This is a genomic window from Enterobacter sp. Li2LvB3 (assembly GCF_056156645.1).
Genome location: NZ_JBSICG010000009.1, coordinates 1 through 115343 on the forward strand (window position 1 = coordinate 1; position 115343 = coordinate 115343).

General features: G+C 53.3%; 99 protein-coding genes, 2 tRNA genes and 1 pseudogene (1 of these 102 running past the window's edge). 57 read left to right on the forward strand and 45 right to left on the reverse strand.

Features of this window, described 5'->3' with window-relative positions; all coding sequences use genetic code 11:
- The 3 genes from ACS603_RS09125 to ACS603_RS09135 form a co-directional block, all read left to right on the forward strand.
- A partial coding sequence (locus ACS603_RS09125) for a dimethyl sulfoxide reductase anchor subunit family protein (RefSeq protein WP_474944133.1) occupies positions 1–834 on the forward strand: 834 nt, incomplete at its 5' end.
- A gap of 275 nt (positions 835–1109) precedes the next feature.
- Complete coding sequence (locus tag ACS603_RS09130) at positions 1110–2258, forward strand: MFS transporter (protein ID WP_182060228.1); 1149 nt, start codon at positions 1110–1112, stop codon at positions 2256–2258.
- A gap of 123 nt (positions 2259–2381) precedes the next feature.
- Complete coding sequence (locus tag ACS603_RS09135) at positions 2382–2879, forward strand: anti-virulence regulator CigR family protein (protein WP_182060229.1); 498 nt, start codon at positions 2382–2384, stop codon at positions 2877–2879.
- A gap of 33 nt (positions 2880–2912) precedes the next feature.
- On the opposite strand, the gene pflA is transcribed toward ACS603_RS09135, so the two are convergent.
- From pflA to ycaO, 4 genes are all read right to left on the reverse strand, one after another.
- Entirely contained in the window at positions 2913–3653 is a 741-nt protein-coding gene (gene pflA / locus ACS603_RS09140) for a pyruvate formate lyase 1-activating protein (protein ID WP_182060230.1), read from the reverse strand.
- Between the two features lie 204 nt (positions 3654–3857).
- Positions 3858–6140, reverse strand: a complete 2283-nt coding sequence (gene pflB, locus ACS603_RS09145; RefSeq protein WP_182060231.1) for a formate C-acetyltransferase — start codon at positions 6138–6140, stop codon at positions 3858–3860.
- Positions 6141–6191: 51 nt separating this feature from the next.
- Entirely contained in the window at positions 6192–7049 is an 858-nt protein-coding gene (gene focA / locus ACS603_RS09150; RefSeq protein ID WP_182060232.1) for a formate transporter FocA, read from the reverse strand.
- A 406-nt stretch (positions 7050–7455) separates the two neighbouring features.
- Positions 7456–9216 (reverse strand): 30S ribosomal protein S12 methylthiotransferase accessory factor YcaO, encoded by a 1761-nt coding sequence (gene ycaO, locus ACS603_RS09155; protein WP_182060233.1) that lies wholly within the window; start codon positions 9214–9216, stop codon positions 7456–7458.
- Positions 9217–9343: 127 nt separating this feature from the next.
- On the opposite strand from ycaO, the gene ACS603_RS09160 reads away from it, so the two are divergent.
- The 13 genes from ACS603_RS09160 (at position 9344) to ACS603_RS09220 (ending at position 24269) form a co-directional block, all read left to right on the forward strand.
- Complete coding sequence (locus ACS603_RS09160; RefSeq protein ID WP_182060234.1) at positions 9344–10036, forward strand: DUF421 domain-containing protein; 693 nt, start codon at positions 9344–9346, stop codon at positions 10034–10036.
- A 161-nt stretch (positions 10037–10197) separates the two neighbouring features.
- The gene (gene serC, locus ACS603_RS09165) at positions 10198–11286 is read left to right on the forward strand and encodes a 3-phosphoserine/phosphohydroxythreonine transaminase (RefSeq protein ID WP_182060235.1); all 1089 of its coding nucleotides are present in this window, start codon (positions 10198–10200) and stop codon (positions 11284–11286) included.
- 70 nt (positions 11287–11356) lie between these two features.
- Entirely contained in the window at positions 11357–12640 is a 1284-nt protein-coding gene (aroA, locus tag ACS603_RS09170) for a 3-phosphoshikimate 1-carboxyvinyltransferase (protein ID WP_182060236.1), read from the forward strand.
- Between the two features lie 185 nt (positions 12641–12825).
- Positions 12826–13509, forward strand: a complete 684-nt coding sequence (gene cmk, locus ACS603_RS09175; protein WP_182060237.1) for a (d)CMP kinase — start codon at positions 12826–12828, stop codon at positions 13507–13509.
- Between the two features lie 109 nt (positions 13510–13618).
- A complete protein-coding gene (gene rpsA, locus ACS603_RS09180; protein ID WP_010429251.1) occupies positions 13619–15292 on the forward strand; it encodes a 30S ribosomal protein S1 in 1674 nt (557 codons plus the stop codon).
- A gap of 170 nt (positions 15293–15462) precedes the next feature.
- Positions 15463–15750, forward strand: a complete 288-nt coding sequence (gene ihfB, locus ACS603_RS09185; RefSeq protein ID WP_014069584.1) for an integration host factor subunit beta — start codon at positions 15463–15465, stop codon at positions 15748–15750.
- A 212-nt stretch (positions 15751–15962) separates the two neighbouring features.
- A complete protein-coding gene (locus ACS603_RS09190; RefSeq protein WP_474944134.1) occupies positions 15963–18227 on the forward strand; it encodes a ComEC family protein in 2265 nt (754 codons plus the stop codon).
- A 36-nt stretch (positions 18228–18263) separates the two neighbouring features.
- On the forward strand, positions 18264–20012 hold the full coding sequence (gene msbA, locus ACS603_RS09195; RefSeq protein WP_182060239.1) for a lipid A ABC transporter ATP-binding protein/permease MsbA: 1749 nt from the start codon (positions 18264–18266) through the stop codon (positions 20010–20012).
- Positions 20009–20986, forward strand: a complete 978-nt coding sequence (gene lpxK, locus ACS603_RS09200) for a tetraacyldisaccharide 4'-kinase (RefSeq protein WP_474944135.1) — start codon at positions 20009–20011, stop codon at positions 20984–20986. Before msbA ends, lpxK begins: the two co-directional genes overlap by 4 nt.
- 44 nt (positions 20987–21030) lie before the next feature.
- A complete protein-coding gene (locus ACS603_RS09205; RefSeq protein ID WP_182060241.1) occupies positions 21031–22260 on the forward strand; it encodes a winged helix-turn-helix domain-containing protein in 1230 nt (409 codons plus the stop codon).
- A gap of 45 nt (positions 22261–22305) precedes the next feature.
- Entirely contained in the window at positions 22306–22488 is a 183-nt protein-coding gene (gene ycaR / locus ACS603_RS09210; protein WP_006174474.1) for a protein YcaR, read from the forward strand.
- The gene (kdsB, locus tag ACS603_RS09215) at positions 22485–23231 is read left to right on the forward strand and encodes a 3-deoxy-manno-octulosonate cytidylyltransferase (RefSeq protein WP_182060242.1); all 747 of its coding nucleotides are present in this window, start codon (positions 22485–22487) and stop codon (positions 23229–23231) included. The genes ycaR and kdsB overlap by 4 nt, the downstream gene beginning before the upstream one ends.
- 144 nt (positions 23232–23375) lie before the next feature.
- Entirely contained in the window at positions 23376–24269 is an 894-nt protein-coding gene (locus tag ACS603_RS09220) for a YcbJ family phosphotransferase (protein WP_182060243.1), read from the forward strand.
- Here the strand turns inward: ACS603_RS09220 and elyC are convergent.
- Positions 24246–25025: an envelope biogenesis factor ElyC gene (gene elyC / locus ACS603_RS09225; protein ID WP_474944136.1), complete on the reverse strand. Its 780-nt coding sequence runs from the start codon at positions 25023–25025 to the stop codon at positions 24246–24248. The two genes, ACS603_RS09220 and elyC, sit on opposite strands and share 24 nt — an antisense overlap.
- A gap of 124 nt (positions 25026–25149) precedes the next feature.
- Between elyC and cmoM the strand changes: the two genes are divergently transcribed.
- The 7 genes from cmoM to ACS603_RS09260 all read left to right on the forward strand — a co-directional run bounded on the left by cmoM (position 25150) and on the right by ACS603_RS09260 (position 35787).
- Positions 25150–25935: a tRNA uridine 5-oxyacetic acid(34) methyltransferase CmoM gene (gene cmoM, locus ACS603_RS09230; RefSeq protein ID WP_014069593.1), complete on the forward strand. Its 786-nt coding sequence runs from the start codon at positions 25150–25152 to the stop codon at positions 25933–25935.
- Positions 25932–27254: a chromosome partition protein MukF gene (gene mukF / locus ACS603_RS09235; RefSeq protein ID WP_182060245.1), complete on the forward strand. Its 1323-nt coding sequence runs from the start codon at positions 25932–25934 to the stop codon at positions 27252–27254. The genes cmoM and mukF overlap by 4 nt, the downstream gene beginning before the upstream one ends.
- On the forward strand, positions 27235–27939 hold the full coding sequence (gene mukE / locus ACS603_RS09240) for a chromosome partition protein MukE (RefSeq protein WP_014069595.1): 705 nt from the start codon (positions 27235–27237) through the stop codon (positions 27937–27939). The genes mukF and mukE overlap by 20 nt, the downstream gene beginning before the upstream one ends.
- Positions 27939–32387 (forward strand): chromosome partition protein MukB, encoded by a 4449-nt coding sequence (gene mukB / locus ACS603_RS09245; protein WP_474944137.1) that lies wholly within the window; start codon positions 27939–27941, stop codon positions 32385–32387. Before mukE ends, mukB begins: the two co-directional genes overlap by 1 nt.
- A gap of 180 nt (positions 32388–32567) precedes the next feature.
- Positions 32568–34391 carry a L,D-transpeptidase gene (ldtD, locus tag ACS603_RS09250; RefSeq protein ID WP_315688242.1) on the forward strand — a complete coding sequence of 608 codons (1824 nt, stop codon included), beginning with the start codon at positions 32568–32570 and terminating at the stop codon, positions 34389–34391.
- A gap of 176 nt (positions 34392–34567) precedes the next feature.
- Positions 34568–35119 carry a peptidoglycan L,D-endopeptidase MepK gene (mepK, locus tag ACS603_RS09255; RefSeq protein WP_182060248.1) on the forward strand — a complete coding sequence of 184 codons (552 nt, stop codon included), beginning with the start codon at positions 34568–34570 and terminating at the stop codon, positions 35117–35119.
- Positions 35120–35139: 20 nt separating this feature from the next.
- Positions 35140–35787, forward strand: a complete 648-nt coding sequence (locus tag ACS603_RS09260) for an MBL fold metallo-hydrolase (RefSeq protein ID WP_182060249.1) — start codon at positions 35140–35142, stop codon at positions 35785–35787.
- A gap of 79 nt (positions 35788–35866) precedes the next feature.
- Here the strand turns inward: ACS603_RS09260 and ACS603_RS09265 are convergent, their stop codons facing one another.
- The 4 genes from ACS603_RS09265 to pncB form a co-directional block, all read right to left on the reverse strand.
- On the reverse strand, positions 35867–37057 hold the full coding sequence (locus tag ACS603_RS09265) for an amino acid aminotransferase (protein ID WP_182060250.1): 1191 nt from the start codon (positions 37055–37057) through the stop codon (positions 35867–35869).
- Between the two features lie 184 nt (positions 37058–37241).
- On the reverse strand, positions 37242–38330 hold the full coding sequence (locus ACS603_RS09270) for a porin (protein WP_310649358.1): 1089 nt from the start codon (positions 38328–38330) through the stop codon (positions 37242–37244).
- Between the two features lie 607 nt (positions 38331–38937).
- Positions 38938–40338, reverse strand: a complete 1401-nt coding sequence (asnS, locus tag ACS603_RS09275; protein ID WP_182060251.1) for an asparagine--tRNA ligase — start codon at positions 40336–40338, stop codon at positions 38938–38940.
- A 166-nt stretch (positions 40339–40504) separates the two neighbouring features.
- Positions 40505–41707 (reverse strand): nicotinate phosphoribosyltransferase, encoded by a 1203-nt coding sequence (gene pncB, locus ACS603_RS09280; protein WP_315688243.1) that lies wholly within the window; start codon positions 41705–41707, stop codon positions 40505–40507.
- A gap of 264 nt (positions 41708–41971) precedes the next feature.
- On the opposite strand from pncB, the gene pepN reads away from it, so the two are divergent.
- Entirely contained in the window at positions 41972–44584 is a 2613-nt protein-coding gene (gene pepN, locus ACS603_RS09285; RefSeq protein ID WP_395678039.1) for an aminopeptidase N, read from the forward strand.
- Between the two features lie 51 nt (positions 44585–44635).
- On the opposite strand, the gene ssuB is transcribed toward pepN, so the two are convergent.
- Genes ssuB through ssuE form a run of 5 tightly spaced genes read right to left on the reverse strand, consistent with a single transcriptional unit; the run spans position 44636 to position 48876 of the window.
- Positions 44636–45406 carry an aliphatic sulfonates ABC transporter ATP-binding protein gene (gene ssuB, locus ACS603_RS09290; RefSeq protein ID WP_182060325.1) on the reverse strand — a complete coding sequence of 257 codons (771 nt, stop codon included), beginning with the start codon at positions 45404–45406 and terminating at the stop codon, positions 44636–44638.
- Positions 45403–46194, reverse strand: coding sequence for an aliphatic sulfonate ABC transporter permease SsuC (gene ssuC / locus ACS603_RS09295; RefSeq protein WP_315688246.1), 792 nt, complete (start codon positions 46192–46194; stop codon positions 45403–45405). Before ssuC ends, ssuB begins: the two co-directional genes overlap by 4 nt.
- Positions 46195–46203: 9 nt before the next feature.
- A complete protein-coding gene (ssuD, locus tag ACS603_RS09300; protein WP_474944138.1) occupies positions 46204–47349 on the reverse strand; it encodes an FMNH2-dependent alkanesulfonate monooxygenase in 1146 nt (381 codons plus the stop codon).
- A complete protein-coding gene (locus ACS603_RS09305) occupies positions 47346–48308 on the reverse strand; it encodes a sulfonate ABC transporter substrate-binding protein (RefSeq protein ID WP_220458413.1) in 963 nt (320 codons plus the stop codon). Before ACS603_RS09305 ends, ssuD begins: the two co-directional genes overlap by 4 nt.
- Positions 48301–48876 carry an NADPH-dependent FMN reductase gene (gene ssuE, locus ACS603_RS09310; RefSeq protein ID WP_182060328.1) on the reverse strand — a complete coding sequence of 192 codons (576 nt, stop codon included), beginning with the start codon at positions 48874–48876 and terminating at the stop codon, positions 48301–48303. Before ssuE ends, ACS603_RS09305 begins: the two co-directional genes overlap by 8 nt.
- A 248-nt stretch (positions 48877–49124) precedes the next feature.
- Here ssuE and pyrD point away from each other — a divergent pair, with 248 nt between their 5' ends.
- Together pyrD and zapC are read left to right on the forward strand one after the other, a co-directional pair.
- Positions 49125–50135 carry a quinone-dependent dihydroorotate dehydrogenase gene (gene pyrD, locus ACS603_RS09315; RefSeq protein WP_182060329.1) on the forward strand — a complete coding sequence of 337 codons (1011 nt, stop codon included), beginning with the start codon at positions 49125–49127 and terminating at the stop codon, positions 50133–50135.
- A gap of 166 nt (positions 50136–50301) precedes the next feature.
- A complete protein-coding gene (gene zapC, locus ACS603_RS09320; RefSeq protein WP_259836318.1) occupies positions 50302–50844 on the forward strand; it encodes a cell division protein ZapC in 543 nt (180 codons plus the stop codon).
- Here zapC and ACS603_RS09325 read toward each other — a convergent pair.
- Complete coding sequence (locus ACS603_RS09325; RefSeq protein WP_182060331.1) at positions 50841–51950, reverse strand: YcbX family protein; 1110 nt, start codon at positions 51948–51950, stop codon at positions 50841–50843. The genes zapC and ACS603_RS09325 overlap by 4 nt on opposite strands.
- Before the next feature lie 98 nt (positions 51951–52048).
- On the opposite strand from ACS603_RS09325, the gene rlmKL reads away from it, so the two are divergent.
- The 6 genes from rlmKL (at position 52049) to rmf (ending at position 59973) form a co-directional block, all read left to right on the forward strand.
- The gene (rlmKL, locus tag ACS603_RS09330) at positions 52049–54157 is read left to right on the forward strand and encodes a bifunctional 23S rRNA (guanine(2069)-N(7))-methyltransferase RlmK/23S rRNA (guanine(2445)-N(2))-methyltransferase RlmL (RefSeq protein ID WP_182063545.1); all 2109 of its coding nucleotides are present in this window, start codon (positions 52049–52051) and stop codon (positions 54155–54157) included.
- An 11-nt stretch (positions 54158–54168) separates the two neighbouring features.
- On the forward strand, positions 54169–56076 hold the full coding sequence (locus tag ACS603_RS09335; RefSeq protein ID WP_182060332.1) for an ABC transporter ATP-binding protein: 1908 nt from the start codon (positions 54169–54171) through the stop codon (positions 56074–56076).
- A 13-nt stretch (positions 56077–56089) separates the two neighbouring features.
- The gene (gene pqiA, locus ACS603_RS09340; protein WP_182060333.1) at positions 56090–57343 is read left to right on the forward strand and encodes a membrane integrity-associated transporter subunit PqiA; all 1254 of its coding nucleotides are present in this window, start codon (positions 56090–56092) and stop codon (positions 57341–57343) included.
- 4 nt (positions 57344–57347) lie between these two features.
- Positions 57348–58988, forward strand: coding sequence for an intermembrane transport protein PqiB (gene pqiB, locus ACS603_RS09345; RefSeq protein ID WP_474944139.1), 1641 nt, complete (start codon positions 57348–57350; stop codon positions 58986–58988).
- Positions 58985–59551, forward strand: a complete 567-nt coding sequence (gene pqiC, locus ACS603_RS09350; protein WP_315688249.1) for a membrane integrity-associated transporter subunit PqiC — start codon at positions 58985–58987, stop codon at positions 59549–59551. Before pqiB ends, pqiC begins: the two co-directional genes overlap by 4 nt.
- 254 nt (positions 59552–59805) lie before the next feature.
- Positions 59806–59973 (forward strand): ribosome modulation factor, encoded by a 168-nt coding sequence (gene rmf / locus ACS603_RS09355; RefSeq protein ID WP_014069623.1) that lies wholly within the window; start codon positions 59806–59808, stop codon positions 59971–59973.
- Between the two features lie 72 nt (positions 59974–60045).
- Here rmf and fabA read toward each other — a convergent pair whose 3' ends face one another.
- Positions 60046–60564, reverse strand: coding sequence for a bifunctional 3-hydroxydecanoyl-ACP dehydratase/trans-2-decenoyl-ACP isomerase (gene fabA / locus ACS603_RS09360; protein ID WP_013097260.1), 519 nt, complete (start codon positions 60562–60564; stop codon positions 60046–60048).
- Positions 60565–60632: 68 nt separating this feature from the next.
- Positions 60633–62393 (reverse strand): AAA family ATPase, encoded by a 1761-nt coding sequence (locus ACS603_RS09365; RefSeq protein ID WP_315688250.1) that lies wholly within the window; start codon positions 62391–62393, stop codon positions 60633–60635.
- Positions 62394–62579: 186 nt separating this feature from the next.
- Here ACS603_RS09365 and matP point away from each other — a divergent pair, with 186 nt between their 5' ends.
- Positions 62580–63032 carry a macrodomain Ter protein MatP gene (gene matP / locus ACS603_RS09370; RefSeq protein ID WP_182060337.1) on the forward strand — a complete coding sequence of 151 codons (453 nt, stop codon included), beginning with the start codon at positions 62580–62582 and terminating at the stop codon, positions 63030–63032.
- A 65-nt stretch (positions 63033–63097) separates the two neighbouring features.
- Here the strand turns inward: matP and ompA are convergent, their stop codons facing one another.
- Complete coding sequence (gene ompA / locus ACS603_RS09375; protein WP_474944140.1) at positions 63098–64153, reverse strand: porin OmpA; 1056 nt, start codon at positions 64151–64153, stop codon at positions 63098–63100.
- A 356-nt stretch (positions 64154–64509) separates the two neighbouring features.
- The gene (gene sulA / locus ACS603_RS09380; RefSeq protein WP_182060339.1) at positions 64510–65019 is read right to left on the reverse strand and encodes an SOS-induced cell division inhibitor SulA; all 510 of its coding nucleotides are present in this window, start codon (positions 65017–65019) and stop codon (positions 64510–64512) included.
- Between the two features lie 217 nt (positions 65020–65236).
- On the opposite strand from sulA, the gene ACS603_RS09385 reads away from it, so the two are divergent.
- Entirely contained in the window at positions 65237–65863 is a 627-nt protein-coding gene (locus tag ACS603_RS09385) for a TfoX/Sxy family DNA transformation protein (RefSeq protein WP_182060340.1), read from the forward strand.
- On the opposite strand, the gene yccS is transcribed toward ACS603_RS09385, so the two are convergent.
- On the reverse strand, positions 65820–67982 hold the full coding sequence (gene yccS / locus ACS603_RS09390; protein WP_474944141.1) for a YccS family putative transporter: 2163 nt from the start codon (positions 67980–67982) through the stop codon (positions 65820–65822). The genes ACS603_RS09385 and yccS overlap by 44 nt on opposite strands.
- A gap of 19 nt (positions 67983–68001) precedes the next feature.
- Complete coding sequence (locus ACS603_RS09395; protein WP_182060342.1) at positions 68002–68448, reverse strand: YccF domain-containing protein; 447 nt, start codon at positions 68446–68448, stop codon at positions 68002–68004.
- A gap of 123 nt (positions 68449–68571) precedes the next feature.
- On the opposite strand from ACS603_RS09395, the gene helD reads away from it, so the two are divergent.
- Complete coding sequence (helD, locus tag ACS603_RS09400) at positions 68572–70626, forward strand: DNA helicase IV (RefSeq protein WP_315688252.1); 2055 nt, start codon at positions 68572–68574, stop codon at positions 70624–70626.
- Between the two features lie 55 nt (positions 70627–70681).
- On the opposite strand, the gene mgsA is transcribed toward helD, so the two are convergent.
- Positions 70682–71140 carry a methylglyoxal synthase gene (mgsA, locus tag ACS603_RS09405; RefSeq protein WP_182060344.1) on the reverse strand — a complete coding sequence of 153 codons (459 nt, stop codon included), beginning with the start codon at positions 71138–71140 and terminating at the stop codon, positions 70682–70684.
- 81 nt (positions 71141–71221) lie between these two features.
- A complete protein-coding gene (gene csgI, locus ACS603_RS09410) occupies positions 71222–71884 on the reverse strand; it encodes a curli synthesis inhibitor (RefSeq protein ID WP_182060345.1) in 663 nt (220 codons plus the stop codon).
- 171 nt (positions 71885–72055) lie between these two features.
- Here csgI and ACS603_RS09415 point away from each other — a divergent pair, with 171 nt between their 5' ends.
- Positions 72056–72469, forward strand: a complete 414-nt coding sequence (locus ACS603_RS09415; protein WP_014069634.1) for a CoA-binding protein — start codon at positions 72056–72058, stop codon at positions 72467–72469.
- 35 nt (positions 72470–72504) lie between these two features.
- Here the strand turns inward: ACS603_RS09415 and hspQ are convergent, their stop codons facing one another.
- Both hspQ and rlmI read right to left on the reverse strand, forming a co-directional pair.
- The gene (hspQ, locus tag ACS603_RS09420; protein ID WP_182060346.1) at positions 72505–72822 is read right to left on the reverse strand and encodes a heat shock protein HspQ; all 318 of its coding nucleotides are present in this window, start codon (positions 72820–72822) and stop codon (positions 72505–72507) included.
- Positions 72823–72882: 60 nt separating this feature from the next.
- On the reverse strand, positions 72883–74073 hold the full coding sequence (rlmI, locus tag ACS603_RS09425; protein WP_182060347.1) for a 23S rRNA (cytosine(1962)-C(5))-methyltransferase RlmI: 1191 nt from the start codon (positions 74071–74073) through the stop codon (positions 72883–72885).
- A gap of 93 nt (positions 74074–74166) precedes the next feature.
- On the opposite strand from rlmI, the gene yccX reads away from it, so the two are divergent.
- On the forward strand, positions 74167–74448 hold the full coding sequence (gene yccX / locus ACS603_RS09430; protein ID WP_446492615.1) for an acylphosphatase: 282 nt from the start codon (positions 74167–74169) through the stop codon (positions 74446–74448).
- Here the strand turns inward: yccX and tusE are convergent.
- Both tusE and yccA read right to left on the reverse strand, forming a co-directional pair.
- Positions 74445–74774, reverse strand: a complete 330-nt coding sequence (gene tusE / locus ACS603_RS09435) for a sulfurtransferase TusE (RefSeq protein WP_182063546.1) — start codon at positions 74772–74774, stop codon at positions 74445–74447. The genes yccX and tusE overlap by 4 nt on opposite strands.
- A gap of 88 nt (positions 74775–74862) precedes the next feature.
- Complete coding sequence (gene yccA / locus ACS603_RS09440) at positions 74863–75522, reverse strand: FtsH protease modulator YccA (RefSeq protein WP_182060349.1); 660 nt, start codon at positions 75520–75522, stop codon at positions 74863–74865.
- A gap of 269 nt (positions 75523–75791) precedes the next feature.
- Here yccA and ACS603_RS09445 point away from each other — a divergent pair, with 269 nt between their 5' ends.
- Entirely contained in the window at positions 75792–77420 is a 1629-nt protein-coding gene (locus ACS603_RS09445) for an ABC transporter substrate-binding protein (protein WP_182060350.1), read from the forward strand.
- Positions 77421–77563: 143 nt separating this feature from the next.
- A tRNA-Ser gene (locus ACS603_RS09450) sits at positions 77564–77651 on the forward strand.
- A gap of 81 nt (positions 77652–77732) precedes the next feature.
- Here the strand turns inward: ACS603_RS09450 and ACS603_RS09455 are convergent.
- From ACS603_RS09455 to ACS603_RS09475, 5 genes are read right to left on the reverse strand one after another with little or no spacing between them, the layout of a single operon-like run.
- Positions 77733–78755, reverse strand: coding sequence for a LacI family DNA-binding transcriptional regulator (locus ACS603_RS09455; protein WP_474944142.1), 1023 nt, complete (start codon positions 78753–78755; stop codon positions 77733–77735).
- The gene (locus tag ACS603_RS09460; RefSeq protein WP_474944143.1) at positions 78745–80169 is read right to left on the reverse strand and encodes an inositol monophosphatase family protein; all 1425 of its coding nucleotides are present in this window, start codon (positions 80167–80169) and stop codon (positions 78745–78747) included. The genes ACS603_RS09455 and ACS603_RS09460 overlap by 11 nt, the downstream gene beginning before the upstream one ends.
- Positions 80170–80212: 43 nt before the next feature.
- A complete protein-coding gene (locus ACS603_RS09465) occupies positions 80213–81316 on the reverse strand; it encodes an ABC transporter substrate-binding protein (RefSeq protein ID WP_474944144.1) in 1104 nt (367 codons plus the stop codon).
- 26 nt (positions 81317–81342) lie between these two features.
- A complete protein-coding gene (locus tag ACS603_RS09470; RefSeq protein ID WP_474944145.1) occupies positions 81343–82422 on the reverse strand; it encodes an ABC transporter ATP-binding protein in 1080 nt (359 codons plus the stop codon).
- Between the two features lies 1 nt (position 82423).
- Complete coding sequence (locus ACS603_RS09475) at positions 82424–84247, reverse strand: ABC transporter permease (protein WP_182060355.1); 1824 nt, start codon at positions 84245–84247, stop codon at positions 82424–82426.
- A 177-nt stretch (positions 84248–84424) separates the two neighbouring features.
- On the opposite strand from ACS603_RS09475, the gene ACS603_RS09480 reads away from it, so the two are divergent.
- From ACS603_RS09480 to mgtU, 5 genes are all read left to right on the forward strand, one after another.
- Positions 84425–84512, forward strand: a tRNA-Ser gene (locus ACS603_RS09480).
- Positions 84513–85180: 668 nt separating this feature from the next.
- Positions 85181–85876 (forward strand): MgtC family protein, encoded by a 696-nt coding sequence (locus ACS603_RS09485; protein WP_182060356.1) that lies wholly within the window; start codon positions 85181–85183, stop codon positions 85874–85876.
- A 155-nt stretch (positions 85877–86031) separates the two neighbouring features.
- On the forward strand, positions 86032–88764 hold the full coding sequence (gene mgtA, locus ACS603_RS09490) for a magnesium-translocating P-type ATPase (protein WP_474944146.1): 2733 nt from the start codon (positions 86032–86034) through the stop codon (positions 88762–88764).
- Positions 88765–88782: 18 nt separating this feature from the next.
- On the forward strand, positions 88783–88875 hold the full coding sequence (gene mgtR, locus ACS603_RS09495) for a protein MgtR (RefSeq protein ID WP_004101989.1): 93 nt from the start codon (positions 88783–88785) through the stop codon (positions 88873–88875).
- Positions 88876–88886: 11 nt separating this feature from the next.
- Complete coding sequence (mgtU, locus tag ACS603_RS09500) at positions 88887–88973, forward strand: magnesium transporter protection protein MgtU (RefSeq protein ID WP_251009858.1); 87 nt, start codon at positions 88887–88889, stop codon at positions 88971–88973.
- Between the two features lie 818 nt (positions 88974–89791).
- On the opposite strand, the gene ACS603_RS09505 is transcribed toward mgtU, so the two are convergent.
- From ACS603_RS09505 to ACS603_RS09520, 4 genes are all read right to left on the reverse strand, one after another.
- Complete coding sequence (locus tag ACS603_RS09505; protein ID WP_315688259.1) at positions 89792–90826, reverse strand: fimbrial protein; 1035 nt, start codon at positions 90824–90826, stop codon at positions 89792–89794.
- A gap of 11 nt (positions 90827–90837) precedes the next feature.
- Positions 90838–93660, reverse strand: a complete 2823-nt coding sequence (locus tag ACS603_RS09510; protein WP_474944147.1) for a fimbria/pilus outer membrane usher protein — start codon at positions 93658–93660, stop codon at positions 90838–90840.
- Positions 93661–93763: 103 nt separating this feature from the next.
- Entirely contained in the window at positions 93764–94513 is a 750-nt protein-coding gene (locus ACS603_RS09515; protein WP_315688261.1) for a fimbrial biogenesis chaperone, read from the reverse strand.
- Between the two features lie 97 nt (positions 94514–94610).
- Complete coding sequence (locus ACS603_RS09520; RefSeq protein WP_315688262.1) at positions 94611–95207, reverse strand: fimbrial protein; 597 nt, start codon at positions 95205–95207, stop codon at positions 94611–94613.
- Positions 95208–95756: 549 nt separating this feature from the next.
- Between ACS603_RS09520 and ACS603_RS09525 the strand changes: the two are divergent.
- A pseudogene (locus tag ACS603_RS09525) lies at positions 95757–95920 on the forward strand (IS3 family transposase); the annotation flags it as partial.
- Between the two features lie 693 nt (positions 95921–96613).
- Here ACS603_RS09525 and ACS603_RS09530 read toward each other — a convergent pair.
- The 3 genes from ACS603_RS09530 to hpxO are packed head-to-tail and all read right to left on the reverse strand — an operon-like array spanning position 96614 to position 99798.
- On the reverse strand, positions 96614–97579 hold the full coding sequence (locus tag ACS603_RS09530) for a PDR/VanB family oxidoreductase (RefSeq protein WP_474944148.1): 966 nt from the start codon (positions 97577–97579) through the stop codon (positions 96614–96616).
- 12 nt (positions 97580–97591) lie between these two features.
- Positions 97592–98626 (reverse strand): molybdenum cofactor-independent xanthine hydroxylase subunit HpxD, encoded by a 1035-nt coding sequence (gene hpxD / locus ACS603_RS09535; RefSeq protein ID WP_182060360.1) that lies wholly within the window; start codon positions 98624–98626, stop codon positions 97592–97594.
- A 17-nt stretch (positions 98627–98643) separates the two neighbouring features.
- A complete protein-coding gene (gene hpxO, locus ACS603_RS09540) occupies positions 98644–99798 on the reverse strand; it encodes an FAD-dependent urate hydroxylase HpxO (protein WP_182060361.1) in 1155 nt (384 codons plus the stop codon).
- Between the two features lie 252 nt (positions 99799–100050).
- On the opposite strand from hpxO, the gene uraD reads away from it, so the two are divergent.
- Both uraD and uraH read left to right on the forward strand, forming a co-directional pair.
- Positions 100051–100551, forward strand: a complete 501-nt coding sequence (gene uraD / locus ACS603_RS09545) for a 2-oxo-4-hydroxy-4-carboxy-5-ureidoimidazoline decarboxylase (RefSeq protein ID WP_474944149.1) — start codon at positions 100051–100053, stop codon at positions 100549–100551.
- A complete protein-coding gene (gene uraH, locus ACS603_RS09550) occupies positions 100548–100871 on the forward strand; it encodes a hydroxyisourate hydrolase (RefSeq protein ID WP_182060363.1) in 324 nt (107 codons plus the stop codon). The genes uraD and uraH overlap by 4 nt, the downstream gene beginning before the upstream one ends.
- Here the strand turns inward: uraH and guaD are convergent.
- Positions 100851–102167, reverse strand: coding sequence for a guanine deaminase (guaD, locus tag ACS603_RS09555; RefSeq protein WP_315688686.1), 1317 nt, complete (start codon positions 102165–102167; stop codon positions 100851–100853). The two genes, uraH and guaD, sit on opposite strands and share 21 nt — an antisense overlap.
- Before the next feature lie 102 nt (positions 102168–102269).
- Complete coding sequence (locus ACS603_RS09560; RefSeq protein WP_182060365.1) at positions 102270–103766, reverse strand: NCS1 family nucleobase:cation symporter-1; 1497 nt, start codon at positions 103764–103766, stop codon at positions 102270–102272.
- 144 nt (positions 103767–103910) lie between these two features.
- On the opposite strand from ACS603_RS09560, the gene ACS603_RS09565 reads away from it, so the two are divergent.
- Genes ACS603_RS09565 through puuE form a run of 3 tightly spaced genes read left to right on the forward strand, consistent with a single transcriptional unit; the run spans position 103911 to position 106319 of the window.
- A complete protein-coding gene (locus ACS603_RS09565) occupies positions 103911–104627 on the forward strand; it encodes a GntR family transcriptional regulator (RefSeq protein WP_182060366.1) in 717 nt (238 codons plus the stop codon).
- A complete protein-coding gene (gene hpxA / locus ACS603_RS09570; protein WP_474944150.1) occupies positions 104627–105370 on the forward strand; it encodes an allantoin racemase in 744 nt (247 codons plus the stop codon). Before ACS603_RS09565 ends, hpxA begins: the two co-directional genes overlap by 1 nt.
- Positions 105371–105386: 16 nt before the next feature.
- Entirely contained in the window at positions 105387–106319 is a 933-nt protein-coding gene (puuE, locus tag ACS603_RS09575) for an allantoinase PuuE (RefSeq protein WP_446492627.1), read from the forward strand.
- A 57-nt stretch (positions 106320–106376) separates the two neighbouring features.
- Here the strand turns inward: puuE and hpxZ are convergent, their stop codons facing one another.
- From hpxZ to ACS603_RS09595, 4 genes are read right to left on the reverse strand one after another with little or no spacing between them, the layout of a single operon-like run.
- Positions 106377–106763: an oxalurate catabolism protein HpxZ gene (hpxZ, locus tag ACS603_RS09580; RefSeq protein ID WP_474944151.1), complete on the reverse strand. Its 387-nt coding sequence runs from the start codon at positions 106761–106763 to the stop codon at positions 106377–106379.
- Positions 106760–108157: an AtzE family amidohydrolase gene (locus ACS603_RS09585; protein ID WP_315688271.1), complete on the reverse strand. Its 1398-nt coding sequence runs from the start codon at positions 108155–108157 to the stop codon at positions 106760–106762. The genes hpxZ and ACS603_RS09585 overlap by 4 nt, the downstream gene beginning before the upstream one ends.
- On the reverse strand, positions 108154–108342 hold the full coding sequence (gene hpxX / locus ACS603_RS09590; protein WP_182060371.1) for an oxalurate catabolism protein HpxX: 189 nt from the start codon (positions 108340–108342) through the stop codon (positions 108154–108156). Before hpxX ends, ACS603_RS09585 begins: the two co-directional genes overlap by 4 nt.
- A 10-nt stretch (positions 108343–108352) precedes the next feature.
- Positions 108353–109936 (reverse strand): gamma-glutamyltransferase family protein, encoded by a 1584-nt coding sequence (locus ACS603_RS09595; protein ID WP_315688272.1) that lies wholly within the window; start codon positions 109934–109936, stop codon positions 108353–108355.
- A gap of 142 nt (positions 109937–110078) precedes the next feature.
- Between ACS603_RS09595 and hpxU the strand changes: the two genes are divergently transcribed.
- The 7 genes from hpxU to hpxK all read left to right on the forward strand — a co-directional run.
- On the forward strand, positions 110079–110918 hold the full coding sequence (gene hpxU / locus ACS603_RS09600; protein ID WP_182060373.1) for a MurR/RpiR family transcriptional regulator HpxU: 840 nt from the start codon (positions 110079–110081) through the stop codon (positions 110916–110918).
- Between the two features lie 202 nt (positions 110919–111120).
- Positions 111121–111903: a transporter substrate-binding domain-containing protein gene (locus ACS603_RS09605; protein ID WP_182060374.1), complete on the forward strand. Its 783-nt coding sequence runs from the start codon at positions 111121–111123 to the stop codon at positions 111901–111903.
- 3 nt (positions 111904–111906) lie between these two features.
- Complete coding sequence (locus tag ACS603_RS09610; protein ID WP_182060375.1) at positions 111907–112572, forward strand: amino acid ABC transporter permease; 666 nt, start codon at positions 111907–111909, stop codon at positions 112570–112572.
- A complete protein-coding gene (locus tag ACS603_RS09615; protein WP_182063547.1) occupies positions 112572–113228 on the forward strand; it encodes an amino acid ABC transporter permease in 657 nt (218 codons plus the stop codon). Before ACS603_RS09610 ends, ACS603_RS09615 begins: the two co-directional genes overlap by 1 nt.
- Positions 113209–113946, forward strand: coding sequence for an amino acid ABC transporter ATP-binding protein (locus ACS603_RS09620; RefSeq protein WP_182060376.1), 738 nt, complete (start codon positions 113209–113211; stop codon positions 113944–113946). Before ACS603_RS09615 ends, ACS603_RS09620 begins: the two co-directional genes overlap by 20 nt.
- 15 nt (positions 113947–113961) lie before the next feature.
- Positions 113962–115203 carry a pyridoxal-phosphate-dependent aminotransferase family protein gene (locus ACS603_RS09625; protein ID WP_315688276.1) on the forward strand — a complete coding sequence of 414 codons (1242 nt, stop codon included), beginning with the start codon at positions 113962–113964 and terminating at the stop codon, positions 115201–115203.
- Positions 115200–115343, forward strand: the beginning of a protein-coding gene (hpxK, locus tag ACS603_RS09630) for an allantoate amidohydrolase (protein ID WP_474944152.1). The gene runs 1098 nt beyond the window's last position; the window shows 144 of its 1242 coding nt (coding positions 1–144); its start codon is at positions 115200–115202; its stop codon lies beyond the right edge, outside the window. Before ACS603_RS09625 ends, hpxK begins: the two co-directional genes overlap by 4 nt.

Sequence of the window (115343 nt, forward strand, 5' to 3'; positions counted from 1 at the left end):
ATGATCTTCACGGTCTTTGGGCAGTGCGTTGCGGGTGGTTTTATCGTGCTCGCCCTGGCGTTGTTAAAAGGCAATCTGAATACTGAACAGCAACAGCGTTTAGTACTGAGCATGTTTGGTCTGTGGGTGCTAATGGGGATTGGCTTTATCGCCTCAACCTTGCACCTGGGTTCACCGATGCGGGCGTTTAATTCCCTGAACCGCGTGGGTGCATCATCACTCAGTAACGAAATTGCCAGTGGCGCCATTTTCTTTGCTGTGGGCGGGCTGGGCTGGTTGCTGGCGGCACTGAAAAAGCTACCTTCAGGATTACGTAGCCTGTGGCTAATCATCACGATGGTTCTGGGTGTGGTGTTCGTGTGGATGATGGTGCGGGTTTATAACACCATCGACACCGTTCCAACCTGGTATAGCGTCTGGACGCCAATGAGCTTCTTCCTGACGATGTTCATCGGTGGGCCGCTGTTGGGTTTCCTGCTGCTGCGTGTGGCGGGTGTAGACGGCTGGGCGATGCGTTTACTGCCGGCGGTTTCACTCCTGGCACTGGTGGTGAGTGCCATCGTAGCCCTGATGCAAGGGGCAGAGCTTGCAACGATCCACAGCTCTATTCAACAAGCATCTGCATTGGTGCCTGATTACGGCTCGCTGATGGCCTGGCGCGTGGTGTTGCTGGCGGTGGCGCTGGTGTGCTGGATTGTGCCTCAGCTTAAGGGTTATCAGCCTGCGGTACCGTTGTTGTCTCTGGCCTTTGTTCTGGTGCTGGCAGGTGAGCTGATCGGCCGTGGTGTGTTCTATGGCCTGCATATGACGGTTGGTATGGCCATAGCAAGTTAACGCTGTTTTTTTGTTATATAAAGCCGGGACAGAGTGCCCGGCTTTTTTGTTTTCAATCATGAAATTTTTCGACTGTCGTTTGGTTTTAATTCCGGATATTGGTAAATAAAAACAATTAGATAGTTTGTATCGATAGCAGGCATTGCATTAGCAGGATTAGTTTTTTAAATCGACAGTGCACATATTGTGCGAGCGCCCTGAATCGGTGGATTGACTTTGTTTTTGCCAGTGGCATGATGCGCACGAAATCTGAACTTCCTCACGGTTTTTAATCCATGTCCACCTATACCCGCCCAGTGCTCCTGCTGCTCTGTGGCCTGCTTTTGCTGACGCTGGCGATTGCGGTGTTAAACACCCTCGTCCCGCTTTGGCTCGCCCATGAAAACTTACCAACCTGGCAGGTGGGCATGGTTAGCTCGTCCTTTTTTACAGGTAACCTTCTGGGAACGCTGGTAACAGGGAGCCTGATTAAGCGCGTTGGTTTTAACCGTAGCTATTATCTGGCATCGCTGATTTTTGCCGCCGGGTGCGCCGGGTTAGGCCTGATGGTGGGATTCTGGAGCTGGATGGTCTGGCGTTTTATCGCGGGTGTGGGCTGCGCAATGATCTGGGTGGTGGTTGAAAGTGCCCTGATGTGTAGCGGCACGTCGCGCAACCGTGGTCGCCTGCTGGCGGCATATATGATGGTTTACTACGTTGGAACCGTGCTTGGGCAACTGATGGTCAGTAAACTGCCAACCGACCTGATGAGCGTCCTGCCGTGGGTGACTGGCATGATCCTGGCCGCTGTTCTGCCGTTGCTCTTTACCCGCATTGTTAACCAGCAGAGCGAACACCAGGAAGTGACCCATGTCTGGCCGATGCTGAGGCTGCGTCAGGCGCGTCTGGGAGTTAATGGCTGTATCATTTCCGGGATAGTGCTGGGTTCGCTTTATGGCCTGATGCCACTGTATTTGAACCATCAGGGCGTCAGCGATTCCGGGATCGGTTTCTGGATGGCGGTTATGGTCAGTGCGGGGATCGTCGGGCAATGGCCGATTGGTCGTCTTGCCGATCGCTTTGGCCGCCTGCTGGTGCTGCGCGTTCAGGTCTTTGTGGTGATCATGGGTTGCCTCGCGATGCTCAGCAGCGCTGCAATGGCGCCAGCGCTGTTTATTCTGGGGGCGGCGGGCTTCACTCTCTATCCGGTAGCCATGGCCTGGGCTTGCGAGAAAGTTGAACATCATCAGCTGGTGGCAATGAACCAGGCGCTGCTCCTGAGTTATACCATCGGCAGTTTACTGGGGCCGACGTTGACGGCCATGCTGATGCAGAATTATTCTGACAACCTGCTGTTTATCATGATTGCCAGCGTGTCGTTTATTTATCTCCTGATGTTGCTGCGCAAAGCGGGCGAACATCCGACTCCCGTGGCCCATGCCTGAATAAATAAAAGCCTGTCGATGACAGGCTTTTTTGACCCTATCAGAACTAAGAGTTTTACTTATTGTTTGTTTATTGCGCCAGGCGATAATTCAACTGAGTTCTATCACTAAAAGGCAGCAATCATGTCTATACGTCGTTTTTCCACGACTGCTCTGGCAGTCGTGTTGTCCTTAACCTTCGCAACCGCGCCAGCCCTGGCAAATCCAGGTAATGGTCATGGCAATGGTAATGGTGGTGGGCAAGGCAACAGCGGCAACCATGGGAACGGGAATTCCGGTAATCATGGCAATAAACAAAATAATAGTAATCAGAGTCCCGGCAAATCAAATAAAAGCGTCGGTGATGATGTTGATGCGCGCGTGAGCTTCGATCACGCCCGTCATCTGGCATTGAATTACGGTTTAACCGGTTATGATTCATTGCCGCCGGGCATTGCGAAAAATCTCGCACGCGGAAAACCACTGCCTCCGGGTATTGCGAAAAAAACAGTACCGGCGTCTATGCTGGGCCAGCTTCCTTCCTATCCTGGGTATGAATGGCGGGTAGTGGGTGATGACCTGGTCTTAATTGCACTGAGTACGGCCATTGTGACCACGATCATTAACGGCGTGTTCAGATAGCATAAAAAAAGCCCGGTTAAACCGGGCTATTTTTTAATACATAACTTTGTGTCCGTACTGCTCAAGAATGCCTTTCACGCGTTCCATGGTTTCTTTCTTCGGTGGTTTAACGCCATCGAGCTTATATTCTTCACCCATCGCCACCCATTTATGTTTACCCAGTTCGTGATAGGGCAGCAGCTCAATTTTTTCTACGTTGCCCATGTCGCGAGTAAATTCGCCCAGTCGATGTGCAGAGTCATCATCATCTGACCAGCCAGGTACAACCACATAGCGGATCCAGGTGTTGATACCCTTACCTGAGATGTATTTGGCGAACTCCAGGGTACGATGGTTGGAAACACCAACCAGATTCTGGTGGATCTCATCGTTCATCTGTTTGAGATCGAGCATCACCAGATCGGTCACTTCAAGCAGTTCATCGATGACCGGATCGTAACGACGTACAAAACCGTTAGTATCAAGGCAGGTGTGAATACCTTCTTTACGGCAGGCGCGGAACCAGTCGCGCACAAACTCGGCCTGAAGAATGGCTTCACCACCAGAAGCGGTAACACCACCACCCGATGCGTTCATAAAGTGGCGATAGGTCACAACCTCTTTCATTAAATCATCAACAGTGATTTCTTTGCCGCCGTGTGTATCCCATGTATCACGGTTATGACAGTAAAGGCAGCGCATCAGGCAGCCCTGGAAGAAGGTAATAAAGCGGATCCCTGGGCCATCGACAGTGCCACAGGATTCAAAGGAGTGAATGCGACCAATAGTTGACATTGCGGTGATATCTCCAGCATCGACCCGTCCGGGGCCTGAGTATGCACAGCTCAAAACCGGCTGTGTTTAAATCTGTTTTGGCTGATATCCATAAAGTATAGATAGCGGACAAAAGAGACTGGGGTGGAGAAGGTGTTAAAAAGGCCCCACTTGCGTGGAGCCTTTATTGTACGCTTTTTAACGCGTGATTTCAGTCAATTCCAGTTAGATGGACTGAGTGAAAGTACGGGTGATAACGTCCTGCTGCTGTTCTTTAGTCAGGGAGTTAAAACGTACTGCGTAGCCAGATACACGGATGGTCAGCTGAGGATATTTCTCAGGATTTTCCATCGCATCGAGCAGCATTTCACGGTTCATCACGTTCACGTTCAGGTGCTGACCACCTTCGATGGACGCTTCGTGGTGGAAGTAACCATCCATCAGACCCGCGAGGTTAGTTTTACGTACTTCGTCGTCTTTACCCAGTGCGTTTGGAACGATAGAGAAGGTATAAGAGATACCATCTTTAGCATAAGCAAACGGCAGTTTAGCAACGGAGGTCAGAGAGGCAACAGCACCTTTCTGGTCACGACCGTGCATTGGGTTAGCACCTGGGCCGAATGGCGCGCCAGCACGACGACCGTCTGGGGTGTTACCGGTTTTCTTACCATACACAACGTTAGAGGTGATGGTCAGAACAGACTGAGTCGGGATAGCGTTACGGTAAGTAGTCAGTTTCTGAATTTTCTTCATGAAACGTTCTACCAGGTCAACCGCCATGTCATCAACGCGAGAATCGTTGTTACCAAACTGCGGGTATTCGCCTTCGATTTCGAAGTCAACAGCCAGGCCGTCTTCGTCACGAATTGGTTTAACTTTCGCATATTTGATTGCAGACAGGGAGTCAGCAGCAACGGACAGGCCAGCGATACCACATGCCATGGTGCGAACAACGTCACGGTCGTGCAGCGCCATCAGAGAGGCTTCATAGCTGTACTTGTCATGCATGTAGTGGATAACGTTCAGTGCAGTGACGTACTGTTTAGCCAGCCAGTCCATGAAGTGATCCATACGGTCCATCACTTCGTCGAACTTCAGAACGTCGCCTTTGATTGGTTCAGATTTAGGACCAACCTGCATTTTCAGTTTTTCATCAACGCCGCCGTTGATTGCGTACAGCATGGTTTTCGCCAGGTTTGCACGCGCACCGAAGAACTGCATTTGTTTGCCAACGATCATTGGGCTCACGCAACAAGCGATAGCGTAGTCATCGTTGTTGAAGTCCGGACGCATCAGGTCATCGTTCTCGTATTGCAGAGAAGAGGTGTCGATGGACACTTTAGCGGCGAATTTCTTGAAGTTCAGAGGCAGTTTTTCAGACCACAGAACAGTGATGTTCGGCTCCGGAGAAGGACCCATGGTGTACAGGGTGTTCAGGAAGCGGAAGCTGTTTTTGGTAACCAGAGTACGGCCATCAACGCCCATACCACCGATTGACTCAGTTGCCCAGATTGGGTCACCAGAGAACAGTTCATCATATTCAGGAGTACGCAGGAAACGAACCATACGCAGTTTCATGACCAGGTGGTCAATCATTTCCTGAGCGTCTTGTTCAGTGATTTTGCCTGCTTTGATATCACGTTCGATGTACGCATCCAGGAAGGTGGATACGCGACCGAAGGACATTGCTGCGCCGTTCTGAGATTTAACAGCAGCCAGGTAGCCGAAGTAAGTCCACTGGATAGCTTCCTGAGCGTTGGTCGCAGGAGCAGAGATATCGCAGCCGTATTTAGCCGCCATCTCTTTGATCTGGCCCAGTGCACGATGCTGTTCTGCGATTTCTTCACGCAGACGGATAGTGGCTTCCAGATTTACGCCGTTTTCCAGATCAGACTGGAGAGAAACGAACTGCGCGTATTTGTCTTTCAGCAGGAAATCGATACCGTACAGTGCAATACGACGGTAGTCACCGATGATACGGCCACGGCCATACGCATCTGGCAGACCAGTCAGAACGCCAGATTTACGGCAGTTCAGAATGTCTTTGGTGTAAACATCGAATACGCCCTGGTTGTGGGTTTTGCGGTATTCGCTGAAGATTTTTTTCAGCATTGGGTCCAGCTCGCGGTTGTACGCTTTGCAAGAACCTTCAACCATTTTGATGCCACCGAACGGGATGATTGCACGTTTCAGTGGTGCTTCAGTTTGCAGACCAACAATTTTCTCAAGGGCTTTGTTGATGTAGCCAGCATCGTGAGAAGTGATGGTGGATGCAACGGAGGTGTCAAAATCAACTGGCGCGTGAGTGCGGTTTTCCAGTTTAACGCCTTCCATTACGCTGTCCCACAGCTTGGTGGTCGCGTCAGTTGCGCCAGCCAGGAAGGATTCGTCACCTTCATACGGGGTATAGTTTTTCTGAATGAAGTCACGGACGTTTACTTCATTCTGCCAGTCACCTTTCGCAAAACCTTCCCAGGCTGTGGCTAACTTTTCATTAAGCTCGGACATGTAACACCTACCTTCTTAAGTGGATTTTTTATTTACTGCCTGAGATAACCATCAATGATGGTCGTCGCCACGCAGGTAAATGACCCAGTATGTCAACCCAACTAACAGACCCCCACCGATAATGTTCCCGATAGTGACAGGGATCAGGTTATCAGTAATGAAGTTCATAATAGTCAGGTGAGAGAAACTTTCCGGGGTTGAACCAACCGCGGTCCAGAACTCCGGGCTCGCAAAGTTGCGGATTACAATTCCCATAGGGATCATAAACATGTTTGCGATACTGTGCTCAAAGCCGCTGGCAACAAACATCGCAACCGGCAGAACCATAATCATGGCTTTGTCCATCAGGCTACGACCAGAGTAGCTCATCCAGACAGCCAGGCAGACCATCAGGTTTGCGAGAATGCCAAGAGCGACAGCTTCGATAAATGTGTGGTGCATTTTGTGGTCTGCGGTTTGCAGGACGTTAAGCCCCCAGCCGCCGTTGGCGGTCATGTATTCGCCAGATAACCACATCAACAAAACAAAGAGCAGACACCCAATCAGGTTACCAACATAGACGTTTAACCAGTTACGCGCCAGTTGGCCCCAGGTTATTCTTCCGCTCGCTTTTGCGACGACAATCAGCACCGTTGAGGTGAAGAGGTCAGCGCCGCAGATGACGCAAAGAATCAGTCCCAGTGAGAAGCAAATACCGCCAATCAGTTTAGCCATGCCAAAAGGCATTGTGGCAGTACCGGTTGTGGCAGTGATGTAAAAGACAAAAGCAATGGAGATGAACACACCCGCGGTGATCGCCAGATAGAAGGTCTTCATCGGGTGTTTCGTTGCTTTATAGACACCCGCTTCTTCGGCAACTTTGGCCATCGCAGCTGGGAGTAAAAGATCAAAAGGGTTGTCAGCTTTCACACTAACTCTCTCTTTATTAAGTCGGCGACGAGATACTAACAAAGCATTATAGAAGAGAAATTGATATAGATCATATCTCGCCTGGCTTATAGGCCCGCAATGTGTATGGTTTTACAGCGAAAGCGGAGTAAGTATTTGATTATCCGTATAAAAATAAATTTTAAAAGTTATGAAAAGAGTTGAATTTTTTCGTGCGCGCTCCCGTAAAACAGTTAATTAAAATGGAGTATTTACCATAAAAAGTAACAGTCAAGCTTAGGTAAGTATTATTATATTTACCCATATTTAACTTTATTATTACAATCAAAAATCATTGCGAAAGAAATAAAAAAACGGGGCAATGAAATTGCCCCGTAATATAGCCCAGACGATTGAATCCGCCTACAGTTGGTAATGTTATATGCGCTTATTTTGACCAGTAAGCGGCTTTAGCCTTCTGTAACTTCTCATACGCGTTCAGCAGCGACTGATGTGCCGGGAAGGCTTTCAGATCGTTATCTACAGCGTGCAGGCCGTAGAACGGTTCTTCACCGCTCAGGGCCGCGCTGGCAGCTTCTACAGCGTCTGCGCCATACATACGCACGAAGGCATTCAGATATTGCAGCGGCTGACGTTCGTCTTCCTGCGAGAGCAGCAGCAGGGTTTGCAGGCAACGGTAGTAGTTTGCGCGTTCTGCGGAGAAGACAGACTGGTTGAACTCCATCGTCCATTCCGTCCATGCCAGCGCCTGATCCAGATCACCACCTGCTAAGGCCAGCATCGCTTTCAGCTCGCCAATACGCAGGGTATACCAGCCATTGTCTTTACCGGTTGCCAGACCGAGCAACTCACGCACACGGGTAAAGTCATCGTGACCTTCGTCGTCCAGTTGCGCGATCAGGTTCAGATAGTCTTCTTTTTCCCACTCGCTACCTGGCAGAGACAGTAGTGTTTCACGAAGATGCGCACCCATACTGTTATTTGCCAGCCACAGATCTTCTGCCGGATAAATATCAGACATGCCAGGCACCAGAATACGGCAAGCGTATACGCTCAGGTGTTCGTAGTCGGCAATATAGACTTCTTTATCTTCAGCTTTGAAGATAGCCATCAGGGTGGCGAACTCTTCTTCAGTGGTGCCTGCAAAGCTCCAGTCTACAAACGGGTAGTCCGCATCCTGCTTAAACATATCCCAGGAGATCAAACCGCTTGAATCGATGAAGTGGGTTTCGAGGTTCGCGTGTTCAGCCACTTCTTCGTCGTCGAAGGTTGGCGGGGTAAACACGTCGAGGTCTTTCAGGCTACGGCCCTGAAGCAGTTCGGTGACCGTACGTTCCAGCGCGACACCAAAGTCAGGATGCGCACCAAAGGAAGCAAAGCAGGTACCGTTCGCCGGGTTGAACAGCACCACGCAGATAACCGGGTATTTACCCCCCAGAGAACCATCATAGGCAAAGATTGGGAACCCTTCAGCTTCCAGCTTCGCGATAGACTCCACAACGCCCGGGTAACGCGCCAGAACCTCGGCCGGAATTTCAGGCAGGCTGATGGATTCTGCGATAATGCGGTTTTTAATGTGGCGTTCGAACACTTCAGACAGGCCCTGCACACGCGCTTCGTTGCGGGTGTTCCCGGCAGACATACCGTTCGACACATACAAGTTACCGACGATGTTCATCGGGATGTATACGGTCTGCTCGTCAGACTGACGGGTAAACGGCAGGGCACAGATACCGCGATCCTCATTACCGGACTGTAAATCGATAAGCATACTGGCGGTCAGTTCGTTATCGGCATCGTAGAACGCGCGCAGTCGGGCATCCAGAATACCTTCCGGCAGTTCGTCATCTTCGGTCAGCGGGAACCATTTTTCATTCGGGTAGTGAACGAATGGGCCATTAGCGATGGTGTCACCCAGCCAGAAGTCGGCGAAGAAATAGTTGGTGGACAGACGCTCAAAATACTCACCCAGCGCAGAGGCCAGTGCGGCTTTTTTGGTTGCGCCTTTACCGTTGGTAAAGCACAACGCGCAGTCTTTGTCGCGAATATGCACGGACCAGACGTGAGGAACCGGATTCAGCCAGGAGGCTTCTTCAATATTAAAGCCCAGGTCGGTCAGTTTCTGCTGGAAGCGAGCGATGGAATCTTCCAGAGCGGCGTCTTTGCCGGGGATAAACGTTTGAGTCATGGCGTTCACTTTTATCGTACGTAAAGCGCGCAATGATACGGGTTTTGCGTGACGGGTGCTATCTTCGGCGAAAATAAATGACTGGGCTATGCTTAGTGACAGTAACTCTCTGTTAAGGCATAAAAAAATGAAAGCATTCGATCTTCATCGGATGGCATTTGACAAAGTTCCACCCGATTTTTTATGGGAGGTGGCGCTGCGTAGTCTTTATACCTTCATCCTGGTCTTTCTTTTCCTCAAAATTACCGGGCGTCGCGGTGTTCGCCAGATGTCGCTTTTTGAAGTGCTTATTATCCTGACGCTAGGGTCCGCGGCCGGGGATGTTGCCTTTTATGACGATGTGCCGATGGTGCCGGTCTTCGTGGTTTTTGTCTCACTGGGCCTGCTGTACCGGCTGGTGATGTGGTTGATGTCAAAAAGCGAAAAGCTGGAAGACCTGTTTGAAGGGAAACCGGTGGTCATCGTCGAAGATGGGCAATTGGCCTGGGAGAAAGTCCGCGGCGCCAATATGACGGAATTTGAATTCTTTATGGAGTTGCGGCTCAACAGCGTAGAACAGCTCGGGCAGGTGCGTCTGGCCATCATGGAAACGAACGGACAAATCAGCATTTATTTCTATCGCGATGATGATGTGAAGCCTGGCCTGTGTATCCTTCCTGAAAGCTTCGTTGAGCGGTTTAAGACGATACCTGAAACGGGTGAGTATGCCTGTATAAGATGCAGCCATGTCGAAGCGATGCAGGCAGGAGAGCATCAATTATGTCCCCGTTGCACGAATCCAGAATGGTCGAAGGTTAGCCGGGCCAAACGTATCACCTGACAGCCATTTTGTCGGTTTTGTTACAGCGAGGTGGCAGATTGTATTGTGTGACGACGGGCACATTTCGCCGGTCATAAGTTTTAGACATTGCGGCGCGTGTCACTGAATGATAAAACCGATATCCACAGTAATAACTTATTGCTTTTAGCGTGGTGAGGGAAATGGCTCAAGTCTTTAATTTCAGTTCAGGTCCGGCAATGTTACCGGTGGATGTGCTCAAACAGGCTCAACAGGAACTTTGTGACTGGCAGGGTCTGGGCACGTCGGTGATGGAAATCAGTCACCGTGGCAAAGAATTTATTCAGGTAGCTGAAGAAGCAGAAAAGGATTTTCGTGATCTGCTGAATATTCCCTCGAACTACAAAGTATTGTTCTGCCACGGCGGCGGGCGCGGTCAGTTTGCGGGCGTACCGTTGAACATCCTGGGCGACAAAACCACTGCTGACTACGTTGATGCTGGCTACTGGGCGGCAAGCGCCGTTAAAGAAGCCAAAAAATACTGCTCACCAAATGTTATCGACGGCAAAATCACCGTTGATGGCCTGCGCGCCGTTAAGCCGATGAGCGAGTGGCAGCTTTCTGACAACGCTGCGTATCTGCACTATTGCCCGAACGAAACCATTGACGGTATTGCCATCGATGAAGTGCCGAATTTCGGCAAAGATGTGGTGGTTGCTGCCGACTTCTCCTCAACAATCCTCTCCGCGCCAATTGATGTCAGCCGTTTCGGCGTTATCTACGCGGGCGCGCAGAAAAATATCGGCCCGGCTGGGCTGACGCTGGTCATCGTGCGTGAAGATTTGCTGGGCAAAGCCCATACTTCATGCCCGTCAATCCTTGATTACACCGTGCTGAACGACAACGACTCTATGTTCAACACCCCGCCAACATTTGCCTGGTATCTGGCAGGCCTGGTCTTCAAATGGCTGAAGCAGAATGGCGGCGTGGCGCAGATGGACAAGATCAATCAGCAAAAAGCCGATCTGCTGTACGGTGTGATTGATAAGAGCGATTTTTACCGCAACGACGTGGCGCAATCCAACCGCTCTCGCATGAACGTACCTTTCCAGCTCGCCGACAGCAGCCTGGATAAGCTCTTCCTTGAAGAGTCCTTCGCGGCGGGTCTGCACGCGCTGAAAGGCCACCGTGTGGTGGGTGGGATGCGTGCTTCTATTTATAACGCCATGCCGCTGGAAGGCGTGAAAGCGTTGACCGATTTCATGGTCGACTTCGAACGTCGCCGCGGTTAATCACGCTGATTTTTCACCCCCGCAGTTATGCTGCGGGGTTTTTATTATGTTGAGTTGAGAGTTAAGTTTCATGGAATCCCTGACGTTACAACCTATCGCGCGGGTAGATGGCACCATTAATCTGCCTGGTTCAAAAAGTGTCTCGAACCGCGCTCTGCTGCTGGCAGCTCTGGCAAACGGCACCACCGTCCTTACAAATCTGTTGGACAGCGATGATGTTCGCCATATGCTCAATGCGCTGAAAGCGTTGGGAGTTCATTATACGCTGTCTGATGATCGCACGCGTTGCGAAGTGACCGGTAACGGTGGTGCGTTGCACTCTGGCGAAGCGCTAGAACTGTTCCTGGGGAACGCCGGTACCGCGATGCGTCCGCTGGCAGCTGCCCTGTGCCTGGGCAGCAACGACATTGTGTTGACCGGCGAGCCGCGCATGAAAGAGCGTCCAATCGGTCATCTGGTGGATGCCCTTCGTCAGGGCGGCGCGCAGATTGATTATCTGGAGCAGAAAAATTATCCGCCACTGCGTCTGCGCGGTGGTTTTACCGGTGGCTCCGTTGAAGTTGACGGCAGCGTCTCAAGCCAGTTTCTGACAGCCCTGTTGATGACCGCGCCACTGGCACCGCAGGATACAGTCATTACCATTAAAGGTGATTTGGTTTCTAAACCTTACATTGATATCACGCTGCACCTGATGAAAACCTTCGGTGTTGACGTTGAAAACCAGACGTATCAACGCTTTGTCGTGCGTGGCGCGCAGCAATATCAGTCCCCGGGCAACTACCTGGTTGAAGGCGATGCGTCATCTGCCTCTTACTTCCTGGCTGCCGGCGCGATTAAAGGCGGTACGGTGAAAGTGACCGGTATCGGGCGTAACAGCGTGCAGGGCGATATCCGTTTCGCTGACGTGCTGGAGAAAATGGGGGCTGTTGTGACCTGGGGTGATGATTTCATCTCCTGTACACATGGCGAGCTGAACGCCATCGATATGGACATGAACCATATCCCGGATGCCGCAATGACCATTGCGACAGCTGCGCTGTTTGCGAAAGGTACTACCACGCTGCGTAATATCTATAACTGGCGCGTGAAAGAAACCGATCGTCTGTTTGCGATGGCGACCGAATTGCGTAAAGTGGGTGCAGAGGTAGAAGAGGGCGAAGATTACATTCGCGTGACACCTCCGGCCAAATTGCAGGTTGCAGAAATTGGTACCTACAATGATCACCGTATGGCGATGTGCTTCTCGCTGGTGGCGTTGTCCGACACGCCTGTGACTATTCTCGACCCGAAATGTACGGCGAAAACCTTCCCGGACTACTTCGAGCAGCTGGCGCGCATTAGCACGCTGGCCTGATGACATTATGCCGCATTCTGCGATGCGGCATTTCCTTACGCTTCCTGACGTTCATTCCTGCCCATTTCTTCTACACTCTGCTTCATTAAATCCGTAATTTGCACGCAAAGGTAACAGTTGCGCACGTTGGCGCGTATAATGCGCGGCGTTTATGTTAACGGTATGCCTTGATTAAGGAGAAAAAGATGACGGCAGTTGCCCCGGTAATCACCATTGATGGGCCTAGTGGCGCAGGGAAAGGTACTCTGTGCAAGGCGATGGCGGAAGCATTGCAATGGCATCTTTTAGATTCAGGAGCAATCTATCGCGTGCTGGCCCTGGCTGCGTTGCATCACCATGTGGATGTCGCATCTGAAGAAGCGCTGGTACCGCTGGCGGCGCACCTGGATGTGCGTTTTGTGTCGACCGACGGCAACCTTGAAGTGATCCTGGAAGGGGAAGATGTGAGCGGAGAAATCCGCACGCAGGAAGTGGCTAATGCCGCCTCTCAGGTTGCTGCGTTTCCACGCGTTCGCGAGGCGCTGCTGCGTCGCCAACGTGCCTTCCGTGAAGCGCCAGGTCTGATAGCCGATGGGCGTGATATGGGTACAGTGGTATTCCCTGATGCACCTGTTAAAATTTTCCTTGATGCTTCCTCTGAAGAACGTGCGCATCGCCGTATGCTTCAGTTGCAGGAGAAGGGCTTTAGTGTTAACTTTGATCGCCTTTTATCCGAGATAAAAGAGCGCGACGACCGCGATCGTAACCGCGCCGTTGCCCCACTTGTTCCTGCAGAAGATGCATTAGTTCTGGATTCAACCAGTTTAACTATTGAGCAAGTGATTGAAAAAGCGCTACAATATGCGCGCCAGAAACTGGCACTCGCGTAATTGCGACCGATTTAGCAGTACCCCCGCTGCAATGGATTGACGGCGGGTATGTGAAACAACCCCATCCGGCAGGAGCCAGGTGGACGTTATATTAACCTGAAGATTAAACATGACTGAATCTTTTGCTCAACTATTTGAAGAATCCTTAAAAACAATCGAAACCCGTCCGGGTTCCATCGTTCGTGGTGTTGTTGTTGCTATCGACAAAGACGTAGTACTGGTTGACGCCGGTCTGAAATCTGAGTCCGCCATTCCGGCAGAGCAGTTCAAAAACGCCCAGGGCGAGCTGGAAATCCAGGTTGGTGACGAAGTTGACGTTGCTCTGGATGCAGTAGAAGACGGCTTCGGTGAAACCCTGCTGTCCCGTGAAAAAGCTAAACGTCACGAAGCTTGGATCACGCTGGAAAAAGCTTACGAAGAAGCTGAAACTGTAGTCGGTGTTATCAACGGCAAAGTTAAAGGCGGCTTCACTGTTGAGCTGAATGGTATTCGTGCGTTCCTGCCAGGTTCTCTGGTAGACGTTCGTCCAGTTCGTGACACCCTGCACCTGGAAGGCAAAGAGCTTGAGTTCAAAGTAATCAAGCTGGACCAGAAGCGTAACAACGTTGTTGTTTCCCGTCGTGCTGTTATCGAATCCGAAAACAGTGCAGAACGTGATCAGCTGCTGGAAAACCTGCAGGAAGGCATGGAAGTCAAAGGTATCGTTAAGAACCTCACTGACTACGGCGCATTCGTTGACCTGGGCGGCGTTGATGGCCTGCTGCACATCACCGACATGGCGTGGAAACGCGTTAAGCACCCAAGCGAAATCGTGAACGTTGGCGACGAAATCACTGTTAAAGTGCTGAAGTTCGACCGCGAACGTACTCGTGTATCCCTCGGCCTGAAACAGCTGGGCGAAGATCCATGGGTTGCTATCGCTAAACGTTACCCAGAAGGTACTAAACTGACTGGTCGCGTTACCAACCTGACTGACTACGGCTGCTTCGTTGAAATCGAAGAAGGCGTTGAAGGTCTGGTGCACGTTTCCGAAATGGACTGGACCAACAAAAACATCCACCCATCCAAAGTTGTTAACGTTGGTGATGTAGTGGAAGTTATGGTTCTGGATATCGACGAAGAACGTCGTCGTATCTCCCTGGGCCTGAAACAGTGCAAAAACAACCCATGGCAGCAGTTCGCGGAAACCCACAACAAGGGCGACCGTGTTGAAGGTAAAATCAAGTCTATCACTGACTTCGGTATCTTCATCGGCCTGGACGGCGGCATCGATGGCCTGGTTCACCTGTCTGACATCTCCTGGAACGTTGCAGGCGAAGAAGCAGTTCGTGAATACAAAAAAGGCGACGAAATCGCAGCAGTTGTTCTGCAAGTTGACGCAGAGCGTGAGCGTATCTCCCTGGGCGTTAAACAGCTCGCAGAAGATCCGTTCAACAACTGGGTTGCACTGAACAAGAAAGGCGCAATCGTAAACGGTAAAGTGACTGCAGTTGACGCTAAAGGCGCAACCGTAGAACTGGCTGACGGCGTTGAAGGTTACCTGCGCGCTTCTGAAGCTTCACGTGACCGCGTTGAAGATGCAACTCTGGTTCTGAGCGTTGGCGACGACGTTGAAGCTAAGTTCACCGGTGTTGACCGTAAGAACCGCGCTATCAGCCTGTCCGTACGTGCTAAAGACGAAGCTGACGAGAAAGATGCAATCGCAACTGTTAACAAACAGGAAGATGCAAACTTCTCTAACAACGCAATGGCTGAAGCTTTCAAAGCAGCTAAAGGCGAGTAATATCAAGTTCTCTGCATCATTTTGAGCTGTAACGCAATTACAGTGAGAAGGATGAGGAGCAGACTTGACAGATTGCAGGATTCGTCCTGTAATCAATAACAAAGGGCGGCTACGGCCGCCCTTGTTTAATGAGCTGTTCAGCTAATTGGTTTGAAGGAACCGGAGGAATCATGACCAAGTCAGAATTGATTGAGAGACTTGCCAGTCAGCAACCGCATGTCCCGGCGAAGGCCGTGGAAGATGCTGTTAAAGAGATGCTGGAGCATATGGCCACCACTCTTGCCCAGGGCGAGCGCATTGAAATCCGCGGTTTCGGAAGTTTTTCTCTGCACTACCGTGCTCCACGTACCGGGCGTAACCCGAAGACAGGCGATAAAGTAGAGCTGGAAGGTAAATACGTTCCGCACTTTAAGCCAGGTAAAGAACTGCGCGATCGCGCCAATATTTATGGCAACTGAGTTTAGCTTTCAGGGTTAAACTGGGTTAAAAAGAAAGCACCTTAGGGTGCTTTTTTTGTTTGACGTTATTCTATTCTGAAGATGCCTCGCAATTCTGTATCCGCTTTTCTGCAAACTGAAAAATTCATTACAGCGCCCGCTGTCGTTCTCACTTTCTCTGCCTGACTCTCACCCTTAACAGCCACATACTCCTGCAAAACAGGGAGGTTGTGATGGGGATACCGACGATCAGTATGTGCGTGATTCTGGCAGTAATACCACTGCTCTGGTTGCCCGTGTTGCCAGGTATGCATGGGGTATGGGTGATGATCGCGACAGGGGTTTTATTCTCATTACACCGGTTAACGGGAATGCGCTTTACAGGCCTGTGGATGCTCTTTTTTTCCTGGGCAGTACTGTCGGCAATGGAGCTCGTCTGGCCGATGCAGCATTTAACCCACGGAGCACAACAGGCTGAGGTGGTGATCACTGAAACGGATGGTGCAACGACCCATAAAGGAACGATTGTTTCCCTGAATGGAAAGCGCTGGTGGCCCGCAACTGGCGTGGTGCTATACGGCAATGAGTTACCGCAGCCAGCCTGCGCAGGGCAGCGTTGGGCGTTGACACTGCGCCTCAGGGCCGTACATGGTGAGTTAAATGATGGCGGCTTTGATTCACAGCGAAATGCATTTGCCCGGCACCAGACATTGACCGGCAGATTTACAGCGGCAGAAATTGTCGATGGATCCTGTAGTTTACGCTCACGCTATCTGGCTTCTTTGCAAAACACACTTTCTTCTTATCACTGGGGGCCGGTGATCCTGGGCCTGGGGATGGGAGAGCGTCTGGCAGTGTCCCGGGAAATCAATAATCTGATGCGTGAGACCGGCACGATACATCTGATGGCAATATCCGGGTTACACATTGCACTTGCTGCATCAGTTGTATGGCTACTGGCCCGGGGCGTGCAGTTTTTCTTACCCTGCCACTTCATTAACTGGCGAATGCCTTTACTGGCGGGGCTTTTTTTTGCCGCCTTCTACGCGTGGCTGACAGGCCTGCAACCGCCCGCGTTACGTACGGTTATCTCGCTCGCAACCTTTGCGGCATTACGACTCAGCGGGCGATGCTGGTCAGCCTGGCAGGTTTGGTTATGCTGCGTGGCAGCCATTCTGGTTGCCGACCCGATGTCTGTACTTTCCCAGAGCCTCGTATTGTCAGCTTTTGCCGTAGCGGCACTGATATTCTGGTATCAGTGGTTACCGCTGCCGCCCTGGCGACTAACCCACTGGTTACGGCCATTGGGACATCTGCTGTATCTACAGGTGGGGATGTTGCTGCTGCTGTTGCCATTGCAGGTGCTGATTTTCCATGGATTCAGCCTCTCTTCACTAGTGGCTAATCTGTTTGCCGTACCCCTGGTGACGTTTATCTCTGTTCCACTGATCCTGCTTGGCCTGTTACTGCATTTGTTGCCGTTAGCTGCTCTGGAAATGGCTATCTGGCTCGCGGCGGATAAATCAATGGCGTTGCTTTTCTGGTTATTGATGCATTTACCCGACGGATGGCAGGACATCGATGAACGCTGGCAGTATCTAACACTGCTGCCCTGGTTCGCCGTTCTTGGCTGGCGCTTGCACATCTGGAAAACAGCGCCGGCGGTGTGCCTGGCGGGTACTGTTTTACTGACGTTCCCGCTCTGGAGAACGATGAAAAATGATAGCTGGACGCTGCATATGCTGGATGTGGGACAGGGGCTGGCTATGGTTATTGAACGTGAGGGCAGGGCGATTCTTTACGATACCGGGCTTGCCTGGCCAGGCGGTGATAGCGCCCAGCAGATCATTATTCCCTGGCTACGCTGGCATCACCTGGCCCCCGACGGTGTCATTGTGAGCCATGAGCATCTTGATCATGCCGGGGGCCTGCAATCATTACAAAAAGTCTGGCCGGTCATGTGGATAAGAAGCTCACTGCGCTGGGCGGGGCATCTTCCGTGTTTCCGTGGTCAACAGTGGCGATGGCATGGGTTAACATTCACCGTTCACTGGCCACCTGAAGATCTGTCTGTAGCGGGTAATAATCGCTCTTGCGTGGTAAAAATCGATGATGGCAGGCAGAGCGTTCTGTTGACGGGCGATATTGAGGCTAAGGCTGAACAGGCGATGGTAAGCCATCACTGGCGTTATCTTACGTCTACACTCATTCAGGTGCCTCATCATGGGAGCAATACCTCTTCCTCACTGCCACTGGTTCAGCGCACGGACGGAAAAGTTGCGTTGGCCTCTGCAGCACGCTATAACGCATGGCGATTTCCGTCGGTAAAAGTGGTCGGACGTTACAGAAAAGAGGGCTATTTATGGCTGGATACACCTCAATCTGGACAAATCTCCGTGACTTTTTCGCAACATAGCTGGCAAATCCGCCGCTTACGCGATCAATATTTACAGCGTTGGTATCATCAGTGGTTTGGCGAGCCAGTAGATAACGGGTAGAATATGCGGCTATTTCAACAAGTGCTGGTTTTTTGAATGCATAACGACAAAGATCTCTCCACGTGGCAAACGTTCCGCCGACTCTGGCCGATGATTGCACCTTTTAAAACAGGCTTGATCGTGGCGGGCGTAGCGTTAATCCTCAACGCAGCCAGCGATACTTTTATGCTATCGCTCCTCAAACCGTTACTGGATGACGGTTTTGGTAAAACGGATCGCTCAGTGTTGCTATGGATGCCTCTGGTGGTTGTCGGACTGATGATCTTACGCGGTATCACCAGCTATATTTCCAGTTACTGCATTTCATGGGTATCGGGAAAAGTGGTTATGACCATGCGTCGTCGGCTGTTCAGTCATATGATGGGGATGCCCGTCTCTTTCTTTGACAAGCAGTCTACCGGGACGTTGTTGTCACGTATCACGTATGACTCAGAGCAGGTGGCATCGTCATCCTCCAGCGCACTGATTACCGTTGTGCGTGAAGGCGCGTCGATCATCGGCCTGTTTATCATGATGTTCTACTACAGCTGGCAGCTGTCGATCATCCTCATTGTTCTGGCACCAATTGTTTCTATTGCAATCCGCATGGTTTCTAAACGTTTTCGTAATATCAGTAAGAACATGCAGAACACTATGGGGCAGGTGACGACCAGCGCAGAGCAGATGCTGAAAGGGCATAAAGAAGTGTTAATTTTCGGCGGTCAGGAAGTCGAAACGAAACGCTTTGATAAGGTCAGCAACAAAATGCGTCTCCAGGGGATGAAAATGGTGTCGGCCTCTTCTATTTCCGACCCGGTCATTCAGTTGATTGCATCCCTTGCACTGGCATTTGTTCTGTATGCCGCAAGCTTCCCAAGCGTGATGGAAACCCTGACTGCCGGTACGATCACCGTGGTCTTCTCCTCGATGATTGCGCTGATGCGTCCGCTGAAATCACTGACTAACGTGAACGCGCAGTTCCAGCGCGGTATGGCGGCTTGCCAGACACTGTTCAGCATCCTGGATTCCGAACAGGAAAAAGACGAAGGCAAACGTGTCATTGAACGCGCCCAGGGTGACGTTGAGTTCCGTAACGTCACCTTCACCTACCCGGGCCGTGAAACCCCTGCGCTGCGCAACATCAGCCTGAATATTCCGGCGGGTAAAACCGTTGCGCTGGTGGGGCGTTCTGGTTCAGGTAAGTCAACTATTGCCAGCCTGATCACGCGTTTCTACGACATTAACGAAGGTGAGATCCTGTTAGACGGTCACGACCTCAGGGAATACACACTGCAATCGCTGCGTAATCAGGTTGCGCTGGTGTCCCAGAACGTTCATCTGTTTAACGATACAGTTGCCAACAACATCGCTTATGCACGTACGGAAGAATACAGCCGCGAGCAGATTGAAAACGCTGCACGCATGGCCTACGCGATGGACTTTATCAACAAAATGGATAACGGTCTTGATACGGTCATCGGTGAGAACGGTGTACTGCTCTCGGGTGGTCAGCGTCAGCGTATCGCCATTGCGCGCGCACTGCTGCGTGATAGCCCAATCCTTATTCTGGATGAGGCGACCTCTGCGCTGGATACGGAATCTGAGCGTGCCATTCAGTCTGCGCTGGATGAACTGCAAAAGAACCGCACGTCACTGGTGATTGCACACCGCCTGTCGACTATCGAGCAGGCCGACGAAATCGTTGTTGTTGAAGATGGCCTGATTGTCGAACGTGGCAGTCATGCCGATCTGCTGGCACATCGTGGCGTTTACGCCCAACTTCACAAGATGCAGTTTGGCGAATGATCGCACGCATCTGGTCAGGTGAATCCCCACTGTGGCTGTTGCTTCTGCCGCTCTCCTGGCTTTATGGCCTGGTGAGCGGCGTCATTAGCCTGCTTTATCGTATGGGGATAAAACGTGCCTGGCGTGCGCCGGTTCCTGTTGTGGTGGTCGGTAACCTGACTGCCGGTGGAAATGGCAAAACGCCGGTCGTTATCTGGCTGGTGGAACAACTTAAAGCGCGCGGTATTCGCGTTGGGGTAGTGTCACGCGGTTACGGTGGCAAAGCGGCTCAGTACCCATTGTTGCTGACATCCGACACCACGACGGCTGAAGCTGGTGATGAGCCTGTTTTAATCTACCAGCGAACAGGTGCGCCGGTTGCGGTGTCGCCTGTGCGTAGCGAAGCGGTTCAGGCTCTCCTGGCTGAACATGACGTACAAATCATCATCACTGACGACGGCCTGCAACATTACGCACTGGCGCGTGACAAAGAGATTGTGGTCATTGATGGCGTTCGTCGTTTTGGCAATGGCTGGTGGTTGCCCGCCGGGCCGATGCGCGAACGTGCTTCACGACTGAAGTCAGTTGATGCGGTCATTGTGAATGGTGGCGTGGCGGAGCAGGGCGAAATTCCTATGCATCTCCATCCCGGTCTGGCCGTGAATTTGCTGACCGGGGAGCGCAAGGCTGTTGCACTACTTCCGGCTCTGGTTGCAATGGCGGGGATTGGGCATCCACCTCGCTTCTTCACTACTCTGGAACAATGCGGTGCAAGGCTTGAGAGGCGTGTTCCGCTGGCCGACCATCAGGCATTCGTGCCGGAACAGGTTGCAGCCTTCACCGTTCCCGGACAGACGTTGATCATGACAGAAAAAGACTCGGTGAAATGCCGCGCCTTTGCAAAAGAGAACTGGTGGTATCTGCCGGTTGACGCTGAACTCAGCGGTGAGCAACCGGAACAATTGCTAAAGGACCTGATTGCGTTGGTGCATTAATCGCAAACGCGGTTCTGGTGGCGCTTTGACTGACAGGAAAACGCATGTCTCTACCGCAACTCTCACTCTCAGCCGCACGTAACTTACATCTTGCCGCGCAGGGGCTGCTGAAAAAGCCTCGTCGCCGCGCACAACCTTCCGATATTCTTTCCACCGTGCAGCGTATGTCTCTGCTGCAAATCGACACCATTAACATCGTGGCCCGTAGCCCCTATCTGGTGCTGTTTAGCCGCCTGGGGGCGTATCAGCCTCAGTGGCTGGACAATGCGCTCAGCCAGGGCGAGTTAATGGAGTACTGGGCGCATGAAGCCTGCTTTCTGCCGCGCAGCGATTTTTCGCTGGTGCGTCACCGGATGCTCTCCCCGGATAAAATGGGCTGGAAATACCGCCAGGAGTGGATGCGGGAGCACGCCGCTGAAATCGAACAACTTATTGCCCATATACAGGAAAACGGCCCGGTTCGTTCGGTTGATTTTGAGCATCCACGAAAAGGGGCGAGTGGCTGGTGGGAGTGGAAACCGCACAAACGCCATCTTGAAGGATTGTTTACTTCAGGAAAGGTGATGGTGATAGAACGCCGCAATTTTCAGCGGGTGTATGACCTCACGCATCGCGTAATGCCGCACTGGGATGACCAGCGCGATCTGCTCTCGCAGGGGGATGCTGAAGCCATCATGCTGGCAAACAGCGCCCGAAGTCTGGGGATCTTTCGCCCACAGTGGCTGGCGGATTACTACCGGCTTCGCCAGCCAGTGCTAAAACCTCTGCTGGACATGTGGCACCAGGCGCAGCGTGTTATCCCGGTTGAAGTCGAAACGCTTGGTGAGATGTGGCTGGACGCTGATTTGCTGCCCCTGTTGCCGCAGGCTCAGGAGGGTAAACTCCAGGCGACGCACAGCGCGGTGCTTTCACCTTTTGATCCGGTGGTCTGGGACAGAAAACGTGCCGAGCAGTTGTTTAATTTCAGCTACCGGCTGGAGTGCTACACCCCGGCGCCAAAACGTCAGTACGGCTATTTTGTTCTACCGCTGCTGCACAAAGGGCAACTGGTCGGGCGTATGGATGCCAAGATGCACCGCAAAACGGGAGTACTCGAGGTTATCGCCCTCTATCTTGAAGAGGGGGTAAAAGTGACCGCAACGCTTGATAAAGGGTTAGCAACCGCAATTACGGATTTTGCCGTCTGGCAGGGTGCCCGGGAAGTGACGCTGGGGCGTTTACCTGACGGGCTGTTTACAGCCTGTCGAAGTGGCTGGGAAACAGGCACTCCCTGAAAAGGGATTGTGTTAAGCTTTAGGGATTACCCATACGGAGGAACTATGGATCACCGTTTACTTGAAATTATTGCCTGCCCGGTGTGCAACGGCAAACTGTACTACAGCCAGGATAAACAAGAACTGATTTGCAAACTGGACAGCCTGGCTTTCCCTCTGCGTGACGGTATTCCGGTTCTGCTGGAAAACGAAGCCCGTTCACTGGTGGCAGAAGAGAGCAAACCATGAGTTTTGTTGTCATTATTCCTGCGCGCTATGCTTCAACGCGCCTGCCAGGTAAACCGCTGGTGGATATCAACGGCAAGCCGATGATTGTGCATGTCCTCGATCGCGCCCGCGAATCGGGTGCCGATCGTGTTATCGTGGCAACCGATCACCCTGATGTCGCCCGGGCTGTAGAAGCAGCGGGTGGCGAAGTGTGCATGACCCGTGTCGATCACCAGTCCGGTACAGAGCGTCTGGCTGAAGTGGTCGAAAAATGCGGCTTCAGTGACGATACTGTCATTGTAAACGTGCAGGGCGATGAGCCGATGATCCCGGCGGTAATTATCCGCCAGGTTGCAGAAAATCTGGCCCAGCGTAAGGTGGGAATGGCCACGCTTGCGGTGCCTATTCACCACGCTGAAGAAGCGTTCAACCCGAATGCGGTGAAAGTGGTGATGGACGCAGAAGGCTATGCCCTCTATTTCTCCCGGGCGACGATCCCGTGGGATCGCGATCGCTTTGCGGCGTCGAAAGAGACAATTGGCGATACCTTCTTGCGCCATCTGGGGATTTACGGCTACCGCGCAGGCTTTATCCGCCGCTATGTGACCTGGGCGCCAGGCCCGCTGGAACATATCGAAATGCTCGAACAGCTTCGCGTGCTGTGGTACGGCGAGAAGATCCATGTTGCCGTTGCTCAGGAAGTCCCTGGCACAGGGGTTGATACCCCAGAAGATCTCGAACGCGTTCGCGCAGAGCTGCGTTAATCTCTCAGCATCCCCTCGCCTGGGGGGATGTTTAACCGCCTGGGCTTTTCTCCTTTTTCTTTCCCATAATTGATCTCATTCGGGTGACAACCGTCGCCACCACGCTCATTATAAAAGCAGTAGTCTTGATGGGGGTAATCTCATATGGAACAGCTGCGTGCCGAACTTAGCCATCTGCTTGGCGAAAAATTAAGCCGGGTTGAGTGCGTGAATGAGAAGGCAGACACCGCGCTATGGGCATTGTATGACAGTCAGGGAAACCCAATGCCGCTGATGGCCAGAAGTTTTACCTCGCCGGGTGTCGCCAGACAGCTGGCCTGGAAAATGTCGATGCTGGCACGAGAAGGAACGGTGCGGATGCCAACGGTATACGGCGTAATGACGCACGAAGAACACCCCGGCCCGGATGTACTGCTGATTGAACGGTTACGCGGGGTGTCCGTTGAAGCCCCGGCACGTACGCCGGAACGCTGGGAACAGCTGAAAGATCAGATTGTCGAAGCTCTGCTCGCATGGCATCGGCAGGACAGCCGTGGTCTGGTGGGCGCCGTCGATAGCACACAGGAAAATCTGTGGCCTCTCTGGTATCGCCAGCGGGTTGAAGTGTTATGGGGTACGCTTAATCAGTACAGCAATACCGGTCTGACCATGCAGGATAAACGCATCCTGTTTCGCACCCGCGAGTGCTTACCGGCTTTGTTTGAAGGGTTTAACGACAACTGTGTGCTGATCCATGGCAATTTTACCCTGCGCAGTATGTTAAAAGACTCCCGCAGCGATCAGCTACTGGCGATGGTTGGGCCGGGGGTCATGCTCTGGGCACCGCGTGAGTTCGAGCTGTTCAGGCTAAACGACAGCGCTTTCGCTGAAGGGTTACTGTGGCATTACCTGCAACGCGCGCCAGTTGCTGAGGCATTTATCTGGCGGCGCTGGCTCTATCTGTTATGGGATGAAGTGGCGCAACTGGTCAATACCGGGCGATTTAATCGCGCCAACTTCGATCTCGCGACCAAATCACTCCTGCCCTGGCTCGCCTGATGAGCCTTTCAGCCACTGCCAGATGCGCCCGAGCGCCTCGTAGCCCACGCGATCGCTGTGCATCAACCATACCGGGGACGGGATCGCCCGTTCCCACGGGTTAAGAGGCGCAGAGATAGCCATCTGGTTAGCGGGTGCCGGCAGCGGGTGTAAACCCTGTTTTTCGAAGAAAATCATCGCCCTGGGCAGGTGCGACGCAGATGTCACCAGTAAGAACGGCGCATCGCCAATGGCCTGTTTCACCGCGGCAGCCTCTTCTTCCGTGTCTTTTGGACTGTCCAGTGTGATGATAGATGAACGCGGCACGCCCAGCGATTCAGCGACTCTGGCGCCAGCTTCTGCCGTGCTGACCGGATTCGTTTTTGCCGCCGCCCCGGTGAAGATGATCTTGGCCCCCGGATTCGCCAGCCACAGGCGTATACCTTCGTTTAGCCGGGGAAGGCTGTTATTGATCAGGTTTGAACTTGGCGCCCACTGCGGATCCCAGGTGTAACCGCCACCCAGCACCACGATAAATCCGATTTTCTGATTTCCCTGCCAGGTCGGGTACTTATTTTCAATCGGGCGCAATAAGCTATCTGCGACGGGTTGCAGGCTTAACAACAGCAACGCCAGCCAGCCGAGCGTAATGAGCGATTTGCCACTTTTCTGAAAGCGACTAAACCACACCAGCGCCAGGCCCAGTGCGATAAGCATCAGCAGCAGAGGAAGGGGAAGCATCATGCCCCCAATGTATTTTTTCAGGGTAAAAAGCATCCTTTTTGGTTCCTTTTTTGACCATACAGCAGGCGATTACCTGTGATCTTACACCAGAGAGGTTCATTCTCCGCCCGGGTATGACAAAATAGCGGTTTTGCTGTTAGCGAGTGGAACTCTCCCAATGCGGGATCGCAATTTTGATGACATCGCGGAAAAGTTTTCGCGCAACATTTATGGCACCACCAAAGGTCAGCTACGGCAGACGATCCTCTGGCAGGATCTGGACAAGCTGCTCGCTGATTTCGGTGACCGCAAGTTGCGCGTGCTGGATGCCGGTGGCGGGGAAGGTCAGACCGCCATACTGATGGCTCAGCGGGGCCATCACGTCACGCTTTGTGATTTGTCTGCAGAGATGGTTGCGCGAGCACAACGTGCGGCAGAAGAGAAAGGTGTGAGCGACAACATGCATTTTATACATTGCGCCGCTCAGGACATCCCGCAGCATTTGGAAACTCAGGTTGATCTGATATTGTTTCATGCTGTGCTCGAATGGGTGGCCGAACCGCAAGCGGTCTTAAAAACGCTGTGGTCGATGCTGTGCCCTGGCGGTGCGTTATCGCTGATGTTCTACAATGCAAATGGCCTGCTGATGCGTAACGTACTGGTGGGCAATTTTGGCTACGTGCAGCAGGGTATGTATAAAAAGAAACGGCGCACGCTTTCACCGGATTTCCCGCGCGAACCGCAGCAGGTTTACGGCTGGCTGGAGGAGATCGGCTGGGAGATCACCGGTAAAACAGGCGTGAGGGTGTTTCATGATTATCTGCGTGATAAACAAAAACAGCATGACTGCTTAGATGCCTTAACAGAAATAGAAACGCGGTATTGCCGCCAGGAGCCTTACCTGAGCCTTGGCCGCTACATTCACGTCACCGCGCGCAAGCCGCAGAGCAAGGATAATCTATGAGTGAATTTTCCCAGACAGTCCCCGAACTGGTTGCCTGGGCCAGGAAAAATGATTTCTCCATCACGCTGCCGGTAGACCGTCTCTCTTTCCTGCTGGCGGTTGCTACGCTGAACGGCGAGCGTCTGGATGGAGAAATGAGCGAGGGTGAACTGGTGGATGCGTTCCGCCATGTCAGTGATGCGTTTGAGCAAACCAGCGAAACCATTAGCGTGCGTGCCAACAACGCGATCAACGATATGGTGCGTCAACGTCTGCTGAACCGCTTTACCAGCGAGCAGGCGGAAGGAAACGCCATTTATCGTCTGACGCCACTGGGCATTGGCATCACCGATTACTATATCCGCCAGCGCGAATTCTCCACGCTGCGCCTTTCTATGCAGCTGTCCATCGTGGCAGGCGAACTTAAGCGTGCCGCTGATGCGGCGGATGAAAACGGCGATGAGTTCCACTGGCACCGCAACGTCTATGCGCCATTGAAATATTCGGTGGCGGAAATTTTCGACAGTATCGACCTGACCCAGCGTCTGATGGACGAACAACAGCAGCAGGTGAAAGACGATATCGGTCAACTGCTGAATAAAGACTGGCGCGCGGCGATTTCCAGTTGTGAACTTTTGCTGTCAGAAACGTCCGGTACGCTGCGTGAATTGCAGGATACGCTGGAAGCGGCAGGCGATAAGCTTCAGGCCAACCTGCTGCGCATTCAGGATGCAACGCTGGCGCACGACGATCTGCATTTTGTCGATCGTCTGGTCTTTGATCTGCAAAGCAAACTCGACCGTATTATCAGCTGGGGCCAGCAGTCTATTGACTTGTGGATTGGCTACGATCGTCACGTGCATAAATTTATCCGTACCGCGATCGATATGGACAAAAACCGCGTCTTTGCCCAGCGTCTGCGTCAGTCGGTGCAAACCTATTTTGATGCACCATGGGCGCTGACTTACGCCAATGCCGATCGTCTGCTCGATATGCGTGACGAAGAGATGGCGCTGCGTGATGAAGAGGTGACAGGGGAACTGCCACCGGATCTCGAATACGAAGAATTCAACGAAATTCGCGAACAACTTGCAGCGATGATCGAAGAGCAGCTCGCGGTCTACAAAACCAGACAAGTGCCGCTGGATCTCGGGCTCGTGGTGCGCGACTATCTGGCGCAATATCCACGTGCGCGCCATTTCGATATTGCACGTATTGTTGTCGATCAGGCGGTTCGCCTGGGCGTAGCACAAGCAGATTTCACCGGCCTGCCGCCGAAATGGCAGCCGATTAACGATTACGGAGCCAAGGTACAGGCGCATGTCATTGACAAATATTGAACAAGTGATGCCAGTTAAGCTGGCACAGGCGCTGGCGAATCCGTTGTTTCCGGCGCTGGACAGCCAGCTGCGTGCCGGTCGTCACATTGGCCTTGACGAGCTGGATAATCACGCCTTTTTGATGGATTTCCAGGAGTACCTGGAAGAGTTTTACGCGCGCTATAACGTTGAACTTATCCGTGCGCCGGAGGGTTTTTTCTACCTGCGTCCGCGCTCTACAACGCTTATTCCCCGCTCAGTGCTTTCTGAGCTGGACATGATGGTCGGTAAAATTCTTTGCTATCTCTATCTCAGCCCGGAACGTCTGGCAAATGAAGGGATCTTTACCCAGCAGGAGCTTTACGACGAGCTGCTGTCGTTGGCAGATGAAAGCAAACTGCTCAAGCTGGTGAATAACCGCTCTACGGGGTCGGATCTCGATCGCCAGAAATTACAGGAAAAAGTTCGCTCTTCCCTGAACCGCTTGCGTCGTCTGGGTATGGTCTGGTTTATGGGCCATGACAGCAGCAAGTTCCGCATCACCGAATCCGTCTTCCGCTTTGGCGCAGATGTACGTGCGGGCGATGATGCCCGTGAAGCGCAGCTGCGCATGATCCGTGATGGTGAAGCGATGCCGGTGGAAAACCAATTGCAGCTCAATGAAGAGCATGAAGAGAACCAGGCGGATAGCGGGGAGGAAGAGTAATGATTGAACGCGGTAAATTTCGCTCACTAACGCTGATTAACTGGAACGGCTTCTTTGCCCGAACCTTCGATCTGGATGAGCTGGTTACGACGCTCTCCGGCGGTAACGGTGCGGGTAAATCCACGACCATGGCGGCGTTTGTCACAGCGCTTATCCCGGATTTAACGCTGCTGCACTTCCGTAATACCACCGAAGCAGGGGCAACAAGCGGCTCCCGTGATAAAGGTCTGCACGGTAAGTTGAAAGCTGGTGTCTGTTATTCCGTGCTGGACGTCATTAACTCCCGACACCAGCGTGTCGTTGTGGGTGTGCGTTTACAGCAGGTCGCCGGGCGCGACCGTAAAGTGGATATCAAACCTTTTGCGATCCAGGGGCTGCCAACGTCTGTGCAGCCGACCGCGCTGCTGACGGAAACACTGAACGAACGCCAGGCTCGCGTGCTGACGCTGCAAGAGCTAAAAGATAAGCTCGAAACTATCGAAGGCGTGCAGTTCAAGCAGTTCAACTCCATTACCGATTACCACTCGCTAATGTTCGACCTGGGCGTGGTGGCTCGTCGTCTGCGCACTGCGTCTGACCGTAGTAAATATTACCGTCTGATCGAAGCCTCGCTGTACGGCGGTATTTCCAGCGCCATTACCCGCTCCCTGCGCGACTACCTGTTGCCGGAGAACAGCGGCGTGCGTAAAGCCTTCCAGGATATGGAAGCAGCCTTGCGTGAAAACCGCATGACGCTGGAAGCCATTCGCGTTACTCAGTCCGATCGTGACCTGTTTAAACATCTGATCAGCGAAGCCACCAACTACGTGGCCGCAGATTACATGCGTCATGCTAACGAGCGGCGCGTGCATCTCGACCAGGCGCTTGAGTATCGTCGCGAACTGTTCACTTCCCGCAAACAGCTGGTGGCAGAGCAGTACAAACACGTTGAAATGGCGCGTGAGCTGGGCGAGCACAATGGTGCGGAAGGGGACCTGGAGGCCGATTATCAGGCAGCCAGCGATCACCTGAACCTGGTGCAGACTGCGCTGCGTCAGCAGGAAAAAATCGAGCGCTACGAAGCGGATCTCGATGAGCTGCAAATCCGTCTCGAAGAGCAAAATGAAGTGGTGGCCGAAGCCGCCGACATGCAGGAAGAAAACGAAGCCCGCGCCGAAGCCGCCGAACTGGAAGTGGATGAGCTGAAAAGCCAACTTGCCGATTACCAGCAGGCGCTGGATGTTCAGCAGACACGTGCAATTCAGTACACCCAGGCATTGCAGGCGTTACAACGTGCGAAAGAGCTGTGCCATCTGCCAGACTTAACGCCGGACAGCGCTGACGAATGGCTGGATACCTTCCAGGCGAAAGAGCAGGAAGCGACCGAAAAACTGCTGTCTCTCGATCAGAAAATGAGTGTGGCTCAGACGGCGCATAGCCAGTTTGAGCAGGCGTATCAACTGGTTGTGGCAATTAACGGCCCGCTGGCGCGTAACGAAGCCTGGGACGTTGCCCGCGAATTGCTGCGCGACGGCGTGAATCAACGCCATCTGGCTGAGCAGGTTCAGCCGCTACGGATGCGTCTGAACGAACTGGAACAACGCCTGCGCGAACAACAGGAAGCCGAGCGTCTGCTGGCCGATTTCTGCAAGCGTCAGGGCAAAAATTACGATATTGACTCTCTCGAGACGCTGCATCAGGAGCTGGAAGCACGTATTGCCGCGCTTTCCGACACCGTATCCAGCGCGAGCGAACAGCGCATGACGCTGCGCCAGGAGATGGAACAACTTCAGTCCCGCTCACAGACGCTGTTGCAGCGTGCACCAGTCTGGCTTGCGGCGCAAAGTAGCCTGAGTCAGCTTAGCGAGCAGTGCGGTGAAGAGTTTGCCTCCGGTCAGGAAGTCACCGAATATCTGCAACAACTGCTGGAGCGCGAGCGCGAGGCAATTGTTGAGCGTGATGAAGTCGGCGCACGCAAGCGTGAAGTTGACGACGAAATCGAACGTTTAAGTCAGCCGGGTGGTGCGGAAGATGCACGCCTGAATACCCTGGCAGAGCGTTTTGGCGGCGTGTTGTTGTCTGAGATTTACGACGATGTGGGTCTGGATGACGCGCCTTACTTCTCCGCGCTGTATGGCCCGTCACGTAATGCGATTGTTGTCCCGGATCTGTCGCTGATTGCCGATCAGCTCGCCGGCCTGGAAGATTGCCCGGAAGATCTCTATCTGATCGAAGGGGATCCGCAGTCGTTCGATGACAGCGTGTTCAGCGTTGATGAGCTGGAAAAAGCGGTAGTGGTGAAAATCGCTGACCGCCAGTGGCGTTATTCCCGCTTCCCTGAACTGCCATTGTTTGGCCGCGCAGCGCGTGAAAACCGCATCGAAAGCCTGCACGCCGAGCGTGAAACGCTTTCTGAACGTTTTGCAACCCTGTCGTTTGACGTACAGAAAACGCAGCGTCTGCACCAGGCGTTCAGCCGCTTTATCGGTAGCCATTTGGCCGTTGCTTTTGACGCTGACCCGGAAGCCGAAATTCGCAAGCTCAGCACGCGTCGTGGCGAGCTGGAGCGTGCCATTGCCAATCATGAAAGTGATAACCAGCAGAGTCGTGCACAATTTGAGCAGGCGAAAGAGGGCGTTGCCGCGCTGAACCGCATTCTGCCGCGCCTGAACCTGCTGGCAGACGACACCCTTGCTGATCGTGTGGATGAAATTCAGGAACGCCTGGACGAAGCACAGGAAGCTGCGCGCTTTGTGCAGCAGCATGGAAACCAGCTGGCGAAGCTGGAGCCTGTTGTCTCGGTATTGCAGAGCGACCCTGAACAGTTTGAACAGTTAAAAGAAGATTACGCCTGGTCTCAGCAGGTGCAACGCGAAGCGCGTCAGCAGGCATTTGCGCTGACCGAAGTCGTTCAGCGTCGTGCTCACTTTGGCTACTCCGATTCAGCAGAAATGCTGAGCGGCAACAGCGATCTTAACGAGAAACTGCGCCAGCGTCTTGAACACGCCGAAGCAGAGCGTACCCGCGCGCGTGAGGCGTTGCGTAGCCACGCCGCGCAGCTCAGCCAGTACAGCCAGGTCATGGCCTCGCTGAAAAGCTCGTTCGACACCAAGAAAGAGCTGTTAAACGACCTGCATAAAGAGCTTCAGGATATTGGCGTGCGTGCTGACAGCGGCGCCGAAGAGCGCGCGCGCATTCGCCGTGACGAGCTGCATGGCCAGCTCAGCAACAACCGCGCGCGTCGTAATCAGCTGGAAAAAGCATTGACCTTCTGCGAAGCCGAGATGGATAACCTGACCCGTCGTCTGCGTAAGCTGGAGCGTGATTACTTTGAGATGCGTGAACAGGTGGTGACTGCGAAGGCGGGCTGGTGCGCGGTGATGCGTATGGTGAAAGACAATAACGTTGAACGTCGTCTGCACCGTCGTGAGCTGGCTTATCTTTCTGCTGACGAACTGCGCTCTATGTCGGATAAGGCATTGGGTGCCCTGCGTCTGGCGGTGGCGGATAACGAACACCTGCGCGATGTGCTGCGTATGTCGGAAGATCCAAAACGCCCTGAGCGTAAAATTCAGTTCTTTGTTGCGGTTTACCAGCATCTGCGCGAGCGTATCCGTCAGGATATCATCCGTACTGACGATCCGGTTGAAGCCATTGAACAGATGGAAATCGAGCTGGGCCGTTTGACGGAAGAGCTGACTTCACGTGAGCAGAAGCTGGCGATCAGTTCCCGCAGTGTGGCGAACATTATTCGTAAGACTATCCAGCGCGAGCAGAACCGTATTCGTCAGCTGAACCAGGGGCTGCAAAGCGTATCCTTTGGCCAGGTGAACAGCGTGCGCCTGAACGTGAACGTGCGTGAAGCCCACTCCACATTGCTGGATGTATTGTCTGAACAGCACGAGCAGCATCAGGATCTGTTCAACAGCAACCGCCTGACCTTCTCAGAAGCGCTGGCGAAGCTGTATCAGCGCCTGAATCCGCAGATCGATATGGGTCAACGTACCCCGCAAACCATCGGTGAAGAGCTGCTGGATTACCGTAACTACCTGGAAATGGAAGTTGAGGTTAACCGTGGTTCAGACGGCTGGTTGCGTGCGGAATCTGGCGCACTCTCTACCGGTGAAGCTATCGGTACAGGTATGTCGATTCTGGTGATGGTTGTTCAGAGCTGGGAAGATGAAGCGCGTCGTCTGCGCGGCAAAGATATCTCTCCATGTCGTCTGCTGTTCCTTGATGAAGCGGCACGTCTTGATGCCCGCTCTATTGCCACGCTGTTTGAGCTTTGCGATCGTCTGGATATGCAGCTCATCATTGCAGCACCTGAGAACATCAGCCCGGAAAAAGGCACAACCTATAAGCTGGTGCGTAAAGTATTCCAGAACAGCGAACACGTACACGTGGTCGGGTTGCGTGGTTTTGCGCCACAGCCGCCGGAGTCGATGCCAGGAACGGCTGACGCGTCATAACGCGTTTTGTTACAAAGGGCGGCGCAGAAGCGCCGCTTTTTTTATTCACTTAACTTGTGCTTACGGCTGCGTTATCTTTAAACTTCTTTACATAAGGTAAGGCAACACTGTTTTAGCCTTCCTATAATGAAGAAAAGCCCCAGTATGATGGGCATGTCGTAAGAAAACAGGGGGCAAGGGATGTTGCTAAAGAAAATTCGTGGTCGTCAGCTGTCTGCACTGAGTTTGTGCCTGGCAGTGATGTTTGCTCCACTGTTTAGCGCTCAGGCTGATGAGCCTGAAATTGTGCCGACTGACAGCTCTGCGACGACAGGCGCGCAGCCAACGTCGTTGTCTCAGCCGCTGGAGCAATCTCCGGCGACGGCGATCATGGCCGGTATTAAGCCGCTGCCAGAAGGCATAAACATTGAATCACTCCAGCAACAGCTTCTGACGGGGCTGCCTTCTGGTTACCAACCTGCGTATCTCAACCAACTGACGCTGCTCTATGCTGCACGCGATATGAAGCCCATGTGGGACAATCGCGATGCGGTTCGTGCTTTCCAGCAACAGCTGGCAGAGGTTGCTATCGCCGGTTTCCAGCCACAATTTACCGCCTGGGTTGAACTGCTGACCGATCCGTCTGTGACCGGCCAGGCGCGTGACATCGTGCTGTCAGACGCCATGATGGGCTACCTCCAGTTTGTCGCCGGAATTCCGGTCAATGGTAATCGCTGGCTCTACAGCGACAAGCCTTACAAGTTGGCAACCCCCGCTTTATCGGTGATTAACCAGTGGCAATTGTCGCTGGATAACGGCAATTTGCCGGGCTTTATTGCAAGCCTGGCTCCGGCACATCCACAGTATGCCCCTATGCATCAGTCGTTGCTTACGCTGGTGTCTGATACCCGTCCGTGGCCGCAGCTACGTGGCGCAGGCTCATTGCGGCCGGGGCAGTGGAGCAGTGATGTGCCAGCCTTGCGCGAAATTCTTCGACGTTCCGGTATTCTGGAGGGCGGGCCAAAAATCGCTTTACCCGGAGATGACCCACAGAGCGTAGTCGTAAGCCCGTCCGCACCTGCAAAAGTGAAAAACGTGCAGGTCATCAGTGATAAACCGGCTGCCTACGACCGCGAGCTGGTGGCTGCCGTTAAGCAATTCCAGGCCGCACAAGGGCTGGGTGCAGACGGTGTTATTGGGCAATCAACGCGCGACTGGCTGAATGTCACCCCGGCACAGCGAGCAGGCGTGCTGGCGCTGAATATCCAGCGTCTGCGCTTGCTGCCAGGCACATTATCGACTGGCATTATGGTGAATATTCCGGCGTACTCGCTAGTCTATTACCAGAACGGCAGCGAAGTGCTGGCTTCCCGCGTGATTGTGGGTCGCCCGGACCGTAAAACGCCAATGATGAGCAGCGCCCTGAATAACGTCGTGGTTAACCCGCCGTGGAATGTACCGCCAACGCTTGCCCGTAAGGATATCCTGCCCAAATTGTGGAATGACCCAGGCTATCTGGAACGTCATGGTTATACCGTAATGCGCGGCTGGAACAGCAAAGAGGCGATTGACCCTTACATGGTTGACTGGTCAACCATTACGGCGTCTAACCTGCCGTTCCGTTTCCAGCAGGCACCTGGCGCGCATAATTCGCTTGGGCGTTACAAATTCAACATGCCAAGTTCGGAAGCGATTTATCTGCACGACACGCCAAACCACAACCTGTTCCAGAAAGATACCCGCGCGCTCAGCTCTGGTTGCGTTCGCGTCAATAAAGCCTCTGAACTTGCGAATATGCTGTTGCAGGATGCGGGCTGGAACGATACGCGGATATCCGATGCGCTGAAACAAGGAGATACACGCTACGTTAATATTCGACACAATATTCCGGTTAATCTTTACTATCTGACCGCGTTTGTTGGCGAAGATGGGCGTACCCAGTATCGTACAGATATTTACAATTACGATCTCACTGCGCGATCGGGCGCACAAATTTTGCCAAAAGCTGAACAATTAATCAGGTAAATGAAGTAGTTCGGGAAAATTGATTGTCGTAAGTTATGGTGAATGCGTGGCAATATGGCTGTAAGCCGCGTGTTTACTGGGGTTGGGCGCCTTGACGTAGGTTGTTTTGCCAGTTAAGGTGCCCTTCGTGCGCTAAGCATATATACGATAAACATTGACCTGTAGACCTGATTATCATGGACAAATTTGACGCTAATCGCCGCAAACTGCTGGCGTTAGGTGGTGTTGCGCTTGGCGCAGCGGCCATCTTGCCTACGCCAGCATTTGCCACCCTCTCGACACCTCGTCCGCGTATTTTAACGCTCAACAATCTGCATACTGGTGAGTCGCTTAAAGCGGAATTTTTCGATGGCAGAGGCTATATTCAGGATGAATTAGCAAAACTAAACCATTTTTTCCGTGATTTCCGCGCGAATAAAATAAAAGCCATCGATCCTGGATTATTTGATCAGCTTTTCCGCCTCCAGGGCCTGCTCGGAACCAGCAAGCCTGTGCAACTCGTTTCCGGTTATCGCTCTCTTGATACCAACAATGAATTGCGCGCCCGTAGCCGTGGGGTAGCCAAAAAAAGCTATCACACTAAAGGACAGGCGATGGATTTTCATATTGAAGGCGTTTCGTTAGCCAATATTCGCAAAGCTGCGTTATCTATGCGTGCAGGTGGTGTAGGATATTACCCCAGCAGCAACTTTGTGCATATTGATACCGGGCCCGTTCGGCACTGGTAATAACGAAATACAGGAGCAGTATGAACTATCGTATTATTCCGGTTACCGCGTTCTCCCAGAACTGTTCATTAATCTGGTGTGAGCAAACCAAACTGGCCGCGCTTGTCGATCCCGGTGGTGACGCCGAGAAAATCAAGCAAGAAGTCGCAGCGTCGGGTGTGACGCTGATGCAGATTTTGCTGACCCATGGTCATCTTGATCATGTGGGGGCTGCGGCGGAGCTGGCGCAACACTACGGTGTGCCGGTGATTGGCCCGGAAAAAGAAGATGAGTTCTGGCTGCAAGGGTTACCTGCCCAAAGCCGCATGTTTGGCCTTGATGAGTGTCAACCTCTGACACCCGACGCTTACCTGAACGAAGGGGAGAGCGTTACCGTAGGGAATGTGACTTTACAGGTGTTGCATTGTCCTGGGCATACGCCAGGTCATATCGTCTTCTTTGATGATAAATCGCGTTTGCTGATTTCCGGTGATGTGATTTTCAAAGGTGGCGTAGGACGCAGCGACTTCCCGCGCGGTGACCACGGTCAGTTGATTCAGTCGATTAAACAGAAATTATTGCCGCTGGGCGATGATGTGACGTTTATTCCTGGACATGGCCCGATGTCGACGCTGGGTTACGAGCGTATACACAACCCGTTCCTCCAGGATGAAATGCCTGTCTGGTAAGCCAGATTAAATAAAAAAAGCCTGCATGATGCAGGCTTTTTTATTGGTCGGGTGCGTGAAAACATCACCCGACGGATTGTTACAGCACAGCGACAATCGCTTCGCACAGCGGCGCCATGTTGTCTGGTGTCATGCCGGCAACGTTAACACGGCCTGAAGCCACCGCGTAAACGCCAAACTCTTCACGCAGACGCAGAACCTGTTCTTTGGTCAGGCCGCTGAAAGAGAACATGCCGTTCTGTTTGATAATAAAGCTGAAGTCGCGGTCAGCGCCTTTCTCAGCCAGGGTGTTCACAAACAGCAGACGCATACGCTGGATGCGCTGGCGCATATCGTTCAGCTCTTGTTCCCAGATTGCACGCAGGGCGTCGTTGCTCAGGATGGTCGCGACCACCGATGCACCGTGCGCTGGTGGGTTAGAGTAGTTAGCGCGGATCACAGACTTCATCTGGCTGAATGCGCGATCAACAGTTTGCTCATCAGCGGCAACCAGCGTACATGCACCTACACGCTCGTTGTACAGGCCGAAGTTCTTGGAGTAGGAGCTTGCAACAATCAATTCCTGATGCACAGCAGCGAAGGCACGCAGGCCTTCAGCATCTTCTTCCAGACCACGGGCAAAGCCCTGGTATGCGAAGTCGAACAGCGGCAGCCAACCTTTTTCAACGGACAGTTTAGCCAGTTGTTCCCACTGTTCCAGCGTAGGATCGATACCCGTTGGGTTATGGCAGCAGCCGTGGAACAGCACCACGTCTCCAGCTTGTGCTTCGCTCAGGCTGGCCAGCAGGCCATCGAAGTCGAGAGCGTGTTTTGCTGCGTCGTAGTAAGCGTATTCACACACTTCCAGACCCGCAGAGTTAAACACGCTTTTGTGGTTCGGCCAGCTTGGATTGCTAACCCACACACGTTTAACAGAGGTATTTTTTGCCAGGAAATCCGCCGCAACACGCAGCGCGCCAGTACCGCCAGGGGTCTGCGCAGTGCGGGCACGCTTATCGGTCACGATCGCGTTGCCTTTTCCGAACAGCAGTTCCTGAGTGCAACGACCAAATTCAGGGATACCATCAATACCGAGGTAGTTTTTGGTGGTTTCGTTTTCCAGCAGATACTGCTCAGCTTTTTTAACGCTGGTCAGTACCGGAGTCTTGCCGGTTTCATCTTTATATACACCAATACCCAGGTTGATTTTGCCAGGGCGGTCATCGGCACGAAACAGATCGGCCAGGCCCAGAATTGGGTCGGCAGGAGCGGCGGTAATGTTCTCAAACATGACGAAGTTCCATTGTGATTACAGGAGTGAAATCCGCTATCAGGTTAACGGTAGATTTACAAAATGCCAACCGTTTGCGACAAAAAGCGTGCGGCTTTTCAAAAGTCGCCATTATTTACTATCAGACATAAAAAAACAGGGCCGAAGCCCTGTTTCTTAAGCATAGAACAAAGTGGTGTACTGATTAGAACTGGTAGGTCACAGCCATTGCAACCTGGTCGTCTTTACCGTTCACGATACCAACGTTACGAGAGTAAGAGGTGTCGTCGATCAGGTTCAGCTGGTAGTCAACATAAACGTTGAAGTTTTTGTTGAAGTAGTAAGTTGCACCCAGTTCAACAAATTTCTGCAGGTCAGCATCGCCGCCATTGAAGGTGCCACGCTGAGACAGGTTTTTACCTTTAGACTGAACGTAAGACACGGAAGGACGCAGACCGAAGTCGAACTGGTACTGAGCGATCACTTCGAAGTTCTGAGTTTTGTTCGCGAATGAACCGTCAGCTTCACGAGTCATGTTGCGGGTTTCAGCATAGGTGGTTGCCAGGTAGATGTTGTTAGCATCGTATTTAGCACCAACAGCCCATGCTTCAGCTTTGTCGCCTTTGCCGTCAGCAGTCTGAAGGTTGGTACGGTCAGAGTTGCTGTATGCACCGATCAGACCGAAGCCTTCACCGAATTCGTAACCAACAGAGGTACCGAAGCCGTCACCGTTAGCGGTTTTAACGTCAGTACGGTCGTTTTTACCCTGATACTGCAGGCCCAGGCTCAGACCATCAACCAGACCGAAGAAGTCAGTGTTGCGGTAGGTCAGAACGCCAGTAGTACGGCCAGTCATGAAGTTATCAGAGTAGTTAGCCCAGGTCATACCGGAGAAAGAAGGTGCCATATCGGTCAGACCTTCTACATCGTATACGATACCGTAGTTACGGCCGTAGTCGATAGAACCAGCATCACCGGCTTTCAGGCCAGCGAACGCCAGACGGGTACGCTGAGTCTGGTTGCTTTCTGCCTGGCTTGCCAGAGCACGGTATTCCCACTGACCGTAACCAGTCAGTTGGTCATTGATTTGAGTTTCGCCTTTGAAACCGATCTGTGCATAGGTGTTGTCGCTGCTGTCGGTGTTGTCACCAGAGGTAACGAAGTCATGCTCACCAACAACTTTCCCGTACAGATCCAGTTTGTTGCCGTTTTTGTTATAGATTTCTGCAGCGTTAGCTGCACCGGCTACCAGCAGAGCAGGGATAACCACTGCCAGGATATTGCGCTTCATCATTATTTATTACCCTCATTGGTTTTTTTATGACACTCGCCACTGCCGTCAATAAATTCTGTCAATAAATATTTCCGGAACTATTGATGAGAGTTTGGTGTCTTTATGTATCTGACAGGCATCTTTCCATTCATAGAACCGTTTCGCTAGCCTGAAAATGCTACAATTCTAAAGATTGAGTAACAAAAAGAAATAATGTGTAAGAATTTGTGTATTTTAAGGAACTTTGTGAACCACCTCAAATTTCAGAACTGATTGGCTAATTAAAAGCCTGGTTCTTTCCTATGTATATGAATTGCTTATGCTTAATTTGGATAAAGGCAATTCATATAAACAGAAGTTAAACGACTCGTTTTTTCTTATGACCGCTACCAGCCTTCTGGATGGCTGTGAATGCGGTTGAAATTTGTGCTAAAGCATCAGGAATGCATTAAGCGCAATAAGAGTGTGGTTTATTTTTTGTTCACAGATATTTCGTGGAAACAAAACGTAACAGGTAGAGGTTATGACGGGGTTGTAGTTTAAAGATGCTGACTTTCAACTGACGAAAACTGACAAAGCAGAATAAAATAATGGCCAGCAATTGCTGGCCATTTTAATTAACGCGGAATTAGAAGCTTGCGTTACGCGGGGTACGCGGGAATGGAATCACGTCACGCACGTTCTGAACGCCGGTCACGTAAGCGATCAGACGCTCGAAGCCCAGACCGAAACCGGAGTGAGGCACAGTGCCGTAACGACGCAGGTCGCGATACCAGCTGTAATCAGCCGGGTTCAGACCCATCTCTTCCATACGGGCATCCAGCACGTCCAGACGCTCTTCACGCTGAGAGCCACCGATGATTTCACCGATACCCGGTGCCAGCACGTCCATCGCAGCAACGGTTTTACCGTCTTCGTTAAGGCGCATGTAGAAGGCCTTAATGTCTTTCGGATAGTTTTTAACAACTACCGGTGCTTTGAAGTGCTTCTCTGCCAGGTAACGCTCATGCTCGGAAGAGAGATCGACGCCCCAGTAAACCGGGTTCTCGAACGTCTCGCCGCATTTTTCGAGGATGGCGACCGCGTCGGTGTAATCCACCTGCGCGAAGTCAGCCGAAACAAAACGCTCCAGACGGGCAATTGCGTCGTTATCAACACGCTCGGCGAAGAATTTCATGTCATCAGCGCGTTCTTCCAGAACCGCTTTGAACACGTACTTAAGCATCGCCTCTGCCAGACCCGCAACATCATTCAGGTCAGCAAACGCCACTTCTGGCTCCAGCATCCAGAATTCCGCCAGGTGACGGCTGGTGTTGGAGTTTTCCGCACGGAAGGTTGGGCCGAAGGTGTAGATCTTAGACAGCGCACAGGCGTAAGTTTCGCCGTTGAGCTGGCCGGACACCGTCAGGAAGGCCTCTTTGCCGAAGAAATCTTTGTCGTAATCGATTTTGCCTTCAGGTGTACGTGGCAGGTTTTCCATATCCAGCGTGGATACGCGGAACATCTCGCCTGCGCCTTCGGTATCGGAGGCAGTAATCAGCGGGGTAGAGACCCAGAAGTAACCCTGCTCGTCAAAGAAACGATGCAGCGCTTGCGCCAGCGTATGACGAACACGAGCAACCGCACCAATCAGGTTGGTACGCGGACGCAGGTGCGCAACTTCACGCAGATACTCGATGCTGTGGCGTTTTGCCGCCATCGGATAAGTATCCGGGTCTTCAACCCAGCCGGTCACTTCAATGGCAGAGGCCTGGATTTCAAAGCTCTGGCCCTGACCCGGAGAGGCAACTACAACGCCTGTCACGATAACGGAGCAACCTGTGGTCAGGTGCAGGACGTCATCATTGTAATTGGGCAGAGAATTATTAATGACGGCCTGTACAGGATCAAAGCAGGAACCGTCATAGACGGCAAGGAAGGAGATGCCAGCTTTAGAATCTCGGCGAGTACGCACCCATCCGCGCACGGTGACTTCTTGGTCAACGGCGACGCGGCCCTGGAGTACGTCGGCTACAGGCACAACGCTCATAATATTCTCTCTGTTAATAGTCGGAAAAAATAGACACTTGTCCACCCTTATGGGGGGATATCTATGTTACCTGGCATCTGCCATCAGACAAGCAGATTTCGCAGTCAAAAGAGAAGAAATCGGAAATAAATAAGAAGAAGGGAGCCAGAAGGCTCCCTGAGATGGCTTAGCTTGCTTTTTTAACCTGAGGCAGGTCGAAGGCCTCACGCAACGCGCGCACAAAGGCTTTGTCGTGACAGATGGTTTTGCCCGGGCTGTCGGAGAGTTTCGCTACCGGCTTGCCGTTACATTCCACCAGTTTAATGACAATGTTCAGAGGTTTCACCTGGGGAATGTCACAGGTTAAACGGGTGCCAATACCGAAGCTCAGGTTAACCCTGGAAGAAAAATGACGATAAAGCTCGACCGCTTTGGCTAAATCCAGATTATCGGAAAAGACCAATACCTTGCTCATCGGGTCGATACCCAGTTTTTCGTAATGGGCTATGGCCTTCTCGCCCCATTCTACCGGATCCCCGGAATCATGGCGTAAGCCCTGATAGCGTGTGGCAAATTCTGGCCCAAAATCGCGCAGGAAGGCATCCATCGTAATGCAGTCGGTCAACGCGATCCCCAGCTGGTCTGGATACTCTTCCAGCCATGCCGCCAGTGCAGCACGCTGGCTGGTAGCCAGGTCCGGGCTAATCTGTTGATGTGCCTGGAACCATTCGTGCGCCTGGGTGCCCATCGGCGTCAGATTCAGGCGGCGTGCCAGATCGTAATTACTGGTGCCAACGAACCAGGACTCCTGTTGTAAACGCTTAACGATGGCCTGCTGCACTTCGCGAGAGAAACGACGGCGCGTACCAAAATCCATCAGGCGGAAGCGGGACATATCCAGCCCTTCAGTCAGCTGCGAGAACTCAACGAGTTTGTTTTCCAGCGACGCGACGGCCTGTTCAACGCCTGTTTCGGGCGAGCGGTAGCGGTGGGCGAGCTCACTGATCACTGCCAGCAGCGGCACTTCCCACATAATCACTTCACGCCATGGGCCTTCCAGGCGGATGTTCAGCTTACCGTTATCGTTGGTGACAGTCACCTGCGCCGGGTTATAGCGGAAATCACGCAGCCAGTTCAGATAGTCGGCTTTGAAGAAGGGGAGGCCAGAAAGCCACTGGTATTCATCGTCCCGCAGAGCCAGATGCTGCATAGCATCGACCTGTTCACGAATGGAATCTGCGTAGATACCCAGCAAGTCGTCGCCCCGGCAGCGAAACTCCGCCGCAACATGAACATCATAATAATGGTGGAAAACGGCTTGCTGCATATGCAGTTTATACGCATCGGTATCCAGCAACGTATGCAGAACAGGAGAAGCGAATTGAGTCATAGGTGCGCAGTAGCATCCTCTCACAGGAGCGTTTAGTACAATAAACAACTACAGAAACCGCTGGAGTATACCTTGTTTAGCGATTTATTGAACCCCGATCACAACATAAGCTGTAGTTATGGTCGAGGGCATTTCGTGCCCCGTGTTATAAAAATGTAGCAAAAAAGGGCTTTGCACCTGAAAAGATAAACATTCTGCATAGCGCGTTTTACACAACAGGAATATATTGAATCGTTACTCGACAAACGATGCATAAGGTTTTCTATGACACAACAGCCACAAGCCAAATACCGCCACGACTATCGTGCGCCGGATTACCTGATTAGCGATATCGATCTGACTTTTGACCTGGATGCCAATAAAACCGTGGTAACGGCGGTAAGCCAGGTCACGCGCCAAAGCGCGACCGCAGTACCGCTGCGTCTTGATGGTGAAGACCTGACGCTGGTATCCCTGCATATTAATGACGAAGCCTGGACTGACTATAAAGAAGAAGGCAACCAGTTGGTCATTAACAACCTGCCGGAACATTTTACGCTGCGCATCGTGAATGAGATCAGCCCTGCGGCCAATACCGCGCTGGAAGGGCTTTACCAGTCGGGCGTGGCGCTGTGTACGCAGTGCGAAGCGGAAGGTTTCCGTCACATCACCTGGTATCTGGACCGCCCGGACGTGCTGGCGCGCTTTACGACCAAAATTATCGCCGATAAAACCCTTTATCCGTTCCTGCTCTCTAACGGTAATCGCGTGGGTGAAGGCGAGCTGGAAAACGGCCGTCACTGGGTGCAGTGGCAGGATCCATTCCCGAAACCATGCTACCTGTTTGCGCTGGTCGCGGGGGATTTCGACGTCCTGCGCGATACCTTCAAAACCCGTTCTGGCCGCGATGTAGCGCTGGAGCTGTTTGTTGACCGTGGCAACCTTGACCGCGCGCCGTGGGCGATGACTTCGCTTATCAACTCGATGAAGTGGGACGAAGAGCGCTTTGGCCTCGAATACGATCTCGACATCTATATGATCGTTGCCGTCGACTTCTTTAATATGGGCGCGATGGAGAATAAAGGTCTGAATATCTTTAACTCCAAATACGTGCTGGCGCGTACCGATACCGCAACCGATAAAGATTATCTCGATATCGAACGCGTGATTGGTCATGAGTACTTCCACAACTGGACCGGTAACCGTGTCACCTGCCGCGACTGGTTCCAGTTGAGCCTGAAAGAGGGTTTAACTGTCTTCCGCGACCAGGAGTTTAGCTCTGACCTGGGTTCACGCGCGGTTAACCGCATCAACAACGTGCGCACCATGCGCGGCCTGCAATTTGCAGAAGATGCCAGCCCGATGGCACACCCGATCCGCCCGGATAAAGTGATTGAAATGAACAACTTCTACACCCTGACGGTGTATGAAAAAGGTTCTGAAATTATCCGTATGATCCACACTCTGCTGGGTGAAGATAACTTCCAGAAAGGGATGCAGCTCTACTTCGAGCGCCACGATGGCAGTGCCGCCACCTGTGATGATTTTGTCCAGGCGATGGAAGATGCCTCTAACGTTGATCTGTCCCATTTCCGCCGCTGGTACAGCCAGGCCGGTACCCCGATTGTGACCGTCAAAGACGATTACAACCCGGAAACCGAGCAGTACACGCTGACCATCAGCCAGCGCACGCCGCCAACGGCTGAGCAGGAAGAGAAACATCCGCTGCATATCCCGTTCAGCATTGAGCTGTATGATAACGAAGGCAAAGTGATCCCATTGCAGAAGGGCGGGCACCCGGTGCATTCCGTACTGAATGTGACGCAGCCTGAGCAGACCTTTATCTTCGATAACGTCTACTTCCAGCCTGTTCCGGCGCTGCTGTGTGAATTCTCCGCGCCAGTGAAGCTGGAGTATAAATGGAGCGATCAGCAGCTGACGTTCCTGATGCGTCATGCACGCAACGACTTCTCCCGCTGGGATGCGGCGCAAAGCCTGCTGGCAACCTACATCAAGCTGAACGTGAACCGCCATCAGCAGGGCCAGCCGTTGTCGCTGCCGGTGCATGTGGCCGACGCCTTCCGCGCGGTTCTGCTGGATGAGAAAATTGACCCGGCGCTGGCTGCGGAAATTCTGACCTTACCATCGGCAGGTGAAATCGCTGAGCTGTTCGAGATTATCGATCCGATCGCGATCGTGGCCGTTCGTGAGGCGCTGACCCGCACCCTGGCCGCTGAGCTGGCAGACGAATTCCTGGCGGTCTATAACGCGAATAAACTGGCTGAATATCGTGTGGAACATGCCGACATTGGCAAGCGTTCGCTGCGTAATACCTGCCTGCGTTACCTGGCCTTCGGTGAAGTCGAACTGGCGAACACCCTGGTGAGCAAACAGTATCATGAAGCTGACAACATGACTGATGCCCTGGCTGCCCTGGCGGCAAGCGTTGCCGCAGAACTGCCGTGCCGTGATGCGCTGATGCAGGAATACGACGACAAGTGGCATCAGGATGGCCTGGTGATGGATAAATGGTTCATCCTTCAGTCCACAAGCCCGGCGTCTGATGCACTGAACACCGTTCGCAGCCTGCTGAAACACCGCTCTTTCACCATGAGCAACCCGAACCGCGTCCGTTCGCTGATTGGTGCGTTCGCCAGCAGCAACCCGGCTGCCTTCCACGCCGAAGACGGCAGCGGTTATCAGTTCATGGTAGAGATGTTGACCGAGCTGAACAGCCGTAACCCGCAGGTGGCGTCACGTCTGATTGAGCCGCTGATCCGCCTGAAACGCTACGATGCGAAGCGCCAGGCGAAAATGCTAAGCGCGCTTGAGCAGCTGAAAGGGCTGGAAAATCTGTCTGGCGATCTGTACGAGAAGATTGCTAAGGCATTGGCTTGATATAAAAGTTAACCCTCCCTCTCCCGGTGGGAGAGGGCCGGGGTGAGGGCATCAGGCATTAGCCTTTCTTCGCGCTAACTCAGTTCCCCCACGCTTCATCACCCGTTCCAGTACTTCTGCTTCCAGCTCCGCCAGTCTTGCTGACCCCACGCGACGCGGTCGCGGAATATCCACCGTCAGATCCAGCCCAATTTTTCCCTCTTCTATCAGCAGCACACGGTCAGCCATTGCCACGGCTTCGCTGACGTCATGCGTCACCAGCAAGACCGTAAACCCGTGCTCCTGCCATAAAGAGACAATCAAATCCTGCATTTCGATACGGGTCAGGGCATCCAGTGCGCCGAGCGGTTCATCAAGCAGCAGCAGGCCGGGGCGGTGAATCAGTGCTCTGGCCAGCGCCACGCGCTGTTTCTGCCCACCTGACAAAGCCGCCGGCCACTCACCCGCGCGATTTTCCAGCCCAACGGCGGCCAGCGCCTGTCTTGCTTCATCCCGCCAGCTACCTTTCAGACCCAGCCCGACGTTGTCGATAACCGTTTTCCACGGCAGCAGACGCGCATCCTGGAACATCATGCGGGTATCATCCTGAATATCGGCAAGCGGGGTATTTCCGGCCAACAGCTTGCCGCCGTTGGGCGCTTCCAGCCCGGCTAACAGCCGCAGCAGCGTACTTTTCCCTCCGCCGCTGCGCCCCACAACCGCCACAAATTGCCCGGCGGGGATATGCAGATCCAGTGCGTTAAGAATTGTGTTTTCGCCGTAGCGTTTCGTCACACCGCTGAGCAACAGCGGTGTTCCCTGGTTCAGTCGGGCAGTATTCATGCGTTTGCCTCCTGAGTGTTATAGGCCGGATTCCAGCGCAACCAGCTACGTTCAAGCCACTGGGCGCTGACGTCGGCAAGCTTGCCGAGCAGGGCATAAAGAATGATGGCAACCACCACCACGTCTGTTTGCAGAAATTCACGGGCGTTCATCGCCAGATAACCGATACCAGAGTTGGCCGAGATGGTCTCCGCCACAATTAGCGTCAGCCACATCAGCCCGAGCGCAAAGCGCACGCCCACCATAATGGAGGGCAGGGCACCTGGAAGGATCACATGGATAAACAGGGCAAAACCGGATAAACCATAGCTGCGTGCCATCTCCACCAGCCCACGATCGATATTGCGGATACCGTGCCAGGTATTAATGTAAATCGGGAACAGCGTCCCCAGCGCGACAAGAAAAATCTTGGCGCTTTCATCAATGCCAAACCACAAAATAACCAGTGGGATCAAGGCCAGATGCGGCACGTTACGCAGCATCTGAATTGAGGTATCCAGCAAACGCTCGCCCCAGCGAGACAGCCCGCTGATAAGCCCAAGCGTCAGGCCGATGCTCCCGCCAATCGAAAAGCCAATCACCGCACGCCAGGAGCTGATAGCCAGGTGTTGCCACAGTTCGCCACTCACGCTGAGTGACCAGAACGCTTCTACGACGCCCTCCGGGGAGGGCAAAATGCGGCTCGATAACCAGCCGGTTGTAGAGGCCAGTTGCCAGAGCGCCACAATGCCGACGGGCAAAAACCAGGGAGCGGCACGCAGCAGCCATTTTTGTGCAGTAACAGACATCGGCGCTCCTTAGCTTTGCGCAGCTTTTCGCGGAATAAACTCATTGGCGACCGCTTCGCCCTGAAGCTGGAGCGGGCGAGGCTGCGGAATTTCCGGGATGGCGACATCCAGATGCGGGAATAACAACTCTCCCACTTTGTATGCCTCCTCCAGATGCGGATAACCGGAGAGAATAAAGCTGTCGATACCCAGTTCAGCATACTCATTGATGCGTGCCGCGACGGTCGGGCCATCGCCTACCAGCGCGGTGCCTGCGCCGCCGCGAACCAGGCCCACTCCCGCCCACAGATTGGGGCTAATCTCCAGATTTTCGCGCTTGCCGTTATGCAAAGATGCCATCCGGTGCTGGCCCACGGAATCCGTTTTGGCGAAGGCAGCCTGCGCTCTGGCGATGGTGTCCTCATCCAGATGCGAGATCAGCCGGTCGGCCGCCTGCCAGGCTTCTGCATTCGTTTCGCGCACAATCACGTGCAGGCGAATACCAAAACGTACTTTGCGACCATGCGCCGCCGCTTTGGCGCGCACCTGAGCTATTTTTTCTTTAACCAGCTCTGGCGGCTCGCCCCAGGTCAGATAGAGATCGACCTGTTCGGCGGCCAGATCCTGCGCGACATCGGAAGAACCGCCAAAATAGAGCGGTGGGCGCGGCTGCTGCACCGGCGGGAAATAGAGTTTCGCATCCCGAACGTGAACATGTTTGCCGTCATAGGTGACGGTATCCCCTTCCAGCAGGCGTCGCCATACGTGGGTAAATTCCGCCGAGGCTTCATAACGTTCAGTGTGATCCAGAAAAACGCCATCACCCGCCAGCTCCTGCGGATCGCTTCCGGTCACCAGGTTAAACAGGGCGCGCCCATTGGAAAGTCTGTCCAGCGTGGCGGCCTGACGTGCTGCCACGGTAGGGGAGACCACGCTCGGGCGCAGCGCGACCAGGAATTTCAAACGCTGAGTCACCGGGATCATCGACGCGGCCACCAGCCAGGCATCTTCACAGGAACGCCCGGTAGGGATCAGCACACCGGTAAAACCGATGCGGTCTGCTGCCTGGGCTATCTGCTGCAAATAGCCGTGATCGACCGGGCGGGAACCCTCTTCTGTACCAAGATAGTGTCCATCACCATGGGTGGGTAAAAACCAGAAAAGATTCAGACTCATGATTTCGTTCCTTGTGTAGCAGTGGGTTGCCAGATGCGATCGCGTATATTCACCTGTTTTGGAACAAGGTGGTTTTGATAAAAGAGATCGGCGGTTTGTTGCTGAAGCGCTGCCACGTGTGCGTCGACAGGCTTAATGGTGGTGGGTGGACGGTGATCCAGGTAGCTGGCAATAACCGGTTCAGGCAATCCCATGGTTTTGGCCAGCAACGTGATACTTTCCTGGCGCTGGCTTTGCGTCAGTGCATCCGCCTGGGTAAAGGTGTCGAGAACACCCTGAACAAAAGCACCGTTCTTTTCCGCATATGGACGCGCGGCAAGATAGAATGATCCGGTCTGTTTCAGCGTGCTGCCGTCTTTAAGCACCCGCACGCCACCCTGAAGTAACGCCGCCGAGTAATACGGATCCCAGATTGCCCATGCATCAACGTTGCCCTGCTGGAACGCCGCACGGGCATCGGCAGGAGTCAGATAAACCGGTTGAATATCGGTGAATTTAAGCCCGGCCTCCTGCAATGCGCGCAGCAGCAGGTTATGCGAGCTGGAACCTTTCTGGAACGCCACTTTATGACCTTTAAGTTCAGCAACGTTCTTAATGGCGCTATTTTCTGGTACCAGAATCACTTCCGCTTTCGGCTTGGGCGGCTCTACACCGACATACACCAGGTCCGCACCGGCAGCCTGCGCGAAAATAGGCGGAATATCGCCGGTACTGCCCAGATCGATACTGCCCACGTTAAGGGCTTCCAGCATCTGTGGCCCGGCCGGGAATTCCACCCAGGAGAAGGTTGTGTTCGGGAAGCGTTTTTCCAGCAACTGATGACTTTTCGCCAACACCATACTGACGCTGCCTTTCTGATAACCAATGCGCAGACTCTCCGGCGCAGTTTCCGCCGAGTGAGCCAGTGCAGAGAGGGTCAGCAACCCAGCCAGTCCTATGCGGGTTAAGTGTTTAAACATGAGCAACTCCTTGCGGCTGGCTAAATGCAGGTACCTGTACATCGCGGCGGTGCAGGGCCTGCCAGAAGGTTTCCAGCGCGCTGTCCAGGCGGGTTTGCAGATTCGGCGTGAAGTGCGGTTTGTGCTGATAGTCGATAACCTGAGAATCATCAGCAAAGACGCCGTGCAGGATCTCCTGTGCTTTTAACGCACTCAGTACCGGTTTCAGGGCGTAATCAACCGCCAGCAAATGTGCAACCGTACCGCCTGTCGCCAGTGGTAGCACCACTTTGCCGTCCAGCGCGCGTTCTGGCAGCAGGTCGAGTAACGTTTTCAGGGCGCCAGAAAAAGAGGCTTTATATATTGGCGTTGCCACAATTAAACCGTCTGCGCCTTTGAGCTGTTCGATCAGAGTTTTGAGCGCCGGGCTGTCAAAGCGGGCATAAAGCAGGTCTTCCGGGGCGAAGTTGTGCAGATTCCAGTGGCACACTTCGATATCCAGGCTATTCAACTTTTCGCGGGCATATTCCAGTAGCGCACTGGAGCGCGAAGGGAAACGTGGACTTCCTGCCAGGGTAATGACACGCATGTTTGCTCCTTATAACTAATTGTTTGCTTTTATCTAACATTCATAACAATTTTCAGGAGTGTGACACCGAGGGGTTATTCCACTAAATGATTTATCCGCAATTTAAATGCCATAAACTGCATAAGAAGTGTGCTGCGAGGGAAACGATTGCGTTTTGCGCGTTTTTTTTGCCGCAGGTCAATTCCCTTTCCGGGCAGGATCGCACATAATCCCCTCCCGGTTTGCACACCGGGAATCCAGGAGAGTTCATGTACTACCCCTTCGTTCGTAAAGCCCTTTTCCAGCTCGATCCTGAGCGCGCTCATGAATTTACATTCCAGCAATTACGCCGTATTACCGGTACGCCACTGGAAGCACTGGTGCGTCAGAACGTGCCGGAAAAACCTGTGCAGTGCATGGGACTGACCTTCAAGAACCCACTGGGCCTGGCGGCCGGGCTGGACAAAAATGGCGAGTGTATTGATGCCCTCGGTGCGATGGGGTTTGGCTCCATTGAAATCGGGACGGTGACGCCGCGCCCACAGCCGGGTAACGATAAACCGCGCCTGTTCCGCCTGGTCGCTGCCGAGGGGCTGATCAACCGTATGGGCTTTAATAACCTTGGTGTTGATCATCTGGTCGAGAACGTCAAAAAATCGCATTTTGACGGTGTATTAGGCATCAATATTGGCAAAAATAAAGATACGCCAGTGGAGCAAGGTAAAGATGACTATCTGATTTGTATGGAAAAAGTCTATGCCTACGCCGGTTATATCGCGGTGAACATTTCTTCACCAAATACCCCGGGGCTGCGTTCTTTACAATATGGCGAAGCGCTTGACGACCTGCTTAGTGCCATTAAAAATAAGCAAAATGAGTTGCAGGCGATCCACCATAAATATGTGCCAGTCGCGGTTAAGATCGCCCCGGATCTTTCTCCCGAAGAATTGATCCAGGTTGCTGACAGTTTAGTTCGCCATAATATTGATGGTGTGATTGCAACCAATACTACGCTCGATCGTTCTCTGGTTCAGGGAATGAAAAACTGTGACGAGGCCGGTGGCTTAAGTGGCCGTCCGGTACAATTAAAAAGCACCGAAATTATTCGTGCCTTGTCAGCCGAATTAAACGGACGTCTGCCAATTATTGGTGTGGGTGGTATCGACTCTGTCATCGCAGCGCGCGAGAAGATAGCGGCAGGTGCGACTATCGTGCAAATTTATTCCGGCTTTATTTTTAAAGGCCCACAGTTGATTAAAGAAATCGTTACTCACATCTAATCTTTTCTCCCTTATCAGACAACCAGGGCTTTATTTCCAGCCCTGGTTGTTTTATATTCCGTCATTGTTGCTTATTTAAACATTATGGTCTTTTATTATTGATGTTATAAACGAAGCTACAATCAGGACATTTTTAGAACAGGGCGTTTGGGGACGGGAGAGAAAAATGCGAATTAAACCTGACGATAACTGGCGCTGGTATTTTTGCGATGAGCATGACCGCATGATGCTCGATTTAGCCAATGGTATGTTGTTTCGTTCTCGTTTTGCCCGCCGAATGCTGACCCCTGATGCTTTCGCGCCGTCAGGTTTTTGCGTTGACGATGCCGCACTCTATTTCTCGTTTGAAGAGAAATGCCGCGACCTGGAACTCTCTAAAGAGCAGCGCGCTGAGCTGGTATTAAACGCGCTGGTCGCAATCCGTTTTCTGAAACCGCAGATGCCAAAAAGCTGGCATTTTCAGGCGCATGGCATGAGCTGGGAGCCAGTCACCGGGGACGCCGCCAGCGTCAATCTTAGCGATACCGCCGAAGAGGTGAGTTTGCTGGTGGTAGAGCCTGGCGAAAATGCCGCGCTCTGTTTACTGGCGCAACCCGGCGTGACAATCGCCGGGCGGGTGATGCAGTTGGGTGACGCAATCAAAGTGATGAACGACAGGCTGAAACCCCAACTGCGTGTTGATACCTTCAGCCTCGAGCAGGCCGTTTAAGCTTCCAGCTGTATCGACGTTTTCGGAATACAGCTGCAACACAAAATGGTGCCGTCATCCCCGATGGCCGATTTCTTCAGCGCACTCACTTCACCTTCTACCAGCCTGATGCGACAGCACCCGCAAATCCCGGCGCGGCACGAGTAGGGAACGCGTATTCCCGCTTGTTCCAGCTGTTCAAGTAAAACCTGCTGGTTGTTGCCCCGGATGACTTGCCCTTGCCACTGAATATCCACCACTGAAGTGGGTTCCATTTCGACATCAACAAACTCTTCTTCCTGGCCTGAGCCATACACTTTGGCCGGCCCGCGCGCGAGAATTTCTATCTCATCGCCCACGCGGATCACGCCGCTGGAGCGAGGGATTAAGTTCTGCCCGAAATCAACATCGCCATTATCCTGCGCGGTGCGGAACGACTGAAGGGTTTTCAGCGGCTCGCCGGAAGGGTGTTTTTGTCCTTTTTCCGGGCTAACGGTGGTAAAGATGCAGCGGCTACAGGGTTTCACTACATCAAAAATCACGCTCCCGATGCGGATCACTTTCCAGGTGTCTTCCTCCCAGGCCTCTGTACCAGTAACAACCAGATTCGGGCGGAACTGCTCCATCTGGACACTGGCTTTACAGCGGCTCTGCAAATCCCGAAGCGATGCTTCGTTGGTAAGCAAAAACGGGAAACCATCAGCGAAGGAAAGCGGGACGGCGTCATGGCGCTTGACCCTGCGCGTCAGCTCAGGCCCTACCCAACGCAGCTGCACATCACGTGCGAAGAAACCACTGAGCCAGCGGTTTATTTCATCCGGGGCGATACGCGCGGTAAAATGATTCCCCCACACTTCCGTTGGGGCATCAACTGGCGCAAAATCACTGAACCGGATGACGACGCTTGAGCCGTCTGGTGCGGTCAGGTGTAAACCGTCATGCAGAGGTGAAGGGGTAAAACGAACCATTTGCGGGAACTGGCGTGCAGTAATAAATGTACCGTCAGGCTCGGTGACCATAAAAATACGATCGAAGGCAAATCCGCTCATGTCGGCCAGCGCGTGAGAAACGCCGATGCCGCGCATCGATTTTACCGGATGAATAAAAAGCCTGGATAAAGTCGCCACTGCACACTCCCTGAAATGAAAATAAGCCTTCAACTTTAGGACATACACGCCATATTAGCTATAATGCGCGACAATTTTCTATGAGTAAAAGTGACGATATGAATTCTCTGTTTGCCAGTACGGCCCGTGGGCTGGAAGAGCTGTTAAAAACTGAACTGGAATCCCTCGGCGCACAGGAGTGCCAGGTCGTTCAGGGTGGTGTCCATTTTGAGGGCGACACGCGGCTTATTTACCAGAGCCTGATGTGGAGCCGTCTGGCGTCGCGCATCATGCTGCCGATGAAAGAGTGCAAGGTCTACAGCGATCTTGACCTCTATACCGGTGTACAGATGATCGACTGGACAGAGATCTTCACCCCTGATGCGACCTTTGCGGTGCACTTCAATGGTGTGAACGATGAGATCCGCAACAGCCAGTACGGCGCGCTGCGCGTAAAAGACGCCATAGTGGACTGCTTTACGCGTAAAAATAAGGAACGCCCGAACGTCGATCGTGAAAATCCCGACCTGCGTATCAACGTGTGGCTCAATGGCGATACCGCCAGCATTTCCCTTGATCTGAGCGGGGCAGGTCTGCACCTGCGTGGCTATCGCGACCGCACCGGTATGGCACCGATCAAAGAAACTCTGGCCGCTGCTATTGTGATGCGTTCCGGCTGGCAGCCAGGCACACCGCTGCTCGACCCGATGTGTGGTTCCGGTACGCTGCTGATTGAAGCCGCGATGCTGGCAACTGACCGCGCGCCGGGGCTGCACCGCGGCTATTGGGGATTCAAAGGTTGGGCGCAGCACGATGAAGAAATCTGGAAAGAGGTGAAGGCCGAAGCCCAGACGCGTGCGCGTAAAGGCCTGGCTGACTACACTTCCCATTTCTACGGCTCGGACAGCGACTCGCGCGTAATTGAGCGTGCGCGCAGCAACGCCCGTCGCGCGGGTATCGGTGATCTGGTGACCTTTGAAGTGAAAGACGTTGCTAACCTGACCAATCCGCTGCCGAAAGGCCCATACGGTACGGTTATCAGCAACCCGCCATACGGTGAGCGTCTTGACAGCGAACCCGCACTGATTGCGCTGCACAGCCTGCTGGGTCGCAATATGAAAGACTATTTCGGTGGCTGGAACCTGTCGCTGTTCAGCGCCTCACCGGAATTGCTAAGCTGCCTGCAATTGCGTGCCGACCGCCAGTTTAAAGCGAAAAACGGCCCGCTGGACTGCGTGCAGAAAAACTACCATCTTGCAGAGAAATCCGCCGACAGCAAGCCTTCTGGTGTGGCGGAAGATTACGCCAACCGTCTGCGCAAGAACCTGAAGAAATATGAAAAATGGGCGAAACAGGAAGGTATCGAATGCTATCGCCTGTATGACGCTGACCTGCCGGAATATAACGTGGCCGTCGACCGCTATGCGGACTGGGTCGTGATTCAGGAATATGCACCACCGAAAACCATCGATGCGCAAAAAGCGCGTCAGCGTATGCTGGATGTGATCGCGGCAACCATCGCCGTGCTGGGTATCACGCCGAACAAACTGGTGCTGAAAACCCGTGAACGTCAGAAAGGTAAAAACCAGTACCAGAAGATGAATGAGAAGGGCGACTTTATTGAAGTGGGCGAATATAACGCTCGCCTGTGGGTTAACCTGACCGATTACCTCGATACCGGCCTGTTCCTTGATCACCGTATTGCCCGTCGCATGTTAGGGCAAATGAGCAAGGGCAAAGACTTCCTGAATCTGTTCTCCTACACCGGCAGCGCCAGCGTCCACGCGGGGCTCGGCGGTGCGCGTAGCACCACCACAGTAGATATGTCCCGTACTTATCTGGAGTGGGCGGAACGTAACCTGCGCCTTAACGGGCTGACCGGACGCCAGCATCGCCTGATGCAGGCCGACGTGCTGGGCTGGCTGCGTGATACGGATGAACAGTTCGACCTGATCTTTATCGATCCACCGACCTTCTCCAACTCCAAGCGCATGGAGGATAGCTTTGATGTTCAACGCGATCACCTGCGTCTGATGACCGACCTGAAACGCCTGTTGCGTAAAGGCGGTACCATTATGTTCTCGAACAACAAACGCGGATTCCGCATGGATCACGACGGCCTGACCGCTCTGGGACTGAAAGCACAAGAAATCAGCCAAAAAACGCTGTCTCAGGACTTTGCCCGTAACCGTCAAATTCATAACTGCTGGCTTATCTCCGCGGTCTAAAGGAAAAATAAATGTCACTTATTAGCATGCACGGCGCCTGGCTGTCCTTCAGTGATGCGCCACTTCTCGATGATACTGAACTGCATATTGAAGACAACGAACGCGTCTGTCTGGTAGGTCGCAACGGCGCGGGTAAATCGACGCTGATGAAGATCCTCAACCGTGAACAGGGTCTGGACGATGGGCGTATTGTTTACGAACAGGATCTGATTGTTTCACGTTTACAACAGGATCCCCCACGTAACGTGGCGGGTACTGTTTATGATTTCGTTGCGGAAGGGATTTCTGAGCAGGCTGAATACCTGAAGGGTTATCACGAAATTTCACATCTGGTGATGACCGACCCAAGTGAAAAAAACCTCAATGAGATGGCTCGCTTACAGGAGCTGCTGGATCATCACGGCCTGTGGCAGCTTGAAAGCCGTATCACTGAAGTGCTGGATCAATTAGGTCTGGATGCAGATATGGAGCTGGCGTCACTTTCCGGCGGCTGGCTGCGTAAAGCGGCGCTCGGACGTGCGCTGGTCAGTGGTCCAAAAGTACTGCTGCTGGACGAACCGACCAACCACCTGGATATCGAAGCTATTGACTGGCTGGAAGGGTTCCTGAAAACCTTTAACGGCACCATTATTTTCATCTCGCACGACCGTTCGTTTATTCGCAATATGGCAACCCGTATTGTCGATCTCGATCGCGGCAAGCTGGTGACTTACCCTGGCGATTACGATACCTATCTGCTGGAAAAAGAAGAAAACCTGCGCGTCGAAGAGCTGCAAAATGCCGAGTTCGATCGCAAACTTGCGCAGGAAGAGGTCTGGATCCGTCAGGGCATCAAGGCGCGTCGTACCCGTAACGAAGGCCGCGTGCGTGCCCTGAAAGCGATGCGTAATGAGCGCAGCGCCCGTCGTGAAGTCATGGGCAGCGCGAAAATGCAGGTCGAAGAAGCTTCTCGCTCGGGTAAAATCGTCTTTGAAATGGAAGACGTTAATTACCAGGTTGACGGCAAAGTGCTGGTGAAAGACTTTTCTGCCCAGGTACAACGTGGCGACAAAATTGCCCTTATCGGCCCGAACGGCTGTGGTAAAACCACACTGCTTAAGCTGATGCTGGGTCAGTTGCAGGCCGACAGTGGTCGCGTTCACTGCGGGACGAAGCTCGAAGTGGCTTACTTCGACCAGCACCGTGCGGAGCTGGACCCGGACAGAACGGTGATGGATAACCTGGCGGAAGGCAAGCAAGAGGTGATGGTTAACGGCAAGCCGCGCCACGTTCTGGGGTATTTGCAGGACTTCCTGTTCCATCCTAAACGCGCGATGACGCCAGTGCGCGCGCTGTCCGGTGGTGAGCGAAATCGCCTGCTGTTGGCGCGTCTGTTCCTGAAGCCAAGTAACCTGTTGATTCTCGATGAACCGACCAACGATCTGGATGTCGAAACGCTGGAATTACTGGAAGAGCTGATTGATGGTTATCAGGGCACGGTGATGCTGGTGAGCCACGATCGTCAGTTCGTCGATAATACCGTGACTGAGTGCTGGATCTTCGAGGGTGAAGGCCGTATTGGGCAGTATGTGGGCGGTTATCACGACGCGCGCGGGCAGCAAACGCAATCGCTGGCGCAAAAACAATCAAAGTCCAAAAATGGCCCGGAACCTACTGTAACAAAAGCAGAAACAGCTAAGAAAACATCAGCTAAACTAAGTTATAACCTGCAACGCGAACTGGAAGGTCTGCCTAAACGTCTTGAAGAGCTTGAAGGCGCTCTTGAGGCTCTGCAAATTCAGGTTGCTGATGCTTCATTCTTTACGCAGTCGCACGACTATACTCAGAAAATATTGGCTGACCTCTCCAGTGCTGAACAGGAACTGGAAGAAGCATTTGAGCGCTGGGAGTACCTTGAGTCTCTGAAAAACGGCGCATAAACAGGGAAAAAATATGTGTGACCAGCACCATGCCGACAGGCATATATTATGCTCACAATGCGATATGCTCGTTGCGCTGCCTGTGCTGGGTCACGGACATAAGGCAACCTGTCCGCGTTGCGGTGCAACGTTAACGACAGAGTGGGACGCACCCAGGCAGCGTCCTACTGCCTATGCCATAGCTGCTCTGTTTATGCTCCTGCTGTCTAATCTCTTCCCCTTCATTTATATGAAGGTGGGAGGGATAACCAGCCAGGTTGACCTTCTTGAAATTCCTGGTGTGATGTTCTCGGAAGATTACGCCAGCCTCGGAACCTTTTTTCTTCTGTTTGTGCAAATTGTCCCGGCCTCTTGTCTGGTCGTGATTCTGTTGCTGGTCAACCGTGTCCGGATGCCCACGCCTCTTAAAATCAAACTTGCCCGTTTCCTTTTTCAGCTAAAAAGCTGGGGAATGGCCGAGATTTTTCTGGCCGGTATTCTGGTGAGTTTCGTGAAGCTGATGGCCTATGGTGATGTGGGCATCGGCAGCAGCTTTATTCCCTGGTGTCTTTATTGTGTGCTGCAATTGCGTGCGTTTCAGTGCGTAGATCGGCGTTGGGCATGGGACGACATCGCCCCTGCACCCACGCTTGCGCAGACGGTAAAAGTGGGTGTGCCGGGTATCCGTCAGGGACTGCGTTCCTGCTCATGCTGTACCGCAGTGTTGCCTGCCGACCTGGACACGTGTCCGCGTTGCGAAACAAAAGGTTATGTACGGCGTAAAAACAGTCTTCAGTGGACGATGGCGCTGCTGGTTACGTCGATCATGCTTTATCTGCCTGCCAATATTTTGCCCATCATGATCACCGATTTGCTCGGCGATAAAATGCCTTCCACGATTATGGCGGGGGTTATATTGCTTTGGGGTGAGGGGTCTTACCCTGTGGCTCTGGTTATTTTTATCGCCAGTATTATGGTGCCGACGTTAAAAATGATTGCGATTGCCTGGCTCTGTTGGGATGCAAAAGGGCACGGCAGGCGCGACAGTGAGCGAATGCACTTGATTTATGAAGTTGTCGAGTTTGTCGGACGCTGGTCAATGATTGACGTGTTTGTCATCGCCGTTCTTTCCGCGTTGGTGCGGATGGGGGGGCTTATGAATATTTATCCCGCTATGGGAGCGCTGATGTTTGCGTTGGTCGTTATTATGACAATGTTTGCGGCCATGACCTTCGACCCTCGTTTATCGTGGGATCGTGAGCCCGAGTCAAGCCATGAGGAAGAGTAAGAGCATGGAAAATAAGAGTGGAGAGGCTAAAGTGCAGAAGGTCAAAAACTGGTCGCCGGTGTGGATTTTCCCCATCGTGACTGCGCTGATCGGTGCATGGATACTGTTTTACCATTATAGCCATCAGGGGCCGGAAGTGACGCTCATCACCACCAATGCTGAGGGTATTGAGGGGGGGAAGACCACCATCAAGAGCCGTAGCGTGGATGTGGGTGTCGTTGAAAGTGCGACCCTGACCGATGATCTGACCCATGTGGAGATCAAAGCGCGTCTGAATTCCGGTATGGAAAAGCTGATGCACAGTGATTCCGTCTTCTGGGTTGTTAAGCCGCAGGTAGGACGTGAAGGGATCAGCGGTTTAGGCACACTGTTATCGGGCGCCTATATTGAGTTGCAGCCAGGCACGAAAGGGAACCCGCCTGGCCAGTATCAACTGCTGGATTCACCTCCACTCGCGCCACCTGATGCAAAAGGGATCCGCGTCATCCTCGACAGCAAAAAAGCGGGCCAGTTAACGGCGGGCGATCCGGTGCTGTTCCGTGGCTATCGCGTCGGCTCTGTTGAAACGAGCACCTTTGATCCGCAAAAAAGATCAATCAGCTATCAGCTGTTTATCAATGCGCCTAACGACCGCCTGGTCACCAGTAACGTCCGTTTCTGGAAAGACAGTGGGATCGCAGTTGATCTCACCTCGGCGGGGATGCGTGTTGAAATGGGCTCGCTGACCACCTTGTTTGGCGGGGGCGTGAGCTTTGATGTGCCGGAAGGGCTGGATCTGGGTCAGCCGGTCGCGGAGAAAACAGCTTTCCGACTCTTTGACGACCAGAAGAGCATTCAGGATGCACTCTATACCGACCATATCGACTTCCTGATGTTCTTTAAAGATTCGGTGCGTGGCCTCCAGCCTGGCGCGCCTGTTGAGTTCCGCGGCATTCGTCTGGGAACCGTGGGTCAGGTGCCATTCTTTGTCCCTGGGCTGCGTCAGGTTCTGGATGACGACTATCGCATTCCGGTGCTGATCCGTATCGAACCTGAGCGTCTGATCAATCAGATGGGTGAGAATCAGGATATTGGGGCGCATATTAGCGCGTTGATGGAGCGTGGTCTGCGTGGCTCGCTGAAAACAGGTAACCTGGTGACGGGTGCACTGTATGTTGATATGGACTTCTATCCTAAAGCACCTGCGATAACCGGTATCCGTGAATTTGGTGGTTATAAGATCATTCCAACGGTGAGTAGCGGCCTGGCTCAGATCCAACAACGTCTGATGGATACACTGGATAAGATTAATAATCTGCCGCTGAATCCAATGATCGAGGCTGCAACAAACTCGCTCAGCGAAAGTCAGGCGACGATGCGCCGACTGCAAACCACGCTGGATAACATCAACAAAATCACCGCAAGCCAGTCCATGCAGCAACTGCCTCAGGATATGCAGAAAACGCTGCGCGAACTTAACCGCAGTATGCAGGGCTTCCAGCCGGGTTCTGCGGCTTACAACAAGATGGTGGCAAACATGCAACGTCTTGATCAGGTATTGCGTGAACTCCAGCCGGTTCTGAAAACGCTCAACGAGAAGAGCAACGCGCTGGTGTTTGAAGCAAAAGATAAAAAGGATCCTGAGCCGAAGAGGGCAAAAGAATGAATAAGTGGCTATTGATGGTTGGCGCTCTGCTTTTAACGGCGTGCAGTTCCGGTGTAGAGAACAAGAGTTACTATCAGCTACCTGTTGCAGCTCAGGCCGGCGGACAAAGCCTGGCAAGCCAGGGAAACCGCCTGTTGTGGGTTGAACAGGTAAACGTGCCCGATTATCTTGCGGGTAACGGCGTGGTCTATCAGACGAGCGATGTTAAGTATGTCATCGCGACAAACAATCTGTGGGCCAGCCCGCTGGATCAGCAGCTGCGAAACACGCTGGTGGCTAACCTCGGAAGCCAGCTTCCTGGCTGGGTTGTCGCCTCGCAACCTCTCGGTACTGACCAGGATACCCTAAACGTCACTGTAACGGGCTTCCACGGCCGTTACGACGGTACGGTAGTGATCAGTGGCGAATGGTTGCTAAACCATCAGGGGCAGCTGATTAAGCGTCCTTTCCATCTTGAAATGAAGCAGCAAAAAGATGGATACGATGAAATGGTGAAAGTCCTCGGACAAGGTTGGGCGCAGGAATCGGCCAGCATCGCCAGAGAGATTTCCCGGCTACCATAAGTAAAATTCATAGTAAAAAGCCGCCGTCAGTCTGGTTCTGATTGCGGCTTTTTTTTCGTTTTGACATCAGGTTGTTACTTGTGCCGGGTCACATTTTTTGTACAAATGATCTTCCGTATAGCTCACAAATATGACACCCGTATGAATTTCGAACATTGACGCTGAGGCATATTCGGGGTATTCGTTATCTGTGCTTGCACACTTTGCAATCACTGTTTTCTTTCCACCAGACAAAAGAATGAGGGAAACGAGGCATGAAGAGACAGAAACGAGATCGCCTGGAACGGGCTCATCAACGTGGTTATCAGGCTGGAATCGCTGGACGCTCAAAAGAAATGTGTCCTTATCAGACGATAAATCAAAGGTCACAATGGCTGGGAGGCTGGCGAGAAGCCATCGGCGACAGGGTACTTATAGCTTGATAACGTCTCTTTAAATAAAGAAACCTCCGCAATGCGGAGGTTTCGCCTTTCCGGGGTTGCTTAAATCAGCAATCAGAACGCAGAAGTGTCCTGGAACAGACCCACTTTCAGATCGTTTGCGGTATAGATCAGACGACCATCTACCAGCACTTCGCCATCCGCCAGGCCCATAATCAGACGACGGTTAACAATGCGCTTGAAGTGAATGCGATAGGTGACTTTCTTCGCAGAAGGCAGAACCTGACCGGTGAATTTCACTTCGCCAACGCCCAGTGCGCGGCCTTTGCCTTCGCCGCCGAGCCAGCCCAGGTAGAAACCAACCAACTGCCACATAGCATCAAGGCCCAGGCAGCCAGGCATTACCGGATCGCCAATAAAGTGGCAACCGAAGAACCACAGATCTGGGTTAATATCGAGTTCTGCTTCTACGTAACCCTTATCGAAGTTGCCGCCGGTTTCGGTCATTTTTACGACACGGTCCATCATCAGCATGTTCGGGGCCGGTAACTGTGGGCCTTTAGCGCCAAACAGTTCACCGCGACCAGAGGCAAGAAGGTCTTCTTTTGTATAGGATTCGCGTTTATCTACCATGTTCTCAATAAGCCTTATTTTAGTGAAGCACGCAGGATAGCTAACACGTGTACGCTGAACAAGTCCGATCAGTTCGGACTAAACCAACTCAACCAACGTAACGGCCACGGGTAACGATGACGAGCGTCCTGCTGTGTCGCCTGAGCAATACGTTCCTGGATAGTTTGCATCAGGGTTGTTTGACCTTCGCCATCCCATACCAGATTTGTCAGTAAGGGTAGCGCATCCTCAATTCCTTCGATGGCCCAGAGCGTAAATTGTTCCTGTTCCACCGCGTCCAGAAGCGCCTGACTCAGGCTCAGATGGCGTGCGTTAGGCGCCGGGATAATAACACCCTGTTTGCCATTCAAACCGCGCTGCTGGCAAATGGCAAAGAAGCCTTCGATTTTCTCGTTCAGCCCGCCAACCGGCTGAGCGCGCCCAAACTGATCAACGGAACCGGTAATGGCGATGTTCTGATTAATCGGAACTTCTGCCAGGGCGCTGATGAGGGCACACAGCTCTGCCATCGAGGCGCTATCGCCATCGACTTCGCTGTAGGATTGCTCAAACGTGAGCGAGGCGGAGAAGGGGATTTGCTGCTCCAGCTGCAACTCAGACATCAAAAATGCCTGCATGATCATCATGCCTTTGGCATGGATGTTGCCGCCGAGTTCAGCTTTACGTTCAATGTCGGTAAATTCCCCGTCGCCAATGTGCACGACGCAGCTGATACGCGAAGGTTCGCCAAATGCACGTGGATGCCCCGGGAACTCGATAACGGACAAGGCGTTGATTTGCCCAATACGCTCGCCCTCGGTTTCCACCAGAATTTGATCCAGCAGAATTTCATCCTGCATCCGGTCGGCGAGATAGCCTTCACGCCATTCGCGTTGCACAAGCATCTGGGTGAGCTGTTCACCGGTAAACGCGCCGTCACCGCTAATAACGCCCACTTCACGCAGCTGTTTGCTGATCCAGAGTGGACAGAGCGGTAAGGTTTCCTGATCGCCGGTATAGCGTACTGCTTCGCGAAGTAGACCAGGCCAGGCGTCAGCAGCCGGAACAGGTAATTCATAGCGTGCAGCAATGGCCATTACCCATTGACACCACTGTGCCATATCATCGGCATCGGCAATCTGAATATTGTCTTCGTACTCGCTGTAAACGGCCAGGCTCGCCAGTTCTGGCTCCATCTCCTGGAAGTCTGCCAGCGATTCACGATCGCCGGTCAGCACCACGGTCAACGACAATGGCATTGACGGCACTGCGACAGGGAGAGGGCGGGATTCGTCGTAACCCACCCAGTCAAAGCGTTGCTGGCTCACAATCGTTTTCAGGCGCATCCAAAGCAGCGGCTGGGAGAGTAAGGTTCTCAGGGCGATGATCAGAACACCACCGTTAGCGCGATGGACAAGCCCCGGTTGAAGCGACAGTTCGCCATTAAACTGACGAAGGCAGCCAAAAAGCTGCTCCGCTTCGACCCAGTTGGCGGTGATCACTTCGCCTTTTGCGGCAAAACGATCGTCAGCCTGCTGCGCCGGTTCAAAAGTAATGTTATGACCCGCGATACGATACTGGCCGCCAAAAACAGCATCTGTTTCTGGCTGTAACTGGCGCATGGCATCACCCAGAAGCGTCAAATACTCGGCTTCTTCCGGGGCTTTGAGCAGCATGAAGGGAGATGTCGCCCACGGGCTTAACACCTGCTCCAGCGCATAATGCAAACGCGGTTGTGTATCGCTAAGTATGAATTCGTGTTCTTTTGCGAGTTTTGGCTGTGCAAAGAGCTCCTGATAACTTTCTGTATCGGGAACAAGGTCACGCCATGCAAGTTTCGTAATGGTCAAAGTTGATGTTTTTTAGTCAGATGTAAAACCGTGGAGTATACCGTAAGCGGAAGGCTCTGCCCAAGCAGGATTGGGGATTTCCGCGGGTGAATCGCCTGTAATGATGCACAGGATATGATTTCTTTTCAGCAGATTGCCAAAAAACTGATATTCTGAACAGAGTTACGTGGTAACACTGAGATCGCAATGAAATATCAACAACTGGAAAATCTCGAAAGCGGCTGGAAATGGAAGTACCTGGTCAAAAAACATCGTGAAGGCGAGTTGATCACCTGCTACATCGAAGCCAGCGCGGCGCAAGAAGCCGTAGATATGTTGCTGACCCTCGAAAACGAACCGGTACAGGTCAATAACTGGATAGCGAAACATATCAATCCAGAACTGTTGAACCGGATGAAGCAAACTATTCGTGCGCGTCGCAAGCGGCATTTTAATGCCGAGCATCAGCATACCCGCAAGAAATCTATCGATCTGGAATTTATTGTCTGGCAACGCCTGGCAGGCCTTGCACAACGGCGTGGAAAGACGTTATCAGAAACGGTAGTGCAGCTGATTGAAGATGCTGAGCATAAAGAGAAGTACGCGAACCAGATGTCGACGCTGAAAAACGATCTACAGGCGCTTCTGGGTAAAAAATAAGATTCTGTATTTCTTCAGACAATAAAAAAACCCCGCTATGCGGGGTTTTTTCTTAAGACGATAACTTATGCCGCTGGCTGAGTTACAACGTCTTTGATGCCTTTAACTTCGATCTCAACACGACGATCTGGAGCCAGGCAGTCGATCAGTGCAGCGCGAGCTTTCACGTTGTTACAGGTAGAACCGGTAACTGGGTTAGATTCGCCCATACCACGTGGGGAGATCTTGTTAGCCGGGATACCTTTAGATACCAGGTAATCAACAACAGACTGAGCACGTTTTTCAGACAGCTGCTGGTTGTAAGCGTCAGAACCGATACGGTCGGTGAAGCCCAGAACCACTACTGAACCGTCTTTAGGATCCAGGTTGCTCAGCTGAGAGTACAGCTGATCCAGTGCCTGCTGACCTTCTGGTTTCAGGGTAGCTTTGTTGAAGTTGAACAGAACGTCAGACTTCAGAGTGAAGTGCTTGGTCTGTACTTCTGGAGCTGGAGCCGGAGCTGGAGCTACGATTGGTGCAGCTTCTTCCTGCTGGCCGAAACGGTAGGAAACACCTACGCTCAGCATACCGTTGTCTGGACGAACACCTACGGTGTTGCCGTCGCCGATGTTGTTAACCCACTGGTATTCCAGACGGGTAGCGATGTCACGGGTCATAGCCCACTCAACACCACCTGCGAATACTGGAGAAACGCCAGTGTCGTGATCGCTGCCAATCTGGTTGTTGCTGGAATCAGCACGCCATACCATGCCGCCCAGACGGGTGTACACGTCCAGATCGTCAGTTACTGGGTAACCCAGTTTAGCAGTCAGCTGTACGCCCTGAGCTTTGAAAGCGCCATTTACGGTGTCGCCTTTGTATGGCATACGACCTAACCAGTCGTAACCCATTTCAAAACCAACATACGGGTTAACCTGATAGCCACCGAACGCACCTGCACCAAGCTGGCTCTCATGAGTAGGGCCATCGTTGTTCAGTTTGCTGTCGTACCAGCCGGTGTCATGGAACTGAGACCAGCCCAGTTTACCACCTGCATACCAGGTATTATCTTTCGGAGCGGCCTGCGCTACGGTAGCGAAGCCAGCCAGTGCCACTGCAATCGCGATAGCTGTCTTTTTCATTTTTTGCGCCTCGTTATCATCCAAAATTTGCCATGAAGATCTCCGACGAGAAATCACGGTTAAATCCTTCACCGGGGGGCGTGGTCAAATATAAATCTACCGATATCTTCGGCTTAGGCCGAGCACCCCTGGCGATGTAAAGTCTACAACGTAGCTAGAAACTTACAAGTGTGAACTCCGTCAGGCATATGAAAAAAAAAAGTTCCGTATACCTAATATTTAACATTTTTTGTATGGAAATTGTGCAGTAAAATTAACGGGAACCGCACCAGACAAGCCTTTCCGCAGATTTAACGCATGGAACTATTTCCACATCTTGTGGTCGAAAAAAATTCCAGGAAAACTCCTAAATTTACTCAATGATACAAATTCGAGTGAATTTTTAGCCCAGAAAGTTGTCCTCTGCGGTAAGAATCTGGATGAACCGGACGCATAATAAAACCGATGGCGTTACCTTCCTCGGCTGCTTCAGTCAGTCGAAAATGTTCTTCTTCCGTCAGTTCGTCTGGTAACCACCCGATCACGACACTGTAATTTCCGGTACGTAATGCACGGATCATCGACTCGACCGTATCGCAAGGTGAGAGTTGGTTAATCTGCATGACCTTTGTCAGCGGCAATCCTGCGGACTGAACCCATTCACGGCTCAGTTTTTGTTGTGGCGTCAGCCAGAGCTGCCAGCGCGACTGCTGGCCAAGCTGTTGTAATAAAGGAAGTAATAAAAGTTGGGTTAATAGGGGCTGGTCTTCTCGATAAATCACTTCACTGATAAGACCTGTCGACACGCTCCCGACGGATTTCTTCGCGACATTGCTTGCGGTAGAAGAGAAAGATGTTGAGCGATTTGCGTAGCCTGAAGTGTACATATTCATTCCAGCCCTGTAGTTACTGTATGAATATACAGTAACCCCTGTATGCATAAAGATCAACCTCATTTTCGGAAAGCGACTCGCAAATTTTGCTCATGATCGGCCCCTAAAGAAAATTCATCTTGCTCACTGGCGATAAGTTGCCTATTTTCCTGCTAACGGATCCGTTAGTAAGAATTAGCCTCTTTACAGTATGATTTTTAAGGGAAATATCATGAAAAAGATATCTTATGAACGGATTTATAAATCCCAGGAATACCTTTCAGAACTGGGTGATATTCATCACCGCGCACTCTTTGGTGGCTATACCCTGGCGGTTGATAACGCCGTTTTTGCCATGGTGTCTGATGGGGAACTTTATCTGCGCGCCTGTGAGCAAAGCGCTACCTACTATGTGAAACACGCCTCCTCTTTTTTGACCCTTCTGAAACGGGGTCGGCCAGTGCTGCTTAACTACTTCCGGGTTGATGACGGGTTGTGGCAGGACAGGGGGACACTACTCCAGCTTTCCTCTTTTGCGCTTGAGGCGGCCAGGCGGGAGCGATATCAGCGCTATCAGCGCAACCGGCTTAAAGACCTGCCCAATCTCACTTTCCAGATTGAGGTTCTGCTTTTTGAAGTCGGGATCACCAACGAAGAAATGTTACGGGAACTGGGGGCAAAAGCGAGTTGGCTGAAAATCAGAGTTCAAAATAAACAACTTGGGATTAAAGTGCTTTTTGCGCTTGAAGGTGCAATAGAAGGGCTGCATGAAGCGGCGCTCCCGGCAGAGATTCGCCGGGAACTCACGGAATGGTTTAACGCGTTGCCAGAGCCTGCGGAGAATCGTTCCGCCATGTAGCAATCAGTTGTTGTAGGCGACAAATTTCCGGCAGCAGAGCAATAAGCAGGCCAACTTGCTGAAGAACCAGCGGGGCTTTGCTGTCGGTACCAGGATCAAGATGGGCGATACGCTGGGCGAGTTCATCCAGGGCCTGCCGAACACGGGGTTCATCGGCTGGACGGTGGTGAAGTGCATCGTCGACATAGCAAACGGCATCATCCAGCAATCCCAGAATACCCGGATTACTTAACCTTTCTCGGTGAGCGCCCAGCGTAGAAATATAGCTGGTAAAGGTATGGTTCAGGCACAGCAGACGAAAGGCGGTTTCACGGATTTCTGCCGTAGCGCCAGGTTCCGTTGACATGTTCGATACCACCGATGCAAGCTCCGCATCGCGGTTATGCGCATCACGGCGGGCGATGCGATAGGCCAGACGGTTATCACGACCCTGGTGATATTGCTCAAGAATGGCATCCAGGTATCGGCAGTTAGCATTCATAGCCCTGTCCAGCACGCGCGGCAGATTACGAAAACGCCAGTCCGGCCAGATAAAACTGACTGCAGCCCAGGCAATGGCACAGCCGATCAGCGTATCAATAACGCGGGGAAGGGCGACTTCAAACCCTTCGCCAAGCAGGTTAAAGCACAGCAATACCAGTAAGGTGATAAACATCGTGGCGTGTGCGTATTGCACATTGCGAAATGCAAAGAACAACACGCCGGTTATCACGATAAGGACAAGCTGCCCTTCAATGGACGGGACAAAGTAAAGTACCGGAAGGCCGATTGCGACACCCACCAGGGTACCAATAATACGCAACGCGAGCCGGTGGCGGGTGGCGTTATAGTTTGGCTGGCAAACAAACAGGCTGGTCAGCAATATCCAGTAGCCATGATGCAAGCCGGTTATCTGGATAAACGCGTAACCGACGCACAGCACCAGCGACATTCTTACGGCGTGGCGGAAGAGAGCCGATTCTGGGGTAAAGTTACGGCTCAGCCGTAACCACATATCGCTAAAGCCGTGAAGGCTGTCATCGGCAAGCTGGTTATCAGCGTCATTGTTCGGCATCGCCAAGGCTTGTTCAGACTCAATGGTGGCCAGTTGCGCGTCTATCGCCCGCAGGTTATTGAGTAAGAAACCCAGCGCTTTTATCTGCTCCAGGGATGTCCCGCTGGCCTGCACGCGATCAAGCGCTGCATCAAGGTGGCTAAACGCGCGTTCAAAGCGTGGATCATGCTGATACGGCGTGCGCAGTAAAATGGAGCGGGACAGCTGCTGACACGCCTGGGATTGCATTGAAAGTAGCCGCTGAAAACGGAACATAACATCGCTGTAGCGAAACTTTTCCCGCAGGGCTGCATATTGCACATGCGATGAACTGGCACGCTCGTGGATATCCTGGGCGGCAAAATAGTAATGCAAAGTCCGGCGCGTTCCTCGCTGACCGCGATCGCCGCGTAACCGCGTAAGAAGGCTGGCTTTGGTCTGGTTTAAGGTTGCGACCAGTTGGCCGTTTGCCAGCGCCAGATCGTAAAGTGGCGCCTGGCTTTCTTCTTCAATATCCGGGTCAAATAAACGGGATTTCAGCTCCAGATAATGCGCCAGCTGTTCATAGCTGCGGGCGAGGTTATCCTGTAAAGCGCGAACCGGAAAAATGAGATGTCCGGTAAGCGTCAGCAGGTTATACCAGATAGCGCCAAGCAGCAGCAGAACGGGCTGCTGATACCATTGATCGTAAAGCGATACGCCCAGCATGGTGTAGATAGCAATCAGCAATGCGCCAAACGCAATGGTGGCATAGCGCTGGCCAAGCCCACCCAGAAGAATAAATCCACTGGTTGAAAGCGTCAGACCTAACGCAAATAGCCATGGCCATGGGAACAGCAGTTCAACGGATGCTGAGGCAATGAAAAAACAGATAAGAGTGATAACCAGATTACGCAGTCGCCCAGCCAGGCGATCGTCGAGGTCTGCCAGCGCTCCGGCAACAACGCCCAGGGTCAGCGGGATAGTGAGCTTAACGTCGTTTAACCACCACGGCAGGGCGACCGTACCGCAAAGTGCGATAAAAATCCTGACGTTATACAGCCAGGTGCTGTTCCATGTGTAGCGGCGAATCAATGGGCTTAGCATGAGCGCGGCCTGTCCTTAATTACTGAAAACGACGGCGGGCGTTTGCTTCGCGCGCGGCTTGCGCCACTTCAACCGGAACAACCCTGCGCCCGACTGGCCACAAGGCGATAGCAGCGATTTTGAAATTGGCGATCCCGACAGGAATGCCAATAATTGTGATGCACTGAGCAATACCTGCGAAGATGTGCATCAGACACAGCCACCAGCCAAAGAAAATCAGCCACAGGATGTTAAGCACAGTACCGCCTGTATTCATCAGGACGTTTTTGCTTTCCGGGTTCAGTTCGTCGACGTGTACAGCCTCGTTACCATAAGGAAAAAGCGACAGCCGGGTGATTTCCCAGCAGGAGCGCGTCAGCGGAAGGGTAAAAATGAGCACGATGCTCACCAGCGTGGCAATAAGCCAGGAAAGAGTGGTGGCAAAACCGCCAAGGACAAAATTAAGAATATTCAGAACGGTACGCATAAACCCTCAGTTCCTTTCGATATGATTAACGCTTAGTGATTGTAACGTTTTTTTAGGCTGGAGCACCTTAAAACTGGCAGTTAAACTGTCAGGTAAATTATCTCTTCGTGGATCAGGCAGGACATGGAACTGAAAGCAACTTCACTGGGCAAGCGCCTGGCTCAACATCCTTACGATAAGGTTGTCCTTCTGAATGCAGGGGTAAAAGTCTCTGGCGAACGCCACGAATATCTCATTCCGTTTAATCAGCTTTTAGCTATCCACTGCAAGCGCGGGCTGGTCTGGGGCGAGCTTGAGTTTGTGTTGCCTGCCGAAAAGGTGGTTCGCCTCCACGGCACTGAATGGGCGGAAACGCAACGCTTCCATCATCATCTGAATAGCCTCTGGCGCCAGTGGAGCGACGAGATGAGCACCGTTGCTGCGCAGGTGTTGCAGCAGGTTCTTGATGATATTGCACAAAGCAGTGCACAACAAAAGTGGCTGACGCGCCAGCAAACCGCCGGTTTGCAGCAAAAGATTAAAGTGGCGCTTTCGGCACTGCCGTTGCCGGTTTCCCGTCTGGATGAGTTTGATAATTGCCGCGATGCCTGGCGGCAGTGTCAGGCATGGCTTACCGATATTGATAAAAGTCGGCTTGCCCATAACCAGGCATGGACGGACACCATGCTCACGAAGTACGCCGATTTCTTCAGCAACATTGAATCCTCACCACTGAATCCGGCCCAGGCGCGCGCGGTGGTAAATGGTGAACACTCCCTGCTGGTGCTTGCCGGGGCAGGGAGCGGTAAAACGTCGGTGCTGGTGGCGCGGGCGGGCTGGCTCCTGACCACAGGCGAAGCGGTGGCCGACCAGATTTTGCTGCTGGCGTTTGGTCGTAAAGCCGCGCAGGAGATGGACGAGCGCATTCAGGAACGCCTGCGCACACAGGATATTACCGCCAGAACCTTCCATGCCCTTGCGTTACACATTATCCAGCAGGGGAGCAAAAAGGTTCCTTCGATCAGCAAGCTTGAGAACGACACGCAGGCCCGCCAGTCGCTGTTTATTAAGACCTGGCAGCAGCAATGCAGCGAGAAAAAAGCCCAGGCAAAAGGCTGGCGCCAGTGGCTGGAAGAAGAACTTAACTGGGACGTGCCGGAAGGCAGTTTCTGGCAGGATGAAAAACTGGCGCGTCGCCTGGGCTCTCGCCTCGACCGCTGGGTAAGCCTTTTGCGGATGCACGGCGGGTCTCAGGCGGAAATGATTGAAAGTGCCCCGGAAGAGATCCGCGCGCTCTTTACGAAACGGGTCAAACTGATGGCCCCGCTGCTGAAAGCCTGGAAAACGGCGCTGAAAGACGAAAATGCGGTCGATTTTTCAGGGCTTATCCATCAGGCCATTATCATTCTGGAAAAAGGCCGCTTTGTGAGTCCGTGGAAACATATCCTTGTGGATGAGTTCCAGGACATCTCACCCCAGCGTGCCGCGCTTCTTTCAGCGCTTCGGGCGCAAAATAAACACACGTCACTGTTTGCCGTTGGCGATGACTGGCAGGCAATCTATCGCTTCAGCGGTGCACAGTTGTCACTGACCACCGCGTTCCATCACTATTTTGGTGAGGGAGATCGCAGCGATCTGGACACCACCTATCGTTTCAACTCGCGAATCGGCGAAATCGCCAATCGATTCATCCAGCAAAACCCACATCAACTGGCCAAACCGCTTAACAGCCTGACACCGGGGGATAAAAAAGCCGTCACCTTGCTGGCGGAAGAACAGCTGGAGCCTCTGCTGGATAAACTGAGCGGCTATGCGAAACCCGAAGAGCGTATTCTGGTGCTGGCGCGTTATCACCACCTCAAGCCGGCCGCGCTGGAAAAAGCGGCTACCCGCTGGCCCAAGCTACAGCTCGATTTTATGACCATCCATGCCAGTAAAGGGCAGCAGGCCGATTACGTGATTGTGGTGGGGTTAAAAGACGGCAATGATGGCTTCCCGGCCCCGGCGCGCGAATCAGTGATGGAGCAAGCCCTGTTGCCAGTACCGGAAGATTTCCCGGATGCTGAAGAGCGCCGTCTGCTGTATGTCGCGTTAACCCGCGCCCGCCACCGTGTATGGCTGCTGTTCAATAAAAATGAACCCTCAACGTTTGTCGATATTCTGAAGAGTATTGATGTACCGGTGGCGAAGAAGCCGTAACGGGAGGCAGGGTTTTGCAGGCCGGGTAAGGCGTAGTCGCCACCCGGCATAACATTCACTTCAGTCTTTCGGCAAGATAGCGCTGATAATCCGGGATCAGAATATCGACAGGGGAGCTGAACTGCGGCGATTCAATAATAAAGTCTGCTGTGGACAGGTTAGTCGCAACCGGGATATTCCATACTGTTGCAAGACGCAGCAGCGCTTTAACATCCGGGTCGTGCGGGACGGCATTCAGCGGATCCCAGAAGAAAATCAGTACGTCAATTTTACCTTCCGAAATTTGTGCCCCAACCTGCTGGTCGCCGCCCATTGGGCCACTCAGCATGGCTTGAACCTCTAACCCGGTTTCACGGTGGATAAGGTTGCCGGTCGTACCCGTTGCTGAGAGGGTGTGGTTTTCCAGCATTGGCTGATGGCGGCGTACCCAGTTCAGCAGCATTTGTTTGCAGTGATCGTGCGCCACCAACGCAATGTGTTTGCGGGCAGGAAGCGTGCGTGTTGTCAGTTCCATAATCTTTTCCGTCAGGGTTAACTGGCTACAAGATGACGGGAAGCGCCTGATGCTGCAAGAGAAAGGGCAAAAAAATGTGGGTTACGACGAAGGTTGTTGTTTTGCCCATTGCAGAAACCGGGCCCGCGTATCGGGATCGGCCTGCTGGAACCAGAATTTAAGGCGTTGTTCGGTGAGCGTCTGCGACTGAGGTGGGATCACGTCCAGTTCGGATACGCCCGACAAAAGCGTGCTGTCATCCGCCATCATGGTAGCAAACTGAGGCAGCGACGCGCGTTTGCCCGCTTTATTATAGATTTCCGTATCCGCCTCATAATCAATGCCTTTCGGTGTTTTGGTGAGTGCCAGAATATCCAGCTTCACGGGGATAGGCATGGCATCGCCATCCAGCAGCTCAAGGCGCGGCCCCGACTCAAACGCCTGGGCCTCTTTTTCGGTCTCCAGACGGGGTAAGTTAAAGTTGACCTGGCTAATCCGCTGGGTGTTAAAACTGACAATCAGCGGCGGTGAGATATACATACGCTGTTCATGATTCGCCACGCGGATCGTCTTTTCTACCCGGAACACAAGCTGGTGTTGCCCGTTATCCAGTTCAATACTGTCAGCACCGCGAAGAAGCGAGCTGGAGACTTTTTTTCCGTCAAGCACCAGCAGGTCAATGTCGGTGGAGAGCCGTAGCGTTGTTGCAAAGACGCAAACCGGCATAACTAATGCAATCAGAGCAGAGGCAATGCCGGTTTTCATAGGGTGCTCCTGTGGAAAATGCTATTTCTTAATAATGTATCTAAATTTTTCGAGAATCATGTTTACTAACATATAGACATATTCTGCGGTTTTGCCCTCATACATCTGTATGGGATAGATGGTTGCGATGTCCCCTTTGACGTACACTTTGAAAAAGCCAGGAGGAAGACCATGAAAGAGAACGATATTGCTGACATTCTGACATCGACCCGAACCATTGCACTGGTGGGGGCGAGTGATAAACCCGACCGTCCAAGCTATCGGGTGATGAAGTATCTCCTGGACCAGGGCTACCACGTTATTCCGGTATCGCCAAAAGTCGCGGGGAAATCACTGCTGGGGCAACAGGGTTACGCTACCCTGGCCGATGTGCCGGAAAAAGTGGATATGGTGGATGTTTTCCGCAACTCAGAAGCGGCATGGGGCGTTGCTCAGGAAGCGATTGCTATCGGCGCGAAAACGCTGTGGATGCAACTTGGCGTCATCAATGAACAGGCGGCGGTGCTGGCGCGTGAAGCCGGCCTGGCGGTGGTCATGGACAGATGTCCGGCAATCGAAATTCCCCGTCTGGGGCTGGCGAAGTAATAAAAAAAGCCCGGTATCGGGCTTTTTTTTCACGCTTAGTTGCGCAGGCGAGGGGCCTGTAGCTGTTTGCGAATGGTCCGGGCAAGCTCATCCATCGTGGGTTGCTCGGGATGCTCATCCTGAAGTTCGCCGCTAAGCTGCGCTTCGGCAAGATAGGTATGGACAGGCTGCCCATCATCATCTTCCATCACCACATGATACCAGGGGGCAACGCGAAGCTCTGCGTCGACCGCCAGCTCATCAGCTGACGGTTCATCAAGGGAATACTCCGGGTCGATATCCACGACCACACCCAAATAGCCCAGTAAGGTGTGGCGGACCTGCTGGCCGATACCGAATTTGCTGGCAATCATAGTCACCTCCCGGGAAACATTACATACACTTAAGGTGTGGGCAATATTTCTCTTTTCAAGTTACATGACGCGACAGGCAAACCCTTTCAGATACAGCCCTTCCGGATAGGTAGCGATCACCGGGTGATCGGCCGCCTGACGGAACTGCTCTATAAATTGTACATCACGGCCAGCATCTATAGCGGCATCGGCGATGATTTTCTGAAATAAATCTGTCGTCATCAGGCCAGAACAGGAAAATGTCAGCAGAACGCCACCCGGGTTCAACAGCTGGATAGCCAGCATGTTGATGTCTTTATAGCCGCGGCAGGCACCCATCAGCTGGCTTTTGTTCTCGACGAATTTCGGTGGGTCCATCACGATAACGTCAAACTTCTCGCCCTGATCGCGATATTTACGCAGCAGTTTGAACACGTCATCGCGCACGAACTCCGCTTTGCTCAGATCCAGCTTATTCAGCTCGACGTTCTGTTTTGCCACATCCAGCGCTTCCTGCGATGTATCCACGCTCACCACCTGAGCACAGCCGCCCATCAGCGCAGAAACCGCGAAACCACCGGTGTAGGAGAAACAGTTCAGCACGCGTTTGTTCTCAACGTACTGGCGCGTGGCCAGGCGGCTATCGCGCTGGTCGAGGTAATACCCGGTTTTGTGCCCACCCTGGATATCAACCAGCAGCTTCATACCGTGTTCTTCAATAGGTAGTAGGGCAGGTGGCAGTTCACCCGTTACCGGGCCTTGCGTCAGCTCCAGACCTTCTTTCTTGCGCACGGCAACATCGCTGCGGTCGTAAATTGCGCATTCAGGGAACAGGTTTTGCAGCGCACTGATTAAAGCCGCACGCTGATACTCAGCGCCCGCGCTCAGCAATTGCAGCACCAGGAAATCACCAAAACGGTCGATAGTGATGCCCGGCAGTCCGTCAGATTCCCCGGCAATCAGACGATAGCTGTCCAGCCCGTCGCGTTTTGCAAGCCACTCGCGCCACTGCTGTGCCTGTTGCAGGCGGCGGGTAAAGAACGCAATGTCGATGGTTTCGTCTTTATCAAAGGTCCAGACGCGCGCGCGGATCTGTGATGCAGGCGAGTATGCGCCACGCGCTAACCATTTCCCCTGATGATCAACGATATCGATGGTTTCACCGAGGCTGGCTTTGCCTTCCATGCGGGTTACTGCGCCAGAAAAGACCCAGGGATGGCGGCGCAGTAATGACTTCTCGCGCCCTTTGGCTAACACTAAACGTACACTCATAATTTGCTATTCTGTCGATTCCAATGAAATGGCCGCCATTTTCCCGAGTTCAGTGAGGAAATGCAACGCGCCAGACGGATAAGGGGAAGGAAGATGTCAAAAGTCTGCACTATTGCCTGGGTTCACGGCACCGTTCAGGGCGTGGGCTTCCGCTACAGCACCCAGCGAGAGGCCGTCCAGCTAGGGCTTACCGGGTACGCACGCAATATGGATGACGGCAGCGTCGAGGTGGTGGCCTGCGGTGACGCGGAACAGGTAGAGCGGCTGGTGGCGTGGTTAAAAGCGGGCGGGCCGCGCAGTGCACGGGTTGATAAGGTGTTGACGGAGCCGCATCAACCCGGCCGGGAATACGTTAACTTTGGTATTCGCTATTAAATACACTTCACAGGCTTGGGCAGACCGGCGATTTTTGTCGCCTGTTTTGCCGGGCCTTTCGGGAAGAGACGATACAGGTAACGGCTGTTGCCTTTCTCTTCGCCGAATTTGTTCGCCATCGCCTTAACCAGCATCCGGATAGCCGGAGAGGTGTTGAATTCCAGGTAGAATTCACGCACAAAACGCACCACTTCCCAGTGTTCTGGCGACAGTGTGATGGCCTCTTTCTGCGCAATCACTTCTGCCAGCGCTTCGCTCCACTGGCTGCTCTCTTTCAGATAACCGTCGGCGTCGGTTTCTATCTCTTTACCTTCAAAGCTCAACATAATCATTCACACGTCAGTCAAAAACCTGCGCAGTGTACCAAAAAAACAAAGCCCCGCATAAGCGGGGCCCGGTTCAACGCACTGTTGGTTAATCGCGGCTGGCGAAGCCCAGGATGCTCAACAGGCTGACGAAGATGTTGTACAGCGACACATACAGGCTCACGGTCGCGCGGATGTAGTTCGTCTCACCACCGCGAATAATGTTGCTGGTTTCCATCAGGATCGCGCCAGAGGAAATCAGGATAAACACCGCGCTGATCGCCAGGTGCAGGGCAGGCAGTTGCAGGAAGATGTTTGCCACCATACCCACCAGTACCACCACGATACCCGCCATCAGCATCCCGCCGAGGAAGGACATGTCCTTGCGCGTGGTCAGAACGTAAGCCGAGCAGCAGAAGAACACCAGTGCAGTACCGCCCAGCGCCAGACCGATAAGGTCACCCATGCCTGCAGACAGATAGGCATTCAGCATTGGCCCCAGGATGTAGCCCAGGAAGCCGGTAAAGGCGAACGCAGACAGAATACCTACTGGTTTATCCGCGGTTTTGTAGGTCAGGAACATCAGACCATACATTCCCACCAGCGTCAGGATCAGGCCTGGTGACGGCAGCATCAGAAGGGTGCTGGCGGTTGCGGTGATCGCAGAAAACGCCAGCGTCAGGCTGAGCATGAAATAAGTATTGCGCAGCACCTTGTGGGTGCTGAGTAGCGATGTGCGGTCGCGTGAAGAACTAATAATACGATCCATGAGTCACTCTCTTATGACAGATGTAATTAACGGCAAGAATAGAAAACAGGACGCCAGTTACAAAGCGGTTTTACCCATCTTTACTCAACGCGTTAGCGCCAGTGTTGGTTGTTTATACCGCAAAAATTCGTTTCTTCAGCATGAAGAGTGGTATGGCGAATTTATTCAGATCAACCTCTTATAGGTTACTGAAAAATATTGCGTTATTACAGCCTGAACGCTAAGAGTAATTCCCGGATCGTCATAAAACAGACAATAAGGCGAAGGACATGAAATCACAATCACGCACTAACTTTACACTTTCTTTGTTAACCGCAGGCATCCTGTGCGCAAGCACGGCAAGCCAGGCGGCTAACGTGCCAGCAGGAACACAGCTGGCAGAGAAACAGGAACTGGTCAGGAATAATGGTAACGAACCGGCATCACTCGATCCGCACAAAGTCGAAAGCGATGTCGAATTCAATATTCTCAGCGATTTATTCGAAGGGCTGGTGAGTGTCTCCCCTACGGGTGAAATCCAGCCGCGGCTGGCAGATAAGTGGGAGAACAAAGACAACACCGTCTGGACATTCCATCTGCGCCCGGGCATTACGTGGAGCGATGGAACTGCCATTACCGCGCAGGATGTCGTGTGGAGCTGGCAGCGTCTGGTTGATCCGAAGACCGCCTCACCCTACGCCAGTTACCCGGGCAATATGCATATTGTGAATGCTGCCGCCATCGCTCAGGGCAAACAGGCACCCGACACACTTGGGGTGAAAGCCGTTAACGATACCACCCTGGAAGTGACGCTCACCCAGCCAAACGCCGCCTTCCTTGCCATGCTGGCGCACCCGTCGATGGTACCGGTTGATAAGGTGCTGATTAATCGCTTTGGCGAGAAGTGGACCAAGCCAGAGCACCTCGTCACCAGTGGGGCCTACAAGCTGTCACAGTGGGTGGTCAATGAGCGGATTGTCGCTGAGCGTAACCCGCGCTACTGGGATAACGCGCATACCGTTATCAACAAGGTCACCTATCTGCCAATCACCTCTGAAGCCGCTGATGTGAACCGCTATAAAGCCGGAGAGATCGACATCGTTTATACGGTGCCAATCAACCAGTTTGCCCAGCTGAAAAAAACCATGGGTACAGAGCTGGATGTCTCTCCGCAGCTGGCAACTTATTACTACGAATTCAACACCACCCGGCCACCGTTTAACGATGTGCGCGTGCGTAAAGCGCTAAACATGGCGCTGGATAAAGACATCATTGCCGACAAAGTGTTAGGGCAGGGGCAACGCCCGGCGTGGCTTATCAGCCAGCCAGATATCGGTGGTGTTACACTGAAAACCCCGGATTACGCCAGCTGGCCGATGGACAAACGTATTGCTGAGGCGAAAAAACTGCTGGAAGAGGCCGGGTTCAACGCCAGCCACCCGCTGAGCTTTAACCTGCTCTATAACACCTCTGAATCGCACCAGCGTATTGCGATTGCTGCCAGCTCCATGTGGAAGAAAAACCTCGGCGTGGAAGCGAAGCTGCAAAACCAGGAGTGGAAAACCATGCTGGACACCATGCACACCCACAACTTTGATGCGGTGCGCTATGCGTGGATTGCCGATTACGACGATGCCGCAACCTTCCTGAACAACTTCCGTACCGGCGACAGTGAAAACACCAGCCAGTACAGCAACCCGGATTACGATCAGGCGCTGGTGAACGCGGCGAAAGCGAAAACCACGCAAGAGCGCGGGCAATTCTACCAGCAGGCGGAAGATCTGTTAGGGCGTGATGTGCCGGCGATCCCGGTCTATCACTATGTCCGTACGCACCTGGTCAAGCCGTGGGTGGGTGGTTTTACGCCAGACAAGTTGGGCTACTACTACACCAAAGATATGTACATCAAAAAACACTAGGCGTGAGCGGGTACGTTGTGCTGATAAAATGGCCAATGCGTTGTCTATTCAACCGATTAAACACGTTTTGGCTATTTTTGAAGCGAACGGAAGCAATCACACTTTACAGAGCGCAGTGAGGTGTTTATAGTTCGCCTCACTTAGGAAGCGTGGCCGAGCGGTTGAAGGCACCGGTCTTGAAAACCGGCGACCCGAAAGGGTTCTAGAGTTCGAATCTCTACGCTTCCGCCAAATTCGAAAACCCTGCGATAGCAATATCGCAGGGTTTTTTCGTTTCTGACGCAAAACCCTGCCCGCAGTGGGCAGGGCGGACTAATCTGCCAAACCGAGCGTTTTCCGCTTCACCAGACGTGCAGTAAACAATCGGCTGGCCGGTTTCCCGTCCTCCGGGGCCTGCAGCATTTCACAGACTGCCTGCGCCATCTCTGCCAGCGGCTGCGAGAACGTCGTTAGCTGATAGCCCAGCCAGCTGGCCTGCTCGATATCATCAAAACCTATAACGCTGATATCTTCAGGAACACGCAGGCCAAACTCGTGGCGCGCGGCATCAATAAATCCGCAGGCGATAAGATCCGTCACGCAGAACACCCCATCCGGGTGTGCCGTCTGGCCGAGCAATTCACGTGCAGCAAGAACGCCCGTCTGATAACAGGTGCTGCCTGGACGGGTGATCGCCACGTCGGTTCCGGTTTCAGCCGCCGCCTCCAGAAAACGCGTTTCACGGGTCACCATGCTCGGGGAGCGGGACGAGGACGAAACAATCGCCAGGCGCTGACATTTTGCGGCAATCAGGTGGTCAAATGCCTCTTTCATCGTCGAACTGTAATCGATGTCTATATTGTCTGCGCTGGGGAACTGGCCCATGCGGTTGATCAAAATTACCTGCTGCCCGCTTTGCAGACACAGCTCAATCAGCGAACCAGGCGGCTTGCCAGACAACACAATGGTGGCCGTTGAACGGTAATTCAGCGTTTGCTGCACGGCTTCTCTGGCGCTCGCTTCGTCGTCGTCGGTGTTGATCACCATCACCGCGCGTCCGGCCTGATGCAGGCGGCGGGTCAGATGTTCAAGCAGGCTGGACTGCCAGGGAAACGCAAGATTACCGCCAAGAATACAGACCGGGCGGCTCTCCTCCCGGGAAAGCCCCCGCGCCAGATGGTTGACGTGATAATTCAGCGCCCCGGCAGCCGCCAGCACCTTACGCCGGGTATCTTCAGACACGCTACGACCTGGCGTAAAAGTACGGGACACCGCAGAGCGGGACACGCCGGCAAGACGCGCCACCTCAGTGGCGCTGGCAAAACCGGGATTTTTTTTCTGGCTGCTACTGCTCATGACAGGTTTCCACTGCGGCAATTGCCCGTTCACGGATAATGGCATGTTCAGCCAGGCGGATCAGCGACGGCTTCGGCGTTTCAAACCACTCATCCGGGTGAAGTTCACGCCGGTCGCGGATCAGGGCGATCGCGTCATCCAGAGTGGGAAAGCGCTCAGGGCATTCCAGATGCATAAACAACGCCACCAGTGCCACAGAGCGGCTGCGCCCGCCGCGACAGTTGACAAGGATATTGCCGCGCTTGCGATTGCGGTAAGACGCTTTATCCGGGATCTGCTGTAACAGTGCCGAGCGCATCAGCTGATACCCGGCGTGCAGCATCTCCGGGGCATTACCTTCGCCGTCAATCAGCCCCAGTTTGTAATAGCGAACCGGGCCAGCGCCATGAGACAGCAGATGCGGTGCAGCGCCCTTTTCAGGCGTGGATACCCAGTCGATATCCAGGTTGACCGCACAATTAATGACCACGCCGATATTATGTTCCGCCAGCAGAGCAACGTCGCTCACCCCACCTGAACCGCCAATGTAAATATCCATCCCCCAGCCGGGGAAATCTTCCACAATCAGGCTCATCGGCGGGCGCGGGTAGCGCACTGTCTCTGGTATCACTGGTAGTGACCCTGCCAGCGGAATGCCGGTGGCGCGGGCAAGCTCATCCGCAATACCGGGCGCAACGGCCAGCACCGGCAGGCCATTGAAGATCCCCTCGGCACTGTCAGGAATGCTCCCCGTCTTACCGCCTGCCTCACGTACCAGCAGCAGTCCTGCCAGGCAGTCCCAGGCATTCATATGGATTTCGATATACCCGTCGGTACGTCCTTCCGCCACCCAGGCTAGCGCCAGCGCGCCGGAGCCGCCCCGACGCACGCTGGCACCCAGACCGAGCAGGGACGCCATGACCTGAAGATAGTGCTCCTGGCTGTGACGTGAAGACCAGCCCAGCTCCACGGCCGCCCGCCGGGTGTCGGTAATGGCGGTACAGCGCAGGGGCTGATCGTTTTTCAGCGCATAATGGCCACGGCGCGCCAGATAAAGCTCCTGGCTGACCGGGTTATAAATCGCCCCCAGTTCGGTGACACCGTGGCAAACCCAGGCCATGCACACACAAAAATGGGGAATTCCACGGGCGAAGTTGGCGGTGCCATCAATCGGATCCACTACCCACAAGCTCTTCGTACTGGCGGGCTGACTGGCGGTTTCCTCACCGAGGATCAGATCCTCAGGGAAGGCGGCAGAAATAGCTTCTGACACCAGCTTCTCGACGAAGGTATCGGCCTCGGTCAGGATATCCTGATGCCCCTTGAGTTCATATTCGCCTGCTTTACGCGAGCGGAAGAAGCGCAGGGCGGTATCGCCCGCGTCGACGATAATGCGCCTGAGCGCCGCTTCACGTTGTTCAATATCGTGAGTCATCAAAGTGTGCTGCCTGTTCAGATTAAACAATGTTCGCTGAAGACTACTTTTTGTAGTTCAGGCTCCAGATATCCTGCCAGTCCTGGCGGCTTGCCCAGTCGCCCTGTACGGTGGCGGTCAGGTATTCCATCAGTTCGCTGCGATGCGGTTCAATGCCGGAGGCTTCATCGGCGGGCAGCTTCACCGTCTGGTTGGTGGACATTTTGCCGTCCACACCCTGTGGTGCAATACCTTCGGCGCTCAGCAGATAGTGAATAAACAGCTTCGCGGTGTTAGGGCTTTTACTCCCCGTAGCCACCACGCCCAGGCTCGGGTAATTCCAGCCAATAAACGGCTTCAGGCCGCTGCACAGGCCCAGCTTCATGCCCTGTTTGTTGTCGCGGAATTTTGCGGTAGACACCAGACCCACAAAGTCAGTTTTGCTGTCCGGCGCGCCGATGGCAGACGCGGCATCATTATCGGAATGGGTCAGCAGCACGCCGTTGCCCGCCAGCGCCTTCACAAAGGCTGCAGTGGCGGATTTCTCGTCGGTTTGCAGCGGTTTGCCAAATTCCTGCTGATAGGCATCCCGCACCTGCTGGTCGTAGTGCGTTTCCATCTGGCTGAACCAGTCGGTATAGGCCGGTTTGCTGGTGGGATCCTGCATCGCGACGCGGCCACGCCATTTTGGCTCGGTCAGTTGCCAGAGATTCGTCACCGGGCAGGTGGTGTGATGATCGGTATTGTAGGCAAACACGTTCGGCGCCAGCACGACGGTTAACGGGGTCTGATAGCGGGCGGCAATATTGCCTTTCAGATCGTCCGGGACCCAGCTCTGCACATAACCTTTATCCAGCAGCTGCGTCATCCCGGCAGGGGCGTCCTCAACAATCGCCACATCGGCACGCACATTTTTGGCCTGAGCTTCACGGCTCATGATTTCAATAATCTGCGGTGCATCGGCCTTCACACCCACCGCCTGCAAACCGTACTGCTCACTGAAGGCTTTCGCCTGCTGCACGATTTTCCCGGTAGAGGCGTAAACGGTGATCGGCTGCTCCTGCTTTGCAGCCGCAATCAATTTTTGCAGGTCGAACGTCTCAGCCTGCGCGACGGTGCTGCTCAGCAGGGCACTGGCGATAAGTACGGCGGACAAATTGCGCTTCATTGTGGTTCCTTAAGAGTCAATGGGAGTTAATTCGCGGTAATGTCGTGACGCAGTCCGTTGCTGTTGAAAAAGTGCAGGGAGGATGTCGGAAGCTGACAATGCACCTGCTGGCGCGCCTGCCAGCGCGGCCTTAACTGTGTTGAATGGAACAGCCTGTCTTCTCCGGCAACCAGTTCAATCACCCAGCTTCCGCCGGTGGGCATAATGTTATCGATGGTCATCGGAATGGCGTTGAGACTCGACTCGTCGCTCAGTACGATCTCCTCCGGGCGGATGCCGCAGAGCCGGGTCTGGTCGTGCAGGGTGAAACGTTGTTGCAGATGTTGTGCAAGGCGGCTCAAAGGCTGATGCAGCGTGATCATGTTCAGGCGTGGCGTGCCAATAAATTCCGCCACAAAGCGATTGGCCGGGGTCGCGTAAATCTCATCCGGCGTGCCCACCTGCTGCATATGTCCGGCGCTCATCACGGCAATGGTGGTGGCTAAGGTCATGGCTTCCCACTGATCGTGGCTGACGAAAACAATCGTGGTGCCAAAGGTTTCATGCAGGCGGCGCAGTTCGGCGCGCATTTCCAGACGCAGTGTGGCGTCGAGGTTAGAAAGCGGTTCATCCAGCAGCAGTACGCCGGGATTCACCGCCAGCATTCGCGCCAGGGCCACGCGCTGCTGCTGGCCACCGGAAAGCTGTGCCGGATAGCGACTGGCGTAATCAGCAATGCGCAGTTTTTCCATTACGTCCTGGCAGCGGGCGATACGCTCTTTGGTCGGCACTTTCTGTAAGCGCAGGCCAAAATCCACGTTCTGTTCAACGGTCATGTGCGGCCACAGCGCGTAGCTCTGGAACACCAGGCCAATCCCGCGTTTTTCCGGTGGAACGTACGTACCCCGTGCCACGGAATCGACCACCTTGTCGCCGATACGGATCTCGCCACCGCTGGCGTGCTCAATGCCGGCAATCATCCGCAGGATTGTGGTTTTCCCACAGCCGGACGGCCCCAGCAGGCACATAAACTCACCGTCTTTCACCGTCAGGTTGATACTGTTTACCGCCGGGGTATCGCTGCCGGGGTAAGTTTTGGTGAGATTCGTTAATTGGATATCAGGCATCTTATTTCTCCAGGCCATCAGCCAGACCGGTGCCGGTGATTTTCTGAATAATCACCGTGCCAGCCCATGAAATCAGCGCAATCATCAGCACCACGGCGTTGGCCGCTTGCTGGTAGTTGTAGTCAATCAGTCGCAGGGACCAGGTGGTCATCACATCCGTTGCCGGCGTGGCAAGGATCACAAACAGGCTGACTCCTTTAATTCCTGAGATAAACGGCAGCAGGATCCCGGTGGCCAGTGGCGCCGCCTGAATCGGGATAACGATGCGGCGGATACGGGCGAACCAGCCAGCCCCGGCGATCCGCGCCGCCTCTTCGGCCTCTTTCCCGAGCTGGGTCATCGCCGCGATCCCCGAGCGGCTGGCGTAGGGCATTTTTTCGGCAATCAGCGCCAGGATCAGGATAAACGGCGTACCGTACAGCGCCGGAACCGGCCCACGGGCCACGGCAAACAGCGAAAGAAAGGCGGTGGCAAAGGCAATGCCGGGCACCAGATATGGCAGGAAGGTCAGCTGGCGCAGGAAGGCGGCAACCCAGCGGAAGTGACAGCGCATCACCGCGTAACCCACCAGCAGGCCCAGCACGCCACAGGCGATGGAGGCCGAGCCGACAATCACCAGCGTGTTCCACACCGTGTGCCAGAACTCCGGCGTCAGCAGAATGCCGTTGTGCAGGGCCACGGTATCGAGGTCGTGACCAATCCAGTAATCGAAGGTAAAGTTTTCGGCAGTAAAGCGGCCTGGCAGGATCATCACCGTCGACAGGAACAGAGTCAGCAGGGGGATTGCCACACCCAGCAGCACGAACAGCAGCGGCAGCACGGCAGCGGCGGTACGCCAGCGACCCAGAGTGCGGCGGCGTTCCATCACGCCTTTACCACCCAGGGTCACAAAGCGTTTTGCTTCGCGCAGCATTTTCATGTCCAGCATCAGGGTCAGCATCCCCATCAGCATAATGACCGTTGCAATCACCGCCGCCACGCCAGACTGACGCGTACTTATCGCCCGGTACAGCCCGGTGGAGAGGGTATCGAAATGCACCGGCAGGCCAAGAATGTAGGGCAGGGCGAATTCGCCGATGCAGTCCGCGAAAATCAGCAGCGCGCTTGAAAGCAGCGCCGGGCGTACCAGCGGGATAATAATTTTAAAGGCGATAACCCCGCGAGAGGCACCAAGTACCCTGGCGCACTCTTCCATCTGGCTGTCCATGCGCTTCAGGGCGTTACCGACAATCAGGATCACCAGCGGCGCGTAGTGCAGCACCATAATGGTGACTATCGGGAAGTAGCCGTAGGCCATCCAGTTCGGGGTCTGGATGCCCATAGCCTCCAGCCAGCCGGGCTGGCCGCCGATGGCGTGGTTTTTGAAAATGGTGCTCCACGCCAGCGCAAAGGTCCACGAAGGGAGCATAAACGGCACGATAAGCAGGGTGGCAAACCATTTTCGGCCCGCGATATCGGTTCGATTGATCAGCCACGCCAGCGCGACACCGACGATTAACGCAATGGCGACAGTGCTCAGCGCCACCGCCAGGGTATTGAGAAGTGGCGTCCAGAGCAGCAGCTCTGACATACGTGATGTTAACGTACGCAGCAGATACCAGGCGGTAAATGTTCCTTCTGTTGCCCCGGTGCGGCCTTCATCACCGCTCTGTACCAGAACAGCATTCAGCAACACCGACATCACCGGTGCGAGGATTATCCAGCTGAACAGCATCAGCAGCAGCGCGCCCAGAAGATTGGCGGGCTCATGGCTGACAATTGACAGCGTATGGCGGACCTTGCGCCACGCGCTGTGGCGTGGGTTGATATCGGATTGGTAAGACACGCGTTTACCCCTGACTGTGAAAGACAGTCGGGAATATATCGAGGCAATGTTACAGTTTTGCTAATTTTTTGCACATATGTGCAAAAATGTCCGGGACAGGAAAAACAGGAACACTTTCAAAATCTTCAATTCCCGCTTTACATAGCGCGCAGAGATGTTTATAGTGCGCCTCACTTTGGAAGCGTGGCCGAGCGGTTGAAGGCACCGGTCTTGAAAACCGGCGACCCGAAAGGGTTCTAGAGTTCGAATCTCTACGCTTCCGCCAAATTCGAAAACCCTGCGATAGCAATATCGCAGGGTTTTTTCGTTTTTGTTGTTTAACCCGTAAGCTGACGTGGTCCGCGCCTTGTCGCAAAGCGGTAGACCGGGATCTCTCAGGCCTCGTACTACAACTGGAAAGCGGCTGGATTTTCAATTTGACCATTCAGGCTGCTTAGTTCTGTCCCGGCTAATAAATGGCGTGCGTTGGGCCTGGATTTGGTGCTGATCGCGCTGAATGCGGAGATCGTGACGTCGATAATTAATGTCGTCTTTGATTAGTGAATTAACCCCGTTCGCGGCGGGACTTGCGGATTAAGGTTATTCTAAACAAATCGTCACCAAAGCGAGATTTTAACTTTACTCGAATAATTGAATGACTATAATGAGCACAAATTCACACAGGAGAAATATGTTGGACAGTCACCCTTACTTAAACATCAAGGCAAGCTGACGCTATTTTTTCTGCGCTGCTTGCCAACCGGCGGGCAGCAATCTCCTCATCCAGACGATTGCATCCCATAAAGAATAATGCAGCATGGCTGCGAGGATAATCGTCATGTTCATGTTTAAAAATACATTATTCCCTCCACCATCAACGCGACGTTAATCGCCTTTCCGGCGACAATTGGTCGTGTGCTTTAATAAAGCACATAGTTAATTCTTCCAGCATAAATGGAGGAAGCTATGTTGATGTTTCCTTATATCGCAAATTTACTCGCTGCGATGCTATTGGGCGCGCTGATTGGCGCTGAAAGACAGTGGCGTCAGCGTATGGCCGGCCTACGCACCAACGCGTTGGTTGCCACCGGCGCGGCAGTTTTTATTCTGAGCTCCATTTCTACATCGCCGGACAGCCCGGGACGTATTGCCGCGCAGGTAGTTTCTGGCATTGGTTTTCTCGGCGCCGGCGTCATCATGCGTGAAGGTATGAACGTGCGCGGCCTGAATACCGCCGCAACCTTGTGGTGCTCTGCGGCGATTGGCGTGCTGTGCGGACTGGGCCAGTTCTGGCAAGCGGCGGCGGCAACACTGATAATCCTCTGCGCCAATATTCTACTGCGCGAAGCGGCGCAGAGAATTAATCAGATCCCCGGCGCGACAGAAGAAGAGAAATGCTACGTTCTGAATATTGTCTGTCAAAGCGAATATGAAAACGCGATTCGTCAGCTATTGCTTAATATAAGTAAAGAGATGACGCTCAGCCTTCAGGGACTGGTGTCGACAGCAGCAAAAGAACAAGGGCATAAAGAAATCCGCATCGAACTGGTGGGTAATACCGACTGCCGCAAAGCGCGAGATCTTATTATGTCGAGAATTGGCGGGAACGAAAACATTACGTCAGTCCGCTGGTGTGTCGAGGGGAGTTAATCTCACGGCTATTCTACTTTGACATTCATTTATCTAAGGAGGGAATAATGGATATTCCCAGGAAATTAAAGTAATAAGCGTTTAATAACGTAAAAATTAATTATGCATAAGTCATTTATGCAGGGATAACGACGTCTTAAATTTGAGGATTAATCATGACTGACATGAAAATAGAAAACCGGAAAATAAACCGGTCTGCGTCAGAAAATGATAAGCAGCATAAAAAAAGCTTTGCCATTGAAACCGAGGCATTTAACAGCCCGGATCATACGCTGGCGCGGTTAAACAGCAGTCGCCACGGGCTCACCACCGAAGATGCCCTGGAACGACTGGATGAATATGGCCGCAATGAAGTGGCGCATGAGCAGGCACCGCCGGCGTTGATCCAGCTTTTGCAGGCATTCAATAACCCGTTTATCTATGTCCTGATGGCGCTGGCCGCCGTCAGTTTCGTGACCGATTACTGGCTACCGCTGCGTAACGGTGAAGAGACCGATCTGACCGGGATCATTATTATCGTCACGATGGTTAGCCTGAGCGGGTTATTGCGTTTCTGGCAGGAGTTTCGTACCAACAAAGCGGCACAGGCGCTGAAATCCATGGTCCGCACCACGGCGACGGTGCTGCGTCGCGGTCCCGGGAATATGGGGCCGGTGCAGGAGGAGATTGCCATTGAGGAGCTGGTGCCCGGTGACATCATCTTCCTGGCGGCGGGGGATCTGGTTCCGGCGGACGTCCGTTTGCTGGAGTCCCGGGACCTGTTTGTCAGTCAGTCGATACTCAGCGGCGAGTCGCTACCGGTTGAGAAGTATGATGTTCTGGCCAGCGTTTCCGGCAAAGGGTGTGACAGGCTTCCTGAGCCGAACAAAGATAAAAGCCTGCTGGAGATGGGCAATATCTGTCTGATGGGCACTAACGTGACCAGCGGCAGGGCGCAGGCGGTGGTAGTGGCCACTGGAAACCGTACCTGGTTTGGTTCGCTGGCGAAATCTATCGTCGGCACGCGTACCCAGACGGCGTTCGACCGCGGGGTAAACAGCGTCAGTTGGCTGCTGATCCGCTTTATGCTGGTGATGGTACCGATTGTGCTGCTGATTAACGGCTTCAGCAAAGGTGACTGGGTTGAGGCCTCGCTGTTTGCCCTGGCGGTAGCGGTTGGCCTGACGCCGGAAATGCTGCCGATGATCGTCAGCTCCAACCTGGCGAAAGGCGCTATCGCCATGTCGCGGCGCAAAGTGATTGTCAAACGGCTGAACGCCATTCAGAACTTTGGCGCTATGGACGTGCTGTGTACCGATAAAACTGGCACGCTGACTCAGGATAATATCATCCTTGAGCATCACCTGGATGTTAGCGGTCATGAGAGCGACCGGGTGCTGACGCTGGCCTGGCTGAACAGCAGCAGCCAGAGCGGGGCGCGCAACCTGATGGACCGGGCGGTGCTGCGCTTTGGCGAGGGCAGGATTGCGCCAGCGACCAAAGAGCGTTTTGTCAAACTTGATGAACTGCCATTTGATTTTGTACGCCGTCGGGTATCGGTTTCGGTGGACGATGTTCGCCACGGTGACAAAAGCCTGATCTGCAAAGGCGCTGTCGAAGAGATGCTGATGGTCGCCACGCATCTTCGTGAAGGCGATAACGTTGTGCCGCTGGATGAAACCCGACGCGATCTGCTGTTAGCCAAAACGAAGGACTATAACGCCCAGGGCTTCCGCGTGCTGCTGGTCGCAACCCGCAAGCTGGATGACTCCGCTCTGACCACGCCGCTGTGCAACGCCGATGAGCAGGGGCTGACGGTTGAAGGGATGCTGACTTTCCTCGATCCGCCGAAAGAGAGCGCGGGAAAAGCCATTACCGCGCTGCGCGATAATGGCGTGGCGGTGAAAGTGCTGACCGGCGATAATCCGGTGGTTACGGCGCGTATTTGCCTGGAAGTGGGCATCGATGCCCATGGCATCCTGACCGGCGCCCAGATTGAAGCGATGACGGATCGCGAACTGGAGCGCGAAGTGGAAACGCGCTCGGTATTTACGAAGCTAACGCCGCTGCAGAAGTCGCGCATCCTGAAAACGCTGCAGAAAAACGGCCACACCGTCGGCTTTCTCGGCGACGGCATCAACGATGCGCCGGCCCTGCGCGATGCTGACGTAGGCATTTCGGTCGACAGCGCGGCGGATATCGCTAAAGAGGCATCGGATATCATCCTGCTGGAAAAGGATCTGATGGTGCTGGAAGAAGGGGTGATCAAAGGACGTGAGACCTTCGGCAATATCATTAAGTACCTGAATATGACCGCCAGCTCTAACTTCGGCAATGTCTTCTCAGTACTGGTGGCCAGCGCGTTTATTCCGTTCCTGCCGATGTTGGCGATTCATCTGCTAATCCAGAACCTGATGTACGATCTCTCCCAGCTCTCGCTGCCGTGGGACAAAATGGACAAAGAGTTTCTGCGTAAGCCGCGCAAGTGGGATGCGAAGAATATCGGCCGTTTTATGCTGTGGATTGGCCCAACGTCGTCCATTTTTGATATCACCACCTTCGTGCTGATGTGGTACGTGTTTGCGGCAAATAACGTTGAGGCCCAGGCGCTGTTCCAGTCCGGGTGGTTTATTGAAGGGCTGCTGTCGCAAACGCTGGTGGTGCATATGCTGAGAACGAAGAAAATTCCGTTTATCCAGAGCCGGGCGACGTTGCCGGTGCTGCTCACCACCGCGGTGATTATGGCGATCGGGATCTACATTCCATTCTCGCCGCTGGGAGCGATGGTGGGACTGGAGCCGCTGCCGCTGAGCTACTTCCCATGGCTGGTCGCGACGCTGCTCAGCTATTGTCTGGTGGCGCAGGGTATGAAGAGTTTCTATATCAAACGTTTCGGTCAGTGGTTCTGATGATAAGGAGTCGCAGAGATGAATCGTTCTCCGGACACCATCATTGCGCTGATCTTTTTCCTGATGGGTTTGCTGGTGCTGCTGCTGGCAATCTGGCAAATCCTGTTCTGAAAGGGGGCGCGATGCGTAGAGGATCGCTGGATAAAGTCTTTATTCAGGTGGCGATTATTGCGGCCATCATTATTCTGCTGACAATCTGGATTAGATAAGAGGATTTTTGTCTCGTCTGTTTGCCGGGCGGCGGCTGACGTCTTGCCCGGCATACTGTTCACGTTAGGAAATTGAAATTCTTTCAGCCCTGCAACGTGGGCGTGCGTCGCTACTGCTGTGCCTCGCTGGACTGCATCAATGTCCGCTTCTGTTCAGTTGCATCTTCCAATACTTTTCTTATTCGGAGTCAACATTCCGTGCAGTTAGGCCGCTAATTCTATGAAGTCCAAGATCTTTCGATGTTCTTCTTAGAATATGATTAAAAGCAATATGGGTTACGGGTTTTATGTGTTTTTTTGTTCTATTTGAATGACTCTGAAATATATATACATCATAGGGATATAACTTTTTCCTTTTTTTTATGATGTTGACCGCGTATGCATTTACCGGGATTTTTATTTCAGGATGATTTTCGTCATTACTTATTATTAATTTCCCGTTTGAAATGTTACTAAATTTCAAAGTGATAATTTGTTTTATATTGATATTTAGTAAGAAAATCATCATCCAGAGATCAGACCAAGTTGATGAATACGATTTTAGAGCATGATATATTCTAATGAACTGATAAAAAGAAATCGCTTCACGCTTTGTCATCTTACTCTTAATCCTCTGAAATGATGATCAATCTCTGTTGTTTCACAGCATCATGAATCTTAATACTGTAACCCAGCGCACTGGCGACACTAGTAGCGCTGAATCAGAGTTCGTTCATTGATTTTAGGTGGTGCTAATAAGGTATAATCCTTAATTATCGGTACAGTCGAACTGACTTATTGTAGGGCTGTAGATTCTATATTGTTAGGTTAATTATATATTACTGATAGCTTAAAGTTATCGTGGCAACGGCTGAAACTAATCCTGGAGTAATTGTTTCAGCTGTTTTGATATAACGTGCTGATAATGAAATCTGAGAAGATGACGTGCCTTGGGTCACATTTTTGACGAACCACTGACCTGTATTCCCTGGTGCAGAGGAGTCAGGGCCGTAGCTAAGGACAGAACCATCTTTAAGTATCTGGATCCCAATGCCTTTAGCTCCTGATGTTGGTGTCAATGATAATATGTTAGATACATTCCCGGGTGTAACTGTATCGGTAAGCGTCGCATAGACATTGGCATAACTATCAACTGCACCGCCAGAGCAATTTAAACTAATATTAAATGGAGTTGTACCGGCATAAGATGACACACCGGAAAAATCTTTAATAGAAGCTGTTGGCATACTAACAGTTACATTATCGACTGCGCAACTAGGAACATTAGGGCGTATAGAAATAGGGTTATCCCAGCGATATTCAGCTAAGAGTTGTGTGCCAGCATAAATTCTACCGTAAGCGCCTTGAAGAAGACCACCATTAGTAATATTACCTATTTTCACTAATTCAACCTTGAGAAATTGAGCAGTAGTATCTACATGATACCAACCCTTTTCTATTCCAGTAGAAGTCATCCAGTATGATTCAAATGGCCATACCGAAGTGCCCTGTGAAAATCTGATACCAATTCCAGAAATACTTGTTGGGTAAACATTTTGTGCATTAGCCGTGCCAACGCCAGTACTAATTTTTCTTACCGCGCCATCTCCTGTACATTGGATATATGCTGTTCCTGTAGAGTTAGTCACAGTCTGACTTACCATCACAGTATAAAACGTCTGTCCAACAGCAAATTGATCTGGATTAAATGGTGGGGGGTTAAACCCTTCCAGTCTGACTGTGTAGTAGTTAAGACCATTATTCACAGCGGTAGGTTTACAAACCAACGCCCACGCATTATTCACCCCCAATAGAAGGAGTAATGTAAGTACAGATTTCATCAATATATGCTGCTGTAGCAACTTAATTTTCATAATAGACACCATTAATTTTTGCATATACTACTCAAAGTCACTAAAGCCTTTTCTTTTTCAGAATAAAAATCAGAAAGGTTATAACTGATATGACAGTTTTGAGATTTATCTTTTCCCCATCGAACCTGAATTATTCCATGACGCTCACCTGTTCTGACAAAAATCTGACCTCCTTGACCAACCATGCCGATTAAATTTTGATTGTTATCGAAAATGTCGGCACCCAATGGTAATGTCCTACCTGCAGAATCAACCGCATGAATAAGAAGAGCAACACCACTCTCCGTTTCAAATGCTAATGGAACAACAGCTCCTGCACGAGGCGCAGTCAGTAAGCGCGTGGTTTTCAATTCCACATCCATAGAAGTTCCTGTTGGATCCAGCGTTACATCGTTAATGCGATAAGGTGCTAATCCAGTAGCAATGGCATAACCACGACTATCTATATGAGTTGTTCCTCCACTGGTGACTGTAGCGCCTTGAGCATTTGGAGCATTAATAAGCGCTATAGGACTGTTGAGATCCAGTTGGGGAGAGAAAGTAATACCTTCTTTATGTAACACCATTCCTCCTGAAGCACTTAAAGAACTTTGTGTATAATTTTCACTGTAAGATGCACCACTGTTTAAATTAGCATAAGGTGCAATCCATCCCAGACCACCACTAACAGTAGTACTATCTCTTCCGGTATTCTGATGGTTAATTGTTGTGTTGTAATTGTATTGATTAGTTTTACCAAAAATACCATTTAGGCTGGCCTGACTGCTATTAGGAGAACTACCATCATGTTGTGCGGCCAATGTCAATGTCGGTGCATTAGCTGAGGAAAGACCAAGTGGAAACATGATGTTTAATCCAAACTGGTTATCAAAACGACTGCCATCGATGCTACTATGAGTCGTGTATGTTCTTCCTGCCGTAATACCATAAGTCATTCCATTCCAGCTATTAGAGTAACCTAACTGATAGGTAGAGACGCCAGCAGAATTACCCCAATAGGAGTTTCGTAGACCATTAAAGTATAATGAGCCAAATCGGCCACCAAGATTCTGGCTCAAAGTTAATTGTATACGCTGTTTGTTACGCCAATCACTAAATATATTGTTGCCGTCCTTCTCGTCCATAACATCTGAAAGACTTCTTATAATTGCTGCATCCGATAATGAAAAATAACCTCCACTAGAATATCGATATGTCGCTAGTGTGAATGTGGTTTCACTTGTAGGTATTGTTTTGGAATATGCTAATTTAAAACTATCGCCAGAATTTGTAACCTTTCCAAGTTGAGTTTTGGCGCGTGAAAAATCTGTAGAAAATGCTCCTACAGGTGTATTAAATGCAATTCCAACTAATGTGTTAGTGTATTGTGAATCATTTGCTGCCTGTACGCCACTATACATTGTCACCCAGTTATTAATTCCACGCTGATAGGTGCCCTCAATAAACGAAAGTTTATAGTCATTAGAACTTTGATTATTGACTTGTCCCCCGGTGAGTGACCAACGCCCATTACCAGGTCTCAGTAGCATAGGAACTGAAGAGTAGGGAACTACAAAAGAGTGATTTCCACCATCAGCCTCAAAAATAGTAACCAGAATATCTCCAGAATAAGTTGTCGAGTATAGGTCGTCAATAACGAATGGTCCCGGCGCTACATTCGTTTCATAAATAAGATTTCCATTTTGTCGTAACTCTACGCGAGCTCGGGTTTTAGCTGTACCACGGACAACAGGAGCATATCCTTGTTGGGAATCAGGAATCATTCGCTCATCAGAGAAAAGAGTCCCACCCCTAAAAGAAGTACTGTCGAAAATTGCTCCCTGTGTATATGTTTGCCCAAAAGTAGCCTGAGCTTTTAAGAGCGTTATATCATGGGAAATTGTTGTACCTATATTGGACCATTGAACTTGTCCACTTTGCCGATCCCATACTGCATTACCTTGGTTGCGAAGACGCCAACCTTCGATGTTGAGACCTGTATTCAGTCCAAGATACGCGTTGACGTTATCGTATCCTTGATTTTGTTTCGAAGTTTTGTAACTGCCAGGCCTGACTGCCACATAATTGCCATCCGAAGATAGCATAAATGTCCCATTTTTATTTGGAGTGTAGGTACCGTCGTTTGTTTGTGAGTAATAAGTACCATTTCGTACAGAAACAGGAGAACCATCGCTACTGATTGCTTGCCCACCCGTAGATGACTGTGATCCATTATATTTTTGGTTAACCGCATAGGCATTGAAATTGTATCCGATCAATAAAGCAGGAATTCCTTCATCCCATAATTGTGGGTTCACATATCCGCGAGCATGTCTTAACATTAGCGCTTGAGGTACTAATACATCCAGACGTAACTGGCCTAAATTCATACTTACAGTAACTTTTGGATCTAAATCATTTATAAAAATACAGCTTAGATGTGGATTGGCGACGTCTTCATCGAGTTTATTTACATCAATCCCCATCTCTAATAATAACTCATAATTGAAGCAGGGTTGAGCTATATCGGTTCCGGAAACTTCTTTAAATATAATTGACTTGCGAACCATTAATCTTTCATTTACAAAAATGTCAATATTATATGTTCCTGGTGGAACTGAATTCCCTCTCTCAAAACGAGCGATATCAACGGTTGCGGAACTATCTGAACCCATGAAAGCATCATTAAACTCAATATAATCCTTAGATGATGAATAGCCTTCCTGACTAGCCATGCTTGAACCAGGTAAAAAAACAAGAAGAACAAATCCACTTAATGATAAAACATCTCTGGTAAGTGAAAAGATAGTTTTTCTTCTCGCAAGTAAATTTTGAAAATGAATGTTCCTTTTCATTGTATTCTTACCATCTTTTAATCATTAACAATACATCGGTTTAGAAATATAGTGTGTTGCACAAAACGAGAGCTTCCACAACCAAGATTAGTAATACGGGTATCTACTTGTAAAAAGTTGCAGCATGGTCAACAAATGCACCATAGTCATTTATATACACCAGTTTTAACTTTCCTTCTGATTTAATAAGACTTCCTGATAAAGTAAAGTCATGCTCACTTTTGGCTGGGCACATTCCTCCTTTTGATACACTACGGTTTACAGGGCCATTTTCAAATGATACGTCGCTAAATGAAACATTATATGGTGTTTCATTTATACATTTCATTACAGCAGAATTACTGTTAAAACTCATTAATCGCCATGTAAGTTTATTTACTGCTAAGTCTGGATTATCAGGTAGATTTTGTGGCCGATAGAAAATCTTAATCCTCGATCGTACTGCCATCTGGACATAGTTTTCACTTTCGTCATTATATTTTTTGGCAGGTTTTGGAGGGATCTCTAAAATATTTAACCAAAATACACTCTCACGATCTTGAGGCATTGTTGTGCCCGAAAAAATTATCCTCAATGTCTGACCTTTGCCTGGATCAACCCGAGTCATAGGTGGTGTTATAATGAATGGTGCTTTGCTATCCTCAGGGCGTTCACGTACGTCCCCTGAGTCAACCCAGGATTGTACGAGTCTAGCTTCTGTACCATCATTTACCAGGCCAAGTGATACCTCGCGTTCATTTGCGGGATATACAACACGAGTACCATTGAGTTGAATACCCGCTTTAACAGAAGTTGTTACGAGCATAGTCACAACAAAAAGGCGAATACATGCCATACGGTTAATAATTATCATGAAAATACCAATTAGACTTCAAAAAAACCTACTATATCTATATAAAATTACCAAGGTTGTTTTATCAACCTTGGAAAATAATCATGGTCTTATTAAATTAGTTATATTGCATTGAATAAACTAACGCCGATTGCACATCGCCTGGAGTTACAGATGCTGCAGCTCCAGCATTTACATATTTCGCAACATAACGAAGAGTAGCTACATTACCACTGATAGTTGCTGCTGGTTGGTTGTTCGACAACACCGTATTACCATTAGCGACGGTAGCGTTTTGAGCCAGCATAATTTTTCCATTATTAGCTGGGTTAAACAGCTGAATTTGCGCAGTTGATCCTGATGTGGCATGGTTTTTTAGATTGCTTGTTGCGGTATCCAGGTCTGCTGAACTGGCAGTTTCTACCCACATAGCGGCAGTTTGGCCATTGGTACAATTTGTACCTCCACCTAAAATGAGCGAGAATGCTGTTTCACCTGCAGTTGAGTTTGCTGCCTGTAATGCCTGCGTGGAAACGGTAGGCATAGTTACGGTGATATTTCCAGTCCCGGTCGCTGCGCCACCACCTGTTACAGTACAAGATGCTGCGGAGATTTTACCATTAAAAGTAATGGTACCATCGGATGCATTAGCGTTGGTAATGGCCAGCCCAAAAGCAGAGGCAATTATCGTTGAGAGAAGCAACTTATTCATCATCAATTCCTTTTAGCTTAAACAAGTTACCAACAATTATTTGTTGGTAAATTAATTTTCATACGTCACAAAATTTTAGCATTATCACTAGGCTTAAGGCTGGTATATAAAACAACGTGTGAGTTGTTTTCGCTCCATACCTGTAAAAACATTTATGGAATAATGAGCCTCAAGATTTTCATATCTTACGATCTAACGAACACACTGTATTTATAAAGTCAAAAAAACCATATTATTCCAATTGCAGAAACATATAAGTTTTTAAAATATCATTTAAATAGATTATTGTGCTAATAAGTCTAATTTAAGTGGTGTAATGTTCGTTATGGCGTTGGTTGCTGTGGTGGGATTATATTAAAGATATTATTCTTTTTTCGGTGGAAAATCATAATATAATTCTGCTGACTTGTGAGGGTGTATAAACTGGTTTTTTTGAATTCTTACATTATTGAATTAGAGAGTGTTTGACCTGCTCCCCGTTGATTCGTACCCCCCGATGTTAGTAATGTCTTCATAAGCCACATGATAATATCCCCATGAAGAAGCGTTTTTCTGACGACAGGCCAGAAGCGGGAAACCGTTGAGTTTAGTGTGATGCGACCGGTCTGTCGCAACGTCGTGCCTGCAGGCTTACAGGTTTGTCCCTGTCGACCTGCCGCTACGAGACTCAGCGTCCGGCGGCTGATACGCATTTATCAGGGCGTATTACTGGGCTTGTATCTAATCCTGGGAGCAGGTCAAAGTAGTTGTAAAAGCAATTGAATTGAGTTCTCTGCACCTTAAGCCAAATATGTTGTGAAAAATTATAGAGTTACATATTTTTACATATATTCACTTCTCACACACTTTTGGTGCGTGCAATAGTCATCTCGCACGAAATGATAAAAGAGGGATTTTGTGTATGGTTGGCGAGTGTCATTGGCCGCTGTTTAAATCATTTCAATCGGAGTCTGGTAATGATAATTCCAAAGAATAAAAATTACATTTCATTATTGTTGTCAATTGTTATCTCAGCAATACTAATAAAGAATTCATCATTGAATATCCTTTCTGAAGGGAAAAATATCATGGACGGTATCATATCCGTTCTATGTTTTATTGGTGTATTTTTTGTTGCTAAGAAAGCGCTGTCATTGCGCGATATTGATAACTAGTGTGATATATTGTGGTCGCTTCTGCCTTTCCAGCCTTCATAAAATTTCAAATCTACTGGATAGGGCGATTTTGTCTTTATTTATCACATATGGATCAGTCTCGTTATCAAATATTATTTATAGAAAAGCTGAGAGTTTATTTAAATGGCTTTTTGTGACAAGTCATATCTAACTACCACGACGATATGACATCCTGGCCAGCCGTAACTGGCCAGGAGCAGGTCATTTATATCAACCTATGCTCCCGCCAGCACTTCACAACCCAATCACCAGCTCCCCCGAATGGCTCCGCGAGCAGCACAGCGCCACCTGCTGATCCCGGGCGCTTTTCTCCTCTGCCGATTGCACGGTATCCCGATGATCCACCACGCCGTCGATAACCGGCGTCAGACATGCACCGCAAATCCCCATCTCGCAGGACAGCGGGACCGCCACGCCATTTTCCAGCAGTACCTGAGCAATCGTTTTATCCGCAGGCACGGGCCAGCGTTCTCCGGTTGATGCCAGGGTGACGGTAAACACATCGCCTGTGTCTGCGTTAGCGGCGGGAACGACGGGCTGGAATGCCTCACTGTGGATATGCGTTTCGGCCCAGCCTTTCCCGGCCGCTACGTCACGGACTTTGGTCATAAATTCGACCGGGCCGCAGGTGTATACATGTAACCCGTCATGCGCTGCTGGCAGATCCTGGCTAAGCCGTGCGCGTGGGCTTTCTCCCTCGCAGGAGGCGTGAATGATACACTCGCCGTTACGCCATCCACCCGACACTTCGCGGACAAACGCCGCGTTTTCACGTTTTTTAACGTAATAGTGCAGGGTAAATGGCGTACCAGAGGCCTCAAGCTGAAGGGCCATTGCGTACAGCGGCGTAATGCCAATCCCTGCCGCCAGCAACACAACCCGTTCCGCCTGATTAAGCGGAAACAGATTGCGCGGGGAGGAGATAGACAGCTTCTGCCCCGGGCGCAGCGTCTCGTGGATATAGCGCGAACCGCCGCGTGACGCCGTTTCTCGCCCGACGCAGATAAGATAGCTTTCGTCCCCACACGCCCCGGTCAGGGAGTACTGGCGAATAATCCCGCAGGGCAGATGCACGTCAATGTGCGCCCCGGGCTGCCAGCCAGGCAGGGTTTCGCCGTTCTCTGCCACCAGCCTGACGGCCAGGCTCTTGTCGCCCTGGCGCCACAGCCCGTCAACAATAACGCTCAGCATCTCGCTCATCTTGCCCCTCCGTCATACCAGGAAAAATTCTCCAAAGCCCATCTTTTTCAACCCACGGCGGTAGGCAATAGAGCTTCTGTCCGCAGGTATATGGGCTTCCAGGGTCAAATCCAGCGGCAGGCTTTCCGGGCGCTGGGTTTCCACCATCAGGCGATCTTCCTCAAAGATGCGCAGATTAAAGGCATGAACATCCTCTACCGGAATATGCAGGTCAACGTTACGCGCAATAGGTGCGAACATCCGCGTTACGCGTGCTGACACGGGTGATGCAGCATTCATGATAACCAGCCGGGAATCGCCCGGAAAATGGATGGTTAGCGTGGCGGTAAACGGCAGATGCATTTCAAAATGACGCAGCCATTCGAAACCTTCTGGTGCCTGTACATCCGAACTGGCGGGGTAGTTACTCACCGAGCTCCAGTAATCGGCGACAAAGCCAAAGGCGGTCTCCTGCGGCTGATAGGCGGGCACCTGCTGGTTATCCGGGTCGGCAAAGGTGGATGTGTGGATCCACGCGAAATGGGCGACATCGAGAAACCCCTCGACCTGGCGACCAGCAAAACCGTTCACCTCAAACGCCGGGCAGTTGATCTGCTGAAAACCGTCGTCATCCCAGTGCGGCATGGTGGGCAGCGGCACCGGGTTTTCCGGGTCAAACGCCAGACAGGTCCAGATCAGGCCAAAGCGCTCTTCCACGGCGTAGTTAATCAGATTTAGTTTCGCCGGTACGGGCTGGTCGGGGCTGGAGGGAATACGGTTGCAGCGGCCATCTTCCCCAAAGCGTAAGCCATGATAGGGGCAGATAATCCCGTGTTCATCGTGAAAGCCCAGCGTCAGCGGCACGCCGCGATGGGGACAAACGTCCCGGGCGACCACCACCTGATCGTTAATCCGGTAGATAACCAGCTGTTCATCCAGCAGGGTGGCTTTTACCGGCGCCGGGCCGATGTCGCACGCCCGGGCAACCGGGTGCCAGCATTTTGCCAGGCGCAGCCAGTCCTCTGGCTCAAACGTGCAATGGGCAGGTGGTGTTGGGTGTTTTATCATGGTTGTCCCTCCTGTGTTCAGCCTAATGGGCCACCCTGAATGGTGTCGCACAGACCGTTAATAATGCGCTCGCCGGTCTCTTCGCTGAGCTCCTGATACCAGGCCCGGGTCAGCGCCATATCTTTACCGTGCGTGATATCGCAACGTTTGCGGGCTTTCAGCACCAGGTCGCGAACCCGGTCGCAGCGCAGCGCTTCGTACTGGCGCAGTGCCAGCGTAATGTTGTGGTTGTCGCGCACGCAGTCGCCCAGCACCACTGCATCCTCCATGGCGGCACAACCGCCCTGGCCGATATCCGGTGTGGTGCTGTGTCCCGCATCACCCAGCAGCGCCACTTTGCCGCGTACCAGGCTGTCGAACGGCTCAATATCATGGATTTCGATGCGGTTGGTCGTCTCAGGATCCAGCGCGGCGATAAGCTTCTGCACCGGCGGTGCCCAGCCGCGGAAATAGCCGCTGAGATCGGCTTTAAGGGTAAGACGATCTTCCGCCAGACCGGCCGGGAGCGGGACATCGAAAAAGAAGTAGAAGCGCCCGCCGGAAACCGGCATCAGCGAGACGCGCTTACCTTCTCCGACAAACGTGGTCCACTGGTGGGCAGGGGCAATGTCCTCGTCGATCTTCACCAGACCATTCCAGTTGACGTATCCGGCGTAGCGGCGTTCTGGGGTATAACCCAGCACGTACGGGCGCACCGCCGAGTGGCTACCGTCAGCGGCAATCAGAAAATCACCGGTTGCCGTGGTGCCATCGGTAAAGGTGACGGTCACGCCCGCGTCATCTTCACGGACGCGTTCAACGCGCTTGCCGAACTGCACTGCGTCTCGCCCCCAGAAATTGAGCATTTCGCGCTGCAATTCGGCTCGCGAGACAGGGCAGGGACGACCGCCGGTGCGCGCCACCAGCGGAGCAAGGCTAAAGCGGGTCAGGGTATCGCCGCGCAGGTGATCCTTATACGCCATAAAACGCATTGGCCCGCCGTAGGTTTCCATCATGTCGCCCATGCCAAGATGCTGCATACATTTCACCCCGTTGGGCCAGATGGAGATGGCCGCGCCAACGGGTTTGATCTCTTTCACGGCCTCAAAGACGGTACAGTCGATCCCGGCTTTCTTTAACGCCACGGCCGCGCTCAGACCACCAATTCCCGCTCCAATGACAATCGCTTTCATGCTTCTCTCCTTTTGCAGGGTGTAATGAGAGTGAGCAATTTGCGTACCAGGATGCAGAGTGAAGAAAAGGGCGTTGTGATGGGTCGTTATGCACTGCTAAGGTGCGTTATTACGGTGAGAGTGCCTGTTTATGAATCAATAATTTCCAGTTTTGCTCTGCGGAATCGACTGTTTCATGTCCGGCATAAGAGTGGCGTGTTTTGTGCAATGTTTTGTGCAACAGGGCCGAAGGATGATTTCAACGGAGCGACCATGACAGCACTGCATGACTTTAATCAACAGCGATACGAAGACGCGCTGGCACGCTTACTGCCCTGCGTGGCGATCCCCGCCTGGGCCGAGGCACTGGTGCGCGGGCGTCCTTATCCTGGCCGGGATGCACTGTTTGACGCCGCCAGCGCGCTGGCACAGCGCTGGGATGAAGATGCCCTGACGCTTGCCCTGAGCGCGCACCCGCGTATCGGTGAGAAACCCGCGGGCACGCAGGCCGAGGCGGCGCTTTCGCGTCAGGAGCAGGGGGCCGTTAACGAAAGCGACGCGGCGCTCGCCCGGGCATTGCGGGAAGGCAACGCCCGCTACGAGGCGCGCTTCGGGCGCGTGTTTCTTATTCGCGCGAAAGGCCGCAGCGGAGAAGACATTTTACAGGCGCTGGAACGGCGGCTGAAAAACACCGACGCGCAGGAAGTGCAGGCCGCACTGGAACAACTGCGGGAAATTACCTTATTACGGCTGGAAGGAGTGATTGGCGAATGAGCACCCTAAGCACCCATATTCTGGATATTTCGACAGGAAAACCCGCCCAGGGCGTAACCGTTCGTCTGGAACGGGACGGGCTGGTGATTGCCACCGGGACGACCAACAGCGCCGGGCGCATTACGGAATTCGTGGCGCACCTGCCGGCAGGCCGTTACCGGCTGGTGGCCGACATTGGTGCATGGTTTTTCCAGACCGGGCGCGAAACGATTTACCCCTGTGCGCAGATTGATTTTGTCACTAAAGAGGCGGCAGACGAGCACTATCATCTGCCGTTTGTGATTGCGCCAGGCGGGTGGTCAACCTACCGCGGCAGTTGACCACACCTGCTCGCCGTTGACCCAGGTTTCACTGATATTACGCTCGTCACCGAGCGTCATCAGCACAAACAGCTGCTCGTAAATATCTTTGCAGCGCCCGTTACGCAAGCGCTGTAGCGGCGTAACTGCCGGGTCGATAACGATAAAGTCGGCCTCTTTGCCAGGCGCAAAATTGCCAATCTTATCGTCCAGCCGCAGGGCGTGTGCGCCACCCAGGGTGGCATGATAAAACGCTTCGCAGGCTTGCAGGCGGTAGCTCTGCAACTGGCCCACTTTGTAGGCCTCACCCAGCGTACGCAACATGCTGAAGGTGGTACCGGCCCCGACGTCGGTGCCTATACCCATTCGCACCTTGTGCTGCCAGCAGGCGGGTAAACGAAACAGCCCGCTGCCAAGAAACAGGTTGGAGGTTGGGCAAAATGCCACGGCGGAACCGGTGTCGTGCAGGCACTGCCACTCGCTGTGGTGCAGGTGAATGCCGTGAGCAAATACGCTGCGCTCGCCGGTCAGGCCGTAGTGGTGATACACATCCAGATAACGCTCGTGCTCCGGCCACAGATCGCTCACCCACGCCACTTCGTTGGGGTTTTCGCTCAGATGGGTCTGCATCCAGGTGTCGGGAAACTCCTCTCTGAGCAGGCTTACCGCCGCGAGCAGTTCCGGGGAAGAGGTTGGCGCAAAACGCGGCGTAATGGCATAGCCTAAGCGCCCGCGGTGGTGCCAGCGCTGAATAAGCTCCCGCGTTTGCCGGTAGCTCTGTTTGGCGGTTTCAGTCAGGTAATCCGGCGTGTGCCTGTCCATCATTACTTTCCCGGCAATCAGCCGCATGTTGAGGCGTAATGCTTCGGTAAACAGCGCATCGACAGATTCGGGGTGCAGTGTGCAAAATACCAGCGCCGTGGTTGTGCCGTGGCTGACCAGCTGATTAATGAAAAACTCCGCGATCTCTTTCGCGTAGGTCTCATCGGCAAACTGGCTCTCCACCGGGAAGGTGTAGGTGGTCAGCCACTCCAGCAGTTGCTCGCCAAAGGCGCCAATCATCTCCGTCTGGGGATAATGGACGTGGGTATCGATAAAACCGGGCAGCAGTAGCTTGCCGCGCAGGTCGGTGTAACCTTTGTGAGGGTCAAGGTATTGCTCGCCCTCCTGCCAGCTCATCTGCGCCAGAATTTTGCCGTTGTGAATAAACAACAGCCCATCGTCAAGGTAGCGGGTGTGGCGGGGGATAGCCTCTGCGCTGTCGCAGACCTGGGCAATATCGAAAAATGCACCGCGGATCGCTGTCTGGTAATCCATCATGGTTCCTGCCTTATTGTTTGCGTAGCGGGGTCAGGAGAATGAGCAAAAAGGATGCCAGCTTGAGAAAGGCCGCAGAAGGTCTGCGGCCAGGTGAAAGGATTACTCTTTTTGCGTCGCCACGCGGGAGTTGAATTGCGGGGCGGCAGCCGCTTCGCGGTCTTCCCGCGCCAGCCAGCGGTAAGTCACACCGCCCAGGAAGACGCCGATAAACCAGCTAAAGTTCGCCACTTCATGCAGGGCCGGGATAAAGCTAATCACCAGGCCTACGGCAACGGACGGGAGCAGCGCGCCGATGGCTTTCGGGTTAAAGCCGTTGCGATACCAGTATTTCCCTTTTGGCGTGTCGTCGAACAGGTCATCTACAGAGATTTTCCCGCGCTTAATCAGGTAGAAGTCGGCAATCAGGATGCCGAACAGCGGGCCGATAAAGGCGCCGAGCACGTCCAGGGTGTAGTGGATAAGCTCTGGAGAGTTGAACAGGTTCCACGGGGTTAACAGGATCGAGCCGACAGCGGCAATCATCCCCCCGGTGCGGAAGCTGATTTTCTGCGGCGAGCAGTTAGAAAAGTCGAACGCCGGGGAGACAAAGTTCGCCACAATGTTGATCCCGATGGTGGCGGTGATCATGGTCAGCAGGCCAATCGCCACGGCCAGATCGTTGCCCACGCGGCTAACGGTTTCAATCGGGTCGGTTATCATGCGGCCAAACAGCGACTGCGTGCCGGAGACAATCACCACGGTGACGATGGAAAACAGCAGGAAGTTAAACGGCAAGCCCCAGCGGTTTCCACGGCGAATTTCGCCCATGCTTTTGCCGTAGCGCGAGAAGTCACCAAAGTTGAGCAACGGTCCGGAGAAATAGGACACCACCAGCGCCGTAGCAGTGATCATCTGCCAGGTTTGCTCGCCTGCGCTCAGGGATTTGCTGGCGAGGGTAAAGGAGATCCCGTCAAAACCCGTCTTGTATACAATCCAGCCCGCAAGCGCCAGCATCACCACATAGACCGCCGGGCCGGCAATATCGATAAAACGCTTAATGGCGCTCATACCGTGCCAGAAGACCATCGCCTGTAATACCCACATAATGGAAAAGCAGATCCAGCCCAGATGCGACAGGCCAAGGAACGCACCGGTAGTGAGCGCCGACAGTGACGGCCAGAACTTCAGCGCCACCAGCATCAGGGCGTTGGCGGCCAGATAGGTCTGAATGCCGTACCACGCAAAGGCGATAAGCCCGCGGATCACCGCCGGAATATTCGCGCCAAAAACACCAAATGCCTGACGGCTGATCACCGCATAAGGCACGCCCGCCATCTGGCTCGGTTTTGCCACCAGGTTGGCGCACAGCTGCACAATACAAATCCCTATCAGCAGGCAAAGCAACACCTGCCAGCTGGCCAGCCCGAGCGTAAAGAAGCTCGCGGCAACCACATAACCCCCCATGCTATGCACGTCGGACATCCAGAAAGAAAAGATGTTGTACCAGCTCCAGTTCTGGTCACGCGTTGGTGCCAGATCCTCATTGCAAAGCCGTGGGCTGTAAACCGCACCGGAATCAGCGGCCGAACCTTGCTGCGCGTTTTGTGTATTTGGCATGAAACCTGCTCCTGTGAATGAAAACCCGTTAAGTGGGAGTACAAGCGGTGTTGCAGGATCCAGGCCAAAATAATAAATCTTGTATGCAATATTTTATTTTTATGTATACGATCCGATAGCGAAAAGTAAAAAATGGAGTGGGTAATGAACAACGTAAACAGTCTGCACGCCGCGCCAGACCTGCAAGACAAAGACGAATCCATCTTTCAGGCGCTGATGACCGCGATTGTCGAACATCAGTTGCTGCCGGGGAGTAAATTGCCGGAAGAGGCGCTGGCCGAAGTCTTCGGCGTGAGCCGCACGGGCATCCGCAAGGTGCTGCAACGACTCGCGGCTGTGCAAATGGTCACGTTAACGCCCAAACGTGGTGCACATGTTGCCAGCCCGACGGTAGAAGAGGCACAGCACATCTTTCGCACGCGCGCCCTGCTGGAGGTCGCCAACCTGCCGGACGTGCTGGCCCACTGCCAGTCGCCACATCTTGCTGCGCTGGAAGCCATTATTGCTCAGGAGCAGCAGGCGCACGAAGCGTACGACGGCCCGGCGGCAATCCGCCACTCTGCCAATTTCCATATCCAGCTTCAGGCCATTTCCGGCAACCAGGTGCTGACGGAGATGGTGACAAGCCTTAGCCAGCGTTCATCGCTGGTGATTGCCGCGTGGGGCGCGCCGTGGCGTCAGGGTTGCCGCTGCAACGATCACGAACAGCTTGTGGATCTGCTGCGCCAGAAAGCGCTCCGGCCACTCAGCGATGCCTTAATGCACCATTTTGAACATATCGTCGCCAGCCTCTGTTTTGAACGGGCGGGCGAGTGCCTTCCTGATTTTGCCCGGCTGTTTGCCGGCCACAAGGAGTCGTAATGTCGTCTGTCTGTATACAAGTGATCAATCCCAATACCAGCCGTGGAATGACGGAAACCATCGGCGCGGCAGCGCGCGCGGTGGCAGCGCCGGGCACGGAGATCCTCGCGGTCTGCCCGGATGAAGGTGTGCCCTCGATTGAAGGCCATTTTGATGAAGCCATTGCGGCCGTAGGGGTGCTCGAACAAATCAAAAAAGGAAGGCAGCAGGGCGTGGATGGCCACGTTATCGCCTGCTTTGGCGATCCGGGTTTGCTGGCGGCGCGCGAGCTGGCGCAGGGGCCGGTGATTGGTATCGCAGAAGCCGCCATGCATATGGCGACGCTGGTGGCGACACGCTTTTCCATCGTCACCACGCTGCCGCGTACGCTGATCATCGCCCGGCACCTGCTGCACCAGTATGGCTTTCATGATCACTGCGCGGCCCTGCACGCGATCGATCTCCCGGTGCTGGCGCTGGAAGACGGCAGTGGTCTGGCGCAGGAAAAAGTACGCGCACGCTGTATCCAGGCACTGAAAGAGGACGGTTGCGGCGCCATTGTGCTGGGGTGTGGCGGTATGGCAACGCTTGCGCAGGAGCTGACGCGCGAGCTGCATGTCCCGGTGATCGACGGCGTTAGCGCGGCGGTGAAAATGGTCGAATCGCTGGTGGCACTTAGGCTATCCACCAGCAAGTACGGCGACCTGGCGTTCCCGGAAAACAAAGCGTTAAGCGGTAAATTTCAGGCACTGAATCCATTTTAATTATGAGGGGGCCACAATGGCGCTTTTTGAACAGGATTACCCGCGGGATCTGCGTGGCTACGCAGGCAACCCGCCGCACGCGCAGTGGCCGCAGCAGGCGCGTATTGCCGTGCAGTTTGTGCTTAATTACGAAGAAGGGGCCGAAAACCACGTACTACACGGTGACGCCGGATCGGAACAGTTCCTGTCAGACATCATTGGCGCGGCCAGCTACCCGGACAAACATATGTCGATGGACTCTCTCTACGAATACGGCAGTCGCGCCGGGTTCTGGCGGATCCACAACGCTTTCAGCCAGCGCGGCCTGCCGCTGACGGTCTTTGGCGTGGCGATGGCGCTGGCGCGTCATCCCGATATTGTCGACGCCATTAAAGCGGCAAATTACGATGTGGTCAGCCACGGCTGGCGCTGGATCCACTATCAGAATATGGATATCGACCAGGAGCGTGAGCATCTGCAAAAGGCGGTGCATGTGATGACCGATCTGTTCGGCAAACCGCCGACGGGCTGGTATACCGGGCGCGACAGCCCCAACACTCGTCAACTGGTGGCGGAACACGGCGGTTTTGACTACGACAGCGACTACTACGGCGACGATTTACCCTTCTGGACCGAAGTGGCGTGCAGCGACGGTACCCGCAAACCGCACCTGATTGTGCCTTATACGCTGGATACCAACGACATGCGCTTTGCGACCGCACAAGGATTTAATACCGCCGAGCAGTTTTATACCTACCTGAAAGACAGTTTTGATGTGCTGTATGAAGAGGGGGAAAGTGCGCCGAAGATGATGTCCATCGGGATGCATTGCCGCCTGCTGGGGCGTCCGGGGCGTTTTCGCGCGCTGCAACGGTTTCTCGATTATATCCAGCAGCACGACAAGGTATGGGTCTGCACCCGCCAGCAAATTGCCGACCACTGGCGGGAAGTGCATCCGTTTCAGAGATAGCGGTGTCGTATTGTGCCGGGTGGCGGCTGCGCCTTACCCGGCCTACGACTCTCCACTTTACACCATCAAACTCACCTGCGCCGCCACAATCCGCCATCCATACGGGAAACGCACCCACGTTTGCTGCTGGCGGCCAATTTTCTCCGTCCCCTCGCGGGTAAATTCGGTGCTGCACACCGCATAATCGGCCCCGAAGGTGGTGATGACCGTATGACGCAGGGTTCGCTGCAACCCGGCGGAAGGGCGCGCCGCACGAAAGGCGCGGATTTCATCAATCCCGTACAGGTTTTCACTCGCGCCCAGCCGCACCGTATTTTTGTCATGCCAGAACAGTTCATCCAGCACCGCAGTGTTGTTACTTACCAGCGCATCTTCGTAGCGGTAAAACGCGGCTGTGACCTCAGCAACCACCCACGGGAGGTTTACGTCATCATGATTCATCATTGTGCTATCTCCGCAGGGCGGGCATCGGTTATCCCGCTTGCTTCCAGTACCCGCGCCACGCGCAGGCAGGCCTGTTCATTAAACGGCGCGGCAATCAGTTGCAGGCCAATGGGGGCGCCGTCTGCCGTGCGCAGGGGCACCGTGGTGACGGGCAAACCCAAAAACGAAATCGGCTGAGTCAGCATTCCCATGCTGGCGCGGACCGGCAGTAGCTGGCCGTTAATCTCCATGGTCTGCTCACCAATCAGCGTGGCGCTGCGGGGTGTCGCCGGAGCAATCAGCACATCGGCGTAGGAGAATAACGTTTTAAACGCCTGCCGGGCGTGGGCGCGGAAACGCTGGGCCTGAATATACCAGGCGGATGGGATCATCGCCCCTGCCAGTAGCCGCTCGCGGGAGTGAGGCTCAAATCGTGCGGGCTCGCTTCGCAGCGCAGGCAGGTACTGATTTCCCCCTTCGGACGCGCTGATGATAAACGCCGCTGAGCGGGCAAGCTCTGCGTCGGGGAACAGCAGTTCATCGTGCGCCTCGAGCGCTTTCGCCACCCGTGCAACGGCAGCCCGGGCGTCGGCGTCACACCATGTGCTGAAATAGCCGCCCAGAACAGCGCAGCGCAGGCCATCCAGCCCGCGATCCAGCAGCGGGCGGGTTTGCTCTCGTGAGCTGTCGGCCTGAAAACTGTCGCTGGTGTCGCGGCCTTGCAGCGCATCGTATACCGATGCCAGGTCGCTCACGCGGCGGGCAAACGGCCCGATATGATCCAGGCTTGCAACGAACGGATGGCTGCCGGAACGTGACAGGCGGCCAAAGGTCGGTTTCAGGCCATATATCCCGCACAGGGAGGCCGGTACGCGAATCGAGCCGTTAGTGTCAGTGCCGAGCGAAAAATGGACCAGCCCGGCGGCGACGGCCGCAGCCGATCCCCCGGACGATCCTCCCGCAATGCGCTTCAGATCGTGCGGGTTATGCGTTGCGCCGTAGTGGCTGTTTTCGGTGGTAAACCCGTAGGCGTAAGCATCCATGTTGACCATCCCGGAAAGCAGCCCGCCCGCACTGCGCAGCTGGCGTACCGCAAAGCTGTCGGCGGCAGCAGCAGGGCGCTGGCTGAACAGTTCAGCCCCGGCGAGGGTGGTGTGCCCGGCGACATCAAACAGGTTTTTGACCGCGTAAGGAATGCCCGCCAGCGGCGGCAGGGGGCGCTTTTCCCGACGCAGGGTGTCGATATTCTCGGCTTCTGCCAGCATTCGTTCGGCGGTGATCGTCGTCCACGCGTTGAGCTGTGGGTTGATGCGGGTAATGGCATCCAGCGTCTGACGGGCGATGTCACCGGCGCTCAGCTCGCCGTTGCCAAGCGCCTTCTGGATAGCGCTGATACTCATCTCGTGTAGCGTCATGCTTTGTATACTCCCGCAATCTCCTGGCGGTCATCGAGCGGTAACGCCATCAGCGGTGCGGCCATGCTGGCTATGCGGCTGAACTGCAACTGAAGCTCCGCCCGACGGGCGTCATCCAGTTCAACGCCCAGCACGGATTCCATCTGCGCAAGGTATGCGCTCCAGTCGGGTGGTGTGGTGTTCATGGTTATCTCCTCAGTATCCGGCGGCAGAGCCGTTGCTGCGTGGGTCGAATGCCCCTTCAAACAGGCCGTTGGGATGGCGAACAATCGCCCCCGCGTGCCCCATGGCTTCGCTAAAGTCAGGGAACACTTCTGTTTCGTGGCCCAGCGCCTGCAAGCGCGCGAGCGTCTGCGATGAGACGCGTCCTTCCAGTTTTAAGGTGTCGGAAGTTTGTCCCCAGGTGCGTCCCAGTAGCCAGCGCGGCAGGCTGATGCTCTCCTGAAGCGGCACGCCCTGCACCACATAGCGGGTGAACAGCGCCGCCTGGGTTTGCGGCTGTCCGTCTCCTCCCATCGAGCCATAGACCATCACGCGCCCGTCGTGCAGGCGTGCGGCTGCCGGGTTCAGAGTATGGAAAGGCTGCTTACCCGGAGCCAGCGCCAGAAGATGAGCCGGGTTGAGGCTGAAAGAGGCTCCCCGATTTTGCCAGACGATCCCGGTATCCGGCAGAACCACGCCGCTGCCGAACTCGTGATAAATACTCTGGATAAACGAGACGGCAAGCCCGCTGTTATCCATTACCCCCATCCATACCGTGTCACCAGGGCCTTTGCCGGTGCCCCATTGGGCGGCCTGGCTGTCGTTGACCCGCGCAGCGAGCGCATCCAGCTCGGCGGGGGCCAGCAGGCTCTGGGTATCGGTTTTCAGTTCTCGTGGATCGGTAATATGGCTATCGCGCAGGCCGAAGGCCAGCTTGGTGGCTTCGACGATGCGGTGAATGGTGGTGGCCTCGTCGGCATCGGCCATCCCCAGCCGGTCAGTTATCCCGAGTATCGCCAGCGATACCAGCCCCTGCGTCGGCGGGGCAAGATTCCAGACGTCACCCTGCTGATGCTGCAATTTCAGCGGCGTGGTGCGCCGGGCGACGTGCGCATTCAGGTCTGCAAGGGTCACGGGCAGACCGAGCTCCTCCATTCCACGGGCCAGACATTCCGCCAGCGGGCCACGATAAAAGCTGTCCAGACCTTCGTCCGCCAGGCGTTTCAGGGTGGTGGCCATCGCCGGTTGGTAAAAACGGCTCCCGGCCTGAGGTGGTTTACCGTCGATAAGCCAGGTTTCTGCAAAACCAGGCAGGTCTTTAAGTTCGTCAAATTTACTCGCCGTGGCGCTGGCCTGCGATGCGGTGACCGGCGTGCCGTTTTGCGCGTAGTCAATGGCATCTGCCAGCAGGCGCGCCAGCGGCAGCGCGGTGCCATGCATTTCCTGCGACACCTTAAGGGCTTCGTCCCAGCCGCTGACCGTTCCGGCCACGGTCAGCGCCGCGCGCGGGCCGCGATGGGGGATCTGCGTCAGACCATCATAGGCCGCAAGCGTCGCCAGCGAGCCTGCCGCGCCGCTGGCGTCAATGGCAATGGGTTCACCGCCGGGCGGGACGATAAGCCAGAAGCCATCGCCACCCAGGCCATTCATATGGGGATAAACCACTGCGATGGTGGCTGCGGCGGCCACCATGGCTTCAATGGCGCTGCCGCCTTCGCGCAGAATTGCCAGCGCGCTCTGGCTGGCAAGATGGTGGGGCGCTACGGCCATTCCGTGTGTGGAGACATTACTGTGCATGGGGAGTCCTCATGACCCTGAAAGTCACAAGGTGCTGCAAAAGCTGTTCCAGTTCTGAAAGAAAAGTTTCAGTAAACTGGCACGGATAATGAAACGTATAATAAAAGGCAAAATGTGATGAAACAAAAGTTACAGAGGCGCTATGGAACAGTTAGATGAACGTCTGAAAGGGCAGTACGCGTCATTGTCGCCGCAGGAGCAGCGCGTGGCCGATTTTATCTTCGATCACTTTGACGACCTTATAAGCTATAACAGCGCCGAGCTGGCGCAGCTTAGCGGGGTGTCGAAAGCCACGGTGAGCCGTCTGTTTAAGCGCCTGGGCTATGAGAAATATAAAGACATGCGCGACGAACTGCGCACGCTGCGCCAGAGCGGGATGCCGTTAACCGACAACCGTGATGCGGTGCAGGGCAACACGCTGCTGGCGCGTCACTATAAGCAGGAGATGGCGAACCTGACACAGTGGGTGAATGCGCTTGATGCACATCAGTTTGCCGAGGCCATGGCCTGCATGGTGAAGGCACGGCGGGTGGTGATTATCGGGATGCGCAATGCGTATCCGGCGGCGCTGCACCTGCGCCAGCAGCTGTTACAGGCCCGCGGGCAGGTGCTGGTGCTACCCCAGCCAGGGCAGAGCCTGAGTGAAGAGCTGGTGGATTTAACCGCCGACGATCTGGTGGTGATGATGGCGTTTCGCCGCCGCCCGCGCATTATCCGCCCGCTGATGCAGCAGCTTCAGAGCCGTGGGGTTCCGGTGCTGCTGATGTGCGAGCCGCAGGCCCACAGCCTGTTCCCGCTGGCGAGCTGGCAGCTCTGCGCCCCGCTGGACAGCGTATCGGCCTATGACAGCTACTCTTCGGTGAACAGCCTGATTAACCTGCTGGCGAACGCCTTCCTGCATGAGATCCTCGATAAAGGCCGCCCGCGTATTCACGAGATAGCCTCCCTTTATCAGCAGCTGGATGAGCTGGAGCAACGATAATGGGGCGCCAGGCTGGTGCTTTGCATTAAATTGGTGCAATAAAACGGAGCGAAAAGGCCAGTTCTTTTCGCCCCGTTGTCATTTATTCCTCGTGATATCTGCCTTTCAAACAAAATTTGCCGTTTTGCTTCGCCTGGCACATTAGTTGCAAAAGTTAATTCAAAGAATCTTTTGTTTCATGCTAACGTAACGGGTAAACACCATGAAAAAACTGTTGATTGCACTGGCCGGGGCCGCTTGTCTGTTCACACAACTGCCAGCAAAAGCTGACCAGCTTCAGGATATTGAAAAGCGCGGTACGCTGCGCATCGCCGTCCCGCAGGACTTCCCGCCGTTCGGCTCGGTGGGGACCGACCTCCAGCCGCAGGGTTACGACATCGATATGGCGCGCTATCTGGCAAAACAGATGAAGCTCAAGCTGCAACTGGTGCCGGTGACCAGCGCCAACCGCGTACCGTATCTGCAAACCGATAAGGTGGATCTGGTTATCTCAAGCCTGGGTAAAAACGCCGAGCGTGAAAAGGTGATCGACTTTAGCCGCGCCTATGCGCCTTTCTTCCTCGGCGTATTTGGCCCGAAAGGGGCTGAGCTGAAAGATGCTGCCGCACTGAGCGGAAAAACCATCGGCGTGACGCGCGGTGCGGTGGAAGACATGGTGCTGACCAGCCTGGCGCCGAAAGATGCCGACGTAAAACGCTATGAGGACAACAACACCACGCTGTCGGCCTACCTTTCCGGTCAGGTGCAGTATGTGGCGACCGGCAACCTTGTGGTGGCGGCGATTTCACGTCAGAACGCGGATAAAGCGCCGGTGCCGAGCTTTATGCTGAAAGACTCACCGTGCTTTATCGGCCTGAAGAAAAACGAACCGGCCCTGAAAGCGAAAGTCGACGCCCTGATTGAGCAAGGGATCAAAGACGGCACGCTGAATGGGCTGTCTGAGCAATGGCTGAAAGCGCCGCTGCCGGCAAACCTTGGCGTATAAGGTATGTCTGAGCAACTGCATTTTTCTGAGCTCTGGCCGCACTGGCCGGAGCTGCTGGCAGGGCTGTGGGTCACCATTCAACTGACCGTACTGGCGACCCTCGGCGGCCTGGCTATCGGTATTTTCGGGGCGGCCATTCGCAGCGGGCGGGCAACATGGTTTAGCCGGATCTGGGGCGGTTACGTGGAAATTATCCGTAATACGCCGTTTGTGGTGCAGCTGTTTTTTATTGTTTTTGGCCTGCCCAATATGGGGCTGAAAATGACCGCCGGGGAAGCGGCGCTGCTGGCCATGGTGGTCAATCTGGGGGCGTACAGCACCGAGATTATCCGCGCGGGTATTCAGGTAACGCCAAAAGGGCAGTGGGAAGCCGGGCGGGTGTTGGGGTTAACGCGTTTGCAGACCTTTATCCGGGTGGTGTTACCGCCCTCGCTGCAACGCATTTATCCGGCGCTGGTGAGCCAGTGCATCATCGTGATGCTGGGTTCGTCGGTGGTGTCGCAGGTTTCCTATGAAGAGCTAACCTTTGCCGCCAACCTGATCCAGTCCAGAACCTTTCTGAGCTTTGAGGTCTATCTGGTGACAACCGGGATTTACTTAGTGCTGTCGATTACCCTGCGCCAGTTGATGATGGCGGCAGGACGCAAATGGCTGGGGGTGCAGGCATGATGACCACCTTTACGGACTGGGACATTATTCGCAATCTGCTGCTCGCCGGGCGCTGGACGGTACTGCTGTCGCTGGTGGCGTTTGTCGGCGGAGCGGTAGTGACGCTGCCGCTGTTGCTGCTGCGTATGACGGGCGGACGTACGGTAAAACACCTGATCCGCGGCTATATTGAGCTGTTTCAGGGCACGCCGCTGCTGATGCAGCTGTTCCTGGCCTTTTTCGGCGTGGCGCTGTTTGGCATCGATGTTTCAGCCTGGACCGCCGCGTCGCTGGCGCTGACGTTTTACACCAGCGCCTTTTTGCTCGATATCTGGTTTGGCAGTATTCGTGCGCTGCCAAAAGGGCAGTGGGAAGCCTCGCGCTGCCTGGGGTTGAGCTTTGGTCAGACTCTGTTTCGCGTGGTGGCGCCGCAGGCGTTACGCATCGCTATCGCCCCCACGGTGGGGTTTGCCGTGCAGGTGATTAAGGGCACTGCGCTGGCGTCGATTATCGGTTTTATCGAGCTGACAAAGGCCGGGACGATGCTGACCAACGTGACCTACCAGCCATTTAAAGTCTTTGCGCTGGTGGCGCTGGGCTATTTTATTCTGTGTTACCCGCTGTCGCGCTACAGCCGTTATCTGGAGACTAAATTCAATGCCTCTCATCACCATTAATCAGGTGCAGAAGTTTTACGGCGATAACCACGTGCTCAAGGGCGTGGATCTGGATATCGACATGGGCCAGGTCATTTCGATTATCGGGCGCAGCGGTTCGGGCAAAAGCACGCTGCTGCGCTGCATCAACGGCCTGGAAGGGTATCAGGACGGCAGCATTAAGCTCGGCGGCATGACCATTACCGACCGGGATTCCCAGGCGCGTGAAATCAGCCGTTCGGTCGGGATGGTGTTCCAGAACTTCAACCTGTTCCCGCACATGACCGCGCTGGAAAATGTGATGCTCGCCCCGCGCCGGGTGCTGAAGAAAAGCGCCGCCGAATGCCGGGAGCTGGCGCAGCAGATGCTGGAGAAAGTCGGCTTAGGCGACCGCCTGGACTATTACCCGTCGAGCCTCTCCGGGGGCCAGCAGCAGCGCGTGGCCATTGCCCGCGCCCTGGCGATGACGCCAAAAGTTTTACTCTGCGACGAGATAACCTCTGCGCTCGACCCGGAACTGGTGGGCGAAGTGCTCAGGGTGCTGGAACAGCTGGCGGCAGAGGGGATGACGCTGATCCTCGTGACGCATGAAATGAATTTTGCCCGCGAAGTGGGCGACCGCGTGGTGTTTATGCACCAGGGGAAAGTGTGGGAGCAGGGCGACAGCAAAACGCTGTTTGCTAACCCGCAGACTACTGAACTGAAACAGTTTATCTCCTCCGTGCGCGGCCTCAATTAACCTAAGGACACAAAGATGGACATCGCTCAATTTCCGCAAATCAATCCACCGCAGCGCCTGCTGATGGGGCCGGGGCCGATCAACGCCGATCCGCGCGTGCTGCGTGCCATGTCGAGCCAGTTGATTGGCCAGTACGATCCGACCATGACCCACTACATGAATGAGGTGATGGCGCTTTATCGCGGGGTGTTCCGCACCGAAAACCGCTGGACAATGCTGGTGGATGGCACCTCCCGCGCGGGGATTGAAGCAATTCTGGTGTCGGCCATTCGTCCGGGGGACAAAGTGCTGGTGCCAGTGTTTGGTCGCTTTGGCCATCTGCTGTGCGAAATTGCCCGTCGTTGTCGCGCCGAAGTACACACCATTGAAGTGCCGTGGGGAGAAGTGTTCACCCCGGATCAGGTTGAAGATGCCATCAAACGCGTGCGCCCGCGCCTGCTGCTGACCGTGCAGGGCGATACCTCGACCACCATGCTGCAACCGCTTGCCGAACTGGGCGCCATTTGCCGCCGTTACGACGTACTGTTTTACACCGATGCCACCGCATCACTGGGCGGGAACCCGCTGGAAACCGATGCCTGGGAACTGGATGCGGTGTCGGCCGGGATGCAAAAATGCCTCGGCGGCCCGTCCGGTACCTCGCCCATTACCCTCAGCGCGCGAATGGAAGAGGCGATCCGCCGCCGTAAATGCGTGGAAGAGGGTATCCGTACCGATGCTCATCAGCACGGCGTGGATGAGATGGTCTACTCCAACTATTTCGACCTCGGCATGGTGATGGACTACTGGGGCCCCGAGCGTCTGAACCACCACACCGAAGCCACCACCGCGCTGTTCGGCGCACGCGAGTGCGCCCGGCTTATCCTTCAGGAAGGGCTGGATAACGGCATTGCCCGCCACAAGCTGCACGGCGATGCGCTGCTGAGAGGCATTCAGGCGATGGGGCTGGAAACCTTCGGCGACCTGAAGCACAAAATGAATAACGTGCTGGGCGTGGTTATTCCGCAGGGCGTGAACGGCGATCAGGTGCGTAAGCTGATGCTGGAAGATTTCGGTATCGAAATTGGCACCTCGTTTGGCCCGCTGCACGGCAAAGTGTGGCGCATTGGCACCATGGGCTATAACGCCCGCAAAGACTGCGTGATGACTACCCTGAGCGCGCTGGAGTCGGTGCTGAACTACCTGAAATTTACCACCACGCAGGGCGCTGCAATGCAGGCCGCGTGGGATCACTACCGCAGCGAGACGGCGCTATGAGTCAAGCGACACGCCAGCAGGCGGCAGACCGTGTGATGGCGCGCGCCGATGCGCTGGCCACTATTAGCGAAACCCCGGATGCCCTGACACGGGTGTATCTCTCCACGCAGCATTTACAGGCCAACCAGCTGGTCGGGCAG

Excerpts from the sequence above, each read along its gene's own strand:
- ssuD (WP_474944138.1), bottom strand. The coding sequence starts at position 47,349 with ATGAGTCTGAATCTTTTCTGGTTTTTACCCACCCATGGTGATGGACAC.
- elyC (WP_474944136.1), bottom strand. The coding sequence starts at position 25,025 with ATGCTTTTTACCCTGAAAAAATACATTGGGGGCATGATGCTTCCCCTT.
- pncB (WP_315688243.1), bottom strand. The coding sequence starts at position 41,707 with ATGACTCAATTCGCTTCTCCTGTTCTGCATACGTTGCTGGATACCGAT.
- ACS603_RS09470 (WP_474944145.1), bottom strand. The coding sequence starts at position 82,422 with ATGCCTGATATCCAATTAACGAATCTCACCAAAACTTACCCCGGCAGC.
- ACS603_RS09595 (WP_315688272.1), bottom strand. The coding sequence starts at position 109,936 with ATGCACAGTAATGTCTCCACACACGGAATGGCCGTAGCGCCCCACCAT.
- lpxK (WP_474944135.1), top strand. The coding sequence starts at position 20,009 with ATGATCGCACGCATCTGGTCAGGTGAATCCCCACTGTGGCTGTTGCTT.
- mepK (WP_182060248.1), top strand. The coding sequence starts at position 34,568 with ATGGACAAATTTGACGCTAATCGCCGCAAACTGCTGGCGTTAGGTGGT.
- ACS603_RS09465 (WP_474944144.1), bottom strand. The coding sequence starts at position 81,316 with ATGAAGCGCAATTTGTCCGCCGTACTTATCGCCAGTGCCCTGCTGAGC.
- uraH (WP_182060363.1), top strand. The coding sequence starts at position 100,548 with ATGAGCACCCTAAGCACCCATATTCTGGATATTTCGACAGGAAAACCC.
- ACS603_RS09615 (WP_182063547.1), top strand. The coding sequence starts at position 112,572 with ATGACCACCTTTACGGACTGGGACATTATTCGCAATCTGCTGCTCGCC.
- ACS603_RS09305 (WP_220458413.1), bottom strand. The coding sequence starts at position 48,308 with ATGTTTAAACACTTAACCCGCATAGGACTGGCTGGGTTGCTGACCCTC.
- ACS603_RS09205 (WP_182060241.1), top strand. The coding sequence starts at position 21,031 with ATGTCTCTACCGCAACTCTCACTCTCAGCCGCACGTAACTTACATCTT.
- ACS603_RS09515 (WP_315688261.1), bottom strand. The coding sequence starts at position 94,513 with ATGATAATTATTAACCGTATGGCATGTATTCGCCTTTTTGTTGTGACT.
- ACS603_RS09510 (WP_474944147.1), bottom strand. The coding sequence starts at position 93,660 with ATGAAAAGGAACATTCATTTTCAAAATTTACTTGCGAGAAGAAAAACT.
- serC (WP_182060235.1), top strand. The coding sequence starts at position 10,198 with ATGGCTCAAGTCTTTAATTTCAGTTCAGGTCCGGCAATGTTACCGGTG.
- msbA (WP_182060239.1), top strand. The coding sequence starts at position 18,264 with ATGCATAACGACAAAGATCTCTCCACGTGGCAAACGTTCCGCCGACTC.
- ACS603_RS09485 (WP_182060356.1), top strand. The coding sequence starts at position 85,181 with ATGGAGGAAGCTATGTTGATGTTTCCTTATATCGCAAATTTACTCGCT.
- ihfB (WP_014069584.1), top strand. The coding sequence starts at position 15,463 with ATGACCAAGTCAGAATTGATTGAGAGACTTGCCAGTCAGCAACCGCAT.
- ACS603_RS09560 (WP_182060365.1), bottom strand. The coding sequence starts at position 103,766 with ATGCCAAATACACAAAACGCGCAGCAAGGTTCGGCCGCTGATTCCGGT.
- rpsA (WP_010429251.1), top strand. The coding sequence starts at position 13,619 with ATGACTGAATCTTTTGCTCAACTATTTGAAGAATCCTTAAAAACAATC.
- ycaR (WP_006174474.1), top strand. The coding sequence starts at position 22,306 with ATGGATCACCGTTTACTTGAAATTATTGCCTGCCCGGTGTGCAACGGC.
- ACS603_RS09505 (WP_315688259.1), bottom strand. The coding sequence starts at position 90,826 with ATGAAAATTAAGTTGCTACAGCAGCATATATTGATGAAATCTGTACTT.
- asnS (WP_182060251.1), bottom strand. The coding sequence starts at position 40,338 with ATGAGCGTTGTGCCTGTAGCCGACGTACTCCAGGGCCGCGTCGCCGTT.
- ACS603_RS09260 (WP_182060249.1), top strand. The coding sequence starts at position 35,140 with ATGAACTATCGTATTATTCCGGTTACCGCGTTCTCCCAGAACTGTTCA.
- cmk (WP_182060237.1), top strand. The coding sequence starts at position 12,826 with ATGACGGCAGTTGCCCCGGTAATCACCATTGATGGGCCTAGTGGCGCA.
- ACS603_RS09190 (WP_474944134.1), top strand. The coding sequence starts at position 15,963 with ATGGGGATACCGACGATCAGTATGTGCGTGATTCTGGCAGTAATACCA.
- hpxZ (WP_474944151.1), bottom strand. The coding sequence starts at position 106,763 with ATGATGAATCATGATGACGTAAACCTCCCGTGGGTGGTTGCTGAGGTC.
- zapC (WP_259836318.1), top strand. The coding sequence starts at position 50,302 with ATGCGAATTAAACCTGACGATAACTGGCGCTGGTATTTTTGCGATGAG.
- ACS603_RS09265 (WP_182060250.1), bottom strand. The coding sequence starts at position 37,057 with ATGTTTGAGAACATTACCGCCGCTCCTGCCGACCCAATTCTGGGCCTG.
- ACS603_RS09565 (WP_182060366.1), top strand. The coding sequence starts at position 103,911 with ATGAACAACGTAAACAGTCTGCACGCCGCGCCAGACCTGCAAGACAAA.
- mgtA (WP_474944146.1), top strand. The coding sequence starts at position 86,032 with ATGACTGACATGAAAATAGAAAACCGGAAAATAAACCGGTCTGCGTCA.
- ACS603_RS09160 (WP_182060234.1), top strand. The coding sequence starts at position 9,344 with ATGAAAGCATTCGATCTTCATCGGATGGCATTTGACAAAGTTCCACCC.
- ssuC (WP_315688246.1), bottom strand. The coding sequence starts at position 46,194 with ATGTCTGTTACTGCACAAAAATGGCTGCTGCGTGCCGCTCCCTGGTTT.
- hpxU (WP_182060373.1), top strand. The coding sequence starts at position 110,079 with ATGGAACAGTTAGATGAACGTCTGAAAGGGCAGTACGCGTCATTGTCG.
- mukF (WP_182060245.1), top strand. The coding sequence starts at position 25,932 with ATGAGTGAATTTTCCCAGACAGTCCCCGAACTGGTTGCCTGGGCCAGG.
- pflB (WP_182060231.1), bottom strand. The coding sequence starts at position 6,140 with ATGTCCGAGCTTAATGAAAAGTTAGCCACAGCCTGGGAAGGTTTTGCG.
- mgtU (WP_251009858.1), top strand. The coding sequence starts at position 88,887 with ATGCGTAGAGGATCGCTGGATAAAGTCTTTATTCAGGTGGCGATTATT.
- ldtD (WP_315688242.1), top strand. The coding sequence starts at position 32,568 with ATGTTGCTAAAGAAAATTCGTGGTCGTCAGCTGTCTGCACTGAGTTTG.
- ACS603_RS09135 (WP_182060229.1), top strand. The coding sequence starts at position 2,382 with ATGTCTATACGTCGTTTTTCCACGACTGCTCTGGCAGTCGTGTTGTCC.
- yccX (WP_446492615.1), top strand. The coding sequence starts at position 74,167 with ATGTCAAAAGTCTGCACTATTGCCTGGGTTCACGGCACCGTTCAGGGC.
- kdsB (WP_182060242.1), top strand. The coding sequence starts at position 22,485 with ATGAGTTTTGTTGTCATTATTCCTGCGCGCTATGCTTCAACGCGCCTG.
- helD (WP_315688252.1), top strand. The coding sequence starts at position 68,572 with ATGGAACTGAAAGCAACTTCACTGGGCAAGCGCCTGGCTCAACATCCT.
- hpxD (WP_182060360.1), bottom strand. The coding sequence starts at position 98,626 with ATGATAAAACACCCAACACCACCTGCCCATTGCACGTTTGAGCCAGAG.
- ACS603_RS09620 (WP_182060376.1), top strand. The coding sequence starts at position 113,209 with ATGCCTCTCATCACCATTAATCAGGTGCAGAAGTTTTACGGCGATAAC.
- pepN (WP_395678039.1), top strand. The coding sequence starts at position 41,972 with ATGACACAACAGCCACAAGCCAAATACCGCCACGACTATCGTGCGCCG.
- matP (WP_182060337.1), top strand. The coding sequence starts at position 62,580 with ATGAAATATCAACAACTGGAAAATCTCGAAAGCGGCTGGAAATGGAAG.
- ACS603_RS09270 (WP_310649358.1), bottom strand. The coding sequence starts at position 38,330 with ATGATGAAGCGCAATATCCTGGCAGTGGTTATCCCTGCTCTGCTGGTA.
- rlmKL (WP_182063545.1), top strand. The coding sequence starts at position 52,049 with ATGAATTCTCTGTTTGCCAGTACGGCCCGTGGGCTGGAAGAGCTGTTA.
- ACS603_RS09625 (WP_315688276.1), top strand. The coding sequence starts at position 113,962 with ATGGACATCGCTCAATTTCCGCAAATCAATCCACCGCAGCGCCTGCTG.
- ACS603_RS09445 (WP_182060350.1), top strand. The coding sequence starts at position 75,792 with ATGAAATCACAATCACGCACTAACTTTACACTTTCTTTGTTAACCGCA.
- yccS (WP_474944141.1), bottom strand. The coding sequence starts at position 67,982 with ATGCTAAGCCCATTGATTCGCCGCTACACATGGAACAGCACCTGGCTG.
- rmf (WP_014069623.1), top strand. The coding sequence starts at position 59,806 with ATGAAGAGACAGAAACGAGATCGCCTGGAACGGGCTCATCAACGTGGT.
- aroA (WP_182060236.1), top strand. The coding sequence starts at position 11,357 with ATGGAATCCCTGACGTTACAACCTATCGCGCGGGTAGATGGCACCATT.
- pqiB (WP_474944139.1), top strand. The coding sequence starts at position 57,348 with ATGGAAAATAAGAGTGGAGAGGCTAAAGTGCAGAAGGTCAAAAACTGG.
- yccA (WP_182060349.1), bottom strand. The coding sequence starts at position 75,522 with ATGGATCGTATTATTAGTTCTTCACGCGACCGCACATCGCTACTCAGC.
- pyrD (WP_182060329.1), top strand. The coding sequence starts at position 49,125 with ATGTACTACCCCTTCGTTCGTAAAGCCCTTTTCCAGCTCGATCCTGAG.
- pflA (WP_182060230.1), bottom strand. The coding sequence starts at position 3,653 with ATGTCAACTATTGGTCGCATTCACTCCTTTGAATCCTGTGGCACTGTC.
- ACS603_RS09585 (WP_315688271.1), bottom strand. The coding sequence starts at position 108,157 with ATGACGCTACACGAGATGAGTATCAGCGCTATCCAGAAGGCGCTTGGC.
- pqiA (WP_182060333.1), top strand. The coding sequence starts at position 56,090 with ATGTGTGACCAGCACCATGCCGACAGGCATATATTATGCTCACAATGC.
- ACS603_RS09130 (WP_182060228.1), top strand. The coding sequence starts at position 1,110 with ATGTCCACCTATACCCGCCCAGTGCTCCTGCTGCTCTGTGGCCTGCTT.
- tusE (WP_182063546.1), bottom strand. The coding sequence starts at position 74,774 with ATGTTGAGCTTTGAAGGTAAAGAGATAGAAACCGACGCCGACGGTTAT.
- ACS603_RS09610 (WP_182060375.1), top strand. The coding sequence starts at position 111,907 with ATGTCTGAGCAACTGCATTTTTCTGAGCTCTGGCCGCACTGGCCGGAG.
- ACS603_RS09520 (WP_315688262.1), bottom strand. The coding sequence starts at position 95,207 with ATGATGAATAAGTTGCTTCTCTCAACGATAATTGCCTCTGCTTTTGGG.
- ssuB (WP_182060325.1), bottom strand. The coding sequence starts at position 45,406 with ATGAATACTGCCCGACTGAACCAGGGAACACCGCTGTTGCTCAGCGGT.
- ACS603_RS09460 (WP_474944143.1), bottom strand. The coding sequence starts at position 80,169 with ATGACTCACGATATTGAACAACGTGAAGCGGCGCTCAGGCGCATTATC.
- ACS603_RS09395 (WP_182060342.1), bottom strand. The coding sequence starts at position 68,448 with ATGCGTACCGTTCTGAATATTCTTAATTTTGTCCTTGGCGGTTTTGCC.
- ACS603_RS09220 (WP_182060243.1), top strand. The coding sequence starts at position 23,376 with ATGGAACAGCTGCGTGCCGAACTTAGCCATCTGCTTGGCGAAAAATTA.
- fabA (WP_013097260.1), bottom strand. The coding sequence starts at position 60,564 with ATGGTAGATAAACGCGAATCCTATACAAAAGAAGACCTTCTTGCCTCT.
- ycaO (WP_182060233.1), bottom strand. The coding sequence starts at position 9,216 with ATGACTCAAACGTTTATCCCCGGCAAAGACGCCGCTCTGGAAGATTCC.
- mukE (WP_014069595.1), top strand. The coding sequence starts at position 27,235 with ATGTCATTGACAAATATTGAACAAGTGATGCCAGTTAAGCTGGCACAG.
- cmoM (WP_014069593.1), top strand. The coding sequence starts at position 25,150 with ATGCGGGATCGCAATTTTGATGACATCGCGGAAAAGTTTTCGCGCAAC.
- ACS603_RS09605 (WP_182060374.1), top strand. The coding sequence starts at position 111,121 with ATGAAAAAACTGTTGATTGCACTGGCCGGGGCCGCTTGTCTGTTCACA.
- sulA (WP_182060339.1), bottom strand. The coding sequence starts at position 65,019 with ATGTACACTTCAGGCTACGCAAATCGCTCAACATCTTTCTCTTCTACC.
- ACS603_RS09335 (WP_182060332.1), top strand. The coding sequence starts at position 54,169 with ATGTCACTTATTAGCATGCACGGCGCCTGGCTGTCCTTCAGTGATGCG.
- hpxA (WP_474944150.1), top strand. The coding sequence starts at position 104,627 with ATGTCGTCTGTCTGTATACAAGTGATCAATCCCAATACCAGCCGTGGA.
- rlmI (WP_182060347.1), bottom strand. The coding sequence starts at position 74,073 with ATGAGTGTACGTTTAGTGTTAGCCAAAGGGCGCGAGAAGTCATTACTG.
- ACS603_RS09415 (WP_014069634.1), top strand. The coding sequence starts at position 72,056 with ATGAAAGAGAACGATATTGCTGACATTCTGACATCGACCCGAACCATT.
- ACS603_RS09530 (WP_474944148.1), bottom strand. The coding sequence starts at position 97,579 with ATGAGCGAGATGCTGAGCGTTATTGTTGACGGGCTGTGGCGCCAGGGC.
- mgtR (WP_004101989.1), top strand. The coding sequence starts at position 88,783 with ATGAATCGTTCTCCGGACACCATCATTGCGCTGATCTTTTTCCTGATG.
- hspQ (WP_182060346.1), bottom strand. The coding sequence starts at position 72,822 with ATGATTGCCAGCAAATTCGGTATCGGCCAGCAGGTCCGCCACACCTTA.
- hpxO (WP_182060361.1), bottom strand. The coding sequence starts at position 99,798 with ATGAAAGCGATTGTCATTGGAGCGGGAATTGGTGGTCTGAGCGCGGCC.
- mukB (WP_474944137.1), top strand. The coding sequence starts at position 27,939 with ATGATTGAACGCGGTAAATTTCGCTCACTAACGCTGATTAACTGGAAC.
- pqiC (WP_315688249.1), top strand. The coding sequence starts at position 58,985 with ATGAATAAGTGGCTATTGATGGTTGGCGCTCTGCTTTTAACGGCGTGC.
- mgsA (WP_182060344.1), bottom strand. The coding sequence starts at position 71,140 with ATGGAACTGACAACACGCACGCTTCCTGCCCGCAAACACATTGCGTTG.
- ssuE (WP_182060328.1), bottom strand. The coding sequence starts at position 48,876 with ATGCGTGTCATTACCCTGGCAGGAAGTCCACGTTTCCCTTCGCGCTCC.
- csgI (WP_182060345.1), bottom strand. The coding sequence starts at position 71,884 with ATGAAAACCGGCATTGCCTCTGCTCTGATTGCATTAGTTATGCCGGTT.
- guaD (WP_315688686.1), bottom strand. The coding sequence starts at position 102,167 with ATGGATTACCAGACAGCGATCCGCGGTGCATTTTTCGATATTGCCCAG.
- hpxX (WP_182060371.1), bottom strand. The coding sequence starts at position 108,342 with ATGAACACCACACCACCCGACTGGAGCGCATACCTTGCGCAGATGGAA.
- ACS603_RS09455 (WP_474944142.1), bottom strand. The coding sequence starts at position 78,755 with ATGAGCAGTAGCAGCCAGAAAAAAAATCCCGGTTTTGCCAGCGCCACT.
- puuE (WP_446492627.1), top strand. The coding sequence starts at position 105,387 with ATGGCGCTTTTTGAACAGGATTACCCGCGGGATCTGCGTGGCTACGCA.
- ACS603_RS09385 (WP_182060340.1), top strand. The coding sequence starts at position 65,237 with ATGAAAAAGATATCTTATGAACGGATTTATAAATCCCAGGAATACCTT.
- ompA (WP_474944140.1), bottom strand. The coding sequence starts at position 64,153 with ATGAAAAAGACAGCTATCGCGATTGCAGTGGCACTGGCTGGCTTCGCT.
- uraD (WP_474944149.1), top strand. The coding sequence starts at position 100,051 with ATGACAGCACTGCATGACTTTAATCAACAGCGATACGAAGACGCGCTG.